This is a genomic window from Corynebacterium sp. ACRPF (assembly GCF_022347395.1).
In the GTDB taxonomy this organism is placed as follows: Bacteria; Actinomycetota; Actinomycetes; order Mycobacteriales; family Mycobacteriaceae; genus Corynebacterium; species Corynebacterium tuberculostearicum_D.
Genome location: NZ_JAKRNB010000004.1, coordinates 1 through 113,566, shown reverse-complemented (window position 1 = coordinate 113,566; position 113,566 = coordinate 1). Strand labels below are relative to the sequence as shown.

Here is a 113,566-nt window from a genome sequence, read left to right as displayed (position 1 = left end):
CTTCATTATCTGGGGCGTCCTCATGCCCGATAGCGTGGCCAGCGCCTCCTCCTCCGCCTTTGGCTGGGCCATTACCAACGCCGGCTGGCTGCTCAATATCACCATGATGCTGGCCATTGTCACCATGGCCTATATCGGCTGCTCCCGGTTGGGTCGCATCAAGCTCGGCACCGATGACGAGGAGCCCGAGTTCAGCTACTTCAGCTGGGTAGCCATGATGTTCGGCGCCGGCATCGGCGTGGGCATCTTCTTCTATGGCCCGTCCGAGCCGCTCTCGCACTACCTCACCCCGCCGCCGCACACGGTGGAGGGCAATACCGTCGAGGCCCTGCACCAAGCCATGGCCCAGGCCCACTACCACTGGGGTATATCCCCGTGGGCGGCCTACGCGCTGGTCGGCGCGGCGATTGCCTATTCCTCCTACCGCCGCGGGCGCGTGCCCTTGGTCTCTTCCATCTTCAAGCCGCTTTTCGGCTCCCGCGATACGGATGGGCCAGTGGGCAAGCTTATCGACGTCCTCGCGCTCATCGCCACCCTCTTCGGCACCGCCGCCACCCTGGGCCTATCCGCCATCCAGATCGGTGAAGGCGTCACCATCATCCGCGGTGCGGGCACCATGACCAATACCGCGCTCATCATCATTATCGCCGTGCTCGGCTGCGCGTTTATCCTTTCTGCAGTCTCCGGCGTGGCGCGCGGCGTGCGCTACCTATCCAATATCAATATCTCGCTGACGTTGGGTCTGGTGGTCTTCGTCTTCCTCGTCGGCCCCACCCTGCTCTTGCTCAACCTCATCCCGGCCGGCATTGTCACCTACATCGATCAGCTTCTGCCGATGATGGCCAAGGGGTTGTCCTGGGGCGATGAGACCATCGAGTTCCAGTCTTACTGGACCGCCTTCTACTGGGCCTGGTGGATTGCCTGGACGCCGTTCGTCGGCCTCTTTGTCGCCCGTATCTCCCGCGGCCGCACCATCCGGGAATTTACTGCCGTCACGGTATTCGCACCTACCACCATCCTCATCCTCGCCTTTACCATCTTTGGCGGCACCGCGATTTCCTTTAACCGCGAAGGCATCGCCGGCTTCGACGGCGAATCCTCTAATGAGCAGGTGCTCTTCGCCATGTTCCAGGATCTGCCTTTAGGCTCCATCACGCCCTATATCCTGCTGGTGGTGCTGGCCGTCTTCTTCGTTACCTCGGCAGATTCGGCCTCCGTGGTGATGGGAACGATGTCCTCCAAGGGTGATCCCACCCCGAATAAACTCGTGGTCATCTTCTGGGGCGTGTGCATGATGGGTATCGCCATCGTCATGCTGCTGACCGGCGGCGAAGACGTATTGACCGGCCTGCAGAACCTCACCATCCTCGCCGCCCTCCCCTTCTGCGTGGTCCTCTTGGCCATGATGGTGGCCTTCATTCGCGACCTGCGCTCGGACCCGATGTTTATCCGCCGCACCTACGCCCGCACGGCGATGGACAACGCGGTCATGCGCGGCATCGAAGAGCATGGCGATGACTTCGAGTTCACCGTTCAGCATGCCGAGGGAGACCGCGGCGCCGGCCACGATTTCGATTCCTCCGCCGAGCGCTATACCGAGTGGTACCAGCGCACCGATGAGGAAGGCGAAAACGTCGACTACGACTTCGATACCGGAGTCTGGTCCGACGGCTACGACCCCAAGCACGATAAGAACCACCCCGACTTTGAGGGTGAAAAGAAGGAGAAATAATGGGCATTCCAGACGACGTCGTCCTCGACGGTTATACCCTCATCGAGCAACACGCAATCGACCACGAGTTCCTGCTGCGCGGCTCTCCGCTGGGCACCGAAACTCCCCTCCTCTTCGCCCTGACCATTGCGGGCGTCCTGCTGGTTGCGGCAAGCTTCTTCCTGCGCGGTGGCGCGCGGGTGGCAGCCGGCCTGGTGGGCGCGATCCTGGCGCTTTCCAAGCTGTGGTGGATGCCCTTCGCGCTATGGCAGCAGTTCGATGACGGCCAAGTATTCGGCTACACGCTCAAATACTTCCCGCAGTACTGGCCGGTAGCCTCCCTTATCGTCGGCGTCATCGCGCTGGTGGGACTGGCCTCGGCCATTTTCCGCCGGCCCTAGCCACGCCTAACCGCCGAGCACCGCAATCGCGATATGCACCCGGTTGGTGCCATCGATCTTGGCCAGGATGTGCTTCATGTGCGTCTTGACCGTGGTCAGCGAGATGAATAGCTGCTCGGCAATCTCGGCATTGCTCAGTCCTTGGGCCACCAGCTGGGCAATTTCATTTTCGCGCTCGCTCAGCTCGGCCAGCCCGCTGGGCTGAATCATCTCTTGTTCCGGCTGCGGCGGCGTGGCCGCCAGCCCCACCAGGTTTTCTAACACCGTCGGGCTAAGCTGCTGCTGGCCTTGGGCCGCCGCTCTTACCGACGCCACCAGCGCCTCCGGCGCCGTCGTCTTCAACAAGAAGCCCACCGCCCCAGCGCGCAGGGCGTGCAGGATGAACTCGTCGGTATCAAAGGCAGTAAGCATCACCACCGGGATATCGCGCACGCCTGCAAGCGAGTGCAGCTGCGCTGTCGCCTCAATGCCGTCCATGACCGGCATGCGAATATCCATCAGCACCACATCCGGTTCCTCGGCCAGGATGAGCTCCACACCCTCTTTGCCATTGCCGGCCTCGCCGATAACCTCGATGCCCGGCGCGCCTTCCAAGATCATGCGCAGGCCGTGGCGCAGCAGCGGCTCATCGTCGACGAGCACTACCCGAATCTCACTCACTTTTCTTCCTTCCTTGGCAGGCGCAGCGTCCACGAGAAGCGTCCTTCCTCGTCCTGTACCTGCAGCGATCCGCCAACAACACTAGCGCGCTCGCGCATGCCGACGATCCCGTACCCACCACTGTGCACGCCTGTCTTTTCCCCAGTCTGGGCGGTGGGATTAGACATGGTGATAGACAGGGCGTCGGCAAGCGTGGCAATGGTGATGGTGACCGGCTGCCCCGGTGCATGCTTGCGGGCGTTGGTCAGGCCCTCCTGGACCGCGCGGTTGAGCGCGTGGCCGGCCATGGTGCTCAGCTCCTCCAGCGATTGCGGCCCCGCGCCCTGCTGATAGCGCACCTCCACGTCCATGCCCGCCTGGCGGGAGCGCTCCACCAGCGATTCCACGCCCTCGCGCGGATCGATGCGCCCCTCGCTGCGCAGCGAGTGCAGCGCCTCGCGCAGATCCCCCACGGCGGCCTCGGCTTCATCGCGAATCGTGCGCGCGGATTGCCGCGTCTCTTCCGGATCCAGGTCCTTGCGGTAGGCCAGCCCGCCGGCGTAGACCGCAATCATGCTCAGCCGGTGCGAGAGCGTATCGTGCATATCCCGCGCGATCCGGTCGCGTTCTTCCTGCCGCGCAAAATTCTCCCGGGTGGTCATTTCCTCGTGCGTGAGCTCCGCCTGCGCCTGCAGCGCAATCGTGCGCTCTTTTTGGTTCGAGCGAACCAACCCGACGACTAAAACCACTACTGCTGGGAGGATGATGCCAAGGAAAAATCCCAGCTTCCCGGGAGCACTAAGCCCTTCGCTTCGAGATAAATCTAGAGTGACCAGCTTCGAGGTCACCATGGCCGAACATACCGTCGCCATCCACAACCGGCTGCGGCGCGAGGCCGCCGAAAACGCCGCTATAAATACCGAAGGCCGGAACTCGGCAATCGAAACCGTCGCCGAAATGATCGTCGCCGCTACCAACGCGCTGAGCGGTCCGGCCTGCGCGCTGCGCGGGTCACGCTCCCGCGCAGCATGCCGGAGAGCAAAGGGCAATAAGATCCACGTTCCGATCGTCGCCGCGAAAAGAATAAACAGCCGTCCGGACGAGCCATCGGTCTCGCTGAACCGGACGGAAAAGACGAAAAAATCGCCTATCCCTGCCACCGCCGCAATGATAAGCTTCTGCCACCGCGGGCGCTGGAGCATCTCGTCGGATTTTCGGAACAACTTCATAACGCGCACCAGTCTAAGCCGACCCACCGCCAGCGCGGTATCCCCCGCAGGGAGGATTCTCCGTCCTTAGCCACGCGCCTCTAAGACCATAATTGCGATGTGCACGCGGCTGGTACCGCCGATCTTTTTCAAAATATGCTGCATATGCGATTTCACCGTCGCCATGGACACCACCAGCCGGTCGGCAATCTCCTGATTATTCAAGCCCTGGGCCACCAGCTCGGCGATTTCCCGCTCGCGGGAGCTAAGCCTACCTAGGTGGTTGCGGGCGGTGCGGGTGTGGTGCGAATGGGCGTCGGAAAGCGCGGGGCTTTGCATGCCTACCAGCTTGTCGACGACCTGCGGGCTCAACAACGGCTGCCCCGCCGCGGCCGCACGAACGGCCGCCATGAGCGATTCCGGCGGCGTCGACTTGAGCAAGAACCCGGCCGCCCCGGCGCGCAGGGCCCGCAAAATGAAGGAATCGGTATCAAAGGCCGTGAGCATGATTATCGGCACGGCGTGGACCGACAAGATCTTCTCCACGGCTGCGATGCCATCCATGACCGGCATGCGAATATCCATTAACACCACGTCGGGCTGCGCATCGAGGACGGTAGCCACCGCGTCTCGGCCATTGCTCGCCTCGGCCACGACCTCGATATCGGGCGCGTTGGATAGCAGCAGGCGCAGGCCGCTGCGGACTAGATCCTCGTCATCAACGAGCACTACGCGCAGGGCATCGGCCATCATGTATCCTTTCCCACTGGTTGATTCCACCGCGCCCGCCAGAACTTCGACGCAACGGGCGTATACGCCACTGTAAGCGCCACGAAGATCGCCAGTACTACCGGCACTATCTTGGCGTGGCCCGCCACTACGGCGTTAAGGAACGAGGGCACGAGAATATCGTTTAACTTTTCGAAGAATTTCGGGAAAAAGTCGATGACTAGAGTGGCCGCAATGAATGTCAGCGCAGTCTGCAGGAGCAACGTCCATAAGTTCACCCGATGCAGGCGCTTATCGACGTCCACCTTCCCCACCGCCGCAAACATCACCCTTGCTCCTTGTCCGCGAAACTCCGGAACGATGTAACCACGGCGCTCATGTAACTCGACGCGATCTGCGTCTTCGGGAGCATTATCATCGCTATTTCCGCGCAGGAATTCCACGCTATAGGCCGAGTCATCGGTGTCGATATAGCTGAGCTTGCGGGTGGTGCCGTCGACCGTGGAAGTAAAAAGGCTGCGCGTGGAATCTAAGTACTTTCCCGTCCATCCCTCGCGGGCCGTGGTTTCTTCTAAAGCGATACGCATAAGCCCGTAGTCGGGATGGCGCAATTGCCAGCTCATCTCGCTCATTGTGTGGCCTCCTTGTGCGCCAGTGGTAGCAGGATGCTCCAGCTAAATTCCTCACCTTCTTCGCCGACGTGGACATTCATGCGCCCGCCGGATAGCTCCACACGCTCGCGCAGTCCCACCAGCCCGTAGCCGCCGGCGCTGGCACCTGCGCGATCCCCGGCCTTAGCCGCCGAGAGCGGGTTGCGCATCTCGATGCCCACCTCACCGGCCACCTCGCGCACCGTAATGCTCACCGGCTGGCCAGCGGCGTGCTTGCGCGCATTGGTCAGGCCTTCCTGTACTGCGCGGTGCACGGCGTGCTGCGCCATCGTGGATAGCCCAGTAAAAACATCCGGGCTGGCACCGTCCGCGTAGGTCACGGTCACCTCGGCTCCGGCCTCACGCGCGGCCGCGACTAGCTCTTCTAAGGTGGTGCGCGGATCCTCGGAAAGGTCTTCGCGCAAGGCGCTTAAGACGGTGCGCAAATCTTCTACCGCGTTCTGGGCTTCCGTGCGGATGGTGCGCGCTGCGTCTGTGAACTCGTCGGGCACGCCCTCGCGCGGATAGCTCAGCGCACCCGCATGGATGGCCACCAGGCTCAAGCGGTGCGAGAGCGAATCGTGCATGTCCCGCGCGATGCTCTCGCGCTCCTCTCGCCGCGCATGCTCCACCTTGGCGCGCATCTCTTCGCGGTTCATCCGGGCTTGCTGCTCTACGCGCCACCGCTTTTCGCGCTGGTTGCCGCGTTTTTGGCCTACAAGCAAGCCCGCGACCATCACAACCACGACGAAGATGGCACCAACCCACCCGATCTCGTCCCAGCTTAAGTACGGGTTGAAGCTAGCATCTATCGCAAACGCCAGTACAAAGCATGCCACCGCGACCACGGAGCGCGTGGTCGAGCGCCGCGAGACCATGGAAATAAAAGCCACGACTCCGCTGACCGCGCCAAAATAGGAACTAGACCCCAGCAGAACGATGCAACCGGCGATGAAGCTGCGGGTGGAGCCGGCATAGTCGACGTCGGAAAGCTCGCGCGGCTGGTGCTCCAACGCAAAGGGCAGGGCGATAATGCCCAGCACGCCCACCACAAACCCGGTGCAGATATAGGGCCCGTACTCCTCAAATGTCGGCGAGTACTCCTCGATATCGAGGTTCATCAGCACCATGCCGACGAGCCAATTTGCCACCGCGCAGGCGGCAACAATGCCCGCCGTACTCCACTTCGTTCTGACCATGGCCTCAAGCTTAAGCCCGCGGCCATAGTCCCTAGGGATGATTTATTTCTGCACCCCGGCCGCATCGCGCATGGCCTTCGTCTGCGCGGACGGATGCTCGTTCTCGGTAGCCAGGCGCTCAAACGCCACGGCCGCCAGCGCGGCGGCCTGCATGCCGAGTACGGAATCATCAAAGCGCATCATCGGCGAGTGGTTCCACTCGCGCTGATTTTCGGGCTTGTCCGGATTGGCCGTGCCCATCCACATAAACGTGCCCGGCACCTGCGCGAGGACGTAGCCGAAGTCTTCGGAGGCCATCATCGGGGCATCGAACGGCTGGACGTTTTCGGTGCCAAACATCTGGCTCCACAAGGTGGCGGCGAATTGGTTTTCCCGTGGATTCGTCTTGGTGGTCGGGTACAAAACCTCGAAATCCACCTGTGCGGTGCACCGGTGCGAAGCAGCGACGGAGCTGGAGACCTCCGTAATCATCTGGCGCACGGCGTCGATCTTCTCATCGCGCAGCACGCGGACTGTCGCGCCCAAGGCCGCGCGCTCCGGGATGGCGTTATACGCGCCGTCGCCCGCCCACAGGTTGGTCACGGTAATCACGATGGGCTCCAGCGCATCAAAACGGCGGGTCAGCGCCGTCTGCAGCGACATCTGAATCTCCGCCAGCGCCGCTACCGGGTCGATGGCATCGTGCGGGCGGGAGCCATGCCCGCCCTTGCCCAGCACAGTAATGGTCAGGTTGGACGAGCTAGCCATCATCGGGCCTGGCACATAGTGAAAGGTGCCGCGGTCTTGGGGGCCGACGTGCAGGCCGTAGGCGGCAATGGGGCGTCGGCCAGCGGCGTCGAGCACGCCCTCCTCAATCATCGGCAGCGCGCCGCCCGGGCCTTCCTCGCCGGGCTGGAACATAAAGGTGACGTCGCCGTGCAGCTCCTCGCGGTGCTCGCAGAGAATCCGCGCCGCGCCCACCAGTCCGGCGGTATGCAGGTCATGGCCGCAGGCGTGCATGTAGCCATTCGTCGACGCAAACGGGCTGCCGGTCTGCTCGCGTACCTCGAGGGCATCCATGTCCGCGCGCAAAAGCACCGACACCGGCCGCTCGCCGCGCTGGCCGCCGCGCAGCACGGCCACCACCGAGCTCAAATCCTGGCCCACGTGAATCTCCAGCGGCAGGCCCTCCAGCGCTTCTAGGACCTTCTTCTGCGTGCGCGGCAGGTCCAGGCCGATTTCCGGGTTGCGGTGCAGGTCGCGGCGGAAGTTCTGCAGCTCCTCGAGCATGCCCTCGCCCATTTCCTGGAATACCTCGGTGGCTACCCGCTCACCAATGCGCGCCCGTGTCACCGGCAGGGGCGGCAGCTGCTGGGCCTGGCGCGGGGCAGCCAGGCGGCCAGGGTTGGTGGGGCGAATACGCTTGGTCGGGTCAGTCATGGGGAGCTCCTTTTCTCGCTTTCGCATTCGAGGGTACCGCAGGTTATCCACAGGCCGCCCGGCGGGTTCGGGGTTGGTGTGACGGGTGGGGCGAGTTATCCACAGGCGGGCGCGCGTGAGCTACCGCGGGCTTGCGGGGTGTCTTAGGCTCACCGGCATGACCCGCTTGCAGGACTACGCCCGCCAACTTACCTCGCCGATGGAGCTTCTCGGCGAGGTCTCTGGCGCGCGCGAGGCCGACCTGCGGCGGCTGGGGCTTCCTCGGCAGGAGGCCCGGAGCCTCCTTGCGCTTGCCGACGTCTACTTTGGCCCCACCCCCTTCACCCGCCGGCAGCGCTCGTGCCGGGCGACCAAGCATTGCTTGGCGACGTTGAAGATTATCGAAAAGTACGTCTCGCGCACGAAATCCAAGCGGGATGCGTGGGCGCTGCGCGCTGAACTATGCGCGACCGACCAAGACGTGGAGCAGCTCGCGCGCACGCGATTGAAGGAGCTTTATCCGCGAAAGCAGCCGGAGAAGGGTGTGCGGATGACGCGGCGCAAGGGAGGGCCGTCGACGCTTTCGATTACCGGTGATTCCGATTTCATTGCTGACCTGCACGCCAGCATCAACGAAGAGAAGCCGCTTGATTCCGTGGAGAATATCTTCTTCCGCGGCGGGGGTGCGGCGCGGCCTGCCGCGACGACGAATATCATCATCCAGCTGGATGAATTGGATGAAATCTTAAGCGGTGGAGGCGAGGAAATCACGCTGCGCCTGACCAATGGAGCCGAAATCAGCGGCGCGAAGCTGGTAGAAAAGCGCCTTGCCGAATGCGGGCTCGTCACCCTCGTCCATCCTTATGAGGGAGCGGTGAACCTGTATCGCACCTCGCGGCATGCCTCGGATAAGCAGCGGCTGATGGCGGGCGCGGAAAATCCCACCTGCCCGTGGGCCGAGTGCAACTATCCGGCGGATAAGTGTCAGATCCACCACCTGCAGGCGTGGAAGCACGGCGGGGAGACCAATATGGCGAATCTCAGCGTGGCGTGCCCGTATCACAACGGCGTCAACGACGACGATCCGCACGCGCCGCCGGTGCGCGGCAGGCTTGAGCGGCGGCAGGGCCGAATAGTCTGGGTCCCGCCCTGGGCCGGATCGACCTAGTTACACGCCTTGAACACTCAGGTCGTCCGCTCAGGCCGTCCGCTCAACCTGGCCTCGCAACCACGGCATGGCTGCGAGGTGGGTTCGGCGTGCGTGGGGTGGATTAATCGTCGGCGTCGGTAGACAGCGCGGCCACGAAGGCTTCCTGCGGCACCGAGACGGAGCCCAGCGTCTTCATGCGCTTCTTACCGGCCTTCTGCTTTTCCAGCAGCTTGCGCTTACGGGAGATATCGCCGCCGTAGCACTTGGCCAGCACGTCCTTGCGCATAGCGCGGATGTTTTCGCGGGCGATGATCTTCGAGCCGATGGCCGCCTGGACGGGCACCTCGAACTGCTGGCGCGGGATGAGTTCCTTGAGCTTTTTGGTCATCTTATTGCCGTACCACTGGGCGGAATCGCGGTGGACGATGGCAGAGAAGGCGTCGACTGGGTCGCCGTTGAGCAAAATGTCGACCTTTACCAAGTCCGCGAGCTGCTCGCCGGCCTCTTCGTAGTTCAGCGAGGCATAGCCCTTGGTGCGGGACTTGAGCATATCGAAGAAGTCGAAGATGATTTCACCGAGCGGCATGGTGTAGCGCAGCTCCACGCGGTCCTCGGAAAGGTAGTCCATGCCGCCCATCTGGCCGCGCTTGGACTGGCAGAGTTCCATGGTGGGGCCGACGAACTGCTCAGGCACGATGACGGTCATCTTCACCACGGGCTCATAGACCTCGTTGAGCTTTCCTTCCGGCCAGTCAGACGGGTTGTGGACCCACTTTTCCTCGCCGTCTTCGGCCACCACGCGGTAGGTTACCGATGGCGCGGTGGAAATCAGGTCGAGGCCGAACTCGCGCTCCAAGCGGTCGCGGGTAATTTCCATATGCAACAAACCCAAGAAGCCGCAGCGGAAACCAAAGCCGAGGGCGACGGAGGTTTCGGGCTCGAAGGTTAAGGAGGCGTCGTTAAGCTGCAGCTTTTCCAACGCATCGCGCAGGTCCGGGAAATCGGCCTGGGAAATGGGGAAAAGGCCGGAGTAGACCATCGGGTCCGGGTCCTTGTATCCCTTAAGTGGGGTTTCGGCGCCGCCGTTGGACCAGGTGACGGTATCGCCCACCTTGGTCTCGCGGACGTCCTTTACGCCGGTAATGAGGTAGCCCACCTCGCCAGGACCCAAGCCCTCACACTTTTGCATCGTGGGCGAAACGATGCCGATTTCCAGCAGCTCATGGTTGGCGTTGGTCGACATCATGGTGACCTTCTGGCGCGGGGTGAGCTTGCCGTCCACCATGCGGATATAGGTCACCACGCCGCGGTAGGTGTCATAGACGGAGTCAAAAATCATGGCGCGGGCCGGCGCATCGGCGTCGAATTCAGAAGATGGCGGCGGGACTAGCTCGCAGACCTTGTCCAGCAGCTCGACGACGCCCTCGCCGGTCTTGCCCGACACGCGCAGCACCTCTTCCGGCTCGCAGCCGATGATATTGGCGATTTCCAGCGCGTATTTTTCCGGGTCGGCGGCCGGCAGGTCGATTTTATTGAGGACCGGGATGATTTCCAGGTCGTTTTCCATCGCCAGGTAGAGGTTGGCGAGGGTTTGGGCTTCGATGCCCTGGGCGGCGTCGACAAGCAGGATAGCGCCCTCACACGCCTCGAGCGCGCGGGAGACCTCGTAGGTAAAGTCCACGTGGCCGGGGGTGTCGATCATCTGCATGACAATCTGCTCCCCCTGCGCGGTGCCGGACTGGGGCACCCACGGCAAGCGCACGTTCTGCGCCTTAATGGTAATGCCGCGCTCGCGCTCGATGTCCATATTATCGAGGAACTGGTCACGCATATCGCGCTCCGCAACCACCTTGGATAGCTGCAGGATGCGGTCCGCCAGCGTCGACTTGCCGTGGTCGATGTGAGCAATAATGCAGAAGTTTCGGATTCGGGCGGGATCCGTAAACGTCGTGGCCGCAAAGTTTTCAGACATACGTCTACAATAGTCGACATGAAAAGCGCCATGCTCACCCGTCTGCGCCAAGCGCTGGGAATCAGCGAGCGCGAGCCAATAGACACCGGCCTGAGCCGCATTAATTCCCGGTTGGGGCTGGATAGGTCGGATGAGTTCCACGGGCCGCGCAAGGCCGCCGATATCCAGGTAGAGGCCACTGCCTCCCACCCCCGGTCCATATTTTTCACCCCCGATATGGACGGCCAGGCCGACTCCGGCGAGGTGGTCTGGGTGTGGGTACCGGCCGAAGGTAAGCAGGCACCACCGCGCGAGCGCGCCATTTTGGTCGTCGGCCGCACCCGCACCACGGTAATGGGCTTGCTTATCTCCCCCAACCCAAAGCATGCGCTTGACGACGCCTGGCTGGAAATCGGTTCCGGCGAATGGGACGAATCCGGGTGCGATTGCTGGGTGCGCCTCGACCGCCTGCTCGAGGTATCCGAGGAGCAGGTGCGCCGGCAAGGCACGCTTTTTCCGGAACGCAGATTCGAACGAATCGCGAATAGGTTGCGGGCGCGCTACCACTGGGCCTAGCCGCCGCGCGGCCGGTGGCTAGGGAGCCAGCGGGCCGGGAGCCAGAGACCTGGGAGACGGCTGTCGCGGGGAGGGTTTTGGCAGGTCGGGTTCGGTACTGCTATTGTGTGTTGGTTACTTACTTGCCGGGCGCGTTGGTCGGGGCGGGCAGGACCTTGGGTTCGCTCTTCGAATACCAGCGCCGAGCGCGCCAGTAATTGCTGGCCGCGGGAGTAGTCCGAGTAGGTCGGTTTCTACGTCAATCACTTTCGATTACTAAGAGGTATTTTTCATGGCAAATATCAAGTCCAAGCAGAAGCGCGTTATCACCAACGAGAAGGCACGCCGCCGCAACAAGGGCGTTCGCTCCGCCGTCCGTACCGAGATCCGCAAGTTCCGCGAGGCTGTCGCTACTGGCGACAAGGCTGCTGCTGAGAAGCAGCTGCGCGTGGCATCCCGCGCCCTGGACAAGTCCGTGTCCAAGGGTGTCTTCCACCGCAACACCGCAGCCAACAAGAAGTCCGGCATGGCTTCCGCGTTCAACAAGATGGACTAAGAGCCATTGCACAGATCATCCCCCGGTCGCGCTCTACGGAGCGCGCCGGGGGATTTTCTTAGCTTACTTTGGCCGGCGGAACCGGCAGGTAGGGCCGGTAAGACTTAGGCGGGGCGCTTAGGCCAGTTCATCGTTGAAGTAGTCTTCGAAGATGGCGCCGGCGTTGTGGAAGGCGTCGGCAAGCGAAGTGCCGCCACGGGTTTCCACGAAGGTCTCAAAGGCGGTCAGGAACTGGGTGTGGATGATGTTGACGGTCGGCGTAAGACGCGGATCGGAGGACTTCCAACCTTCGCGAGCCTGCACCGCCTGGCGGACGCGCTGAATGATGCGGCTATTGCGCTGGCAGTACAGGGCGCGCAGCTTCGTATCCTTAGCCAACGCCTGGGCCGTGAGCTGGGAAATTTCGGGGAAGAACTCATCGCCTACGGCACGATTGAATACGGTCATGGCCATGATTTTGGAATCTTCGCGCAGGCTTCCGGTGGGCAATCCCGCGGCGAAATTTTGGAATTGGTTCTCCACTTCCTCCGACATTTCGGAGCCTAAAACTGCCGATTCTTTGTCTTTTATGTAATTAAAAAGCGTACGGCGGGAAACGCCCACTTTGTGAGCGAGCTCCTCCATGGTGAACCCGTCATAACCATTTTCGATGACGAGGTTGAGCGCAGCGACTCGGATTTTTGATATACGCGGCATGAATGCCCCTTTCTGTCCCGACGCTCTTCAAGCTTCAGTATCTTTTCTTTCTCCCTAAGAAATTGTGAGGAAATTCTATTTTGCCTACAAGCTAAGGGATTTTGAGGCGATTTTATTACCTTATATTCGGTCAGAGAAACTGCCATGCACACCAGGGGAATTCCCCGCCGACACGGCTGCGCATTTTCGCCCGTCATGGCACCATTAGGCGAAACTGTGACGTTGGACAACCAAGATGGCGCCGCCGCGCGGCCACGCATCCGATTTACCCGCTCGCACGTTCGAAAACCCGATGGTGCTTGTGTCCGGTGGGACGGCTAAGATGAGTCAACGATGAAAAACGTTAAGCCACTGGTGAAATGGGCGGGCGGGAAGCGCCAGCTCTTGCCGCATATCCACGCCGCCCTGCCGGCGGAGGCCCCGCGGCGTTATTACGAACCCTTCATCGGTGGCGGCGCGGTGCTTTTCTCTCTGGAGCCGGCCAGCGCACGGGTCAACGATCTCAATAGTGAGCTCATCAACCTCTATGAGGTGGTGCGTGGCGGCGTCGATGAGCTCATTGAGGAGCTCGCGGGCTACCCCAATGACGCAGAGTTTTTCTATGCGCTGCGCGCAGTGGACCGGGATGCCCACAAGTTTGCCGCCCTCTCCCCCGTCGAGCGCGCGGCACGAACGTTGTATCTCAACCGCACCTGCTATAACGGCCTGTACCGCGTGAACGCGGCCGGTCAATTTAATGCCCCGTTCGGGCGTTATAAGAATCCCACCATCTGCGATGAAGACACGCTGCGCGCGGTGCACCGCTATTTTGCGGATAATGATGTGGCCTTCTCGCAGGGTGATTTCGCCGCGGCGGTAGCACAGGCGCGCGAGGGGGACTTTGTGTACTTCGACCCGCCCTATGACCCGGTGAATGTGACGAGCTCGTTTACCGGCTACCAGAAGGGCGGCTTTGACCGTGCGGAACAAGAGCGTCTCAAAGAGGTCTGCGATGACTTGGATAGGCGCGGGGTGAAGTTCCTGTTGTCTAATTCGGCCACCGAGTTCATCCGCGAGCTCTATGCGGACTATGAAGTAGGCATCGTGGGGGCAACGCGGGCGATTAATTCCGTTGGTTCGAAGCGGGGCAAGGTCGACGAGGTCCTGGTGCGCAACTACGAGGTCCGCGGTGACTAGCGGGCCGGAAGCGCAGGAGCTGCGGGCGCGCTTTGGTGTGCCGGAAACGGTGAAGCTCGGCGTCAATGACTGGGGCTGGCTGCGCATCCTGGCGTCGGGATACGACGCGGAGCTGGAGCGGCGCGGGTATTTCTATATTGGCGCGCGGGAGCTAGAACGGCTCTCGGGCCGGCAGCCGCGGCTGATGGCCAAGCATGATTTTTCTACGTCGCGGCCCTGGATTTTTCAGCGTCTCCAGCTGGGAATCGTGCCGGTCAGCCGGGGCGAATACCTGGTGGGACGATTCAACCTGTACGAACGATTTCCAGAAACGCAGCGCGGCGAGGTGCGCACGCTGGAGCTGCCGGCGGGGCTGGACACCCTCTCGTTGGAGGCAGTGAGCTCGGAGGCAGTGGCGCTAAATGAGGCGTCGGCAAGCGGGATGCTAGAGGACTTCTTGGGCTGCGGGCCATTGCAGGCGACGGTGGCCGGGCGCATGTCCACGCGCGGGCTTAAGGTGCGGCTGCCGGACTTGGGCGTGGATGTGGCGGTGGACCGCGCGCAGATGGAGATCGACGGCGGCTTCGAATCGCTCGAGCACCTGGTGCTGGTGGAGGCGAAGAACCACCTTTCGGACGATTTCAATATCCGGCAGCTATATTTTCCGTATCGCCGGTTCCAGCAGCGCCTGGCCAAGGATGTCGTGCCGGTTTACCTGGTGTACTCCAATGGTATTTTCCACCTGTACCGCTATGAATTTCGGGACCCGGCGGATTTTCGCAGCATTGCGCTGGTCGATAGCGCCCGCTACGCGCTGTCCGCCTCGACTCTGGATGCGCAGGCGGCGCTCGATATTGTGCGGGCGGTAGAGCCCGAACCCGAGCCAGCCGTGCCGTTCCCGCAAGCTAATAGCTTCGAGCGGGTGGTCAACCTGCTGGAGCTCATCGCCCTGCAGCCGCTAAGCAAGGCGGAGATTACCCAGCGCTATGATTTCGACCCGCGGCAGGCGGATTATTATGCCAATGCCGCGCGCTACCTGGGCCTGGCGGAGCCGGTGAAGGAAGCGTGGGAGCCGACGGAGCACGGGCGGCGGGTTATCGAGCAACCGCAGCGTGACTCCCGGAATGCGGCGCTCATACGAGCGCTGGCGGCGCGGCGGGTTTTCCGCGAAGTCCTAGAGCTCAGCCTGGCCCGCGGCGCGGTGGCTAGCACCGCAGAGATTTGTGCGGCCATGGAGGGGCTGGGGCTCAGCTTGGCGACGTCCCGGCGGCGCGCCTCCACCGTCGCCCGCTGGACCCAGTGGGTGCTGGACACGGTGGCCGAGGGCACGCCGCGCCTGTTTTAGGCCAGCAGGTTCTGCCCGCCGGAGATGATGAGGACGATACCGGCGATGATAAAGAAGAGGCCAGAGCCGATGTCGATCCACGGGCCGGCGGCGATGAGCTTGCGGCGCACGGCATTGGTGGAAATTACCGTGGCGACGACGAGGAAGAAGAGGAAGGCCGACAGCGAAAGCGAGAGGGTCAGCGCAATCGCCAGCCAGACGGGTGGGCTGGCCGGGAGCAGCGGGGCGATCATCGCGGCGAGGAAGAGCACGATTTTTGGGTTGGACATATTGGTGGCTAGGCCGACCTTGAAGGCGGTGCGCAGGCGGCCGAGCTGGGCGGCTGCGTCTTCAAGGTCTACCGGTGGATTGGCGCGCTGGGCGATGCCGCTGCGCAGCGCGCGCGTTCCCATAAACACCAAGAAGCAGCCGCCGATGGCCTGGACCGCGCCGAGGATTTCTGGAAAGGCGGTCAGCAGCGCGGCGGCGCCAAAGACGGTGGCGGCGCACCAGAAAAGCACGCCGATCTGGATGCCGGCGGCCGCGGCAATGGCGTGGCGGCGCGAGCGGGTGGCGTAGCGGGTCACCAAAATGATGTCCGGCCCCGGCGAGGCGACGCCCACCAGGTTCATCAGCAAGAGGGTGAAAAAGGATGTCCAGGTCACTCCCCCGCCTCGCTTTCGAGGCGGGGGATAAGGTCCTCGCGGCCGAACAGCCGGGCAGAATCCAGCGCGGAAGGCTGGCCGGCGGTGGGGTCGGCGTGGGTGGCAAGGAGGGCGTCGATAACCGCGTCTTCCTTCTTGAAGATGGCACCGGCCAGCGGGGACTGGCCGCGGTCATTGAGTAGGTTGACGTCTGCGCCGGCGCGGGCAAGTGCGGTAACCAGCTCGGCGTGGCTGTGATAGGCGGCGAGCATGATAAAGGACTGGCCTTCGTGGTTGACGAGGTCGATATTCACGCCGTGGTCGATATAGGCGAGGAGGTCCAGGTTGCCCTCGCGCGCCATGTCAAAGAGTCGACCGGCGAATTCTTGCACTTGCGTTTCAGACATGGTTTCTAGCTTATCGCGCCAGTTCCGCGACGCGTTTGACGGCCGCCTCAAGGGCGAATTCGGGCTCACCGCCTTGGCCTTTGACGGCGGCATCGAGCTCGGAGACGAGGATGACGGCCTTGGTGACATTATCGGCGGACCAGCGGCGGGCCACGGGCTGGGTCATTTTGACCACGTAGGGTGCCAGGCCAGTTTGGCTCGCCAGCGAGTACTGGTCCCCGCGCGCGGAGTAGAGGCGGGCGACGGCGCCGACCTTATTGGCCAGCGCGGCGGCAATCGCCACGGGGCTCGCACCCAGTTGGAGGGCGCGGCGGCAGGTGGATACGGCGGCTTCGACGCGGCCGGCGACGGCGGCGTCGGCAATGTCCCAATTGGCGACCTCGGCCACACCGACGTAGTAGTTTTGCACCGCCTCGCGGGTGACATTGCCGCCGGTATCAGAAACCAGCTGGGAGATGGCCGAAGCCAGTTCGCGCAGGTCAGAGCCCACTCCCTCGAGCACGGCGTGGATAACGTCCGGGGTGGGGCGCACGCCGTGGCTAGAAAATTCGCGGGTGGCCCACTGGCCCAGCTCATTGGGGTAGAGCGAAAAGACCTCATGGACCTCAGCAATCTTGCGCAGCTTGGCCACGAGCTCGGGCTGCTTCTTCTTTTTCTTCAGCGTCTTGGCCGTCACGGAGTAGATGATGACCATGGTCATGCCCGGCGCGGGATTGGCGCAGGCGCGCAGGAGGATATCGACTACTTCTTTGCCGGCGCGCTCGCAGTCGCTGATGACGATGACGCGGTTATCGCCAAACAGCGACGGGCTGGTGGCCTCGAGGATCTCGCCCTCAGAGACCTCGGAGGCTTTGAGCTTGGTCAGCTCGGGCCGGGTACCGGTGGGACCGCTCTCCTCGGCCGCGGCGCGCTGGATCTGCAGGCGGGCGCGTTCGGTGAGGAATTCATCGTCGCCGAGGATGAGGTGTACTGGAGGCATGCCCGCCATTCTAGCCTGCGGTCAGGCCGAGCCAGGCGATGCCCGCCAGCGTCAGCGCCAAGGTGAGCCACGGGCGGTGATAGAGGAGGCCGGCGATGATCCAGGCGTAGGCAAGCAGCGTAAAAAGCGGGTAGGCGGGGATGGTGACCACGGGCAGGTGTGCTACGCCGTGGGCGATGGTATTAATCCACCACGAAAACGGCTCAATGAGGCGCAGCAAGCCGGCGCCCAGCACATCGAGCGGGCCCAGCTGGGCAAAGATGGCGGCGATAAGCCCCACGATGGTAATCGGCACGGTGGCTGGCTCGACGAGGATATTGGCCAGCACGGAGACCACGGAGACCTCGCCGGACATGAGTGCCACCAGCGGGAGGGTGACGATATCGGCGGCGATGGCCACGGCAACCGCACGCAGGAAGATGGCGGGCCAGCCGGTCACGGCCAAGTGCTTATAGATGAGGGGGCTGAGCGCCACGATGCCGAGCGTCGCCGCACAGGATAGGGCGAAGCCGAAGTGCACGGCGAGGTCGGAATCCACAAAGAGCAGCGCGATGATGCCGAGGCTGAGCGCATGGATGGGCTCCATGCGCGTGGAATTGAGCACGGTAAGCAGGCCTACTACCCCGGCGACGGCCGCGCGCTGGACGGAGGGTTCGAAGCCCACAAGCAGAACATAGGTGGCCAGCGCGCACAGGGAGGCGGCCACGCGGGCGCGGGGCCCGAGCGCGAAGGCAGCGCAGACCACGGCCGCGGCGGAGCAGACGATGGCCACATTGGCGCCGGATACAGCACTCAAGTGGGAGAGCCCGGTGGCGATATACAGGTCGCGCTCGGCGGTATCTTGCAGCGCGGTATCGCCGAGCACCATGCCGGGGATAAGGCCCTGGCTGGAAGGACCGACGGTATCGAGGACCAGCGCGCGGAAATTCTCGGCCACCTCGGCCGCCCAGCCGGCCAGGCCTTCGGGCTCGGCGGTTACCTGCACGTCGGCGGCATTGGCGCTGAGCTTTCCGACACCCGCCCTATCCGACTCCCCTACCCTCACCCTGGCCGTAAGCTCGGCGCCGGCCGCCACCGGGACTGGTTCTGGGCTAAAGACCGGCAGCTGGGTGGGGTATCCCGGAACCTTGAGCTTGAGCAGCCAGCCGCCCGTACTGGTCTGTGTCGGTGCAGTGACAAGGCGCCCGGTGACTTCGCTGCCGAGGTCGAATGCGGCAGCACGATCCTGGCGCACCGCGGCGACGAGCGCCGCACCCCCAGCGACCGCCCCGCAGAAGAGCGCTTGGCCCCACTGACGAGCAATAAGGCACAGCGCGACGACGACCGCGATGAGTGCGATGGCCCAGCCGCGGCCGGCGAGCAGCACGGCGATGACGGCCAGCCAGGCGGTAGCCGCGCCGGGGACGAGCCGCAGTTCTCGCATCGCACGCTCAGGTACGGGCTAGAGCTGGACTTGGTCTTTAAGCTGTGCCAGCTTCGCCGGCCCGATGCCGGAGACCTCCAGGAGCTCTTCCACATCCTTGAAGCCGCCGTGCTCCTCGCGGTAGGCCACGATGGCCAGCGCGGTCACCTCGCCGACGCCCTTGAGTTCGGTGAGCTCCTCGGCGGTGGCGTTATTGAGGCTCACGCCGCTGCCGCTAGCGCTGCCGCCAGGGCTGCTGGAGTTGTCGCCGGCGGGGGCGGGTTCACCGGGTGCGGGAGGTGGAGCGGCGCCGGAGGGCAGAATGTGGAGCTGTTGGCCGTCGGAAAGCCGCTGCGCATGGTTGAGCGCCATGGTCTCGGCGCCTGGTAGCGGCTGGGCGGCGGCGAGGGCATCGGCGACGCGCGCACCGGGCTCGAGTGTCTTCAGGCCGGGCTCGGCAACTTCGCCGATGACCGAGACGATGATTTCGCTGGGTTCCTCGCTCGGGGCATCGCTTAATGCCGCGGGCTCGGGCATGCCGGAGGATTCTTCGGATCGCGCATTGATGCCGAGCCAGACCACTACGCCGATAACGAGAATGACCGCCACAGCGCAGGCCTGCCAGGGGCTGATGCGCAGTCGCGGGCGCGGGTAATCGATGGCGAGGAGTTCTTCCTCGCCGGTGGGTTGGGTAAATTCGCGGAGTCGTTCGCTGATCTTGGGTGCCGCCATGGCGCTGAGGCTAAGCGCGGGCGCACACCAGTGAAAGGTCGAGCGGAGGTGGGCTGTGGATAACTTGTTGTGGGCGTCAACGAACCCGGCGCGGTGGGCCTAGTTATCCACAGAACGGCGCGGCGAGAAGGCGCGGGGTCGACCACGTGTGTGAGGATGTGCTGGTTCGGCGGGAGGCTCGGAGCTAAACACAGCGGAGACGCCGATGGCGGAGGGGCCGGCGTGGACAGAGAGGACGTCGTTAAGCGGAGTGCAGATAAAGGACGAACCCTGCGGCAGCGCCGCTTCAAGGAGCGCCTCCAGCTTGGCAGCCGCGTCTTCGGCTTGGTTGTGCTGGATGGCAACGAAGGCCGGCTCGCCGTCCGCGCGGGAGGCGATGAGGTCCACCAGCTTGGTAAAAGCCTTGGTCTGGGTGCGGGTCTTGCCCACCAGCTCCAGCTTGCCCCGGGTAATCGACATAATCGGCTTGGTGGCCAACAGCGCCGTAGACAGCACGGCCGTGGCCGGGGAAAGGCGGCCAGAGCGGCGCAGGTCCTCCGTGGAATGCAGGTAGACCCAGGTAGCCGCGCGCTTGAGGGTATCGATGGCCGCGGCATAGCACTCGTCCAAGCTGGCGCCGCGGGAGGCGAGCTTGGCGGCGGACATGGCGGCCGCGCCCATGGCCATGCCGGCCGAACCGGAGTCAATCACCCGCACCGTGTGCGGAAAAACGCCGGAGGCGGATACCGCGGCGGAATAGGTGGAAGATAGCTCTTTGGACAGGTGAATGGCCACCACGCCATCATCTTGGGCGCGCTCCATTTCGCGGCCATAGGCGGCGGCCAACTCCAGCGCGCTCAAGCCCGAGGTGGAGCGCTCCAGGCCATCCTTGCCGTGGCTTTCCATAAGGTGCAGGTCAATGACGGTAATGGATAGCTGCTCCGCCAGCTCCGGCGGCAGGCCCGCGGAGGAATCCGTAATGACGCGAACCGTCACTAGATATCCGCCCCGCCGTCCCCGGTGACCTCGCCGCCCATATTCCAGCCGTCGAAATACCACTGGGCGCTGCCCACATTATCTGGGGTGAACTCCAGGGAGGATAGCGGCGTTTCCGGGTTAAAGTCCGGGCGGGCGGTCAGCTGCGACCAGTGCGTATTCTTCAAGCCGGAAAGGATTCCGTACTGCGCATGGTCGAGTCCGAGCAGGTGACAGGTCAGCGCCGAGATAGCGCCGCCATGAGCCACGATGAGGACGGGGCCCTGGTCCCAGCCGGCGAAGTCTGCCATGAGCTCATCGACGACGGGTCGGGCGCGCTCGGCCACATCCACGCGGGATTCGCCCTGTGGCGGCGCCCAGGTGGGGTCGTGGCGCCAGATGGCGCGCGCGCCTGGGAACTCTGCATCTACTTCGGCGGAGGTTCTGCCCTGCCACTGTCCTAGGTGCGTCTCACGCAGGCGGGCATCCGTGGTGAAATCCACGCCGAGCGCCTCGGCGACGACGCGCGCAGTTTCGCGCGCGCGGAGGAGATCGGAGGCGACGATTTTAGACACGCCCTGATCCTGCAGCAGGCGCGCGGCGGCGCGGGCCTGCTCATAGCCTAGCTCGGACAGCTCGGTGTCCAAGTGGCCCTGCATGCGGCCGGTGGCGTTATAGGTAGTTTGTCCGTGGCGGATCAGGATCAGGCGGCGGCTCATGCGGGTTTAAAGCTCCTCGTCCTCACCAGGGACCTTATCGGCCAGTGGGAGCTCGTCGATGGAATCAACTTCGCGCGGGTTGACGCCATGGGTCCATTCGCCCGGACGCTCTGGGGCCTCGATGCCCTCGATCTCCAGTGCTGGGCAATCGTGGTACAGGCGGTCCAAACCGTAGAACTCGCGCTGGTCATTGCGCTGGACGTGGACGACGATATTGCCATAATCCAGCAGCACCCAACGGTTCTCGCGGTTGCCTTCGCGGCGCTGCGGCTCGAAGCCTTGCTTGGTCATTTCGTCTTCGACTTCATCCACGATGGAGGCCACCTGGCGCTCGTTATCCGCAGAAGCTAGCACGAAGACCTCAGTAATAGCGAGGACATCGGAGACATCAATGGCCGCGATATTGGTGGCCAGCTTTTCTTGCGCGGCGTGGGCCGCGGTTTCTGCCATGCGGCGGGCGAGATCAGAAGTAGACAATGTGTAAAAATTCCCTTTTCGCGTCTGAAGTATATTCGGTATGAACTATCTCTATTGAGAGTCTATTCTTGCACGTTTAGCAGGCCCGTGCCCAAAATCTTAGGAAGGCCGCGGAAGTTTCTACAAGGGCTTATCCGGGTTAGGCCCATAGAGATTGTTCTTGGTGATGTACTGCACCACCCCATCCGGAACCAGGTACCACACGGGCTGCCCCTGCCCGGCGCGTTCGCGGCACGCGGTGGAGGAAATCGCCATGGCGGGAATGTCAATAAGATCGATGGCTTCTTGCGCATCGGCAGGTAGCATATCGGCGCTCAATTCGTAGCCGGGGCGGGTCACGCCCACAAAGTGCGCCATCTCCAGCATCTCTTCCCAGTTATGCCAGCTCATGATGGAGGCCAGCGAGTCGGCCCCGGTGATGAAGTAGAACTCCGCCTCCGGGAAAAGTTCGCGCAAATCCCGCAGCGTATCGATGGTATAGGTGGGCCCCTCGCGGTCAATGTCTACGCGCGAGACGGTAAATCTCGGATTGGAGGCCGTGGCCACCATCGTCATCAAGTAGCGGTGCTCGGCCGCAGTGACGTCGCGGTGGGACTTTTGCCACGGCTGGCCGGTGGGAACAAAGATGACGGTATCGAGGGCAAAGCGGTGTGCGGCCTCACTGGCCGCTACCAAGTGGCCATTGTGGATGGGATCAAAGGTGCCACCCATGATGCCGATGCGCTGTGGGCTAGTCATGGGTGGCGATTATAGCCGCACCACTAGGGGCGGGTCTGACCGGTGCCCTGCAGGATCCACTTGGTAGAGGTCAGCTCCGGCAGCGCCATCGGGCCGCGGGCGTGCAACTTCTGGGTGGAAATGCCGATTTCGGCGCCCATGCCGTAGACCTCGCCATCGGTGAAAGCGGTAGAAGCGTTGAGCATGACCGCGGCGGCATCTACCTCGTTGCCGAACTTCACCAGGACGTCGGCATCCTGCGCGGCGATGGCCTCGGTGTGGCCAGTGGTGAACTCGGCGATGTGGGCAATGGCACCGTCGACGCCGTCGACCACCTTGGCGCAGATATCCATGGATAGCGACTCTTCGCGCCAGTCCTCATCGGTGGCCTGCACGGCATCCTTGACGCCGAAAGCCTCGAGCTCGGCGACGTCGCCGTGGATGGTCACGCCCGCCTCCTGCAGCGCGGTGATGATGCGGAGCTTGGCGGAGTCGTCCAAAGCGGCGTCGATAAGCACGCACTCCGTGGAGTTGCACACTGAGGTGCGGCGGGTCTTGCCGTTGATGACCATGTCGATGGCCTTGTTCAGGTCCGCAGAGGCGTCCACGTAAAAGTGGCAGTTGCCGGTGCCGGTCTCAATTGCTGGGACGGTGGCGCCGGTGACGACGGCCTCAATAAGCTTGGCGCCACCGCGCGGAATGACCAGGTCCACCAGGCCGCGAGCGGTGATGAGGTCCTGGACGGAGTCGTGGGTCTCGCACGGCAGAAGCTGCACGGCCTCGCGCGGGAGATCGAACTCGGCGAGGGTATCCTGCAAGATTTCTACCAGCTTGGCATTGGAGTTGCGGGCGGATTTGGAACCGCGCAGCAGCGGCACGTTGCCGGATTTGATGGCCAAGCCGAAGGCGTCCACGGTGACGTTCGGGCGGGCCTCATAAACCATGCCCATGACACCGAGCGGCACGCGCACCTGCTTCATGTGGATGCCGTTATCCATCGTGCGGCCCTGCAGGATCTCTCCTACCGGGTCCTGCAGGCCGGCTACCTGGCGCAGGCCCCCGGCAATGCCTTCGACGCGGGCGGCGTCAAGGGAGAGGCGGTCAATGAGGGACTCGGACATGCCGCGCTCGCGGCCGGTCTCGATGTCCTGCTTATTAGCGGCGAGGATACCTTCGGTGTGGGCGATAAGGTTTTCGGCTGCGCGCTGCAAGATTTCGTTCTTGCGCGGCGTGGACAGCTGCGCCACGACGGGCGCTACGTCCTTGGCAGCACGGGCTTTGGACAGAACTTCTTCGCGTTCAGTGTTGCTCATGTCATACCAGCCTAACGAAAGGCCACGCGCATTTCAGCGACCTCAGCCGCGGTGGGGTTGAGCTGGCCATCGTCAGCGCGGCTACCGGGGCTATCCATCAGTAGCCGGCTTCAGTATCTACTTCCGTAGGGATTGCCTCACCGGCGGCAAAGTGCTCCATGACCTTTGCTGCATGCGCACCGATGCGGCGCCGCACCGAATAAGGCGGATTGGCAAGGTGCGGGGTAATGACCACGTTGGGCATCTCCCATAGCGGGTGCCCATCGGGCAGCGGCTCGGGGTCGGTGACATCCAGGCCAGCGCCGGCGATGTGGCCGGCACGTAGGGCATTGACAAGCGCGTCGGTATCCACCAGCGGTCCACGGCCGACGTTGATAATCACAGCATGGCTGGGCATGGCGCGGAAAGCGGCGGCGTCGAATAGCTGGTGGGTCTGGTCCGTGAGCGGCGCAAGCGCCACAAAATAGTCGGCGGCCGGCCACACGCGCTCGATGTCGGCCGTGGCGAAGGTTTCATCGGCGCCCTCCACCGGATTGCCGGAGCGATTGACCGCAATGATGCGCGGGCCAAAGCCCTCTAGCATGCGGATAAGCCGCTTGCCGATGCCCCCGGCGCCCACCACCGCAACCGTCTTATCCTCAAAAAGGAAGCTGGTGTGCGCCTCCACCTCATCGCGATTATCCCAGCTAGTCCCCACGCGCTTATGCGCATGCAACTGGGCAAGCAGGAGTGCAATGGTGGATTCGGCCACGGTGGCGTCATATAGCCCTGCCGCGTTGGACCAGCGGGCAGAGGTATTTCGCATGACGTCGAACAGGTGGTCCACACCAGCAAACGGGACTTGGACGAGGCCCACGCTTGGCGGCAGGGGCTGTGGGAAATCATCTGGACCGCCGTTGAAGATGAGCACCTCGGCCTCCTCCAGCGGGGCACGCTCGTGGCCGGCAGCATCGAGGGCCTGCAGGGTTTCCTCCCACGGGGTGGGCAGCATTGCGTACTTCATTAGTAGCCAGCCTCCGCATCCACGCGGGTGGGCATGGCCTCTCCCCTCTCCCACGCCGCGGCATTGGCGTTGAAGATAGCGCCCAGGTGGTACTGCGCCACGTGCGCAGAGGCGGCCATGTGCGGGGTCATGGTGCAATTGGGCAGGTCATAAAGCGGATGGCCATCGGGCAGCGGCTCGGGATCCATAACCTCCAAGCCGGCGCCGGCGATGTCGCCGCAGCGCAAGGCCTCCACAAGGTCATCAGTGACCACGGTGCTGCCGCGGCCGACATTGATAAAGATGGCGGAGGGTTTCATGGCGCGGAAGGTGGCGGCATTGATAAGCCCCTCGGTGTCCTTGGTGGCCGGCAGGATGCAGAAAATGAAATCCGCCTCGCCCCACACGTGCTGGGCTTTATCCATGGGCACGACCTCATCGGCGCCTTCCACCGCGCGGCCGGAGCGATTGACCGCAGTAATGTGCACGCCAAAGGGTTGCAGGAGCTTAATGAGCTGCTTGCCGATGCCCCCAGCGCCAAAGATCGCTACCCTCTTCGGCCCTTGCTGGTCATAGAGCCAGGCCTGGGATTCATCCAGCTCCTTGGCCACCGACCAGGTAGCGGCTTGGGCGAAGGCCTTGTGGTGGTGCGCCTGGGAAAGGGCCAGCCCGAGTGCGGACTCGGCCACTGGCTGGGCAAAGGCACCGGCGGAGTTGCACCATGGCACGCCGTCTGGGGTAATGACGCCTGCATCGATGAGCTGGTTGACGCCGGTATAACAATGCTGCACCCAGCCGATATTCGCCGGCATCTCCGGGATGCGGCGCGGGTTGGGCGCATTATTGATATAGACCTCGGCGTCCTCGATGCTGCTCACGCGTTGGTGCCCGGCAGCCTCGATGTCTTCTACCATCGGCTGCCAGGTTTCCGGTCCCATGAAATACTTCATGCCCCAACCATACGGGGAATCTCGGACTCGGGTTTAGATGCGGGAGGCGAAGTTGGACAGATAATCCGCGTGGACGACGGAACGGCGCTGCTCCTCGGGAAGCTCTTCCATCTTCTTGCCCTTGATGGCGTGGAGCTCCTCGGAGTCGAAGCGGACCTCGCCGCGGCCGATGACCTCACCGTTCGGGCCCAAGATGTCGATGATTTCGCCCTTGGTGAACTCGCCTTGCACATCGGTAATGCCGACGGCCAGCAAAGACGTTCCGCCCTTGGTCACGGCCTCCTTGGCGCCTTCATCGAGACGGACGGCTCCGCCGGTATCGGCGCAGTAGAGAGCCCAGAACTTCCAGGCGGACAGCTGGCGTTCCTCGCGGGTGTGGAAGACGGTGCCCACGGAGGCGTCGGCAAGCGCGGGGCCAATATTGTCCGTAGAGGTCAGCAGCACTGGAATGCCGCCGCGGGTAGCCAGGCGGGCCGCGGAAACCTTGGTGGCCATACCGCCGGTGCCGACCTTGCCGCCATCACCAGCCACAACGCCCTTCAAGTCCTTGCCGGTGCGCACCTCATCGATGAACTTGGCATCCGGCTCGGCGGGATTCTTATCGTACAAACCGGGCACGTCAGAAAATAGGAAGAGCGCGTCCGCGCCCACCAGGTTGGCCACCAGCGCGGAAAGGCGATCGTTATCACCAAAGTGCATTTCCGACGTCGCCACCGCATCGTTCTCATTCACGATCGGGATGGTGCGCAGCTGGCGCAGGCGATCAATGGTGCGTTGCGCGTTGCGGGCGCGATCGCGGTGCCCCGTATCGGAGGCGGTGAGGAGGACCTGGCCGATGGTGCGCTTATAGCGCGCAAAGGACTGGCCCCACACAGAGGCCAAGTGCACCTGGCCGACGGACGCGGAGGCCTGCTTAGTAGCCAAATCGGTGGGGCGCTGGTGCAGACCGAGCGGGCCCATACCTGCGGCAACCGCACCGGAAGACACGATGATGACATCGGAGCGGCCCATGCGCGCATGGACGGCATCAACGATGTGATCAATCTTTTCCTGGGAAACGCGGAAATTCTCATCCGTGAGAGAAGAGGAACCAATCTTGACCACCACGCGCTTTGCCTGCGCGATGTCGCGGCGGAGATCCGATTCAAAACCGGACGCCACCGGATTTTCATCGAGCGGTTCCGGGAAAGGGGTATCAGCGGTGGGTCCGTCAAAAGGCTCTACCGGAAGTGGAAGGATGGGCTCTTTCTGTTCATCAGAAGACATGCCAACCGAGTTTACAAAGCCCACCCTCCAGCACACCCCAAGAATAGGGGGATCTGGGACTAGCCCTGCCACCTATCGCGGTTAGCGCCCTCGCGAGTGACCTCTTCATCGGTGCCGTAATCGTATTCATCGATAAGACCACGGCGTGCCTGAGAGGCGCGCTTGCGCTCCGCTGCAGAAGCACGGGCGGTTCCTTTAAGGCGAGCATCCTCGCCGCGGCTAGCCATTGTCGGATCACCGCCGGTCATCGGCTCCCACTCGAAGGTGATGCCGCCGATAGTAACCGGGCAGCCCTCTACAGCACCCTGCTCGCGCAGCTCATCCTCCACGCCCGCCTTGGCCAGGCGGTCAGCCAAGAATCCTACTGCCTCATCATTTTCAAAGTCAGTTTGGGTAATCCACCGATCAATCTTCTTGCCCTCAACAATGAAGCCACCCTCGACATCCGGATCGGTCTTGACGGTGAAATCAGCAAACGCGCCGGTATGCTTCTTATGGCCTTGGGCCTTGGGATGGATAACGGTGTGGTTTTTATCCTTCTTTGGCAACGGCTGGGCCTCGCGGTGCTCAGTCACCATATCCATGAGCCGGAACTTCAGCGGATCCAGACCCTTGCGAGCGACGGCCGAGATAATAAAGACAGGCCAGCCAAACTTCTCTTCCAGATCATCTTTGACAAATTCCGCCAGCTCTTCGGCCTCAGGCACATCTGCCTTATTCAAGATGATGACGCGGGGGCGCTCACGCAGATCCCCTAAACCAGTATCTTCCTGCAAAGCCTCCTGGTACTTTGCCAACTCATTTTCCATCGCCTCAATATCAGAGACCGGATCACGGCCGGGCTCAATGGTGGCAGTATCTACCACATGGGCAAGCACCGCCGTGCGTTCAATATGGCGCAAAAAGTCTAGACCGAGCCCCTTGCCATCGGCCGCGCCTGGGATAAGCCCCGGCACGTCCGCGATAGTAAAGGAGCTATCCCCCATATCCACCACGCCGAGGTTCGGCTGCAGCGTAGTAAAGGGGTAATCACCGATCTTGGGCTTTGCGGCCGATAACACCGAGATGAGCGAGGACTTGCCTGCCGATGGAAAGCCCACCAGCCCTACATCCGCCATAGATTTCAGCTCGAGGATCAGATCATGGGCTTGGCCTGGCTCACCTTGGAGAGCAAAGCCCGGTGCCTTGCGGTTTTTTGAGGCCAAGGCGGCATTGCCTAGTCCACCGAAGCCGCCTTCAGCAGCAACAAAGCGAGTGCCAGGCACCGTCAGGTCCGCCAAGGTTTCACCCTTTTCAGTGCGGACCACCGTGCCCGCCGGGACCTCCAAAATCAGGTCTTCACCGCGAGCACCATTGCGCATATCGCCAGCGCCATTGCCGCCGCGTTGCGCCTTAATATGCGGGCGGTAGTGGAAATCCATAAGCGTATGGATTTGCTCAGATACCTCGAGGATGATGTCGCCGCCGTGGCCACCATTGCCGCCATCCGGGCCGCCCAAAGGCTTAAACTTCTCGCGGTGGACAGACACACAGCCGTGTCCACCGTCGCCCGCTTGCAGGTGCAGGACAACGCGGTCAATAAAACGTGCCATGGTCAAACCCTCCGTTAGTTAAATCTTTGTCCCCGCCAGTGTAATGCGTGCCTTGCGCTGGACTCCAACCGCAACCGGATTGAGTCCGCCTACCTAGTCCTCCATCCCATCGGTTGTGTCCGCTAGCGTGGCGTATCTATTATCCGGGTGGAGCCTCGTTTCGGTATCCACAAAACCAGAAAATCCTCGAGCCGCCCTCACTGGGGAGACTCGAGGATTAACCTCATCGGCCTGAAGTTAAGCAGTTGCCTCTGCAGCAACCTCTTCAGCCGGAACGATGTTGACCATACGACGGCCACGCTTGATACCGAACTCAACGGAGCCAGCTGCAAGCGCGAACAGGGTATCGTCGCCGCCGCGGCCTACGTTTTCACCTGGGTGGAACTTGGTACCGCGCTGACGCACGATGATCTCGCCGGCATTAACCTGCTGACCACCGAAGCGCTTGACGCCGAGACGCTTGGACTCGGAATCGCGACCGTTGCTGGAGCTGGAAGCACCCTTCTTGTGTGCCATGTGGTTTTCCCTCCTTTAGGGATAATTACAGCCGGTTAAGGCTTACTTGATACCGGTGATCTTCAAGGTGGTCACAGGCTGACGGTGGCCCAGACGCCTCTTGTAACCAGTCTTGTTCTTGTACTTCAGGATATCGACCTTCGGGCCCTTACCCTGCTCTACGATTTCTGCGGAGACAGAAACCTTCTCCAAGTCAGAAGCCTTGGACTTAACATCGGCGCCATCGACGAGCAGAACCGGGGTGAGAGCTACGGCAGAGCCTGGCTCACCCTCGATCTTCTCGACCTTGACGAGGTCACCTTCAGCAACCTTGTACTGCTTGCCGCCGGTCTTGACGATCGCGTACATAGAGGGTTACCCCTTATCTAAACTCGCTCGGAAGCAACCGGAGAGGCCGCGTTCCGAATGGACACTTACACATTGCGTTTAGTTCCCGCGCGAACATGCCCGCACAGCTCACTAAGGGAGTGTCGGACTGATCCAGCGTCGTGAGTACTAAACAGCGACTGTCAAAGACTACCCCGTAGCGGGCACAAAATACAAACCACACTGTTTGCGCCCGCGTGGCGTAGCCCTAAGACGTGCTTCGCCGTGCTACGCGGCGTCGGCCGCGCCCAGACTTAGCGCGCGACATTTCCTTGTGCGCACCGCTCGCGGAAGACTGCTTCTGGGCCGGATTATCCTGCGCCTTTGGGGCCTTGGCGCTTGCCGACGTCCCCTTCTTGCGCACCGCCCTCTTCTTTCCGCGGCGCAGCACCTTGGTATCGCCCGTGGTCGCCCGCTGGCCAGCATCGAAACGATCCGGCGAGCTACCCTGCTGCGTCGAACGGCCTTGGGCGGTCTTCGCTGCCTTCGGATTCTCTGCTACCGCCTTTTTAGGAGCGGCCTGGCGCACGGCACGGCGACGCCCACGGCCCTTGCCACCGGCGCGCCCCGCACGCGCGGTGCCAGCGGCCTTTTCATGGCGCTGCTCGGCGGACCCGCCCGCCTGCTTGTGCTCGTGCTCCTGCGCCTTTTCCTTGACCTCGTGCGGCACGCGCGAGGTGGTCCGACGCTTGGCCTGCTGGGTGCGCACCGCACGACGGCGGCCACGCCCGCGAGCCTTGCGCTCTTCGCGCGAGCTCTTCTCTCCGCGCTGGGCTTCAGCCCCGCTAGCGTTACCGCCGGTGTCGGCGGAGTCCTGCTCACCAGAGACCGCGAAATCCTGCGGCTGCGGGCGCCTATCGGAGCGCGAATTTCCGCGGGTGCGGCGCTTGCGGCGTGGGGAAGCCTCAAACTCAGCTACTGCCTCGTCATAGGTCTTTTCAGTTGCCGTCTCCGTAGCCGTTGCCTTCTCGGTAATCTTCTGCTCGCCGCCCGCAGCTGTACGCGTGGCCTTAGACCGGCGCGTCGCCCGGCGCGGCTTCTTGCCACGCTTGGAGCCCGCCCCGGCACCTGGGTGTACCTGCGCAATAGCACCCGAGTCGGCGTCCGTATCCGCATCGGGGACGTAGGAATTAAATTCCTGCGCCTCGTCACTCTCAGCAGCATTATCCGCCGCGGCGTACGCGATGGCCTCGATATCGGATACCTCAGTCTGGGTGTGCTTGCGCGCGCGGGGGCGACCGCGTCCACGTCCGCGCTCCTTGTTGCGGTCATGCTCCCCGCTGTCCTCTTCCGATCCAGCGTGCGACTGAGCCGGACCGCGCTCATCTACAACGACGTTCGCTACGAGATCTTCCAGCGACGTCTTCGCAGATTCCCGTGCGGCCTCTTCGCTCTCGGTACCGTAGACCGGCGCCTGGGTCTTCTTAAATCGCTTAGGCTTGGAGGAGCTTTCGGCGGCGTCGTCAAGCTCGTGCTTATGCATCGCCACCGCAGCCGGTTGCTGCTGCGGATCGTGGTGTTGCTTCTTGTGCGCCTTGGACTTGCGGCCAGAATGCTTGGAGCGCTGCTCGTCCTCGGCCTCATCCACCGGATACTGGTGAATGATGATGCCACGGCCGTTACAGCACTCGCACTCGGTGGAGAACGTTTCTACCAAGCCGGTGCCGAGGCGCTTGCGGGTCATCTGCACCAGACCCAGCGACGTCACCTCCGAGACCTGGTGGCGGGTGCGATCGCGGCCCAAGGCTTCCTTCAGACGGCGCAGCACCAGATCCTGGTTTTCCGGCAGGACCATATCGATAAAGTCCACGACGATCATGCCGCCGAGATCGCGCAAACGCATCTGGCGCACGATTTCTTCGGCCGCCTCGAGGTTATTGCGGGTTACCGTTTCCTCCAGGTTGCCGCCAGAACCGGTGAACTTTCCGGTATTGACATCAATCACGGTCATGGCCTCGGTGCGGTCGATGACCAACGTGCCACCGGAGGGCAGCCATACCTTGCGCGAGAGCGCCTTATGCAGCTGCTCATCAATGCGGTAGGCATCGAAGGCATCTTGCTCGCCGTGGTCCTTGGCACGGTAGCGCACCACGCGGTCCGCAAGGTCTGGCGCCATGGAATCCACATAAGCACGGACGGTGTTGAAGGAACGCTTGCCATCGACGATGAGCTCAGTGAAGTCTTCGTTGAAGAGATCGCGCACCACCTTGATGAGCATGTTCGGCTCTTCATACATGGTCACCGGTTTGGCGCCCTTGGAGGATTTTTCTTTCTTAGCGTGTGCCACGATGTCCTCCCACCGGCTGTGCAGGCGGTTGACGTCGGTAGCGATTGCCTTTTCCGGTACGTTTTCGGCGGCGGTGCGGATGATCGCTCCACCATCGCCTGGAACCACGTGGCCGAGGATATCCTTCAAGCGCTTGCGCTCTGGGGCAGGCAACTTGCGGGAAATGCCGGCGCTGCGCCCGCCCGGTACGTAGACCAGGTAGCGGCCAGCAAGGGAAATCTGGGTGGTAAGGCGCGCGCCCTTATGACCGATGGGATCCTTAGCCACCTGCACCAGCACTTGGTCACCGGATTTCAGGGCGTTTTCTACCTTGCGGGCGCGCCCGTGCAGCTTGGTCTTGCGCCAGTCGATTTCACCGGCGTAGAGCACGCCGTTTCGGCCCTGTCCAATGTCCACGAAAGCCGCCTCCATGGACGGCAGCACGTTTTGGACGCGGCCCAAGTAGATATTGCCAATGAGCGAGGCCTGGGATTCGGTGGTCACGAAGTGCTCGACCAACAGGTCATCCTCTAACACGCCCACCTGGGTGATAATGCCGGCGCCGTCCTCGCGCTCCTTATCGCGCACCACCATGGTGCGCTCCACAGCTTCGCGGCGGGCAAGGAACTCCGCTTGGGAGACGATGTGCTGGCGGGTGCGGCCCTTTTCGCGCAGCTCGGCACGGCGGCGCTTCTGAGCCTCGATGCGCGTGGAGCCGCGGATGGCTTTCGGCTCTTCAATGTGCTCGGGCTCGTCTGCCTGCTCTTCACGCTTCGCACCGGCGCCGCGTCCGCGGGATGCGCCGCGGCGCCCGCGGCGGCGGCCCTCAGGCTTTCCGGAACCGCGGTCGGAGCCGGAGTGCTCGCGGCTTTCTGCGGCGGAGTCTGCAGCATCCTCGTTGTCGTCGCTTGCGGAGTCGTCGGCTGAGGAGTCCTCCTCCGCTGCATCTAGAGCCGGTGCGAATGCCGCAGCCTCGTCCAGCTGCGGGGCCATGAAGATGGGCGCAAAGTCATAGTGCCCGGAGTCTTCCTCGGATTCGGCCCGTGGGACGATGTGCGGCGCGTAGTAGTCATCCTCGAAGTCCTCGCCGGCTTCTGCCAGCGCCTCGTGCAGCTTTGCCGCATCAACCGTTCCGGTATCAAAGCCGCTCGCAGATGCTTTTTCGGCCTCCTCCGTGGCTTCTGCTGCTTCGGGTACTTCTGCTTCAGCGTGCTCGGAGTCCTCGGTGGCTGCGCCAGTTTCGGCCGCAGCCTGAGCAAGCGATGCCTCTACCTTGTCTTCGATCTGGGAGATTTCATTATCCACGTTCTTGCGCACGCGGTGGCGCAGGGGTTCTTCGTCTTCCGTGGACTGCCCCCCTTCCTCTGACTCGGCGGTATCTGCCGGCTCTTCGGGCGCTGGTGCGGCGGACTTACGGGTGGCCTTGCGGGCGCGCTTGGCGCGCTTCTTCGCTGGCTTCTTTTCCGGTTTCTCGTCCGGGTTTTCTTCCGGTTGCGCAGCAGGCTTGTCCTCGGGATCTTCAGCCGACGCTTCAGTGGTATCGCCCGCGGGGGCGTCGGCAACCGCGGCGGCGTTCGCTACGGTATCCAGCACCTGGCCTGCTTCCTCGCGGGAAAGGGAGCTTTGCGCGCTCTTTTTCAGGCCCATGTCTTTGAGCTGTGCCACCAGCTCGCGCGAGGAAAGCCCCAGCTGCTTGGCCAGGGAATACACGCGGGTCTTGTCCTTTAGTTGGCTACGGTCCAGGTTCTGGGCCAAAGACACCGCTGCCTTGAGGCTTTCAGTTGTTTCTTGAGAGTTCTGTGCCACCATGTCCGGGCTTACTCCTGTACATCGTCTGTATTTGGCGCGGCCTCGGGCGCAGGCACGGCCGAAGACTGTACCGCCGCCGCACGAGGCATAGTGCGCGCTAAAAAAGTTTGTGGGATATGAAGTTATGCCGCGTCTCGTACGCGCTATCCCCCATTGTGTCACAGAACCGCGGGCAAGCTGGCAGGCGGTGTTATGTTGGCGGGGTGGCAGAACTAGCACGAATCCCCGCGCGCGAACTCGCGCAGTACCGACAGCGCAATGAAGTCCCGGTGCGCTCCGCACTTTACTTTGGCGTACCGGCCGGCTTTGCCATTGGCTTCGCCAACACAGGCGTGGACTATATGTTGATGGGAGCCGGTGTTTTTGCCGTCTTTGCGGTGCTGGGGTTGGTGCACCTCATCCGCAATTACCCGCGCGGCATCAACGCTGCGCAAGAGGAATTCCGCGATGGCGACTATCCCACGATTGCTTATATCGCACCGTTTATCCCGATCGCTGCGCCATTGGTCATGGCGCCACTGAGCGCAGCCGGCCTGCTCCCAGAGGTAGAGCTGGCCCCGCCCGTTGCCGGGATGCTGTCCGGCGCGTGGTGGGCCTTTGGCTTGCCGTTGGGCATCTGGAGCATGTTTTCCCAGTCCTTCCGGATCGGCCGGCGCCGCATTAACAAGATCCTGGAAAAAGACCCGCTCGACGGGGTTACGGAGGCTCGCTTGGAGCTTGCCGACGCCCACTCGGACATCCTCACCGCCCTCGTCGCCGCCGGCGCGGTGCAGGGAAACACGATTAATTCCACTGCCCTCTCGAAGTTCATGAAGGTAGACCTCGACCCACTATCCGAGCACCTCGATGCTTTGGCAAAGGCGGACCTGGTGAAGCTAAGCCGCATGGGCCTGCGCACCGCGCCCGCAAAGTGGACCATCACCATCATGCCGACTGGGGTTCGCTGCCTATATCAGGTGGGCCGGCGTTAACTTGGCAAGCTTTTGTCTCCTGAGAAGAGCTTCGGGCCTATCCAGAGCATTATATAAACGAGGCCCACGAGCACTGGGATTTCAATCAGTGGCCCGATGGTGCCGGCGAGGGCCTGTGCTGACGCGGCGCCAAAGGTGCCGATGGAAACTGCAATGGCTAGCTCGAAGTTATTTCCGGCTGCGGTAAAAGCCACGGAAGCAGACTGTGCGTAGTTCATTCCCCCGGCTTTTGCTACGCCCAAGGCAAGGAAAAACATTCCAACGAAGTAAATAACCAGTGGAATCGCCACTCTAACCACCGCAGTAGGCTGCGCTACCAACTGCTCCCCTTGCAGCGAAAACAGCAGCACGATGGTGTAGAGCAAACCAATCATCGCCAAAGGCGAGACTGCCGGGAGAAAACGGTCTTCGAACCATTCGCGTCCTTTGATCTTTTCTCCCCACACCCGTGAGAGCACGCCAAGCAGCAGGGGTATTCCTAGGAATACAAGAACCGCAGTGACGATGGACCAGAAAGAAAATTCAACAGAGGTGGTGTCTAGGCCTAGCCATCCAGGTAGAACTTGCAAGTAGAACCAACCCATGACGCCAAACATGGCTACTTGGAATACAGAGTTTATGGCGACAAGAACGGCGGTGGCCTCCCGATCGGCGCAGGAGAGATCGGACCATACTAGGACCATTGCGATACAACGGGCTAGCCCAACGATAATCAGGCCGGTTCGCAGCTCTGGCTGATCGGCAAGAAATATCCACGCCAGGGTGAACATCAATGCAGGCCCCACCAGCCAATTCAACACAATCGATACCACCATCAACCGGCCATCGGCAGCAATATCTCGGGTCTTTTCATAGCGGACTTTAGCCAGCGGCGGATACATCATAACTAGCAGGCCCAGCGCGATTGGAAGAGAAATACCGCCAACCTCTAGAGCAGACAGTGCTTCTCCAATGCCTGGCAGGAAGTGTCCGATCAATAGCCCCACAGCCATGGCCATGATGATCCAAACGGGAAGGAATCTATCGAGAAATGACAACTTTGGGCGTTGCGTAACGGCCATGGCTCTCCTTGTGCGACGAGGAATTCAACTTTCGAGCAGTACTTTAGTCACCCATATTGATACTCGTCAATATAACGGAGTGGGAGGCAGACTCCTTATACTGTGTACATGGACTCCTCCCCTAGCAATGCCGATAACACCCCGGATGCACAGTGCTGTTCCCTGAGCAGTGGCCCGCTCAGCCAGGGCGACTCCCTCCGCTTTTCCCAGCAATTTAAGGTACTTGCCGACCCAGCCCGCCTGCGCCTGCTATCCGTATTGTGCGACGAGGGCTGCGGCCCAATGAGTGTTACGGAGTTAACCGCGCTTTCCGGCCTTAGCCAACCGACGGTTTCTCATCACCTCGGCAAGTTGAGGGAATCCGGTCTTTTAATCAAGCAACAATCGGGCCGTACCGTTACCCATCGAGTGCAAAAGGAAGCCTTCCGCACACTGCGCCAGTTACTCTCCTTCGATTAGGAGAACTCCAGTCCTAGTCTGCGAAGTAAATGACTTCGCGTGCTATATCCTCAGCAATGATCTGCCGCGTTAAGCACCTTCAGCCCCGAAACAAAACCCCTGCTCCAGTTCTGCTTCTCTACGTATTTGCGGCTTTGCCGTTTCAATACTTATTCAGGGTAGGGCCGGATTCTCGGCATGTGGCTCTCCGCCTAGGCTTATGAGTCAAGCAATAAATAAAGCCCGAGCCTACAGGCTCGGGCTGAATGATGCGCTAAGTGCGCAGAAGTTTAGAGGTTCGGGAACCAGATAGCGATTTCGCGCTCTGCGGACTCTGGGGAGTCAGAGCCGTGCACGATGTTCTCGCCAACGGTCAGAGCGAAGTCGCCGCGGATGGTGCCCGGGGTGGCCTTGGAAACTGGGTCGGTGCCGCCAGCCAGCTGGCGCCATGCTTCGATGGCGCGCTCGCCCTCAACAACACCAGCGATGAGCGGTGCGGAGGTGATGAACTCGACGAGGTCGCCGAAGAATGGCTTGTCCTTGTGCTCCTCGTAGTGCTTCTCCGCGGTCTCGCGGTCAGCAACGCGCAGGTCGAGCTCGGCCAGCTTCAGGCCCTTGCGCTCGATGCGGGAGATGATTTCGCCTACGTGGCCGTTCTTTACGCCGTCCGGCTTGATGAGAATCAGTGTACGTTCAGTCATGTCCCACACTGTACCGAAACCGCACGCATGCGTCGCGCGCTGGGGTATTCCTTTGGGGTAAAAGTGTGGGGGTCCAAGGCTATGCGAGTTGTTTGACTATCTCTTCGGCGCGCTCCTGGGAGGTGCCCCTGAACCACAGGCGTACCTGGCCTACTGCGGCACCGAACTGGCCATTAGCCAGCAGGCGTTGCAGCTCCGCGCGCTGTTCCTTATCCAAATCCTCGAAGGTGGCTTCTTTGGCCGGCTCGAAGTTGCTCCGCAGGGCCAAAACCAGAAAAACGCCGCCAATGATGAGGGCGACTAGCGGTAGCCATGGCGTTCCCGTAGCGGCGCGGGCTACCACCGCGGCAATGCAGGCGAGTGCGGCAAGGACGAGATAGAGATTGCGCATGGGCGCTAGTCTATCGCGTCTGCCCCACCCGCCGGAGGTATCGAGCCTATTTCTCGTTGAGGTGCTGCGTGGTGAGGTATCCGCGCTTCATGCGGGCAATGAGGTTGCTGCGCAGGTAGACGGCCAGCAGCCACTCCATGCCAAAGATGATGAAGATGGCGGCCACGGCCCAGTGGACCATAAAGCCCACAATGACGCACAACAACTGCGCCCATACAATGACAGACAGCGCCCACTTCTTATTCATGAACGCGATCATCACGAGGTGGAATACCACTGCGGCGATGACAAAGCCGTAGTTGAAGGGGGTCCACAAGGTACCGTCATAGAGCTTGTAGAGCATCGGCAGCGCGAAGGATAGGGCGAGCGCCTCCATGGTCAGGGAGCTGGCAATGACCATCCCGTTGAAGCTTTTCAGTGGGTCCTTGACTGGGGCTTGGCCCATGCCGAGGGGGCCGATCTCGCTTTCCGGGATCTGTTCTTCGCGGCCACGGGCGCGGGTGCGGCGGGGCGGGCGAGGCTGGTGCTCTCCGCGCGGGTGGTGATTGTCGCGGCTCATGCGGGTTCCTTTCCAAACATCGCGCGGGCATCACCAGCGGTGACGACCGAGCCGGTGATGATGATGCCGGAGCCGGACTGGACCTCGGCGTCCTCGGCAAGCTCCACGGCCTGGGCATAGGCGCCCGGCAGGTTATCGGCTACGTGCACGCGCTCCTCGCCAAAGATATCGCGGGCGGTCTCTGCCAAGTCGTAGGCATCGAGGGCGCGCGGCGAGGAGTTTTGGGTGATGACTACCTCGGTGAGGTAAGGCTCGAGTGCGGTGAGGATGCCGGTGGCGTCCTTATCCGCGAAGATCGAGAGCACACCGATGAGGCGGGCGAAGTCGAAATCGCGGTCCAGCGCCGCGCCGAGAGCCTTGGCGCCGTGGGGGTTATGGGCGGCGTCAATGAACGTCGTTGGCGAGGTGCGCACGCGCTCCAGGCGGCCGGGCGAAATCGCTTGGGCAAAACCATTGCGCACGGTCGCAACATCCAGCGGGTGGCCGGCCGAGGCACCGAAGAATGCCTCCACCGCGGCAAGGGCCACAGCGGCATTTTTGGCCTGGTGCTCGCCGTGCAGGGGGAGGAAAATATCCTCGTACAGGCCGCCAAGGCCCTGGATATTAACCTGTTGGCCACCGACGGCGATGCGGGACTCGAGGGCGGCAAACTCAGAACCGGAGCGGGCCACGCCCGCCTCCACATCCACGGCCTGCTGCAGGATAACCCGCATTGCTTCCGAGTCCTGTTCGGCGATGACCACGATATTTTCATTCGGGGTCAGCGGGTCATCGGCATCCTCACGCGGTTTGATAATGCCTGCCTTTTCACCGGCAATCTCTGCGAGAGTGTCGCCCAGGTAATCCGTGTGGTCCAAGCCCACCGGAGTAATGACGGAGACATCCGCGTTGACCACGTTGGTGGCATCCCACCGGCCGCCGAGGCCGACTTCAACAACGGCGACGTCCACGGGGGCGTCGGCAAACGCGGCATAGGACAAGCCGACAAGGACCTCGAACTTGGACATGGGAGCGTCCGACTGGGCATCGACCATCTCCACAAAAGGCTTGATCTCGTGCCAGATGCGCACATAATCGCGCGGGTGGATAGGCTGGCCATCGATGCCGATGCGCTCCGTGACGCGCTGCAGGTGCGGGCTGGTGACAAGGCCGACGCGGCGGTGGAAGGCGCGCAGGAGCGAATCCACCATGCGTGCGGTAGAGGACTTGCCGTTGGTGCCGGCAATGTGGATGACATCGAAAGAACGCTCAGGGTGGCCAAGCAGATCCATGAGCATCTCGATGCGGTCGAGGGAAGGCTCAATCTTGGTTTCCGGCCAGCGCTCATTGAGCTCTTCTTCTACCTCCGCTAGGGCGCGCAGCTCTTCGGCCGACACCTCTTGCGGTGCGGCCTCGTTGTACTCGTCCTCGCTGCCCATGCCCAAGTTGAGCGTCAGGCCGGACTCGGTGATTTCCACCGGGCCACCGTCGGTGCCTTCTTTGAGGGCATCGACGATTTCGAAGTCCTCAGTCTCCTTGTCCTTGTCCGCCACTACTTCAGGCCCTCCAAACGGCTGGTGATGCGCTCGACCTCTTCGCGGGCGACCTGCTGGCGCTCCTTGATCTTATTGACCACTTCTTCCGGCGCCTTGGACAAGAAGTTCTCGTTGCCCAGCTTCTTGCCGGTCTGCTCCAGTTCCTTATTGGCCTTGGCCAGGTCCTTCTCCAGGCGCTTGCGCTCGGCTTCTACATCCACCGCGCCGTGGGTATCCAGGGTGACCTCCACGGTGGCCTGGGAAAGGCGCACCTCGATGGAGGCGGAAGGATCGAAATCCTCGCCTGGGGCGGTGGTATTAGCCAGGTTGCGCACCAGTTCCTCTTGGCCGGCTAGATCCGCTGCGGCGAAGTCGAGGCGGCCCGGTACCTTTTGGGAAGGCTTTACACCCTGGTCAGAGCGGAAGCGGCGCAGCTCGGTGATGAGTTTATCGGCATCTTCAATGCGGCGGGCGGCCACCTCGTCCTTGGTGGCGCCACCATTGGTATCGGCAACGGTAGGCCACGGTGCCACGACGATGGACTCGCCGCCGGTCAAGGCCTTCCAGAGCACCTCGGTGACGAAAGGCATGGTCGGGTGCAGCAGGCGCAATACGACGTCTAGCACGCGGCCCAGCACAATCTGGGTATTGCGGCCCTGCTCGCTCATACCATCGCGCGGGATCTGTGTCTTGGCAATCTCCAAGTACCAGTCACATAGCTCGTCCCAGGTGAAGTGGTAGAGCAGCTCGTTGGCCTTGGCAAATTGGTAGTCATCCAGGTAGGCATCCACCTTGGCGCGAATCTCTTCGGCGCGGTCGAGGATCCAGCGGTCGGCGTCGCTAAGCTCCTCGCGGTTCGGCAGCGCAGCCACACCCGCGCCATTCATGAGCGCGAACTTGGTGGCGTTGAACAACTTGGTGGCAAAGTTGCGGGCGGCAGCAGCGGCGTCGGATCCCAACGGCAAATCGACGCCCGGGTTGGCGCCGCGCGCCAGGGTAAAGCGCAGTGCGTCCGCGCCGTAATCGCGTACCCAATCCATCGGGTCAATACCATTGCCCAAGGACTTGGACATCTTGCGGCCCTGCTCATCGCGCACCAAGCCGTGCAGATAGAGATCCTTGAACGGCACCTGCGGGCGGCATTCTGCGCCCTCACCCAAAAGCTCTGGGGTGTGGGTGCCGGCAAAGGTACCGAACATCATCATGCGGGCTACCCAGAAGAATAAGATGTCATAGGCCGTAACCAGCACGTTGGTGGGATAGAACTTCTCTAGATCCGGGGTCTTTTCCGGCCACCCCAGGGTGGAAAATGGCCACAGCGCGGAGGAGAACCAGGTATCCAGCACGTCCGGATCCTGCTCGTATCCTGCCGGTGGCTCCTCATCAGGGCCAACACAGACGATGTCTCGCTGGCCGTCCTCGCCTTCTGGCCCGTACCAGATAGGAATGCGGTGGCCCCACCACAGCTGGCGGGAGATGCACCAATCGTGCATGTCATCGACCCACTCGAAGTAGCGCGGCTCGAGCGACTGCGGGTGCAGGGTGGTATCGCCCTCGCGCACGGCGTCGCCAGAGGCCTTGGCCATCTTGGCTACGTCCACGAACCACTGCAGGGACAGGCGCGGCTCGATGGGCTCGCCGGAGCGCTCCGAGTGGCCCACGGAGTGGACGTACGGGCGGATTTCCTTAACAATGCGGCCCTGCTCGCGCAGTGCTTCCCGGATCTCCACGCGGGCTTCCTCGCGGGTCAGGCCGTCGAAGCGGGTGCCGGTATTCGCAATGTGGCCGGTGGTATCGATGACCGTGGGCATATCCAAGTCATGGCGGGTGCCCATCGCGTAGTCATTCGGGTCGTGCGCCGGGGTGATCTTCACCGCGCCGGTACCGAATTCCATGTCCACGTAATCATCGGCGATGATCTTGAGCGTCAGGTCATCGCGGAACGGGTGCGACAGCTCCTTGCCCACCAAGTCGGCATAGCGCTCATCGTCTGGGTGTACGGCGATAGCGACGTCGCCCAGCATGGTTTCCACACGGGTGGTGGCCACGATGAGGTGCGGTTCATCGTCATTGAGCGAGCCATAGCGGATAGACACCAGCTCGCCCTCGACGTCCTTGTAGACAACCTCGATATCAGAAACGGCGGTCTCTAGCACCGGCGACCAGTTCACCAGGCGGTTGGCCTGGTAGATCATGCCCTCATCATAGAGGTTCTTAAAGATGGTCTGGACGGCGCGGGAGAGGCCATCATCCAAGGTGAACCGCTCGCGGGACCAGTCCACGGAGTCACCGATGGCGCGCATCTGGTTCTGGATGGTGCCGCCGTACTGCTCCTTCCACTCCCAGACCTTGTCAATGAATTCTTCGCGCTCATAGTCCCAGCGCTTCTTGCCCTCGGTCTCCTTGAGCTTGGCCTCGACCTTGGTCTGGGTGGCAATGCCGGCGTGATCGGCACCGGGCAGCCACAGGGTGGCGTAGCCCTGCATGCGCTTGCGGCGGATAATGGAATCAATCAGCGTGTGGTCCAAGGCGTGGCCCATGTGCAGCTGGCCGGTCACATTTGGCGGCGGCAGCACGATGGAATAAGGCTCGGCCTCCGAATTCGCATCCGGGGTGAAGTAGCCCTTTTCTACCCAGCCCTCATAGAGGTCCTTCTCTACGGCCTGCGGCTCCCACGACTTGGGCAGCGCATCGGCGCGGTTGGTACCAACTAATTGCTCATTATTTTGCTCAGTCACCTGGCCGATTCTACCTTGCACGTCAACCAGCTCAGCCAGGCAGGGTGCGCACCGAGTATGTGGTGCGCACCGAGCAGGTTCTAGAGCAGGTCCGCCACGGCCTTGCGCTCCTCGCGCAGCTCGGCCACAGAGGCCTCGATGCGCTCTTTTTGGAACTCGCTAAGCTCCAGTCCCTGCACAATCTCCCACTGGCCGTTGCGGCTGACCGTGGGGAATCCGCAAATAAGGCCCTTGTCGACGCCGTAGGATCCGTCCGATGGCACCGCCGCAGTGCGCCAGTCCTCGGTGCCATGAATCCAGTCATGCATGTGGTCCACGGCTGCCGACGCCGCCGAAGCGGCCGAGGAGCTGCCGCGTACCTCAATAATCTCCGCACCGCGCTTGGCCACCTTGGGGATCATTTCCTCGCGGTACCATTCCTGGTCCACCTCCGCGTTGGAGTAGGTGATATCCGGGAACTGGCTGGCGGAGTGGTTGCCCCAGACCGCCACTTTGGTGAAATCGGTGGTGGACTTGCCCGTCTTTAGCGCGAGCTGGCTCAGGGTGCGGTTGTGGTCCAGGCGCATGAGGGCAGTGAACTGGGAATCATCCAAATCGGGAGCATTATTCGCCGCGATGCGGGCATTGGTATTAGCCGGGTTGCCCACCACGAGCACACGGACATCGCGCGCGGCGTAGTCATTGATGGCCTTGCCTTGCTTGGTGAAGATGGCGCCATTAGCCTCCAGCAGGTCGGCGCGCTCCATTCCCTTACTGCGCGGGCGAGCGCCGACAAGGAAGGCGGCCGAGGTGTTTTCAAAGGCTTCCTTAAGACCATCAGTAACCGTAATGGAGTTAACCAACGGCAGGGCGGAGTCGTTGAGCTCCATGGCTACGCCTTGGGCCTTATCCACCGCAGCGGGAATTTCCAGCAATGCTAGGTCTACCGGGGTGTCTTTTCCGTACACATCGCCGGCAGCGATGCGCCACAGCAGCGAATACGCGATGTTGCCGGCGGCGCCGGTGACAGTGATCTTGACGGGCTGAGTCATGATGTAAAAGCCTCCTCAATCAGGGCTGCGACAATGTAATTCATCCCCGAGCTTAGCCCCACCGCCAGCCTCCGCGCTGTGAATCTGGCCCCCTCTTTTGGAGGGAAAATCTAGGGCACTTGCGTTAAATTACCCCCATTCACCTCCAAATTAGCGCCCCCAATGGGCCAGATACTCCCGCACGGGGTGATTAATCGGGCATGATAGGAAAAGGAAATGCGGGACACTCCCCCACGCTGCACACCCAGAATGCAGAGGGATTGCCAACTCCCGCACTATTAGACATCAGTTCACCGCGCCACCGCCGCGCCGCAAGGATTAAGGACTTACGCAATGAGCACTGAGAATACTGACCCACTGCAGGCTGCAGACCAGGCGGATTCTCCTCACGCTGCCCACGCGGAATCCGTCAGCATTGACTCCGTGGTGGACGTTGCGATCAAGCAGTTTTCCCGTTTTGGCTTTACAGAAACCAAGCTAGAGACCATCGCCCAAGAATCCGGCATGTCCAAGCGCATGATTCATTACCACTTTGGCGATAAGAAGGGCTTGTACCTGCGTGCGCTGAGCACCGCCGCGCAGCGCCTTAATCCACCTGAGGATGCCCTGGAAATCGATACCGCAGTTCCGGTCGAAGGCGTGCGCAAGTTGGTGGATTGGCTCTTCCGCGAGCGCGTAGCCAACCCGGAGGCCATTCGCATGCTGGTATGGGAAACTAACCAGCAGATTGTGGACCCGGCACAGCAGGCTATTGCCGACGTCGCCGGGGTAGCCCTCCACCTTGACCGCCTGCTGCTCTTGGGCCAAGACGCCGGCGCCTTCCGCCCCGGCATTTCCGCCAATGACATCTTCACCCTGATTTCCTCGTTGACGGTTTACCGCGTGACAAACCAGGTGATGGTGGAAAACATGCTGGGCGTGAACTTCAATACCCAAGAAAATATCGACGGCATGCATAGGCTCACCGTCGATGCTGTGCTGGCGTTTTTGACCGCCAATATTCCGGACTCAGGCCACGAGTCCTACCTCACCTCGTCCTCGTTCGATACCAAGGAAGGCGACGAGGCCTCCCCGCAGGATATCTACAACGAGGAGTAATAGCGCCGGCTTAAGCGGATTCCTTTGCCTCATCCTTATAGCTAAACTGCGGCTCCGCTCCCTCGGTCACGCACTCCGACGTGATGTGTACCGTGGCAATATCCTCGCGGTCTGGCAGGTCGTACATGACTGGGACCAAAAGCTCTTCCATGATGGCGCGCAGGCCACGCGCACCCGTCTTGCGCTCCAAGGCGAGCTCCGCGATGGCATCCAATGCCGCTGGCTCGATGTCCAATTCGCAGTCATCCATCTCAAAGAGGCGGCTGTACTGCTTAACCAGGGAGTTCTTGGGCTCGGTGAGCACCTTGACCAAAGATTCACGGTCCAGGTTATCCACCGTGGCCACGACCGGCAGGCGGCCGATGAACTCTGGAATAAGACCGAACTTCACTAGGTCCTCAGGCCGTACCTGGGAGAAGAGATCGACCTTTTCGCGCTCGTCCTTGGTATCCAGGTTGGCTCCAAAACCCACGCCCTTCTTGCCCACGCGATCCGCAATGACCTGATCCAGGCCCGCGAATGCGCCGGCCACGATGAACAAAATATTGGAGGTATCCAGCTGGATAAACTCCTGATTCGGGTGCTTGCGGCCGCCTTGCGGCGGGATGGCCGCCACGGTGCCTTCCAGGATCTTCAGCAGCGCCTGCTGCACGCCCTCACCGGAGACGTCGCGGGTAATGGACGGGTTCTCCGACTTACGGGAAATCTTGTCCACCTCATCGACGTAGATGATGCCGCGCTGGGCACGCTCCACGTCAAAGTCCGCGGCCTGCAGCAGCTTCAGGAGGATATTTTCCACGTCTTCGCCTACGTAGCCGGCCTCGGTGAGGCTGGTGGCATCGGCAATGGCAAAGGGGACATCGAGAAGCCGGGCCAAGGTCTGCGCCAGGTAGGTCTTACCGGAACCGGTGGGGCCCAGCATCAAGATATTGGACTTAGAGATCTCCACCTCATCGCCCTCGGCCTTCTTGCGGCGGGCCTCCAACGCGGCCGACTCTTCGGCCTTGATGCGCTTGTAGTGGTTATAGACCGCCACAGACAGCACACGCTTGGCCTTGTCTTGGCCAATGACATATTTGTCTAGGAAGGCGGAAATCTGCGAGGGTCGAGGCAGGCGCACCTCTGCATCAGAGGATTCTTGCGCCTGCTCTTGGCCCAGTTCCTCTTCGATGATCTCATTGCATAGCTCGATGCACTCGTCGCAGATGTAGACACCGCCGCCGGCGATGAGCTTTTTCACCTGCTTCTGACTCTTGCCACAAAAGGAACACTTGAGCAGGTCAGCGCTTTCTTGCATACGTGCCATTAAGTTCTTTCACACTCGCTTTTCGTACCGCTATTCACAGTTGGAAGGATGATTCTACCCTTCCGAGCGGCTTAATCTTCATCTGTTTCTACCTTAGTAAATCAACCCGACAGGCCCTTCATTCATTCCCTCCCGCGTGGCGAATTTCCCAGGCCTTTCCTGCTCTTGCGGCCTAAACTAGAAGGTGAAATCACCCTCATCCCACCCCTTTTAGGAACAGGAGCATCATGTTCGATCTCACAGGCCGGGTAGCCGTTGTCACCGGCGGCGCCTCCGGCATTGGCCGCGGCATTGTCGCCGCGCTGCGAGAGGCCGGCGCCACCGTTGTCATCGCCGATATCGACCTAGACCACGCCACCGCTACCGCTAAGGAGTTGGGTGCCAGCGCCATTCGCGTGGACGTCACCGACCGCACTTCGGTTAAGGACATGTACCGCCAGGTCACTGCCGAGCACGGCGGCTTCGACATTGTGTGCTCCAATGCTGGCGTCTTTCCCAACTGCCCGCTGGCAGAGATGACCGATGATAAGTGGGAGGCGATGTTTGCCATCAACACCCACGGCACTTTCAAGGTGGTCCAAGAGGCGCTCCCCTACCTCAAGCAACGCCGCTATGGACGAATCGTCATCACCACATCTATCACCGGCTCGCACACGGGCTTTCCCGGTTGGGCCCACTACGGCGCTTCCAAGGCCGCGCAACAAGGCTTTATGCGTTCGGCCGCGCTCGAAGTGGCCCGCGATGGCATCACCATCAACGGCGTTCTCCCAGGCAATATCCTCACCGAGGGCCTCGAGGCCCAAGGCCAGGAGTACCTCGATCAAATGACGCGCTCGGTACCGCTGCACCGCCTGGGCACCCCACGCGATATTGGCAACGCAGCGGCCTTCCTGGCTTCGGAAGAGGCAGGCTATATCACCGGCCAAACCCTTATTATCGATGGTGGCCAGCTCCTGCCCGAAACCCCTGAGGCCATCCTGCCGCCGCGCGATTAGCCGCGCTTACCGACGCCCCCGTGTGCCCCACGCAGCACAAAGCCCCCTGCTACACAGTGTGCGGCAAGGGGCCTCGTGGGGATTTCATTCAGGTGCTGCTTACTGCAGCCAATCGAAGTCGAGCAGGAAAAGTTCTGCATCGAGCATCTCGTGTTCATCCGGAGCATGACCGGTGACGGTTTCTAGTGCCTCTGCTACGTCCTTGGTAGTAGCAGGGGTCTTATCAGCGTCAAGCAGGGTTTCTGCCACCAAAGCGCGAACCGGAGCTTCTGAAACGGTGTCCAAGCCGGTTCCAGTGGTGGAGCCCTTGAACGCATCAGCGATGCCGTCCATCAAAGTACGCATCTTGTTCATTTCTCACACCTCCATGTGGCTTTCTCTCTGTTTGATAGAGAAGAATATACGCGGCACACTTCCACTAAGCAACCCCTAGGTCGCTTAAAGTTAACCTTTTGTTAACTTTAGAAAAGTGTGCTGCGCATCACACGGAAGGTTTACCCTCGGGCAGGAGGATTCTTTATAGGTCACCGAACGGCGTAAAGCCGAAGTAGTGGTCCAGCGTATCGCGAGCAATCCACATGATGGCCACGAGAATGACTACGGCCAACACCGCATAGACGGTCCAGCCCAGTACCTTCATCTGCGTACTTGCCGGAGTATCGCCCACGACAACGCCGTTGTCGTCACGAATTGGGTCACCGGTCATGCACCGCATGCCCAGAGAGAACAGGAGCGGAATGCCAGCGCCGAAGACCAGCGCCAAGCCTGCAACGTGAATGAGGGACTGGAAGATTTCTGCAGCAGTCATGGTTTAGCGCTCCTCTTGAGCAGTAGACGGCGCGGAGGCATCCTCCGCCTTGGTTGCGGACACTGGTGCGGCGCCGGCAGCAACTGGCTCCTTGCGGTCAGAGCCCGCACCCATGGAGGAATCCACGGACTCGGAGTTTGGATCCCAGTCGTTGTTGACGTTGGAAGCATCCACCGGGTTCATGCGGGAGCGGATAACGATGAGTGCGGCCATTGCCAGCAGCAAGACGAAGTCCACGATGGCGCCGGTTGCTACGTTGGTAAAGGAGGAGACGCCGTGTGCCAACCACCAGGTAGCAAAGCCCACGAACGCAGCGCACGGCAAGGTGATGAGCCATGCGGACACCATGCGCATGGCCACACCCCAGCGAACCTCAGCACCGCGACGGCCCAGGCCGGTACCCAAAATGGAACCGGTGGACACGTGGGTAGTGGACAGCGCCATACCACCGGTAGCAGAAGTCAAGATGATCGCTGCGGAGGTAGCTTCAGCAGCCATACCCTGCGGGGACTCAATCTCCACCAGACCCTTGCCCAGGGTGCGGATAACGCGCCAGCCGCCGGACAAAGTGCCGGCCGCGATAGCCACAGCACAAGAAACGATAACCCAGGTAGGAATGCGGGCGTCAGCAACCGCATGCCCAGAAGCAACCAATGCCAGGAAGATAACACCCATGGTCTTCTGCGCATCGCCAGCGCCGTGCGCCAGGGACACCAAGCAAGCGGTAACAATCTGACCGTGGCGGAAGTGCTCGTTCTTCGCCTTATTCGGGATGGTGTTGGTAACCCAGTAGATAAGGAACGTGGCACACGCCGAAACCAGCGCCGCGATAATCGGCGAGGCAACGGCCGGGATAATAATCTTGCCGGCAATGGAAGACCACTCCACGCCAGTCGAGCCCATCGCAGCGAAGGCGGCACCAATAAGGCCACCGAACAAGGCGTGGGAGGAACTGGACGGCATACCCAGCAACCAGGTGAACAGGTTCCAGATGATGCCGCCGATAAGGCCGGTGAAGACGACCATCAAAAGCGCCTGGCCATCGGTGTCAGCGGCGGCGCCAGACAGGTCGTAGGAATCAAGGTTAACGATGCCCTTTGCCACGGTCGCAGCAACGTTGACCGAAAGGAAAGCACCGACAAGGTTGAGGACTGCGGAGATTGCCACCGCAGTAAAAGGCTTCAAAGCACCGGTGGCAATGGACGTAGCCATCGCGTTGGCAGTGTCATGAAATCCGTTCGTAAAGTCAAAGGCAAGGGCGGTTACCACCACAATGCCGAGGATAATCAGAGTCGCTGTCACAGCGTTGGCCCCTTGGAAAGAAAACAGATGAACACGGTACGCATCTACGGCGCCTTCACGCGTCGCGGACGAATGCAGAATACTCCTGCGCGAAACTACAGACAATTGCTTTTCTTTAATGTTTTCTTTGGTCAACCTTTAATTAACCTACCCGAGGGCAGAATTGTCGCCTTGAAAGCTCAGAATAGATAGATTTTCCCAGCTCATACCGAGCAATCCCCTCAGCCCGACCGGTCAGCCCAAGTGATGAAAACCACTAAGGGAGGTATACCACCATGGAGCCGGTATACCTCCCATTCAAGGGCGCTTTTGAACCTCCTAACGGAAGGTGGAAAATTTCTTTACCACCCAGCGGCTGAGAACAAGCAGAATGCCGCCCAGCACGATGGACGCAACGCCAAGGGAGATAAAGAAGGTGTTTTCCGCGCCCGCATCGTCTGGGGTATAAAAGCCAGCCAAGGAACCAGCCAGCGACGTACCCATAGCGACCGCCATCATCCATACCGCCATCATACGGGACGGGAACGCTACCGGCGCCACCTTGGTAGCTAGGGCATTGCCCACCGGCGATAGGAGAAGCTCCGCCATGGTGAAAAGGAAGAGGATGAAGATGATGGCATACATCGGAGTGGAGTTCGCTTCCCCGCCCGAGAAAGGAAGGAAGAAGAACAGGGAGATGCCGATGACGATATTGGCAACACCAAACTTCACCGGGGTGGACCACTGCCTATCTCCTAGCTTCGTCCACATCGTCGCAAAGACTGCAGAGAAAATAACAATAAAAATCGGATTAATGGACTGCACCAGTGATGGAGGGATTTCCCAACCAAACATGTGACGGTCCAAGCGCACATCCGAATAAATCGTCATCACGGTGAACTGCTGCTGGAAGATGCCGAAGAACAACACGCCGGAAACGAACATCGGGATGAAGCCGAGCAGGCGGTTCTTTTCCTCGCGGGTCACCAGCTTCGAGGTATACATCTGAACCCACAGATAAATTGCAGCTACAAGAGCCACCGCGGTAACAATATTGGACAACCAATCAACCTGAATGGCTCCGGTAGCCAATGCTCCCACCATGACCACGACAACGGCAGCAACTGCCACCACGCCCATAAGTAGCTGCTTGGGGCTAGCCGGGTTTGGTACCTCGTGTCCCGCGTCCTTAATTGTGGTCTTGCGCATTACGGAGTACTGAATCAGGCCGAGCGCCATGCCAATCGCCGCGATACCGAAGCCCCAGTGGAAACCCTGCCAGCCCCACAGGGCAGTGGTGAGCAGTGGACCAACGAGAGCGCCGATATTAACGCCCATATAAAAGATGGAGAAGCCACCATCGCGGCGCGGATCATCGCGACTGTACATGGCACCAAGCACGACCTGCGCGGTGGTCTTAACACCGCCGGAGCCGATGGCGATAAGGACGAGGCCAATGGCCAAACCAGTTATTGCGGGAATAAACGCCAAAGCAATGTGGCCAAGCATCACCATGCTGGCCGAGTAAAACAGTGTGCGTTCTGCACCCAAGACTCGGTCAGCAACAAGAGAAGCCAACAAGCAGGCCATGTAGACCAAGCCACCGTAGGCTCCCACGATAGACGTTGCGTCCGCCCGGTCTAGGCCGAGGCCACCATCGGTAGTGGCGTAATACATGTACAGCAAGACAAGGGCTTGCATGCCATAGAAGCTAAAGCGCTCCCACATTTCCACGCCGAAGAGGTTGGCCAATCCCCAAGGGTGCCCAAAGAATGTGCGTTCGCCGCTCTGCGGCGTGGGCGCAGCGGCCTGAGCTGCCGCGTCGGATGTGTGTTTCTCCATAAAAATATATGACCACTTAGAGGTCTAAATCACAAATCGACCATTATAGGTTTAGTGTCGCACGATAGAAATTAACCTAACGACCTGCAGATATTGCGCAGAGAGACTTACCCCATTCGGGTGCAGCAAGAATTACCGGGCATTGCCCCTTCCCTGCCCCACAATGCTGAAAGCCCCTGCCTCACAACCGGAACTCGGTTGAGCGGCAGGGGCTACCTAGAATGAGTTATTCCAAATTAAGCGTTGAGCTTGCGGTAATCAAAGACCGTATCGATGATGCCGTATTCAACGGCTTCCTGAGCGGTCAGAATCTTATCGCGATCCGTATCAATGCGGATCTGCTCAGCGGTACGACCGGTGTGCTCAGACAGGGTGGTTTCCATCAGCTTGCGCATGCGCTCAATCTCGGCGGCCTGGATCTCTAGATCAGAAACCTGACCCTGAGTACCCTGAGTTGCCGGCTGGTGAATGAGCACGCGGGAGTTCGGCAAAGCTGCACGCTTGCCCGGAGCACCGGCGGCAAGCAGCACAGCTGCCGCCGAAGCGGCCTGGCCCAAGCACACGGTCTGCACGTCCGGGCGGACGTAGCGCATGGTGTCATAGATGGCCATCAGCGCGGTAAAGGAGCCGCCCGGGGAGTTGATGTACATCGTGATATCGCGGTCTGGGTCCTGGGACTCCAGGACCAGCAGCTGCGCCATGATGTCGTTAGCGGAGGTGTCATCGACCTGGGTACCCAGGAAGATGATGCGCTCCTCAAACAGCTTGGAGTACGGGTTGGTTTCCTTAGTGCCCTGTGCGGACTGCTCAATGAAGGACGGCAGAACGTAGCGGGAACTTGGCATCTGGGACTGATTCATAGTGATTTTCTCCTTATTCCCTAGTTGCTCAGCGGGCCGTTGACGGACTCAATGACGTGGTCAACAATGCCGTAGTCCTTGGCCTGCTGTGCGGTCATCCAACGGTCACGGTCGGAGTCCTTGGTGATCTGCTCAAAGGTCTGGCCGGTGTGCTCGGCAATGAGCTCCGCCATCTCCCGCTTGGTCTGAGCAAATTGCTCAGCCTGGATGGCGATGTCCGCAGCGGTACCACCGACACCAGCGGAAGGCTGGTGCATCATAATGCGCGCGTGCGGCAGAGCGTAGCGCTTGCCCTTGGTGCCGCCGGAAAGCAGGAACTGACCCATGGAGGCAGCCAGGCCCATGCCGTACGTGGCAATATCGCACGGCGAGTACTTCATGGTGTCATAAATAGCCATGCCCGCAGTGACAGAGCCACCCGGGGAGTTGATGTAGAGCGAAATGTCGCGAGTGGGGTCCTCGGCGGACAGCAGGAGGATCTGGGCGCACAGCTTGTTCGCAATCTCATCATCGACCTGGGTTCCCAGGAAGATAATGCGCTCGCGCAACAGGCGCTCGTACACGCTATCGCTCAGATTCATACCCGTAGACGACGAGTTCATTGAAATCTTCTCAGACATTAGTGGTTCTCCTTCAAGTGAAGAATGCTTTAACTGGCCCCACCTTACCGGCATTCCTCTCAAACTTGGCCTCTGTTCGCTATGAGCGTTGGGCCACAGCGCCAAAGGCGCACACGGAAGCTGGGTTAACATTTACTCATGTCTGTTTCCGAGCTGTCCACCAGTACCCAGAACTATTTGAAAGCTATCTGGGGGCTAAAGGAATGGTCATCCGAGCCCGTTACCGCCACACTTATAGCGAAACAGCTGGGACTCAAGCTCTCCTCGGTTTCCGATGCAGTGCGCAAAATGGCGAAGCAAGGGCTCGTGTCACACACGCCCTATGGCTCTGTGGAGTTAACCGAACTTGGCAGGCAGTACGCATTGGCCATGGTGCGCCGTCACCGATTGCTTGAGTCTTTTTTGGTTCAAGCATTGGGCTACACCTGGGACGAAGTCCATAATGAAGCCGAAAATCTCGAACACGCGGTGTCTGACATGCTCATAGAACGTGTGGATAAGTTCCTTGATTACCCCACTAGGGATCCGCACGGCGATCCTATCCCTACGGTTGATGGACAGATCACCATCCCCAGTGCGCATCGCCTCACCGACAGCGGTGCACAATCGCAGGTGACCGTGGAACGCATTTCTGATTCCGACCCACAACTGCTGAAGTTCCTTGAAGAGCGCGGCATTGTCACTGGGGCTGTTCTTAGCACGCGCGAGGGAGCGTCCTTTTCAGATTCTCTCGAAATACAGGTGGCCGGCGGCACTCAGTGGGTAGTACTTGGACGCCCAGCTACCGACGCAGTGTTTGTAGCACACCACAACCTTTAGACATTCCCCTTTGCATTAATCCTGCTCTCACCTGCCCTTTTCAAAACTACGTTAGACCGTAGTTGCAACTACGGCATTGCGTAGTTAGTCTTTTCGAATATCACCTACCCCACTTATGGCTAAGGCCAGGATGAGCAGGATTGCCATGTCAGACTCACCAGATTTGGTGTACTTTTCCAGCGTTTCAGAGAACACGAAAAGATTCGTCGAACGCTTAGATAGACCCGCGGTGCGCATTCCACTGCGCCCCAAGAAAACCGGGATGATCCAGGTTTCACACCCGTACGTACTCATCGTTCCCACCTACGGCGGCGGCTCGCTCAAACGCGCAGTCCCCAAACAGGTCATCGACTTCCTCAATGACCCAATCAACCGCTCCTTTATCCGGGGCGTTATTACCTCAGGGAATACCAACTTCGGAAGTGCTTACTGCGTCGCCGGACGCATCATTTCCGCCAAGTGCCACGTACCGGAGCTGTATCACTTCGAGCTTCTCGGCACCCAGAAGGACATCGCCGCCGTAAAGCAGGGCCTTCAGAAGTTTTGGGAGCAGCAAAAGCAGCTAACGATGACACCCCATTAATCCCCCACAAGATGAAGAACACATCCGCATCACACAGATTGGAAAACACAATGTGGCCTCTTGATGCCACCCCCACACAGACTATTGGCGCTACGCCCCGCACCGCTTCAGCAGACAATGCCGGCGGTGTCGGCAAGCGCAAGAGCTACCACGCACTCAACGCGCAGCTGAACTTGTTCGACGCTTCTGGAAAAATCCAGTTTGACAAGGACATTCAGGCAGCACAAGACTATGTCACGCACCATGTCGCTCCCCGCATGCATCAGTTCGATTCCACCAAGCAACGCTTGGAATGGTTGGTTGATAACGAGTACTACGAGCGGGATTTCCTTGAGCTTTATGATGACGCCTTTCTGTGCGCCATGTACGACAGAGCACATCGAGTTAAGCATCAGTTCCGCACCTTCCTCGGCGCATTTAAGTTCTTCACTTCATATGCACTGAAAACCTTTGATGGCTCCCGATTCCTAGAAGGCTACGAAGAACGCGTCGCCACCACAGCTTTATACCTTGCACAGGGCGACGAAGAGCTCGCAGAAAAGCTGGTGGATGACATCATGACCGGACGCTTCCAGCCCGCCACCCCTACTTTTCTCAACGCAGGCAAAGCCCAGCGCGGCGAAATGGTCTCCTGCTTCCTCCTGCGAATCGAAGACAATTTGGAGAGCATTGGCCGCTGCGTGAACTCTGCACTGCAACTATCAAAGCGCGGTGGTGGAGTGGCCCTGTTGCTGAGCAATCTGCGCGAATCCGGAGCCCCGATCAAAAAGATTGAGAACCAGGCTTCCGGCGTAGTCCCAGTCATGAAGATTCTCGAAGATAGCTTCAGCTATGCCAACCAATTGGGCTCCCGGCAGGGCGCTGGAGCCGTCTACCTGCATGCGCACCATCCAGATATTCTTCGCTTCCTGGATACCAAGCGGGAAAATGCCGATGAGAAAGTCCGCATCAAGACTCTTTCGCTGGGGGTTGTTATTCCAGATATAACCTTCCGTCTGGCCAAAGAGAACAAGGATATGCATCTTTTTAGCCCGTATGACATCGCTCGCGAGTACGGCGTAGCCATGTCTGACATGTCCATCACCGAGTACTACGACGAGCTGGTTGCCAATCCGCGAATCTCTCACACGACCATTAAGGCCCGCGAGTTTTTCACCACGCTGGCTGAGCTTCAGTTTGAATCCGGATACCCCTACATCCTCTTTGAGGATACGGTCAACCGCGCTAATCCCCTCAAAGGACATATCAATATGTCCAACCTGTGTAGCGAAATCCTCCAGGTCAACACGCCATCGACCTACGGAGCTTCGGGTGACTACACCACCGTTGGCCAGGATATTTCCTGCAATCTAGGTTCGCTCAACATTGCGAAGGCTTTTGAATCGCCGGACTTCGGGGAGACCGTCGAAACCGCAGTGCGTGCCCTCACGAAGGTTTCAGACCTGACGAATATCGAAGCTGTTCCCTCCATCGCTCACGGAAATGCTTCCATGCATGCCATTGGTCTGGGCCAAATGAATCTCCACGGCTTCCTTGCTTCACAGCGTATTCCTTATGGCTGCGCCGAGGCACTGGACTTTACAAATATCTATTTCCTCACGGTGACCTACCATGCGCTCCGCGCATCCCATGCACTCGCGGTTGAAAAAGGTCAACGATTCACAGGCTTCGAAGAATCCACCTATGCCACTGGCGCCTACTTTGACAAATACATCGACCAAGACTGGGCGCCAGCCACTGAACACGTAAAACAGCTCTTCCACGAAGCAGGCGTGCAGATCCCTCAACGCGAGGATTGGCTACGGCTCAAGACTCAAGTGATGCAAGACGGCATCTACAACGCCTACTTGCAGGCAGTTCCACCCACTGGATCAATTTCCTACATCAATGACTCCACCGCGTCCATCCACCCAATTGCCTCCAAAATTGAAATACGCAAGGAAGGCCGCTTGGGGCGCGTGTACTACCCCGCGCCGGAAATGACCAACGACAACCTGGAGTATTTCGATGACTCCTACGCCGTGGGATACGAAAAAATCATCGACACCTACGCCATGGCCACCCAACACGTGGACCAAGGGCTTTCCCTGACCTTGTTCTTTACCGCTGATACCACCACGCGGGACATCAACAAGGCACAAATCTATGCCTGGAAAGCCGGAATCAAGACCCTCTACTACATCCGTTTACGCCAATCCGCGCTCCAAGGAACCGAGGTCGAAGGCTGCGTCTCCTGTGCTTTGTAGGAGCACGGTCCTCCCCCTTGTCCACAACCATTCACTCAGAAAGAAAGAAGCTATGTCGTCAACATCGAATAGTGCTGAACTAACCAGCATTTCCGTTACTCCGCCGAGCTACCGGCATGATCCTTCAGCCCGCATCCGCGCCATCAATTGGAACCGGGTGAGCGATGACAAGGATCTTGAAGTGTGGAACCGTCTAACCGCCAACTTTTGGTTGCCAGAGAAGGTCCCGCTTTCTAATGATCTCCCGGCGTGGCAGAAGATGACACCCGAGGAACGCAACCTCACCATGCGGGTGTTCACGGGACTCACCACCCTGGATACTGTCCAGGCCACCGTGGGTGAAATCTGTCAGATTCAAGATGCCCGCACCGAACACGAGGAGGCCGTGTATACCAACATCGCCTTCATGCAGTCAGTCCATGCCCGTTCATACTCTTCAGTGTTTTCTACCCTGAGCAGTACAAAGGAAATTGATGAAGCATACCGCTGGGCGGTGAATAACGACCTTCTCCAGGCACGCGCCAAGAAAGTTCTCGCGCACTATTTTGGGCCGGATCCACTCAAACGCAAGGTGTCATCGACGTTGCTTTCCTCGCTGCTTCTCTACGCGGGTTTCTATCTTCCCTTGCACTTTTCTGTCCACGCCACCCTGACAAATACGGCAGACATGATCCGCCTCATTCTGCGTGACAAGGCAGTGCACGGCTACTACTCGGGTTACAAATATCAGCGCGGTCTGGAATCCACGACCCCGCTACGGCAGAAGGAGATGCATGATTTCACCATTTCTTTGCTCGAAGAGCTTTATGCACTAGAGCTGGACTATTCCGGCGAGCTATATGAGCCTTTGGGACTCATGGATGATGTAGCCGTGTTCGTTCGCTATAACGCCAATAAGGCACTCATGAATTTGGGCTACCCGGATTATTTCCCGCCCGAAGAAACGGAAGTGAACCCAGAAATCCTCGCGGCCCTAGCCCCCGGAGCAGATGAGAACCATGACTTCTTCTCCGGATCTGGTTCCTCCTATGTCATTGGTACTGCTGAAGAAACGAGTGATGATGACTGGGATTTCTAAACCTTTTCCGCGACCGGACCAAGGAAGCTGGCTTGAGACCATCGCGCTGTTTGAAGCCATCCGCGAAGGAAACCAACCCGCAGCCATGCGGCTGTTGAATGCATCCGCCGCACGAGAGGCCGTCCTCGGGGGGCTTCTAGGACTCATCGAACTGTACTTCCGCCATGAAGAAGGAGACAAAGTAGATGGCTTCCTCACCGCCGCCCACGCTGCCGGCCCACCACCGGCCTTTGGCTGCAAGCCTTTTCTCCCTTGACCACGTCTCCCTACACCCAACTAAGAAAGAAGGTTTACCATGACCACCCCACGTATCAGCGTTATCGTCGGCAGCCTGCGCCGAGAGTCATTTGCCCGCAAGATTGCACACGAGGTGCTCACGATGATCCCTGAAGGCTACGAGGCAAACATCGTGGAAATCCGTGACTTGCCGCTCTATGACTTCGACTACGATGACCCCGCCGTCACGGACAAGCCCACTCCGGCTGAGTACACCACCTTTCGCGAGACCATCAAGAACTCGAGCGGGATCCTCTTCATTACGCCAGAGAACAACCGCACTATCCCTGCCTGCCTCAAAAACGCAGTGGACATCGGCTCTAAACCCAACTCAGATGTGGCGTGGAAGAACCTTCCCGCAGGTATCATTAGCCACTCTGTAGGCCGCATGGGCGGCTACAGTTCACAGAAGAACCTTCGCCTCGCTCTGTCCTACTTCGACATGCCGCTCCCTGGTCAGCCCGAAGTATTTCTGGGCCAATCCCCCACCCTTTTCGAAGAGTCCGGACATCTCAATCAACGTACCGCAGACTTTGTCAAGGATTACGTTATGCGCTTCCTGCAGTTGACCGACGAGGCCTTTAGAGCCAAGAACGGCTAGCGGTATCCCCAGCCAACACACATCACGCCCTCTTCGAAGTACTCAAAGACTCCTAGAGGGCGTTCACAATGACACAAACCCCGGATTCAGGCTCATCCTTGAGTTACCTGAATCCGGGGTTTCATGCGCGCTCGCCACCACACATGTGGCAGCAGCGCGTTACAAGCGGGAGATTACTTCTCCTCGGAAGCTTCTGCAGCGTCCTCTTCTTCGATTTCACCGAAGTACTGGTCAACGTCCACGTCGTTGCCTTCTTCATCCTTGACGGTGGTGCGGCAGATAGCGGCAGCCAGTGCCTTGCCACGGCGCACGTCAGAGAAGAGGTTAGCGATCTGGCCGTTGGACTGCAGCTGCTGGATGAACTGGTTCGGGTCCATGCCGTAGGACTGAGCGGTGAACAGGATGTGGTCGGTCAGCTCCTGCTGGGAAACTTCCGGCTCTTCCTTCTCTGCTACAGCGTCGAGGAACAGCTGGGTGCGTACGGACTCTTCTGCCTGCTCGCGAGTCTGCTTATCAAACTCTTCGCGGGAGGTGCCCTGTGCCTCAAGCAGCTGAGCCAGTGCCTTCTCATCGTGAGCCAGCTGGCCCAGGATCTGGTGCAGCTGGGAGTGAGCCTGCTCGTCAACTACGGACTGCGGCAGCTCGAATTCAACCTCGGACAGTGCGGACTTCAGAACCTCATCGCGGATCTGTGCAGCCTGCTCAGCCTTCTTAGTCTCCTCCACCTGGGTCTTGGTGGACTCACGCAGCTCGTCCATGGTGTCGAACTCAGAAGCCATCTGAGCGAACTCATCGTCCATAGCCGGCAGCTTGCGCTCCTTGGACTGCTGAACGTGGACCTTGATGGTGGCCTCTTCGTCCTTGTGCTCGCCGGACTGGATGGTGGAGGTGAACTCGTTATCCTCGCCGGTCTTCATGCCGCGCAGGGCGGTATCCAGACCCTTGATGAGGTCATCGTCACCGATGCGGTAGGAAAGGCCCTCGGTGGAAGCGTCTTCAATCTTCTCGCCGTCGATCTCAGCGGTGATGTCGATGATGGCGTAGTCACCGGTCTTCATCTTGCGCTTGGTGTCCTTGAGCTCACCGAAGCGCTCTGCCAGCTCCTCCAGAGCCTTGTCGACGTCCTCTTCGTCAGCCTTCAGGGCTGGGACGGTAACGGAGATCTTGGAGAAGTCCGGGATCTCGAACTCAGGGCGGATATCAACCTCGGCGGTGAACTCCACGAAGTCCTTGTCTTCGATCTTGGAAATGTCAACGTCCGGCTGGCCGATGACCTTCAGATCGTTTTCCTTGACTGCCTGCTCGTAGCGGGAAGGCAGCATGTCATTGACAACCTGCTCCAGGATGGGGCCGCGGCCGAAGCGTGCGTCAATAAGCTGGCGCGGTGCCTTGCCCTTACGGAAACCTGGAATAGAAACCTGCTGCGCGATTGCCGCGTAAGCTTGATCGATTTCCTGGTCCAGCTCCGCAAACGGAACGTTGACGGTGAGCTTAACGCGGGTATCGCTCAGCTTGTCTACGGTGGTCTTCACGAGTGAATCTCCCTGGCTTCATTGTTTTACGTACATAAACTTAAAGGGGGTCCGGAAATCCTTATTAGGGCATTTCCAGACCCCCATACGTCGGGGCGACAGGATTTGAACCTGCGACCCCCTGCTCCCAAAGCAGGTGCGCTACCAAACTGCGCCACGCCCCGTATGTAGGCCACCAAGTTGCCTTGGCTGCGTTGCATACCTGAGACAGTGTACCGTGTCCGTTTTAAATCTCCTAAACGGACCCCCGCTTAATGGAATCAACGCAGCACAGAGGCCACTTTTGACAGCCTAGCGGCTAGAAATCGAAATCAAACATTCCGTCAAAGAATCCGCCGCCGTCGCCGTCGCCAAGGCCATCAAATAGGCCGCCGCCGTCATCGCCGCCGCCCATATCACCGGCGTCGCCAGCATCGCCAGCGTCACCGCCCATGTCGCCAGCATCGCCCATGCCATCACCGCCACCCCAGTCGCCGCTTTCTGCGGCAGCTGCGGAATAACCAATGCCAGACATGCCGGAGAACAGGGCATTAAACATCATGGAGTAGCCCACCATCCACACGCCGGTCTGCAATGCATCAGCCCACCACGGACGCGAGTACCACCCTGCCGGAACTGGGCGCCCTGCGACGGTTCCGCCTGGGTAGTAGTTCGGGGTATCCGCGGAAGCATACGGCGAGGCAGTAATCTGCTGGCCATTCGCTTCCACCGTGCGCTTTTCCGTCACCTTGCCGGCGGCGCGCTGCCCCTCGAGCGGTGGCAGCTCGGGACCCGGATTCATGCCCATGATCTCGCGCGCGGCATTCACATAATGCATGCCTTCCAAAGCGGACTCACGCGCTAGGTTCGCCTGCTTTGCGGTGGTGGCGCGCGAAATCGCCGAGTTAGCTGCCGTGAAACGCTCGGACGCATCGGCCATTGCCTGCTGGGAGGCAGAATCTGTGCCAGAAATCTGCATTACCTGTCCGCCTAGGCGTTCAATCCACCGGCGAGCGTCAGCTTGTGCATCGGCCAATTGCTGTGCTTCTCGTTCCTCGCGGCGCTTTTGGGAGTTGTGCGAAGACATAAACCACGCGCCTCCGCCGACTGCCAGCACAAGGAGCAAAATTCCCACTACGATCATCGCTTTCTATTGGTAGGGCCATTCCTCTTATAACAACGGCTCAAGCGCCACCCTAGTTCCCTATTTTCATTTTTGCCCCCGCGTGCGCTAAAGTATGGCGCAGCGTTCAATAGCGCGCTGTGGGAATGTCGTATAGTGGCTAATACCTCAGCCTTCCAAGCTGAAGACGCGGGTTCGATTCCCGTCATTCCCTCCATTTTTCGCCCATCTTTCAGGTGGGCGATTTTTCGTTTTACCTACCCCAGACCCGCTCACCCGCGCTGGCCACGCTTGGTGTAAGGCGGACACATGCGGCGATGTGTATGGTGGCGCGCATGACTTCATCCAATAAGTATTCCGAATTCATCCGCAGTCGCCATTCTCCTCGCGCGTTCCTGCCGGAGCCCATGCCGGTAGAAGACATCAAACAGGTCTTGGAGGACGCTCAATCCGCACCGTCCAACTCCAATACCCAGCCGTGGAACGTGCACGTAGTGGGCGGAGAAGAGCTCAAGGAGCTTAGCGCCGCACTGATCAAGGAATTCGATACCAACGGCCTTAGCCCAGACTTCACCACCGATTATGGTGAGGGCATCCACCCCCAGCGTTCCCAGGAACTGGCCGCCAGAATGTACGGGCTGCTTGGCATTAAGCGCGAGGATAAAGAAGGCCGCATGGAGTTCATCCGGGAAAACCTGCGGTTCTTTGGCGCGCCCCATGCGGTGCTGCTTTTTATCCCGCCGATGGGAGACCGCATCCGCGCCGCCTTTGACCAGGGAACCTACACCGAAAACTTCCTGCTTTCCCTGGAAGCACACGGCTACCACGGCATCCCGCAGGGCATGATTTCCCTGATTGCGCCAACCGCACGTGAATTCCTCGGCGTGGACGAGGACTACAAGCTGGTTACCGCCATCACCTTTGGTACGGCCGATGAATCCAGCCCGGTCTTCAACACGGCTCCCGGCCGCGCGCCGCTCTCAGAGACCGTGACGGTGCATGGCATCGAGGGTCTTGAGCTCGACTAGAACCGCGGCGGTGATTTCTGTGGGCAAAGTTGGCCGAAGGGGGCGTCGGCAAGCCTAGAATTGAGTCCATGGATATCACTCTTGCGACCTTTGACCATGCGCCGGAAACCGCACTGCGCGGCGTTCGTTTTAAAAACACGTGGGTGCCTTCGGAAACCTATGCGGACTCCCGCCGCGGTACCCTGACCGGGCAGTACCCACAGCGCCAAGCCACCACGCGCATCAGCGAGGTTTTTGCCGGGGTGGGCTATGAGGTCCGCGAAGACACGCAACCGGCCGGTGAAGACGTCTTCCGCCTGCTAGAACAGCCCAGCCTGGAGGAACTCGACCAGGTTGAAGGCGTCATTGCCGTCTGCTCCCTGCTGGGCGGAAATGCCCCCATGTCGGTGCTATGGCCGGGCGTGGCGGAAAACGGGGAGAATAACGAGCTGGTCTCCCCTATTGACTTGGCTCCTACCCTCGCCGCCATTGCCGGGCTGGATGTGCGGCCCAATGCTCGCTTGTCCTTCGATGGGTTGAACTTGGTTCCGGTACTGCGCCATGGCGCCTCGGGGCACGCCGCGTTGTTCTTTGACAATGGCGTGCGCATGATTGATGCCGCGCTTATCGACGGCACCGCTACCCCACCCCACGAGCGCGCCCGCCTGCAAGATGAGTGGGAGACGTGGAATAAATTCATCACGCTCGGCCCGCTGCAGTAGGCAGGTAGTCTGGGGCGCATGAGCGTACCTAACATCACCCTTAATGACGGCAATACCATCCCGCAGCTGGGCTTCGGCGTATTCCAGATGGATCCGGATGAGACCGAAGAGCTGGTAGCCGAGGCCCTGCGCGTGGGCTATCGCCATATCGATACCGCTGCTATCTACGGCAATGAAGAAGGCGTAGGTAAGGCTATTGCCAAGTCCGGCATTCCGCGCGAGGAACTTTTTGTCACCACCAAGCTGTGGAATGACCGCCAGACCGATGCCGCCGCAGCTCTTGATGAGTCTTTGGACAAGCTCGGCCTAGAGTATGTAGATCTCTACCTCATCCATTGGCCGACCCCGGCGAAGGGAACCTACGTCGAGGCCTGGCAGCAGCTCATCGAGTTGCAGAAGCAGGGCAAGGCAAAGTCCATCGGCGTCTCCAACTTCGAACTCGAGCACCTGGACCAGCTGGAGCTCAAGACCGACGTCAAGCCGGCGGTCAATCAGGTTGAGCTTCACCCTTACCTGCAGCGCTGGCGCGAGCTGGACGCCTTCCGCGCCCACACCGTCGCTATCGAGGCATGGGGACCTTTGGGGCAGGGTAAGAGCGATATTTTGGATGCCCCCGAGGTCACCGACGCCGCTGCGGCGCACGATGTCAGCCCAGCGCAGGTCGTCATCCGCTGGCACCTGCACAATGGCGTCATCCTCTTCCCTAAGTCCGCCACCCCCTCGCGCATCGCGGAGAATTTCGACGTCTTCGGCTTTGAGCTCACCGAGGACGAGATGTCTGCCATCACCGCCTTGGATGAGGGCGAAGAGGGACGTGGCGGTCCGCACCCGAATGACATGAATGACGCTTAAGCCTTAGCGCCTTGGCCGAACCGGCCGAACCACACGAATAAACGCCGCGGAACCAGCTTTGATCCGCGGCGTTTCTTCTGCGTTGCTTAGGCCTCCGGCAGCTCCGGGGCGATGCCGGTGCGCTCGTATTCCGCCAAGATGTCGATGCGGCGCTGGTGGCGCTCCGCGCGGGACCATTCTTGGTCTAGGAAGGCGTCGACGATTTCCAGTGCCTGCTCCTCGGTGTGCATGCGGCCACCGATGCCGATGAGCTGGGCATTGTTGTGCTCGCGGGCAAGGCGGGCGGTCTCTGCGGACCACGCCAGTGCGCAGCGAGCACCCTTGACCTTATTGGCAGCAATCTGCTCGCCGTTGCCGGAGCCGCCCAGCACGATGCCCAGGGAGCCTGGGTCATTGATGGTGCGTTGTGCCGCTTCGATGCAAAAGGCCGGATAGTCATCCTCGGCATCGTAGGTATGGGCGCCGCAGTCAATGACTTCGTGGCCCTGCTTGGTGAGGTGTTCAGCGATCAGGTTCTTGGTTTCGAAACCTGCGTGGTCTGCTCCTAGATAAACGCGCATGGCCCATATCCTACCGGCCCGTCGCGCCTTGAGGAGGCTTAGCGCCCACCCTGTTTCGTATTACATTGTCCTGATAAGCTCGCGGGCAACCACTATCGCTATAAAGGAGGAAAGCCATGCCTATAGCCAAACCAGTCCTCGCGCTCTACGGCGGGAGCCTTCTCGCCTGCATCATCATGCTTGGTGTTCAGGTTTCCGGCGGCGGAGGCTTCCTCCTCCCGCTTATCGCGTGCATTCTTGCCACTTTGGCTCACCTGGGCCTGGGAGTGTGGTGGATTGCGCAAAAGGTGCGCGGTAATCCGCGGGCCAACGGGGGCGCGATTGCGGCGGGTATTATCGCGCTTCTTGCCGGTGCCTCGTGGGCATCCTGGGCACTGGTCGCGTGGGACGACTTTCGGGCTGGCATGGAACTTCCCTCTATCAATATTGCGGGTCTGCCGGCATTCATCTTGACCCCGCTGACCATCGCACTGTGCGTCGGCGCTGCGATTCAGCTGCGCCGACGTGAAAAGACCGCTTAGTTCTCCTCTACCTGCGGCATCTCGGTGCGGGAGCGCTTGAGCTCGAAGAAGTAGGGGTACTGGGCAAGGCGCAGGGAGGCGTCGAAAAGCTCGCCTGCTTCTTCCCCGGTAGGAATGCGGGTAATGACTGGGCCGAAGAAGGCGGTCTCGCCAAGCTTGATAACCGGGGTGCCTACCTCATCGCCCACAGCGGAAATGCCGTTATGGTGGTACTCGCGCAGCTTCTCATCATAGTCCTCGGTATTGGCTACCTCGGCGAACTCGGCGGGGAGGTCCACCTCCGCTAGGGCCTGGGCGATGATGTCATCATAAGCGCCAAAACCGGTGCGCATACCGTTGCCCTTGGCGTGAATCAGGGTGCCCATTGCGGTGTAGAGCTCGTCTACCTTCTCAGGGCGCTCGGCCTTGGCCTTGGCAAAGACGCGGGCTGGGCCCCAGTTAGCCTTCATCATGTCCATGTAGGTGGAGTCAAGATCGCGGCCGTCATTGAGGACGGACAGGGACATTGGCTCGAATTCGACCTCAATGTCGCGCACCTTTTCTACCTCTTTAATCCAGCGCGAGGTGGCCCACGCGAAGGGGCAGGATACGTCGAACCAGAACTTTACTGCGTCAGCCATGAATACTCCTTTGATTGAAAAAGTTTGCCCCACCAGCCTAGGTGCACGACTACTGTGGATGCAGAACTATTTTCGGCTTAGAAGGAGAATATAGGCCATGACCTCTATAAACCTGACTCGCGAGGAAGCGGTTCAGCGCTCCCGAATGATCGAGGTGGACCACTACGATGTCACTTTAGACCTCAAGTATTCGGACACCCACTTCTTGTCCACCACGAAGGTGAGCTTTACCTCGCGGGAGATCGGCTCCACCTTCATAGATCTGCGCGCCGAGGAAATCCATGAGGTACGCCTGAACGGAAACCCGCTGCCTACGAATTCTTATAACCCCACCTACGGCATTCCACTGTCTGGCCTCCAGGTAGCCGATTACACGCTAGAAGTCACCGCGAAGATTCCGTATTCCCGCACCGGCGAGGGCCTGCATCGCTTTGTAGACCCCGCCGATGAGAAGGTCTACCTTTATACCCAGTTTGAAACCGCCGACGCCAAGCGCGTATTCGCCTGCTTTGATCAGCCCGATATGAAGGCCACCTACGCGCTGCATTTCAAGGCGCCCGAAGAGTGGACCATCATCAGCAATGGCCCGATGAGCTGGGAAGGCGATGTAGCCAGCACGGCTATTGACTACCCACTATCGACTTACCTGGTGGCCCTGTGCGCCGGCCCGTACCATGAGGTCACCGATACCTGGCGCGGCGAGCTGACCGCGCACCCAGAGGGCAAGCCGGACCAGAAGCTCGAGGTGCCACTTGGCATTTACTGCCGCGCTTCGCTCGCCCACGCACTGGATGCCGAGCGCCTATTTACTGAGACCAAGCAGGGCTTTGATTTCTACCACCGCAACTTCGGTTTCCCCTACCCCTTTGGCAAGTATGACCAAATTTTCGTGCCGGAATTCAACGCCGGCGCGATGGAAAATGCCGGCTGCGTCACCATCCGCGATGAGTACGTCTTTACTTCCCAGGCCACGCACTATAAGTACGAGCGCCGCGCCGATACCGTCCTGCACGAATTGGCGCATATGTGGTTCGGTGACTTGGTCACCATGCAGTGGTGGGACGATCTGTGGCTCAATGAGTCCTTTGCCACCTGGTCCGCCGCCATCTCCCAGGCAGAGGAAACCGAATACGATACTGCATGGGTGACCTTTGCCAATGTGGAGAAATCCTGGGCTTATCAGCAGGATCAGCTGCCGACCACCCACCCGATTTCCACCGATGCCAGCGATATCGAAACGGTGGAGCAAAACTTCGATGGCATCACTTACGCCAAGGGCGCTTCGGTACTCAAGCAGTTGCAGGCTTATGTCGGCCGCGACAACTTCCTGGCTGGTGTGCGCCGCCACTTCGCCGCCCATGCATGGGGCAATGCCACCTTTGATGATCTGTTGCGCCACCTGGAAGAGGCCTCCGGCCGCGACCTTTCCTTCTGGGCGCAGCAGTGGCTCAAGACCTCCGGCATCAATACGCTCAGCGTAGCGCTCAATGCGGATGAGTCCGGCATGATTACCCATGCTTACCTCACCCAGGGCGGCGATACCCTGCGCACCCACCGCGTGGCGGTAGGCCTGTATAACCTGCAGGATGGCAAGGTGGTGCGCACCGATCGCATCGAAATGGATATTGATGGCGCTTCCACCGAGATTCCAGAGCTCATCGGCCGCCAGTTGGCAGACATTGATTTCCTGCTGCCCAACGACGATGACCTGACCTATTGCCTCATCGAGCTGGACGCGGGTTCCCTGCAATTCCTGCTGGATAATATTGATAAGTTCGCCGATCCCATGGCCCGCACCCTGTGCTGGTCTACCGCTTGGGAGATGACCCGCGCCGGCACTATGCGCGCCCGCGATTTCATCCAGCTGGTTGCCCGCGGCATGCAGGCGGAGACGGAGCTCGCCGTCCTCGAGCGCATTGTCTTGCAGGCGTCTAGCGCGCTGAAGAACTATGCCGATCCACAGTGGGCCGCCCAGAGCACCCTGCTTGCCGACGCCCTCCTCGACGGCGCCCACAGCCCCGATGCCCAGCGCTCCATCATCTGCATCCAGGCACTGGCGAAGATTCGCCTGCACGATAGTGCGCGCGACTATCTGCACGGCGTGCTCGAGTCCTCCGCGGATGCGGGGCTGCGCTGGTCCGCACTGGCGGCACTTGCCGCCGATGGCGCGGTAGAGGACGTCCCCGCTGCCGCGGACGCGCAACTCGAGCGCGATAATTCCGCTACCGGCTACTACTCTTCCCTGCGTGCCCGCGCAGCCGTGGCAACCGCCGAGAACAAGCGCGCGGTATGGGAAGAAATCGTGGCGGGAAATCTCACCAACCGCGAGCTCACCTCCAAGCTGGAAGGCCTGCTCTACCCGCATAGCGATGAATTCCTGCCCACCGCGGAATTCTTCGACATCGCGGAAAAGGTATGGTCTTCCCAGTCCTCCGAGGTAGCACTGACTACCGTGACGGGACTCTTCCCTTCCTGGGATATCACGCACAAGGGCTTGGACCGCGCCGATGCCTTTTTGAAGAAGGATCTGCCGGGTGGTCTGCGCCGTACGGTCACCGAGCAGCGTGACCGCGTGGCCCGCGCGCTGCGCAACCGCCAGGTCGACGCTAGCTAAGCCGGCTTTCCCGCGCCGTTGCCCTGGCCCGGTAGGGGTTGCGGCGAGGGATCCTCACCCAGGATCACCTCGACGTTGGCGATATCAGAGCGCAGCGACTCTTCAATATAGGCAAAGACCGCGCCCGATTTAGTCTTTAGCAGCCGCACAAACCGAAGCAGTGGGTGTGACCGGCTCACGTGCAAAAGTTTCTGCTCTTCGGTGCGAGCGGTAGCGGCACGCATGCTCTCGCGCTTAAAGACGGGCTTGAGGTTGTAGCCAGCCAGGATTTCCATAATGGGCTCGCGCAGATCGTGCTGATTGAGATCGGGAGCCATATCTACCGGGATGGTGTAGCGCGAAAGGATGACGGGCTTGCCATCGACGGTATAGAGGCGCTTGATATCCCACGCAAAGGTGGAATCGCTAACGCCCAGTACCGCTGCTACATGCTTGGGCACGTGGGCCTTGTTAACGGAGACCACGCGCACGGCGGTGTCGTGCCCGCGCTCTCGCAGCTGGGTGACGATATTGTCCTTGTTGGTCAGGCTCAGTGTAGGGGGAACCGTGCGCACGTAGGTGCCGCCACTGCGCCCGCGGCGGCGGTCAATGAGGCCTTCTACTTCCAAAATGTCTAAGGCATGGCGCACGGTCATGCGCGCGACATGGAATTCCCGGACCAATTCGCGTTCGGTAGGAAATTTCTGACCGGGTTCTAGTTCGTTGCGTTCGATCTTGTCGCGTAGGGCATCCGAGATACGGAGATAGGCGGGCCGTTTTCGGCTTTGGGAAGTCACAGCCCCCGAGTGTAATGGACACCCCTGGAGACCAACCCCATTAATGTGTGATGTCCATTACCACAACTTGCGTTCCTACTTGCGCAGATGTAACTCGATTCGCGGCCTGACCTGGATTTCCGTCAGCTGGGTGGTGGGGCCTGCCTCTACCACGGTACGAATGGCACGAGCCACCTCAGCCGGGGCAATGACCTGGGAGGGATCATAATCCTGCAGACCCTTCAGCATCGGGGTATCGGTAGGCCCCGGAGCCACCGTGGATACGCGGATACCCGGCTCAGAGATGCGCAGTCCATCGGCGAGTGCATACAACGCGTGCTTGGTCGCCGCGTAGATGACGTTATCGCCGTAGCTGTGGCGTCCAGCGCCAGAGTTGATAAAGACCACGGTGCCTTCCGCTTTGCGCAGCTGCGGCAGCAAGGCGCGGGTGAGCTCAGCAGGGGCGTGCACGTTGAGGTCCATGTGCGCGCGCCAATTTTCCGGCGTGGCTTCCTCCACCGAGTACTTGGTAGCCCGTGCGGCCGCGTGGACGAGCACGTCCACACGGTCTAGCTCCGGCAGCTTCATACCTTCATCGAGGCCGGCGACGAGGTCGATGGCCACCGGCGTAATGGAGTCCGATTCGGGCAGTTCCGCCGCGCTACGGCCCAGTGCATACACGTGGTAATCACCGGCCAGGTCAGCGATGATTTCGCGGCCCATGCCGCCGGTAGCGCCGGTGACGACGGCGACCTTCTGCGGGGCTTCGCTCTCCGAGAGTGCTGGTGCGGTGGCGTTCTTTGTATCAGTCATGCCGCCCCATCATAGGGATCCTTTGCTCTAAGCGTCGCACCGAACCAGTCACCGGCGGTAGCCGATTAACGGAAGCGCTTAGGCACGTCCGGCTGGCCCAGGGTGAGCATCAAACGATTAGCCCAGTTGAAGAAGGAGGAAGCATAAATCAGGTCCAGGATGGACTGATCATCGAATCCGGCCGCACGCAGGTCTGCGCATAGGGCCGCATCGAAGGCAAACGGGGTTTCCGTCAGCGCCACTGCGGCGCGACGGATAAGGTCCCATTCCTTTGAGCCAAGGTCGGCGTCGATGCCCTCGTCCAAGAGGCGGTCTACGATTTCACGGTCGCCGCCTTCCTGGACGCACCGCGCCTGGTGCACGGAGGCACAGTACTCGCAGCCGTTGTAGCGCGAAGCCACAGTAGCGGCGAGCTCGCGGTCCGCACGGGAGAGGCCGCCCTCGGTGTTATAGAAGATGTCCAGGTCAGTCAGCGTGCGCGCCTTCAAGGCCGCAGGGTCGCGGGCAAGCAAGCGGAAGTACTCGGAATCGATGCGCTCTGGCTTAATGAGGGCATCGGTATGCACCGCGGTGAAATCCTCCTTCGCCAGCGCCTCTACCCAGGGCTTCCAGCCCAGGGAGTGGTTGGCAAAGCGATCAGGCAGCACGGTATCGGGCTGCAACGTAGTCGCAGTAACCTCCCAACCCGGATCGGCCACGCCGGCGGCGCGCTCGGCTGCGGGGTGGGATGCGGGATCCTCGCCAGAAAGTACACGCAGGCCGTGGACCACGCGCAGCTGGAAGGCCAAAAATGCCACCAGCTGGGACAGGCTGACGATATCCGTGGCGGACCATCCTGCGGCATCGAGGTGCCCGATGGCCTGCGGGGAGGCATCCTTGGGGTGGAAGGCCAGAAGGTGCGCCCAATCAAAGGCCGCAGCTAGGCGCGTGCCCAGCGCGGCTTCCGCTGAGGTATCGCCGAAGATAAGGAAATCACCCTGGTGATACGGGCCGGTGGACACGCCGCGCTGGCTCGCGGCGCGCACGGCGGCAACAAGGTCCTCGTCGGCCTCATCTTCCAGCAAGTCGAAGTAGAAATCCGCAGCCTCGCTCGCTTGGTAGATTGCAGCGGTAAAAGCCGCAACGGCATAGCGCTCCGTATAGGAGAACTCGCCTGGTTCTGCAGGCTCGAGCAAAGCGCTAAAGCTCAGTTGCGCATTGTCCTGCGCATCATGGCGCGCACGGCGCAGCTGTTGCACCTCGGCGCTGGCGTGGGAGAGCTCATTAATAATGTCAGTCATATTTTCAGTCCAACCTTTCTGGGGCGCGGTTATAGCCCCAAGTTTAGGTCTCCGGCACGATAGCGGGAGCCGGGGATGGCGTCAATTAGTTGGCGCGTGTACTCGGTTTCCGGATGCGCAAAGACCTGCGCGGTAGGTCCGGATTCCACTTGCGTGCCGTGGGAGAGCACGGAAACGGTATCGGAAATTTGATTAACTACCGCCAGATCGTGGGAGATGAAGATATAGGTAAGCTCCAGCTCGCGCTGCAGCTCGTCGAGCAGCCGCAGGATCTGCGCCTGCACGGTGACGTCGAGCGCGGACACGGCCTCATCGAGCACCACGAGATCGGGTTCGATGATCATGGCGCGGGCGATGGCCACGCGCTGGCGTTGACCACCGGAGAGCTCGCGGGGGCGCCGGGAAGCCATGGAAGAATCCAAGGCCACCAAATCAAGAAAGTCGCGTGCTTTGGCACGCGCATCACGTTTGGAAGCGCCGGTGAAATTGCGCACCGGTTCGGCGATGGTATCGCCGATGCTCAAGCGCGGATCCAGCGAGCCAAACGGATTTTGGTAAACCATCTGGATAGAACGGCGCAGCTCACGACGGCGCTTGCCACGGGCAGAGCTAATGTCTTCCCCGCCCAAGCGAATGCTGCCGGAGGTGGGCGTGCTCAACAAGGAAATGGCGCGGCCGGTGGTGGTCTTACCGGAGCCGGACTCCCCCACCAATGCATGGGTGGTTCCGCGGGCCACGGAAAAGTTGATGTCTTCCACCGCGGTGAAATCCCCGAAGCGTTGGCTCAGCCCCTCCACCTCGAGCAAGGTTTCGCGTTGTGCGGGCGCGGCGGCCCGCACAGGAGATGCGGCCTGGGAGGAAGTGGGGGCGGTGAGCGAGGGGGCGTCGGCAAGCAGGCGCTTGGAGTAGGCGTGCTGGGGGTCGGTGAGGACGCGGGCAGCAACGCCCGACTCGCGGACGGTACCCTTTTCCATCACCACGATGTTATTGGCACGGTCGCCCGCCACGGCCAGATCATGGGTAATGAAAAGGATGCCCATGGTGAGCTCTTCGCGCATCTCATCCAGGAGGTCCAGGATGATCTTCTGCACGGTGACATCGAGCGCGGAGGTGGGCTCATCGGCGATGATGAGCTCCGGCTCCAATGCCACGGCCGCGGCAATGAGCACGCGCTGCTTCATGCCGCCGGATAGCTCATGCGGGTACTGGTGATAGCGGCGCTGCGGATCATCAATGCCCACGCGCTCCAAAAGCTCCAGTGCACGCTTCTTCCGGGAGGCCTTATTGCCCTGCCCGTGGATGGCCATGCCTTCCTCCACCGAGGCACCGATGGTCTTGAGCGGGTTAAGCGAGTTATTGGGATCCTGCGGAATCAGACCGATGCGGCGACCGCGCAGCTCCCGCCATTGCTTTTGAGAATATTGGGTCACGTCCCGGCCGTCGAAAGTAATGGTGCCGGAAACGATCGACGCATTGTCTGGCAGCAGGCCAATGGCGGCCATGGCGGAAGTGGACTTGCCGGAACCGGACTCGCCCACGATGGCGGTCATTTCGCCAGGGTTTACCTCGAGCTCAATGCCGCTGACCGCTTCTACCTCACCGTGCGCGGTGCGGTAGGTAATGGATAAATCACTAATGCTAAGCAGGGACATTAGGCCGCCTTTCGCAGTGTCTGGCTAAGGTGGTTGGCCGCGAGGACCACGGCGACGATCACAATGCCCGGGGCGATGGTCAACCAGCCGGCCGTGGCGATGTAATCGCGCGATTCAGAGATGAGAAGACCCCATTCCGGGGTTGGGGGCGGTGCGCCATAGCCCAGGAAGCCTAGGGTGGCTAGCTGCAAAATGGCCAGGCCGAATTGCAGGGCTGCTACAGCGAAGACCGCGGTGAGTGAATTGGGAAGAATATGGCGCACGAGCACCTGGAAGGAAGAACCGCCGGACCCATAGGCGGCCTCGACGAAATCGGAGCCGGCAACGCTAAGCACCTGGGAGCGTGCAAGGCGCGCAAAGGTGGCCACGGAGGTGATACCTACGGCGATGGCGGCATTGAAGATGCCGTGGCCCAGCACGATGATGACGGACAGGGAGAGCAGCAGGCCGGGGATGGACAGCAGCACGTCCACGATGCGCATGATGACGGCATCGACCCAGCCGCGGCGCACGCCGGCGATGATGCCCAAGATGGTGCCGACGATGAGGCCGAAAAGAACGGCCAGGAGCGCGCCGAGTAGGGATTGGCGCGCGCCATAGACCACGCGGGTATAGAGATCGCGGCCAACGGCATCGGTGCCGAACCAGTGTTGGAAGCTGGGTTGCAAGAGCGCCGTGGTGTCCCCGCCCTGGTTAGGGTCCTGGGAGGTAAATAGTTGGGGGAACAGCGCGCAGAGCACCGCCAGGCCCAGCACAATCAGCGAGATGATGGTGCCCGGGGTGAGCTTCAGCTGTGTGGATTTAAGCTTCATGCTTGGACCTTCTTCTCGTTCGTTGCGGTGGTATCGGCGGTGGTGGCAGCGGTGGCGGAGCTAGATACGGTCTCGTGCTCGCGCTCGCGCAGGCGCACGTCAAGCACTGGGTAGAGCAGGTCCACAATCAGGTTGATAAGGACAAAGACGGCGGCGGCCAGCACCACAATGGCCAGCAGCACCGAGGTATCGCGGTTAGCCACCGCATCTACGGTCAGCGCACCGATGCCGTGGCGGGCGAAGACCGCCTCCGTCACCACGGAACCGCCGACGAGCTCACCAAAGGTAAGGCCGGCCATGGTCAGCGCCGGCAGCAGCGCATTGCGCAGGACGTTGCGCCACAACAACCAGGCACCGCTAGCGCCCTTGGCGTGCACCACCTGCACGAAGGACATATCCATGACCTCATCGATGGAGCGCAGCAGCACCTGCGCCAGCGGTGCGGCCACGAAGATGGCCAGGGTAATGACCGGCAGGATGAGGCTTTGGGCGTCGCTCGCGCCAATGACCGGTACCCAGCCCAAGCCAAAGGAGAAAATCTGGATCAAAATGATGCCGATCCAGAAGGTGGGCAGGGAAACCATCACGGAAGGCAGGCTGCGGAAAAAGCTGCGCAGCCAAGAAAATGGGCCAAAGGTGGAGACAATAGCCACTAGGAAGGCCAGGACCACGCCTACGAGGAAGGCGAAGACCGCCAGCGCCAGCGTGGAGGGAAGGGCATCTGCCAGCATCTCCGATACGGCGGTACCGGTGGCGACGGAAAAGCCAAAATCACCGGTGAGGAATCCGCCGAGCGCGCTGAAGTAGCGGCTTAAGATCGGCTCATCGGCACCATAAACCTCGCGGATGGCGGCCAGCTGCTCGGCGTTGAGCCCCAAGTTGGGGTTGTCATAGCGGGTCGCGACGGCGTCACCAGGCAGTGCCGCCAAAAGGATGAAAGAAAGGGTAAAAGTTGCCCAGATAACGAGCACGGCTTGGCCGATGCGCAGGGCAATAGTTTTCAGACTCATGGTTTAGTCCTCCCCTTCTGCGGGGTTGATGTCTACCGCATAGAACGATGGGCGTCCGATGGCCTCGGTGCTAAAGCCCTCGATATAGGGCTGGAAACCATAGACCTGCGGCTCTTCAAACATGGGCAGAATATAGGCCTGTTCGGACAGGTAGTCCTGCATGCGGCCGGTCATGGCTAGGCGATCCTTTTCACTGCTGAGGTCGAAGTAATCCTCCACCAGTTTCTGCAGTTTCTCATCGCCAAAGCTATCGGTCTTCTCGTCATAGTTGAGGAAAGAATTGCGCCCGGTGCCATCCAGCCACGTGGCTAAGGTGTCCACATTGGCACGGCCGGTCATGGTGTGGCGTACCTGCACGGTGTCTTGGTCCTTCATGGCCTTTTGCTGCGCAGAGCGGTCACCCGGGTTGAGGTTGGCCTCGATACCGACGTTCTTGAGCATCTCTTGAGCCTTGGTGAACATCTCTTTAGAGCGCGGCTGTGGGACGGCTTCATTGAAGGTCACGGACAGGCGCTTGCCGTCCTTTTCGCGAATGCCATCTTCACCTGGGCGCCAGCCGGCCTCATCGAGCAGGCGCTTGGATTCTTCCGGATCGAAGGCATAGTTCGCGGACTGATCCTTATAGCCAATAGCCGTCTTGGCCAGGATCGATGTTCCCTTGGGGTAGGAATCAGAAAAGAGGGTGTCCAGGATGTTATCGCGGTCAATGGCATGGATGATGGCCTGGCGCACGCGCTTGTCTTCCAAGAGTGGATGGCGGAAGTGGAAGTGGAAGCTATTGTTCACGCCACGAGTGGGGGCGGCAAAAATCTGCAGGTTTTGATCCTTCAGGTGCTTCTCATCGGGGGCTTCGATCTGGCGCGCGACATCGGACTGGCCGGCTACAAGCGAGCCCACACGCACGGAGTCTTCGGCCGCAAGCACGATATTGATGCCCTCGATATCGGCCGGGCCTTGGTGATCCTTTCGGGCCGGGGGCGCCCAGTCATAGTCCTCGCGCTTCTTGAGCACCAGCTTGGTGCCCAGCTCTTCTCCCTCAATGACGAAGGGACCAGAACCGGAAATCGCGGTGGCATTGCCCGGCGCGAAGCCGGTGTCATCCAAATCCAGGGTGGCATTAGAAAGCAGGCCCTGGTTCATCACGGAGGTGGACTGCGGGAAGCCCGGGGAAGGCTCGCTGAAGTAGAACTTCACCGTGTAGTCGTCGATGACCTCGGATTTTTCATAATTGGGCAGCTGCTCCGATGGAGTGAGCATGCGATCTTCGTCGCCCAGGGCATAAAGGTCATAGTTCTTCTTCACGTTCGCGGCATCCAGGCGGGAACCATCGGAGTAGGTCACGCCCTTGCGAATCTTGAAGGTGAACTCAGTATTGTCCTTGTTTGCCTTGGGCATCTCCTCCGCAATCCACGGGTGCAGCTCGAGGGTATCCGGGTCCTGCCAGAGCAGGCGGTCCGTGATGTTATTGAGCACACCACCGTTGGGGTAATAGCCGCCGGAGGGCGGATAGAGGTTGTTGAACATATTGGGCTCGACATAGGTGACCATGCCATCTTCCGCGGCGTGGGAAGTAGAGGCGCACGAGGTAAGCGAGAGAGCTAGCGCGCCGCTGGCCAGGACCGCGGCCACGGGCCGCAGGAGCCGAGAAAGTTGCTTCATAAAAGCTCGAGTTCCTTTAAGTCTTAAGTAGTACTCGCCCATTAGACCACACTCATACCCCCAATTACAAGACTGGACGGTCTACCGAATTACCTGCCAAAACGGCGCCATGACAAGAATACCGTAGACCGACTAGTCTATTTTATTCTAACTGCCAGGTCCGATGATCCTGAAAGGGCCTGAATGTGGCACGATAGGAGGTATGTCTACTCCAGCAATCGCGATCGTCGGCATGGGCCCACGCGGCATTTCCATCTTGGAACGCCTCTCCGCCCGCATGGACGATTCCAGCGACCCCATTACCGTCCACCTCATCGATGATGCCCAACACGGCGCCGGCCGCATCTGGGAAACGGATCAAACCAAGACTCTGTGCATGAATACTCGCGCCGGCGCAGTCACCCTCTTTACCGAGCCCGGCTCCACCGTTGATGCCCCGGTGCTCGAGGGACCCATCCAGTACGAATGGATTCAGCTCCTGCGCGGCGATGGTGAGAATATCTCCGCCGCCAAGCGCGAGCTTTTTGAGCAGCACCCTCCGGCCGCACATATTGCCCAGGACTACCGCGAAGAGCTCGCGGCAACCCGCCCCGAATCCAACCCTTCGCGCGCACTGTACGGCGAGTACCTGCGCTGGGTCTATGACGTGGTCATTGCGCGCCTGCCCAAGAGCATTTCCACCGTGAATCACTTCAGCCGGTTGGAGACCATCGCCGAGGACGGTCACCAAGACGTCCTCCACCTAGCTGATGGCTCCGAGGTGCGCGCCGATGCCACGGTACTGGCCTATGGCTGGATGATTCCGGAATACACCGAACAAGAAAAGCAGTTGGCCGCTTCCGGTTTGAACTGGATCGCCCCTAATAACCCGGTAGAGCAGGACTACGCCGCCATTCCGGGCGGCGAGGACGTGCTGGTGCGCGGTCTGGGCATGGGCTTTTATGACATCATGGCGCTGACCACCATCGAGCGCGGCGGCACATTCGTAGAGGATCCTTCCGCGCGTTCCGGCCTGCGCTATGAGCCTTGCGGCCAGGAGCCCCACTTCATCATTTCCTCCGGCCGCGGCTACCCCTACCACCCCAAGTCCGAATACGGTGAGCTGCCGCCTACCATGCCGCGCCGCCGCCTGAAGAATGTCATTGCGGAGCTCAGTGGCACCCAGGACATCGACTTTGACGCCCAGGTTTGGCCCGCCATCGCGCGCGATAGCTACGAGGCCTATATCACCACCTTGGAACGCGTGCGCCCGGATTCCCTCCTGCGCCCGCGCGCGGAAATCCTCGAGGTCATCGATGCCACCGCCCCCGATGAGCTGGGCGCAGCCATTGCGCCCATGGTCACCGAACCATGGGACATGAACGCTCTCATGTACCAGATTGCCGGGTTTACCGGGGACATCGCTGAGCTCACCGAGCACATTGCCCAATCCATGGAAGGCGATATTCGGGAGGCCGCCGCCGGCCACGACTCCCCCATCAAAGCCGCGCTGTGGTCGCTTTCGCAATCGCGCAAGCCGGCCTCCATCCTCGGCGCAGAGGGCCGCTACACCCGCGAGTCTCGCACCGGCCGCTACGGCCAGGTCATGTCCTTTGGCCAGATGATCGGCTCCGGCCCGCCGCTCTTCCGCGTGCGCCAGTTGCTCGCGCTTGTCGATGCCGGCCTGGCCCACTTCCTAGGCGATCACCCCACCGTGTCCATCGAGGCTGATCACTTCACCTTGACCTCCGGCCCGCGCTCGGCTTCGGCGCCCACGCTTGTCGACGCCTTTATGCACCGCCCCGACATCCGCACCGCCGGCGATGCCATGACGCGCTGCTTGGTGGATTCCGGCCGCGTGCGCCCCTTCCCCGATCACGGCCAGCCCACCGGTTCGCCGGAAACGGATGGGGCCACCCGCCGCACCGTCCACCCAGACGGCGAGTTGGATGCACGCCTGCATATCGTGGGCATCCCCACCTATTCCCAGTGGCCGGACACCACCATTTCCCCCATGCCGGGAACAGACCCGCTCATGCTGCAGGAAACCGACAAGGCTGCCGGTTCCCTCCTCGCCGTGGTGCGCTCCTAGCCACCGCACCTGCGCTATGGGCCCAGTGCCGCGGCCTATAGCGCGTCGAGGGCCTGCTCCAAGTCCGCGAGCAGGTCATCGATGTCCTCGATACCGATGGAGATGCGCACCAAATCCTCCGGCGGCACCAGCTCGGACCCTTCCGCGGATACGTGCGTCATATTCTTTGGATGCTCGATGAGCGATTCCACCCCGCCCAGCGATTCTGCCAGGCAGATAAGCCGCGTATTGAGGCAGATCTGCTTGGCATGCTCCGCGCTGTGGAAGCGCACGGACATCATGCCACCGAAGCCACGCATCTGCTGTGCCGCCAGTTCATGCCCTGGGTGCTCCTTGAGGCCCGGGTATAGCACCTGCTTGACCTCGGGTCGCGCCTGCAAGAATTCCGCTACTCGCTGCGCATTCGCGCAGTGGCGGTCCATGCGCACCGACAGCGTCTTAATACCGCGGGCGGTTAAGTAGGCGTCGAAAGGCGAGCTCACCGCACCCACATTGCCCTGGAAGTACAGCAGGCGCTCGTCTACGTGGGCGTCATTAGTAACTACCGCGCCACCCAGTACATCGGAATGCCCGCCTAAGTACTTGGTGGTCGAGTGCAGCACGTGGTCGGCGCCAAGTTCCAGCGGGTTCTGCAGGTAGGGCGTGGCAAAAGTATTGTCCACCAGCACCTGCGCATTGCCCTTAATCTTGGCCACCGCGGCAATATCGGTGATGTTTAGCGCCGGATTGGTGGGCGTTTCTAACCAGATGAGCTTGGTATTTTCTTGGACCGCGGCGGCAACCGCTGCGGTATCGCTGGTGTTCACGATGGACATCTCCACGCCCCACTCGGTGAAATCATTGAGCAGGCGGTAGGAACCACCGTAGGCGTCATTGCCTAAAATGACGTGATCTCCTGGGCGCACTAGGATGCGGATCAGCGTATCGGCGGCAGCCATGCCGGAAGAAAACACGCGCGCATACTCCGCGCCCTCCAATGCCGCTAGGGTGCGCTCGAGCGAGCGCACGGTCGGATTGGCCACTCGGCCGTATTCGAATCCGCCGCGCAGCTGCGCCAAACCGTCTTGCGCAAACGTGGTCGAGGCATAGATGGGCACGTTGATAGAGCCCATGTGCGGATCCGGGTGATAGCCGCCGTGGATGGAACGGGACGTAAAGCCTTGAGCGAGGTTCTGCGTGCTGCCTTCTGTCATAGCCACACAGTCTAGACCAAGCTGTTCATTTCCTACGGGCAGATGAGTATTTATTTTCACAAACCTTAGCCTGGGGCCCGTCGAACTTTCAGGAGCAACCCCTACAATGGGCGTGGTTCCCATTGTCCACGACTAAGAAAGAATGATGAATACGCAATTCTTAGCCTCCGCCGCTTCCACCACGGACTCGGCCGTCGAGTCCGTGTCCAATTTTTGGAATGACGAGAAGGTGCAAAGCTGGCTTATCGAGCGCCCCATTCGCATCGCCATCATCCTTATTCTGACCATTATCGCCCACTGGCTCCTCCGCCGAGTCATCAACAAAGTGGCCGAAAATAGCATTAAATCCTCCGGACTAGATAAGCAGCGCCTGCGCGGGAAATTCAAGGACCGCGCCAATCGCCCCGAGCTCAGCCAACAAGAAGAGGCCATGCGCCAAACCCGCGAGACCCGGCGCGCCTCCCGCATCAAGACACTTGCCGGCGTAGCCCGTTCTGCCGCCGCCATCTTCGTCTGGGTGTGGGCGATTATCGCCATCCTGGATGAGTTAGAGGTCAACGTAGCACCGCTTATCGCCTCCGCCGGTGTCATTGGCGTTGCCCTCGGCTTTGGCGCACAGGCGCTGGTGAAGGACTTCCTTTCCGGCATCTTCATGCTCATTGAGGACCAGTACGGCATTGGTGACGTGGTTGATTTGGGCAATGGCGTCTTTGGCGATGTCGAGTCCATCTCCCTGCGCATCACCACGGTCCGCGATATCGATGGCGCCCTGTGGTACGTGCGGAATGGTGAAATTCTCCAGGTGGCCAACCACTCTGATGAGTACTCCGTTGCCCGCATCCAGATTCCGGTAGGTCTTTCTAATGACCCAGAGGTTGCTGGCGAAGTCATTGAGAAGGCAGTGAAAGAAGCCGCACAGGACGATAAGGTGCGCAAGCTCATCCTCAGCACGCCACGTGTGGACGGCATGTCTGGCTTTGAGCCGGATTATGTATCCTTCCGCGTCTCGACCAAGACCTTGCCAGGCAAGCAGTGGGACGTTCAGCGTTTCCTGCAGTCCCGCGTGCTCAATGTCATGCACACTAAAGGTATTACTACCCCCTACCCTCACGGCATCGGCATTCCCGATCCCCGCAAGGAAGAAGAAGAGTAAATGGATTCTGTTTATGAGGCCATTGGCGGCATGAAAACCTTTGAGCGCCTCGTCCACGGCTTTTATTCCCAAGTCAAAGAGGACGATGTCATCGGCCCAATGTACCCCGATAATGACTGGGAAGGCGCCGAGCAGCGCCTTACCTGGTTCTTGGCACAGTATTGGGGTGGCCCGCAGCTCTTCTCTGAAAACCGCGGCCACCCGCGCCTGCGCATGCGCCACGCCCCTTACCCCATCGATATAACCGCGCATGACCGGTGGTTAGAGCTTATGGGTAACTCCCTCGCCAAGATCGACGAGGAAACCATCCCACCGGCCTACCGCGAGATGATCTGGGATCATATGCAGCGCGTAGCAGCCATGATGATCAACAAAGCGCCCTAGCCGCCCGTTGTCGCCCGCGCACAACATGAGCCCGGCCCCCTTTGACGGAGAGCCGGGCTCATGGTTTATCTAGCGCGCGGGATGCAACGCGGTGCTTAGTCGTCCCAGTCAAAAGCCTTACGCACAGGCTCGGACACCAGACGACCGCCTCGGGTCATCACACCGCCTTCTAGGCCTGGGAAGCGCTTGATGGCGGCATCCAAGTTGTCCTTGGCTACCGCGCGGATATACGGCAACGTCGCAGACGATAGCGCGCGGGTCGAGGTATTAGCCACCGCGCCTGGCATATTAGCCACGCAGTAGAACAAGGTGTCGTGCACCTTAAAGGTGGGATCATCGTGGGAGGTCTTCTTCGAGTTTTCGAAGCAACCGCCCTGGTCGATGGCCACGTCCACGAGAACAGCGCCCTTCTTCATCTTCTTCACGGTCTCCTCGCGCACCAGTTTCGGCGCAGCGGAACCTGGAATGAGCACGGCACCGATGACAAGGTCAGCTTCCTGTAGCTCCTTTTCGATGGTGGCCGGATCCGAGATCAGAGTGCGCACGCCACCGGCGTACTGGTCATCGAAGCGCTGCAAGACGTGTGGATCAAGGTCCAGCACGGTGACTTCGGCGCGCAGGCCGTGGGCCATCGCAACGGCGGAGGCGCCAACTTGGCCGCCGCCGATCACGACGACACGTGCCGGCTGGGTGCCCGGAACGCCAGAGACCAGCAAACCGCGACCGCCCTGGGTGGACAGCAGGTGGTGGGTGCCTTCGATAACGGCAAGGCGACCAGCCACCTGGGACATTGGAGTCAGCAGAGGCAAAGTACCGTGGCGATCGGTGACCGTTTCATAGGCAATCGAGGTGGTATCGGCCTCCACCAGTGCCTCCGCCAGCGGGCGGTCCGCAGCGAGGTGAAGGTAGGTAAAGACGGTAAGGTCCGAGCGCAGGTACTTGTACTCGGACTCGAGTGGCTCCTTGACTTTGAGCAGCAGTTCCGCTTGCGACCACGTCTCTTCCGCTGAGTCCACAATTGTGGTACCGGCATCCTTGTAGGCAGAATCGGGGAAGGATGCGCCTTCACCGGCACCGGTTTCAACGTACACTTCATGGCCATCAGCAACGAGGGTTTGCGCTCCCATAGGAGTGAGAGCCACGCGGTTCTCGTTATTCATGATTTCTTTTGGTACCGCAATACGCATTACACCGTCTCCTTGTAGGTGCAGGAAATTACTTTTACAGTTCCAGAGTAACGCAGCACACGTTTAGCTGGATGTCTAATCTAAAACTCACATAGCCGAAAAAGCACGAACCTATATGACTACCGTTATTGTCCTGCTAGACGAGGGTTTTGCGAGATAAGCACCACTCCTCACCCTCCCAAAGGTGGACCGCTTTTGGGGGTCCATGTTCTCCGAGGAGGAGGCCCTCGCCGAGTCTTGCGGTAGATGGATGGGCTTAAAACAGCGAGAGTCGGGTGGACCGATAAATGCTGCCGAAGGGGGCGTCGAGACGCACCCAGCGGCCCAGCTGAGCCACGCGCAAGTGGCGCGGCACGTCCATCGGGGCGGAAAATCCAGGGATAAGGCCCAGATTGGTACACGCAAAGATCATGCGCATAGGGATTTCCACCGTGGCGCCATCGTCTTCTACAGTAACGACGGTTTGATTCAAGAGGCTGGACGGCGGGCCCATGGGCCCAGAAAATTGTCGCGTCAGTTGTTGGCCTTTATCGGAGAGCTCGCGCACCACAGTGACCGGCAATGTATCGACCACGCTATAACCAGTGGCCGGCGGCAGGGCTCCTGGCCATGACGGATCACGGGCGGGGCCCAAATCGAGAGTCCCGGTTGACTCATGTTCCTTGAGTTGCTCGGCCAGCGTGCCGGCAGAAACCACCGCCCCATCGCGGGAAGCAACGCCTTGGACGCGGCGGGAGGCAACCACCTCGAAGGGGGTGGTGACAAAGACATCGACGACGTCGCCAGTCAGCTGGCGCAGCCGTACCGAGGCACCCGCGTCCAAGCCGACTGCGCGCGTGACAAGGGCCCGAAGGCCAGGTCCACCGCTTCCAATTTCTAGAGTCTCGGTGACCATACCTTCGGGCCCTGCCTTTCTTTTCTTTGCTCTGCGCCGCAGTTAGTTGGCTGCGGTATTTTGCAGAATATCCTTTTCCTGTTCCGTCAGCGGGCGCGGGGTCTGCTGCTGGCGGTCGACGACTACCTGCACGCACTCCACAGTTGCCGCGACTTCCCCTTGGTCATCCTTGACCTGCTGGGTAGTGGTAAACGAGGTGGTGCCAATCTGCGAAATGGTAGTTTCTACCTCCACCGTAGTGGTGTCCTTAAACTCCATCGGGCGCAGGAAATCCACATCGAGGTGGCGCACGAACGCAATGAAATCGAGGCCTTTGGAATAGATATGTTCCTTCGCAAAAGCCAGGCGCGCTTCCTGGGCAAGCTCGATGTAGTTTGCGTTCATCATGTGGCCGTACATATCAAAGTCCGACCAGCGGGTCTGAATACGGTACGTGTGCACGCTTGGGGTTGCCATCATTCTCCTCAGTTAAGGCGTCAGCTTCTTAGCGGGTCAGCTTGCGGTGGGTCACACGGGAAGGACGGGCTGCCTCTTCACCGAGGCGGTCGACCTTGTTCTTCTCGTAATCGCCGAAGTTACCCTCAAACCAGAACCACTGGCCTTCTTCCACGTTGCCCTCCCAGGCCAAGATGTGGGTACAGGTGCGGTCCAGGAACCAGCGGTCGTGGGAAATGACCACGGCGCAGCCCGGGAACTTCTCCAGCGCGTTTTCCAGCGAGCCGAGGGTTTCCACGTCCAAGTCGTTGGTCGGCTCGTCAAGGAGGATCAGGTTGCCGCCCTCCTTCAGGGTCAGCGCCAAGTTCAGGCGGTTGCGCTCACCACCAGAAAGCACCTTGGATGGCTTCTGCTGATCCGGGCCCTTGAAGCCGAACGCGGACAGGTAAGCACGCGAAGGCATCTCGTTTTGGCCAACGTGAATGTAATCTAGGCCGCCGGAGACAACCTCCCAGACGGTTGCTTCAGGGTCGATGTTCTCACGGTTCTGGTCCACGTAGGACAGCTTGACGGTATCGCCCACCTCGACGGAACCGGCATCCGGCTGCTCCAGGCCAACGATGGTCTTAAACAGGGTGGTCTTACCCACACCGTTCGGGCCGATAACGCCCACGATGCCGTTGCGCGGCAGGGTAAAGGAGAGGTCCTTAATCAGGACGCGGTCATCGAAGCCCTTCTGCAGGTCCTTGACTTCCACGACCTTATTGCCCAAGCGCGGCGGGGTAGGAATCTGGATCTCTTCGAAGTCGAGCTTCTTGTACTTCTCGGCCTCGGCAGCCATCTCCTCGTAGCGCTCCAGACGAGCCTTGTTCTTGGCCTGGCGGGCTTTTGCACCGGAGCGAACCCACTCCAGCTCGTCCTTCAGGCGCTTGCGCAGCTTCGCATCCTTCTTGCCAGCAACCTCCAAGCGCTCCTGCTTCTTATCCAGGTAGGTGGAGTAGTTGCCCTCGTACGGGTAGAGCTTGCCGCGGTCAACCTCACAGATCCAGCCCGCGACGTGGTCAAGGAAGTAGCGGTCGTGGGTCACGGCCAAGACAGCACCCGGGTAATCGGCCAAGTGCTTCTCCAGCCACTGCACGGACTCGGCGTCCAGGTGGTTCGTAGGCTCGTCGAGCAGCAGCAGGTCCGGCTCAGTGAGCAGGAGTTTAGCCAGCGCTACACGACGGCGCTCGCCACCAGAAAGGTTGGTCACTGGGGCGTCGGAAGGCGGGCAGCGCAAAGCTTCCATGGCCTGCTCGATCTTGGAATCAACCTCCCAAGCATCGGCGGCGTCCAGCTCTTCTTGCAGCTTGCCCATCTCTTCCATGAGCTCGTCGCTGTAGTTGGTGGCCATTTCCTCGGCGATCTGCTCGAAGCGCTGCTTCTTTTCAAAGATATCGCCCAAGCCCTCTTCGACGTTGCCGCGTACGGTCTTCTCGTCATTGAGCGGCGGCTCCTGCTGCAGGATGCCCACGGTGGCACCCGGATCCAAGAAGGCCTCGCCGTTGGAAGGCTGATCCAGGCCGGCCATAATCTTCAGAATGGAGGACTTACCGGCACCGTTAGGGCCGACCACACCAATCTTGGCACCTGGGTAGAACGCCATTGTTACATCGTCAAGGATGACTTTATCGCCAATTGCCTTGCGCACGTTTTTCATCGTGTAGATGAATTCGCCCACTTTTACCCCTTTGCAAAAATTTGGGAGACGTATTTATCTACACAAACACTACATCAGAACCACCGCCCAAGTGCCTCGGGTCAGGTACACCCGAGGCGATCAAGCCGGTGGGGAAACGCTTAAGCGTTCACTGGGGCGGATTCTGCCTCGGCAGCCTCCTCTTCCACCTCGGCGTCGTCGAAGGAATCTTCTTCCCCACCACGTGCGGCTGCGGCGCGCTCGGCTAGATAGCGGTCCGCCGCGGTATCGGCAGCGGTATCTCCCTGCCCCGCCTGCTGCGGTGGGAGGCTGTGGTCCACATCCGGTTCGATGGCGTTATCCCCCAGTTCTGGGACCGCAATATTTTCCTGGTTGTACTGCGGAGCGAGACGCTTGGTACCGATAACGTGGCGGTTCAGGTCCAGGCCCACATACTGTGCCTTAATGAACGTGCGGAAGTGATCGGTGCCCTGGTCATCGCGCCATTGTTCGGTAACTAAGGAGCCCACGATGACCAAAGGCATGCCCTTGGCTAGGGATTTGCGCACATTGATGGCGAATTGATTCCACATTTCGACGTCGATGTAGAGGTGGTCCACATCGCGCCACTGCGGGGCCTTGGGGTTGTTTCCTTCCGGGTCATTAGCGCCGGCATCGACCTGACGGTCCGGAATTCGGCGGGAAGAGGCGACGCGCAGCTTAGCCTTATAGGCCCCAGTTGAGGTCTTGGTCAGGATGGGATCGCGAGTAAGGCGACCGGTCAAAGTAATTGGGTATTGGGACATGGTGCTAGAAAATCCTTTGCTGGATAGTTGGATAGGCGAGTTCGGTTTTCCTCGCTCGCTTCCACATCCTGATGCCGGCGCGCAACCTGCACCATGCCGGCAACCCCTACCCTGTGAATAACTTGTTGTACCCGTCAACAAAACTCGGGTTTGGGGGCAATTTTGGGCCGGTTATCCACAGGCTAGCGCCCGCGGAAGCTCGATTCATCGCCGTGACCCATATCCTGGAGCATCGCGTTATAGCGTTCCAATTCGGCATCATCGTCCGCATCCGCCTGCATATCGTGGCGGCGAGCCGTAGCGCGATCATCACTGAGCCAATCCAGGAAGAGTTTGCCAAAGACGATAACCAGCGGGAACTGGCCAAAGCCCCACGCGATGCCGCCACCTACGCGTTGGTCTTGGAGCAGATCCTGATCCCAAGGCAGCTCCAAATACTGGTAGAAGTCTGCACCCAACACACTTTGCAGCTGCATCAGGTACACGCCGGCAAAGAGGTGAAATGGCATGGAAAGGAACAGCACGGCCAATCGGAACGGGGTGGAGTGGCGCTTGGGAAGTGGATCCGGCCCGATGATTTCCCAGAAATAGAAGCAGCCGGAGATGATGAACGTGAAGTTCATAATGAGGTGGCCCGCGTGCTCGGAGATGGCGAATTGATATAGGCCCGGGAACAAATACAGCACGTAGAGGAAGAATAAGTACTGCAGGAGGTTGACGAACGGATTCGTAATAAAAGCGACGATCTTGGACTGGGTGGCCGCCAGTGCATAGTCGTGCAGGCTGGGCTTCCCCTTCGGTCCTGCCTCAAAGGCCTCCATAAGCAGGGTCAGTGGCGCACCCAGAACGAGCAGGAGCGGGACCGCCATCGACAAAATCATGTGCACCAACATGTGCATGGAGTACATCGCCGGCATGTACAGGCCTAGACCGGTAGACATCACCAGGGTCAGGCCCAGCGCGCCGCACATAAACCATGCGGTGCGCCCCTTGCTCCAGGTCAGGCCGCGCTTGTGTACGCGGTAGACGCAGTACCCATAGGCCGCAGCCAAAAGCAGGCCAATGGTGCCAAACATGATGTCAAAGCGGAACATGGTCCACACGTTGAGCACCGTGGGCTTTTCAAACAGCTCATAGCCCATCAGAATCTGCATCGAGTTGAGGTTGGGATCCCGCGGTGCGGGCGGCACAGTGCGGCCCAGCGTGATGGCTACGCCAATGGTGGCGGCCATGACCGCTACTTCCACGATGGCAATACGAATAAAAAGACGCGGGTTCTTGCCCAGCTGCGGGATGGTGAGCTCGCGGTGAGCGAGGCCGAAAATGCCCAGCAAAATCGTCAGCACGAACTTGGTAATCAGAATGATTCCGTACGCAGAATCCACCAGATCGGAGATATTCATGCGGATGAGCGTGTTAATCAAGCCCGAAACAGCGAGCACCACAATGGCCATAAAGGCGATGCCGGAGTAGCGCTTCACCGCAAAGGCAAGGTTGGGGCCAAGGCGCCGACCATGGGCGATAAGCGCCATAAGCCCGCCTACCCAAAGCATGACAAAGACCAAGTGCCACAGGAGCGAGTTGGTGCCGTAATCATGGTCACCGCCCGCCGCGGAGTGGCCCTCCATGCCAATGGGTACGACCTGCATTATGGACAAGAAAAGCAAGACCGGCTGCATGGACCAGCCGCGGCCCACGAGCCCGAGAATGCCCACAACCAGGGCAATGGCCACGGAGATTGCCCACACGATGGTGGTGGAAATTTCCGTCAGAGCCATTTTCATAATGGAAGGCTCGAATACCTGGAAAAAGGGCGCGCCGGTGAGGTCGGACATAATGAGCGGGATTTCCACGAGCCCCACGGCCGCCATGCCAAAGGAAGCCCACGTACCAGTGCGCGCGGCGATGTGGCCGTCGACGGACAAGGGGGCATCGATAAGCGCGGCATTGTCCCCGCGCGGAGCGATGAGGAACGACGAGGCCAAGAATGAGCCCACGGACAAAGCCATGAGAATCCACGCCACACCTCGAAAGAGCGGCAGGCCAAAGGTGGTTATGCGGCCGGGGTCCGGAATGCCCAGCGCCGCCAGGGAATCGGCCAGGAGGAACAGGGAAATAAAACCGGCAAGCAGGCCGGCAATAAGCATCGCTGCGATATAAATTCCCCAGGAAGAGCGGGGCTTCTTACCCGCTACGTTCACACTGTTAACCTGCTCATTTGCCATAGTGCGCATTGTATAGCGCGACCTAGTTTCTCACCTAACACACATTTTGTCTTTACATGTGCCATTATGGAGCTTATGGACACCCGTCAACTTCTTTATTTTCGCGCCGTTGTAGACAATGGCTCCTTCACGCACGCTGCCGAATCACTCGATATGACCCAGCCATCTCTGAGCCTTTCCATCCGGAAGCTAGAAAAGGAGCTAAACGCCCAGCTGCTTTCGCGCGGTCGCTCCGGAGTCTCCACCACTGAGGCTGGCGATTATGTCTACGAAACGGCCGTTAAGGTTGATGCGCTGCTGAGCGAAACCCAGCGCCATATCAGCGAAATCACCGGCGACAAGGCCAGCACCGTGTCGCTAACCTCCGGCGCCATATTGAACTGGGAATTTACCCCTGCCGCCCTGGCCGAGCTCAAGCGGATTTACCCCACCGCCAATATCTCGCTGGACGACGCCGAACCGGCCACCGCCATCAAACACCTACTGGATGGCCAGGTGGACCTAGCGCTCTTGCCGACGTCCGATCCGAAGGCCTTCATTCGCCGCTACTCCCCCGAACTCACCGTCCACCAGGTGGCCACGTTCGATTACTCCGTCGCCCTTCCCCAGCGCCTCGCCGAGTTGGAATCCCCCGTCTCCCTCGCCGAGCTGAAAAAGGAAACTTGGCTTGTCCCACCGCGCAGCCGCGAACTTCCTGAACTGGCCGAGCTCTACCATGACCTGTGGAATAGCCGACCGAGCCTCAAGCCGGAAAAGACCCAGGAGGTCGCCAGCCTTAATGGCGCGATTCCTATGGTCTCCAGTGGCCTCGGCGTCAGCATCGTGCCCAATTGCGCACCTACTGTGCAGCCACACGGCATCATCACCCGCCCCATTGCTGATGACCTGCCGCGCTACTACGCCATCGTGGCCTACCGCACGGATCGCGAGCTGACCGCAGCTGCCCAAGACTTGGTGGACATCCTGCGCACGCCGCAGCGCACCCTGGCTTAGGTTTCCCCGCCCTCGTGGGCTACTATGAGTGCGTTGTAAGCCCCCATAGCTCAGTGGATTAGAGCAGTGGGTTTCTACCCCATGTGTCGCGGGTTCGAATCCTGCTGGGGGCACCGCTGTCATGAGTCGCGACATGTTTGACAGATGAGTCGCGACATCGTTAACAAACCGGCATTCCAGTTGCTTTTTGTTCTGGGGTGCCGGTTTCTTCGATCAGGCGAGCAGTGCCAGGGCGCATCGTTCCAAGCAGCAGTACCAAGACGCCGTAAGAACACCTACGTCTGACGGGCGGAGCCCTCTCCCTCTTGGGCTCTAGAAGGTGCCTTAGGCCCTGAATGGCCGCACTCTATTTCGACGCCACCGGATTGGCGTACAGCTTTGACGATGGCCATATTGCGGTTAGGACTGTTCATAGTGTCAAACATGTCCCGACTCACCAGTCAAGCATCACCCGACACGGTAAGGTAGCCCTAAGCGTCAAATATGTCGCGGCTCACCTGTCAAGCATCACGACGATTCCCTCAGGCACAGACTGTCAAATATGTCATGAACTCAGACACTGCTGGGGGCACCGCGCGAAAGCCTTGAGGCGCCGAGTTTCTCGCCGCTTCAAGGCTTTTTGTTTACGCTAGGACTCACCATGCCCCCACTCCGGAAAGGCTTAACCATGTCACTTCCCGCCCCTTCCCGCACGTCCTATGCCCTCATTACGGGCGCCAGCCAAGGCATTGGCAAGGCCATGGCGCAGGATTTCGCAGCCCTGGGCTATAACGTCATCCTTGTGGCCCGCCGCCGCGAGGTCCTGGAGTCCATCGCCGCCGAGCTCGAGCAGCGCCATAATATCGAGGCCATTGCTCTACCGGCGGATCTAGCGGTAGCTGACGACGTCGCCCGTGTGGCCGAGACCATCGCCACCCGCGAGGTGTCGATCCTGGTCAACTCCGCCGGCATCGCCAGCTTCGGCCCCTTCATGGACCAAGACTGGTCGTACGAGACGACACAGTTCGAGCTCAACGGAACTGCCGTCCACCACCTCACGCGAGCCGCCTTGGAACAGATGCTGCCTCGCCGCAGCGGCGCCATTTGCAATGTCGGCTCTGCCGCGGGCAATATCCCCATCCCTAATAACGCCACCTACGTTTTCACCAAGGCGGGCGTCAATGCGTTTACGGAGGCCCTGCACTACGAGCTGAAGGGCTCCGGCGTCTCGTGCACCCTGCTCGCCCCCGGCCCCGTACGCGAGGCCACCATCGCAGAAGAAGACCAGTCGATCGTGGACAAGGTGGTACCGGACTTTTTGTGGACCACCTACGAGTCATGCTCCCAAGAAACCATCGAGGCCATGCGCCGCAATCAGCGCCGCGTGGTGCCCGGCCCGCTATCTAAGGCGATGAATACCCTCAGCCAGGTGCTGCCCACCCCGGTGATTGCACCGCTGGTAGGCAGCTTCTACGCCAAGATGGGCTAGGCCCCGGCGCCTTCTAAGTCCTTGTCTTTGTCTTTGAGCATGCTGCCCTCGCCGCGTGCTCGTTTGCGCTCTACCCAGAAGTCCGCGTTCTTGATACCCAAAGCTTCTGGGTCGAACTGCGGATCCTTGCCGGCCTTCTTCTGCTTTTCGTAGTCCTTGAGTGCCTTAAGCGCAGGGACCTGCAGAAAGAGGATGGCGATGATATTGAGCCATGCCGTCGTGCCGACGCCGATATCGCCCAGCGCCCACGCCGCACCCGGAGTGGTGGTGGCACCAACAATGACAGAAACAATAATCAGCGCGCGCAGCACCCAAATCAGACCACGGCGGGCCGTGCGGGAGCGGACCCAACGGTTGAAGTAGGTCAGGTTGACTTCGGACATGTAGTAGTACGCCAGGACCGTGGTAAAGGCGAAGAAGGCAATGGAGACGGCAATGAAGGTTGGGCCCCAACCGGCAAAGACGCTATCGAGGCCGGACTGCACGTAGCCAGGGCCAACCTCGACGCCATCAGGAAGCGAGCCTTTGTAGACCACTTCGCCGTCCTCGGAGCTGCCGCGGAAGACGGTGTACATATCCGTAGAAATAATCATGAACGCGGTGGCCGAGCAGACAAAGAGCGTATCGACGTACACCGCGAAGGACTGCACAAAGCCCTGCTTAGCGGGGTGGGAGACCTCGGCGGCTGCAGCGGACTGCGGGCCGGTACCCTGGCCGGCCTCATTGGAGTAGATGCCGCGCTTAACACCCCACATGATGGCCGCGCCCAGCATGCCGGAGAATCCGGCTTCCATATTGAATGCGGACCTGAAGATGAGCCCGAAGACCTCCGGAATCTGCGAGAAGTTCATACACATGACCACCACGGAAATCACGATATAAATGACCGCCATGAATGGCACAACAATAGTGGCGAAGGTCGCAATGCGCTTCACGCCGCCAATAATGATGATGGCCAGAATGCCCGCCAAGACGACGGCTGCCCAAGTGGAGTTAATCCCCCACGCGGTATCGGCCGCGGCGGCCACCGCATTGGCCTGGATGGCAGGCAAGAAGTAGCTGGTAGCCAAGATCATGGCGACGGCAAACACGATGCCATAGACCACCATGAAAGGCGCCGCCTTAGTGTGCTTGTAGGCCTTTTCGATGTAATAGGCCGGCCCGCCGCGGTACTCACCGGTGTCCTGGTCCTTCTCCTTGTAAATCTGCGCCAACGTACTCTCGATGAACGAGGTGGACGAGCCCAACAGCGCCACTGCCCACATCCAGAACACGGCACCAGGCCCACCGAAGGAGATGGCTGTGGCCACGCCGGCGATATTGCCCACACCCACGCGGCCAGAGAGCGAGACCATCAAGGATTGGAAGGAAGACACGCCATCGGCGGATTTTTCTCCGTTAACGATCTGCTTGAGCATGTCCGGGATGCAGCGCACCTGCAGGCCGCGTGTCACCACGGTGAAATAGATACCCGCGCCGAGGCATAAAAACACCAAGACGGGGGACCAAATTACGGTATTGAGGGCATCGAGGAAGTTTGCCATCTGGTCTCTCCTAAGTCTGTCGCACCTCCCGAATGAAGAGCGATTAACCAGAGTATGCCCTAACTCACATCTGCGAGTGAGGCAAATCACCGATTAATTTTATGCAGTACGGTGCCACACTTTCTAAAAGGTTGCGCTGCCCAGTAGTAATCGCCCCTCCTGAGCACCCCAGCTCGTACCCCATACAGGGGTAAAAGCACGCGGGCGTAGAATGGACTGCATGCCACATTCCGAGATAGCCGCAAAACACGACCGCCTCGTCTGGATCGATTTGGAGATGACCGGCCTCGACCCCGAGCGCCACGTCATCGTTGAGGTCGCCGCCGTCATCACCGATGGCAACCTCAACATCCTGGGCGAAGGCATCGACCTCGTCGTCCACGCCACCGAGGATGAGCTGGCACAGATGGATTCCTTTGTTACACAGATGCACGCTAAGTCCGGGCTGGATAAGGAAATCCGCGAGTCCACCACCTCCATCGGAGAAGCCGAGGATGCCGTACTCGCGCTCATCAATGAGCATTGCGATCCGGAGCACCCCGCCCCCCTGGCCGGCAACTCCATCGCCACAGATCGCACCTTCATCCGCACTTATATGCCGCGGCTCGATAGCGCCCTGCACTACCGCATGATCGACGTCTCCACCATCAAGGAGCTTGCCCGCCGGTGGCACCCGCGTGCTTACTTCAACCAGCCCGATAAGGGCATGGCCCACCGCGCACTGCAGGACATCATCGAATCCATCCGCGAGCTGGACTTCTACCGCCGCAGCGTCTTCCGCACCGACGAGGGCCCCACCTCCCCCGAGGCGGAGGAGATCAAGGCCGAAACCACCGCAAATTACCAGGCGTTTTTGTAATTTAGGCGGCGTGAGTTAACCTATATCTCGTTGCTTTCACGCAGCGATGGTGGCTGTAGTTCAGCTGGTAGAGCACCAGGTTGTGATCCTGGGTGTCGCGGGTTCGAGTCCCGTCAGCCACCCCAAATGCCCGAGCCTTGCGCTCGGGCTTTTTCAGTTTTCCGCCTGCAGGCTCGCCAGCAGCTCCTCCGAACGCGCCCGACCGGCCACATCTGGCATGTCTCCGGTCACCACAAACTCGCTAACACCCAGCCGCTTGCCGACGCCCCTAAGCTCCTCCCCCACTTCCCTCACCGTTCCCCATACGTCATGGGCCAGCGCCTCCTCAATGCGCCGGCGCTGCTGCCCCGTCAGCGCATCCATGTCCAGCTCTCCTGCAGGCCGCAGGGCCGCGAACTCGCCGGTAGATTGCGCGAGTACCTTGGCATAGGCCTCCGGTAACAACAGATCACGGGCGGCCGCGGACGTATCGGCAACGGCAATATTGAGCGAGGAGATGATAGGTGGGGCGTCGGCAAGCGCATGCTCCCGATACACCCGCGCGGCTGCCTCCTGCGTGGCCACCGGACCACCCAAGATGACGCCGAGCCCCATCTTGGCTGCAACCATGGCCGATCGAAAGCCCGCCAAGACGTAGATCGGAGTGCCCGCATACTCCGGCCGCACCGTCACCGCCTCCTCGCCGCGCAGGTAGCGCACCAACGTCGCCAGCTCCGCCTCAAAGCGCTGCTTCACCTCGGCCGGGTCGCCCTGGCGCAGCGCCCGCCGCACCGGACCGGTAAAGCCAACAGAGGAACCAATTCCAATATCGATGCGCCCGGGATACAACGCCTCGAGGAGGTTTATCTGCTCGGCCACCAGAAACGGCGGGTGATTTAACAGCATGATGCCGGCCGTGCCCACCCGAATGCGCTGCGTGTACGCCGCCACGTGGGCTGCCAACATCCCCGGCTGCCCCGCCGGAATGCCCGGCACGCCATGATGCTCGGCCACCAGAAATCGCTGGAAACCAAGCCGCTCCACATGCCGCGCGTGCTCAGCTACCTGGTCCAACGACCCGGCCGCCCCGCGGTCTAAAACAGAAAAGCGCATGGCCACCACTGTAGCCATGCGCTCATCGCCTGCGCCGCTCTTGGGCGCTACTGATTGGCATCCGCGTTGCCCTTGGACCACTCGTCCCAGGACATATTCCAGTCACCCAGGCCGTCCATCGCATTAAGCGTTTCACCGTAGGTATTGAACACGCGCACCACGTCGCCGCGCTTCATCGTCTCCTGGAACCACTGGGCGGCCTCCGGCGTCACGTTAATGCAGCCGTGCGAGGTGTTGGTATTGCCCTGCGCCCCTACGGACCACGGAGCGGAGTGAACATAGATGCCGGAATAGGACATCTGGGTAGCCCAGTCCACGGTCGTGCGGTAGCCGCCTGCCTCATGGGCTAGGCCAAAGGTCTCGGAGTCCATCAGCAGCTGCGGGTGCTCATCGCCAATGATGTAGCGCCCGTTTGGCGTATCGTACTGATAATCGCGGCCGAGCGAGACCGGGATGGCGCGCAAGAACTTCTTATTCTTAAAGACCTTCATGGTCTTGGTGGCGTTATCGATAATCGCCACGGTGCGGTCACCGATGGTGAAATTGGTCTTGGCGTTCTCGCCGCCGTAAATTCCGCCGCCTAGGTCCTTGCCATACTGGTCCACCTTCACCTCAACCTTGGTGCCAGGCTCCCAGTATTCCTTTGGACGCCAGCGCACCTCTTGGTTGTTGACCCAGTAGAAAGCGCCCTTGACCTCAGGGCTGGTGGTGACAGTAATGGTCTTCTCGGCCGCCTTGCGGTCCGTAATCGGCACGCCGAAGTTCACACCAATGACCTGGCCTACGCCCACCTCAGAATCCGGGATTGGGCTAAGCGAGACTTCGGCAACGCCCGCTGCTTGCGGGGTGGAAAAGCTGAGGTTCTTCTTGTTGCCATCCACATCGGAGGCCACGATGGAATAGGTGTGGTTATAGCCCAAGTCTTCCGCGGTAGACCACGTCTTGGCATCCTTGGAGAGCTTTTCTTTGACTTCCACGCCCATTTCATTGGTCATGGTGACGCTCTTCAGCTTGCCGGTGGTCTCCACGGTCACAGGCTTAGACGGATCCACATTCTGTGCCCCGTCCTTCACGGAAGCCGAGAGGCCGTCCTTCTTCTTTTCGGACTCTTTGCCCTTTTTGCTGCTTTCTTTCTCCCCGCCCGCACTTGCGGCGGTGGTGGATTCTTGGTCAGCGGTTTGATTCTCGGCAGAGGAATCAGAGGAGCAGGAGGCGGCGGCTAGGGAAATGCACGCAACGCCCGCGGCCGCGATGAGGCGGCGCGCAATAGGGAGGGAATGTTTCACTGAGTTGCCCTTAGACACGTATTTGCTGCTTTCAAAGACCAATTTAGATTAGCGTCTCGCTCCAGCAATTACCAGAAGCCACTTCAGGCATTAACCAATTCGTTATACACTCCTAAAAATATGCGATGACCAGGCGATTTTACACTTTTCAAGAATGGCTGCTAGAGTATCTACTCGTTGCACAGAGAGCCACACGGCAGGAAGTCAACAATGCGCCATTAGCTCAATTGGCAGAGCAACTGACTCTTAATCAGTGGGTTCGGGGTTCGATTCCCTGATGGCGCACCACTTAAAAATTTAAACAAAAAATTAGGCCGGGCAATCGCCCGGCCTTTTTGTTATCTTACCCGCAGCGGGGCAATGAGCGGAGCGCCGCCATGCTGGACGACGTCCGCCTCTACCCCATACACGCCTTCCACGAGCTCCCCCGTGAGAACGTCCGACGGCGCGCCCTGAGCGCGAATATGGCCCTTCTTAAGCACCACCAGCTGGTCGCACATGCGCGCAGCCAGGTTGATGTCGTGGATGGCCACTAGGCCTAGGCTGCCGTCGCGCTTCGCCTTCGCACGCACCTCATCCAATACAAAGATCTGGTGGTGCAGGTCGAGGGCGGACGTAGGTTCGTCGAGAAGCATCAGGCCTGGGTTACCCACCAACATCTGCGCCACCGCCACCAGCTGGCGCTGGCCGCCGGAAAGCTCATTGAGGTAGCGCGAGGCAATCGCATCCAGCCCCAGCGAGTGCAGCACCTCACCGGTGCGCGTAATCGGGTCCTCGCAGGCCTCACGGCGCGCAGAAATCAGCACGGCCTCAAAAGCGCGCAGCGCGGCCGTGCTCGTGAGATCCTGCGGCACGTAGCCGATGAGCTGCCGGCGACGCTTGCCGCGCGGTGCCGTGCCATCGACGCGGAAATCCACCTCACCATCGCAGCCGCGGTGCACGCCGGCCAAGGACTTGATAAGCGTGGTCTTGCCGGAGGCATTCGGCCCCAACAGGCCCACCAACTGCCCGCCGTGGAGTTTTTCCACATCCACGGACTCCAGCACGCGGTGCTTGCCATAGGCCGCACTCAGCCCGGAAATAGTCAGTTCTACGTCCACAGTGCCCTCCTTCGGGTCATAACGATGGCAATGAAGAATGGCACGCCCAGAAGCGAGGTAACGATGCCAATGGGAATAGCCAGGCCCGGCTTAATCATCAGGCTCACCGCATGCGCGGCACACATCACGGCCGCGCCCGCCGCCATGGAGGCCGGCAAGAAGTAGCGCTGGTCCTCGCCCACCAACATGCGGGCGATGTGCGGGCCTACCAAGCCAATGAAGCCGATGATGCCGGCGAAGGCCACGGTGGTCGCCGCAACGAGCGAAACCACGATGAGCACCACAACGCGCAGGCGGGAGGTATTGATGCCCATGGCGGTAGCGCGGGCGTCGCCAAGCCGCAAGGCAGTAAGGCGCCAGCCCAGCGCCCACAAAATAGGCAGGGCGATAATCAGCACGGCCGCCAGCACGCCGTTGGCCGCCCAATTGGCGCGGGTAAGAGAGCCCATGGACCAAAAGACAATCTGCTGCAGCGCCTCGGCCGAGGACTGGTACTGGATAAGCGCCAGCATGGCCTGGAAGAAGAACACCAAGCCGATGCCCAACAGCACCATAGTCTCCGCCTTCGCGCCGCGGATAACGGCCGCGACCACGATGATGGTTGTCGCCACTGCGGCCGCGAGCCATGCCACCAGCGCCAGATTAAACTGCGGCTGCGCAATCAGCTGCCACTTGAGCACGATGGAGGTCGCGCCACCAAATGCGGCGGCCGCGGAAATGCCGAGCGTAAAAGGCTCGGCCAGCGGATTATTGAGGATGGTCTGCATTTCCGCGCCGGCCAAAGACAGGGCCATGCCGATGAGCACGGCCATCACGGCCATAGGCAGGCGCAGCTGCCACAGCACCGTGCGCGTCTGGTCATCCAGCCCCGCGGGATTCACGATGCCCTTCATGACCTCGGCCGGGCTGATATCAATCGCGCCCACAAAGTTGCTGATAATAAAGGCCACGGCCGCAATCAGCGTCAGGCCCGCCACAATACCGATGCGTTGCCACGTTAACTTCTTATGCTGCCGCGCTAGAGCGGCTACCTCTGCACCCTCCATTAGTTGGTGCTAAAGAAGGTTCCCTCGCCAGAGACCGGCGAGTACTTTTCTTGCGCGTCCATCCACTGCTTGGCGACGTCCGTATCGGCGTACGCCTCCGGATCAACCCACTCGGCCACCTGCAGCAGCGCCAGGTAATTAAACGGCGAATCATAGAACTGGTGCCACATGCTGTGGAAGTGGTGTTCCTTGACCGCACGCAGCTTATCGAAGCCGGCCTGCTTGCCCGGCAGCTTAGCCACGCTACCCTTGGCTTCCTTTTCATCGATGCCATAACCGACGGCCGCATAGCCGACTGGGTGACCCTCATCGTCCTTCATATCGGACCAATCGCCACCGGTAGCAATGATCATGTCCGGGTCGGCTTCTAGGACCTTTTCCGGGGTGATTGTGCCGGACTCGCCCGGGATGATTTCATCGGCAATATTCTCGCCGCCGGCCGCGTTGACCAGCTGGGAGATATTGGAATCGTTCCACGAACCGCAGCAATCGGAAACGCCGGCCGCACGCCAGACGAAGGTCCGCGGCTTATCCTTAACCTTCTCCGCGCGTTCCTCCACCAAGTCCACGGTCTTTTGCCAATCCGCGTTGAATTCCTCCGCGCGGTCCTCTTGGCCGAAGATTTCGCCGAAGATGTCCATGGTCTTAGGCGTATTCTCCAGCGGGTCGCGGCGGAAGTCGGTCACCGCGTACTGCAGGCCGGCCTGCTCCATCTTGTCGGTCAGGCCCGCTTCGCGGGAGGCATCGTATTGATCCAGCGACAGCACGATGAGATCCGGATCCAAGCTCACAAGCTTCTCCACGGTGACATCGCCTTTGGTGAAGCCGCCAATCTCCGGAACCTCGTTAACGGAGGGCAGCTCCTTTTCCAGCGCGTTGTAGTAATCCGGCACGTTTTGCTTCAAGTCCGTGCCAATGCCGACGACCTTATCCAGCGGATTATCGGTATTGAGCACGCCGGTGGCAAAAATCGATCGACCCTCCCCCAAAATCACGCGATCGGGAGCCTTATCCAGTTCCACATCACGGCCGGTGATATCGGTGAAGGAGAACTCAGCATCGCCGCTGGAGCCGCCAGCTACTTCCTCAGCCGCGCCGCAGCCGACGAGCGCGGTTGCCGACGCCGCCACAACCGCCATCACCTTGAAGGGGGTATGAGCCATTTTTAGTCCTTGGTTGTTGGATGCCCTCGCGGCAGCCGCGAGGAGCCTTACATAGGACATCCTAACCTGACTAAGTAAGGTAACCCAAACCTAAACGGGTTCACCGTTGATCGTGTAGTCTTCCGGCTCTCCCTTGGGCACCTCGGTGCCGTCCGACATGGTGCGATCTTCCAGCTCCCCATCCGGATCCACGATGGCAATATCGAAGCCAGACTCGCGAATTCGGCGCAGCCCCTCCTTCAGCATGCGTCGGCCCATGCGGTTCGTGCCCGTAATATGCGATAGCTCGAGCACCACCGTGCCCTCGCCAAAATCCGACTCCATCAACTCGTACAAGATAGTCTCGGCCGCGTTGAAGTTGATCAGGCCCTGCAGGTAGATCACGGTCAGCTCCGCGTCCTGCTCCACCTTGCGCACCGGGTTCACGCCATAGCGCTCGTCCGTAGACATCAGGTGCAGGCCCATGTCCTTCGACAACAGCTTGAACGCATCCACCCCGCGCACCGAGTTGCCTTCCTTGTTCAGTCGCGGCGAGAATGTCGCCACGCCCAGCTGGCCCGGCAGCGTGCCCAGCAGGCCGCCCGAAACACCCGACTTCGCCGGGATACCCACCTCGGCCATCCATCGGCCGGCGCCGTCGTACATGCCAGCCGAGCTCATTACCGATAGCGTCAACCGGCACACGTCCGCATCGAGAATCTTGTCCCCCGTCACCGGCTGCACGCCACCATTCGCCAACGTTGCCGACATCACGGCCAAATCCCGCACCGTCACCACAATCGAGCACTGCTCAATATAGGTCGACACCGCATCGTGCGCCTCGTCCTGGATGATGTCGTAGTTGCGCAACATGTGCGCCAGCGAGAGGTTGCGTTCGCTGACTTCCAGCTCGGAGGAACGCATGGCGTCGTCGATAAGCAAATCGCGCCCCGCCAGCCGCGAAAAATAGGTGCGCAGGCGCTCCACGCGCGCGGCAGGCTCCGAATCCACGCCATTAATCAGCTGCGTGACCGCAATCGCGCCCGCATTAATCATCGGGTTGACCGGCCGATGGTCATCTCGGTTGAGCGAAAGCTCGTTGAAGGCCTCGCCCGAAGGCTCCATACCCACAATCTCGCGCACCGCGGAAAGACCAAGCTCCTGGAGAGCCAGCGCATAAACAAAAGGCTTGGACAAGGACTGAAGGGTAAATTCCACCTCATCATCGCCCGCAGAATAAACGTGGCCGGTGGTGGTGCACATCGCGGCGCCGAGATATTCAGGCTCCGCCTTAGCCAGCTCCGGAATATAGTCCGCCACGGCGCCGTCGCGATTATCGCGCACCTTGGTGAGGATTTCCTGCAAATAAAAAGGGATTGGTGTCTTCATCCCAACCCAGCCTACGAAAAAGTCCCCGCGGTGTGCGGGGACTTCACAATTAGTGGCGCTCGGACAGCAGGCGCTGCAGCTCCTTCAGGTCGCTCTTGCGGCGGCGAGAGCGGAAGACCGAGAAAGCAATCAGGCCAACCACAGCGGCGCCGACGCCACCCAGGGCCATCTGCACGTTGCGGTCCTGCAGCTTATCGGTGGCCGCGGTCTTAGCCTCGTTGGCAAAGTTCTGCGGCTTGCTGCGCTGTGCCAGCTCGTCCAAGGTGCCGGCCAGCTGGCGGCGGGTGCGCTCGATATCGCGCTGAATGTCTTCAATATTGCGTGCCACGAAGTTCTCCTCTTAACTTAGGTTCGCTCTTAACGGGGTCATTCTACCCCGCCGCCCCAAAAGCGTGCAGCCCGGGCGGTAAGTAAGGTGGAAACCATGACTGAAAACCGTTTGAATGTTGGAGATACCGCCCCTGCTTTTGCGCTTGCCGACGACGCCGGAAACACCGTTTCCCTCGCCGATTACGCAGGCCAGCGCGTACTTGTCTACTTCTACCCCCTCGCCAATACCCCGGGCTGCACCAAGGAAGCCTGCGATTTCCGCGATTCCCTGGAACAGCTCAATGATCTCAATATTGCCGTCGTAGGCATCTCGCCAGATAAGCCGGAGGCGCTGGCGAAGTTCCGCGCGGACCACGAGCTGAACTTCCCGCTGCTGTCGGATCCGGATAAGTCTGTCATGACCGCCTACGGCGCGTTTGGGGAAAAGAAGAACTACGGCAAGGTCGTCCAGGGCGTTATCCGCTCCACCTTCCTGGTCGAGCCGGATGGCACCATCGGCCAGACGCACTACAACGTCAAGGCCACCGGCCACGTCGCCCGCGTGATGAAGGGACTTAGCTAGCGCGTGGGAGAGATTCTGCTACCGCGGCGTCGGCCAGCGCAGGCGCGCAGTCGCGAGCGCTTCGAGCGCATTCTGCAGGCCGCCCGCGCCGTGCTTGTCGACGTCGGCTTTGAATCCTTCACCGTCGACGAGGTCGCCCACCGCGCCGGGGTGCCCATCGGCACGCTGTATCAGTTCTTTGCCAATAAATACGTGCTTGTCTGCGAGCTCGACCGCCAAGACACGGCCGCCAGCCGGGCCGAAATCGAGCGCTTCTCCCGCCGTGCCCCGGACGTGCAGTGGCCCGATGTGCTGGATGAAACCATCGATCACCTGGCGCGCATGTGGCGCGACGATCCCTCCCGGCGCGCCGTGTGGCATGCCGTGCAATCCACCCCCGCCACCCGCGCGACGGCCGCAGATACCGAGCGTCAGCTGCTTTGCCCCTTGTCAGAAATCCTCTCCCCACTCGCGCCGTCCATGAGCGATGACGAACGCATTGACCTGGCCGGCTTCCTTATCCACAGCGTGGTCTCGCAGCTCAATTACGCAACTGCGGGCGACCCCAGTGGCTTTGATGCCGTGGTCGTAGAGATTAAGCGCATGCTCGTTTCGTATCTATTTGCCATTGCAGCCCACTGGGGCAGTTGACGCTTAAACAAGTTATCCACAGCTGCGGACGTCTTCGCCTCGGCTCACCCGCCGGCTCTGCTTAAAGTTGCAGCCATGAGCGCACTTAAGGCCTATGCCACCCACATAGCCTCGGCGATGGACATCCTCGCCGAGGCCCACGGCATGTCTGAGCGCGCCCTTCTCGAGCTGGGCTTACCTGACGTCGAGGCCCGCGACCTCCGCGCGCTGGCCGCGGTCTACTTCGGACCGACCGGCTTTAGCCGCAAGCAACGCCACGCAGCCGCGGCCGCCCGCCACCACGACCTCATAACGCTCAAGCTGATTGAAAAGTACGTCTCCCGGGTGCGTACTAAGCGTGAGGCGTGGAACCTGCGCGTGGAGCTGTGCCGCCTGCGTGGGCCGGCTTCTGAAATTGCCCGCCGCGCCAAGCAGCGCCTGCGCGAACTTCGCCCGCGCCGCATGCCACCCCGCGAAGGCGTCCAACTCCTTCGCCGCCCTAACGGACCGTGGACCATGCGGATTACCGCACCCTCGGCCTTCCTTGCTGAATTCGACGCCGCGCTCGACCCCGACCGCCCCCTCGATTCCCTCCGCGACCTCCTTCGCGGCACCGGCGCGCCTTCCGCGCGCACCACCACCAACGTCATCATCCCGCTCAACGCTCTAGACCAAATCCTGGACGGCGACGGCGAGGAAGTCACGCTGCGCCTTAGCAATGGCGCCACCATTTCCGGCGCCGAACTCGTCGAGCGCACCTTCACCGAACACGGCCTCGCCACGCTTATCCACCCCGTCAAGGGTCCAGTCAACCTGTATCGCACATCGCGCTACGCCACCGAGAAACAGCGGCAGATGGCCGCGGCCGAAAATCCCACCTGCCCGTGGCCGCCGTGCAACCATCCGGCAGACAAGGCCCAGATCCATCACCTCAAAGCGTGGAAGCACGGCGGGTTGACCAATATGGAGAACCTGACGGTGTGCTGCCCCTACCACAACGGGGTCAACCAAGATGATCCAAATGCCCCGCCGCTGCGCGGGCGCCTTGCCCGTGTCAATGGCAAGGTCCGCTGGATTCGTTAGCGCTGCCTCTGCGAGGTAGCGCTACTCGGCGTGCTCTAAAAAGTCCGCGTAGACTTCGGCGGCTACCCGCGCGAATTCGGCGGGCGTCATGCGGGCCATGCCCTCCGGCAGGCTGCCCCACAGCGGGCAGCCGGTCACCTGCGGCATCTCCTCGAGGTTCAGTCGGGTAGCTAAATCCGGATCGGCCGGCAGCGAGCCACCAATCAGCCCGAGCACCTCGATTCCGTGGCGTTGCGCCTCGCGCACAGTCAGCTCGGCCGCGTTGAGGCTTCCTAGGCTGAGGGAGGTGACGATGAGGAGCCTATCGGCGACGTCGGCAAGCGTATAGGCGTCCGTCAGACGCACGAGCAGCCCGCCGGCGCCTTCAACAAGCACCACGCGGCCGGGCGCGTCAAGGGCGGCAATCCACTCCTTGAGTTCCTGCAGGCCGGGTTGGTCCATGCCGGCCCGGCGCGCAGAAAGGTTTGGCGCCAGCGGCTCCGGGAAGCGCACCATCTCGGTGACCTCCACGCCTGCCAGCTTGCCGACGGTCACCGCATCCCCCTTCCCCTCCGGCTCCCCCGTCTGCAGTGGCTTAGCGTAGACAACCTCACGGCCGCGCTGCTTGAAGGCACTGGCGAGCGCGGCCGTGGCCACCGTCTTGCCGACGTCCGTGTTCGTCCCCGTCACGTAAATAATCACTGTCGTCCTCCTGCTACCGCGGCGCGCACGCCGCGGCACATCTGGGTTACTTCGTCGGCGGTGCTGATAAACGGCGGCATGATATAAATCAGTCGGCCGAACGGGCGCAACCACACGCCCTGTTCCACGGCCGCGGCCGTCGCAGCGGCCATATTTACTTCGCGTTCCATTTCCACCACGCCGATGGCACCAAGCACGCGCACATCCGCTACCCACGGCTCCTCGGCTAGGTCTGCAAGCCCGCGCTGCAGCTGCTTTTCGATGCCCGCTACCTGCTCGCGCCAGTGCCCTTCCACAATGAGCGCAGTCGCCTCGGCCGACACGGCGCAAGCGAGCGGATTAGCCATAAACGTCGGCCCATGCATCAACGCGCGCGGGCGCATTCTCTCGGACACCTTCGCGGTAGCGAGCGTGGCGGCCATGGTCATAAACCCACCGGTCATCGCCTTGCCAACGCACATAATATCCGGCACGACGCCGGCTGCTTGGGTAGCAAAAAGGTCGCCAGTTCGGCCGAATCCGGTGGCGATTTCGTCGGCGATGAGCACGATACCGTGGCGGTCACAGATATCCCGGGCCCCGCGCACCAGCTCGTGGTCATGAAAGCGCATGCCTCCCGCACCTTGGACTACAGGTTCAATGACTAGGGCCGCGACCTCCTCAGTGATGCACGCTTCCAGCTCGTGCAGATAGGTTGCGCGCTCGGCCGGGCTAGCTCCGCGGGTAGGCGGCGCTGGGGCGAAAATCTGGCGCGCTAAGGTGCCAGTCCACATCGAGTGCATGCCGCCTTCAGGATCGCACACGCTCATCGCCGCGAAGGTATCGCCGTGATACCCCGATCGCCACGTCAGCATCTTGGTGCGCTCGGGGTGCCCTAGGCCACGGGCGTACTGTAGCGCCATTTTGATGGCTACTTCTACCGATACAGATCCGGAGTCCGAATAAAAGACCTGTTCGAAATCACCCCGGGTCAGTTCCATGAGGTTGCGGGTAAGCCGCGCGGCAGGTTCGTGGGTGAGCCCGCCGAACATGACGTGGCTCATTCGCTCGATTTGTGCGGCCGCTGCTGCCTTGAGTCGCGGGTGTCCGTGGCCGTGGGCGGCGGCCCACCAGGAAGACATGGCGTCGATAAGCGTGGTGCCATCCGCAAGCGTTAGATGGACGCCGGTGGCCGAGTCCACCACAAGCGTTGGCTCGCCTGGCTCGGCGTAGGGGTGCCAAATGTGTCGCGCATCGAGAGCGGCAATATCCTCCGCTGAAATATCCATGATTTTAGGTCTATCACAGACTTTCGGCCGTTATAGTGCTTTTATGACAATTATTAAACAGCGTTCAATCCGGCGTCTACCGGCGGCTTTACCAGCAGTCGCCGGAATTGAAATGTGGGAGCGCTTTAGCTTCTACGGCATGCAAGCCATCCTCGCCTACTACCTCTATTCCACCTCCGGCGGGCCCGGCATGGACCAAGCACAGGCCACCGCGCTTGTCGGCGCATACGGTAGCCTGCTCTATCTGTGCACGTTCGTCGGCGGGTGGGTCAGCGACCGGCTCTTGGGCGCCGAACGCACGCTCCTTGCCGGCGCGGTTCTGCTCATTTGCGGGCACTTTTCGTTGTCCTTGGTGCCTGGCGCGGCAGGTCTCGTAGCCGGGCTTTTGCCGCTTGCACTGGGCTCAGGCCTGCTCAAGACAGCAGCAATCACCATTCTGGGTGCGGCTTTTCCTCCCGCGGCCGGCGCACGAGATGGCGCCTTCCAGATCTTTTATCTAGGGATTAATATCGGCGCCCTACTCGGGCCGATGCTTACTGGCTGGCTGGCACAAGAATACGGTTACCACGCTGGCTTCCTCGCGGCCGCGATCCTCATGTGTTGCGGGTGCGCCCTCTACGGCACGCTGCGCCGGCGGGTAGTTGCGGAATTCGATTCGCGGCCGCCCAACCCCACCACCACACCGGGCAGGGCCGCGGCGATAGCGTTGGCGGCCGTCGTGGGCGGCGTCGTCGTTGCGGTGACTGTCTCGCCAGATAAGCTGGCCATGCTTTTGCTCCTTACCACGATCACGGCCGCCCTCGCTCTCTTCGCCAGCATGCTGCGGTCGCCGCGGGTCAGCGCGCCGGAGCGGCGGAAGGTCGTGGCATATATTCCGCTGTTTTTCTGCTCTACGGCCTATTGGACCCTCCAACCGCAGATTTACGGCGTGCTAGCCGTGTACTCGGATCAGCGTGTAAACCGCATGGTAGGCGGATTTGAGATTCCAGCGGCGTGGACGCAATCGCTCAACCCCCTGTTCATCTTGGTGTTGTCCCTCCCATTGGCTGCTGGCATGGCCCGATGGGCTCGCTCGCGACGTCTATTAATGGCCGTAGGCATCATGGTGGCTGGTTCCGGAATGTTTGTGCTGTTGCCGTTCGTCGGGGGCGGAGAAAACTCAACGCCGTTCGCGGCTTTGGCCTTGACCATCTTCTTGATGTCGCTCGGCGAGCTATTCATCGGACCAGTGGGCATGGCGGCATCGGCCGCGCACGCACCACGGGCCTACGCGACGCGCTTTTCAGCACTGTACTTTCTCACCATGGCCATCGGCACCTCGCTGGCGGGAACACTATCGACGCTCTATGACCCTTCCTCGGCAGATGCGGAGCGGAACTACCTACTTATTGTCGGAATCGTCCCCGTCGCACTGGGACTCATGCTCTTGGTCGGCCGAAAGGACGTCGTGGACGAGGTGTCGGGCGGCGTCTAAGGTATCGGCTCCTGAGGTAGCTTGGGTGTCAGTGGAGAAAATCTGACACTCGTGATCAGGTATCACCTCCGCGCGGCGGGTTATGCCACGCTGCGCGGTATAGGCATCAAAGAGGTTATCGATGCTCAGGGCTACTCCTCGTTTTTCAGTTGCTCGCGCAGCTGCTGGAAGTACTCGCGGGCAGCCTGGGGCTGCGCAGTGGAGTGCGGGCCCTGCTGCGGCTGCGGCTCTGCCTGCTGGTGCTCGGAGCGTTGCTGCTCAGCGTGCTGGGAAGCGGCGATGGCTTCGCGCTTGGCGCGTTCGGCCTGTCGCTTAGATTCGCGCTCGATTTCTTCAGCGCGGGAAGGCTTCTTAGGCTGCGGGCGACGGCGCTGCGACGGCTCCTCGGCAGAGTCGAGGGCGCGATTGGCCATGAGGACATCGCGCATACCGCTGAAAAGATCGCCCATCCCCTGCGGGTTAGAGGGCATGTAAAGAACGGACGCCTGGCCGTTGTGGGAGACGTCGACCATTGCGTCGAGGTACTGGGAGACCAGCATGAGGGCTTCGGGGGATTCTTCCACGCCGGCGTCGCGAAGCATCTCGTACTGCTGGGCAATGCCCTCGACGATTTCCTTACGCTGGTCGGCGACGCCGCGGCCCTGCAGCTTCTTCGCCTCGGCTGCACCCTCAGCTTCCTTGACCACGCGGATCTTTTCAGCCTCCGCCTGGGCGACGGCCGCCTCGCGCTCGCGCTGCGCCGCGTTAATGGAGTTCATGGACTCGCGCACCCGGGAATCGGGGCGAATATCGGTGACCAAGGTGTTGACAAAATTCCAGCCATACTCGGCCATGTTGTCGCGCAGGGAGGCCGCAACATTGCGGGCGATGGTGTCCTTGGAGGAGAAGGAATCATCTAGGTTCATATTCGCTACGGAGGAACGAACATTGTCCTGGACGTAGGCCACAATCTGCTGCTCGTGATTGGAGAGCATGTAGTACGCCTCGCGCTCGCGCCCCTGGACTACCTCGTACTGCACGGCAACAGGGATTTGGACGAAGACATTGTCCTTCGTCTTGGTCTCCACCATCACATCCAGCTGGCGCACCTGCAGCGAAATCTTATCGCGTACACGGTCCACCCACGGCATCTTAAAGTGCAGGCCAGCATGCGCCACCTTTTGGAATTTGCCCAAACGCTCCAAAATGGCAGCTTCGCGAGTGCGAACGATGAAATAGCCATCGAAAAGCGTTCCCAAGATAATCAGCAGGATAAAAACTATTACTATGGTGGCAATCATTGAATCTCCCTAAATGTCGTGATGATCACTAATATTTTCGCATAGGAAATAGCGAAATGCTAGTGATCGTCGATAAGCGAAAAGAGCTTCCCCAAGATGGTCGCACCATCCTCGCGGATGCCGTTGTGCTGGAATTCATTGTTAATCCACGGCCGCAGGTCTCCCAGGTGCGCGGCCGTAGCCAAGGACTCCTCGAGAGGGACGAAAATATCATCGACGTAGATGGCCGCGGCCGTGGTCGGCACCTCGCCCAACGCGTAGGGCGGGGAGAATTCGTGGCGGGCGAGGCCATGGGCGGCGTCGGCAAACGCGTGCAAGGCCGGGTCCTCGTCGAACTGCCAGGGGAAAATGTGCTCCCCGGTCAGCCAGGTGCCGGCCCCTGCAAACTCCGGAAATTCCTCGCGCACCCGGTGCGCCGCCCAGTTCGTAGCGGCCTGGCCACCGGCGCCGCCATAAATCGACTCATGGATTGCGGCGTACAACGGGGCGTCCACAAAGCTCACGCGCTGGCCGACGTCCGCCAGGAAATCACCCCGCAACCGCTTCTCCCCCGCCACGGTGCGGAAGGGCTCTTCCAGCAGATAGGCCAGCGAATCAAAGCCGGTGCCGCGGCCGAGCTCGATGCCGATGGTACGAAAGCGCAGCGCGGACAGGCGCTCGCCGGTAGGAAGCCGCTCATCTGAATTGTCCAGGTGGGAAATGATCTCCTCGATACGGCCCTGTGCCCACGGGAATTCGCGGTAGAAACGCTGCTGGCGGGCCTTGAGTTTGCTGAAGGTAGCGCGGTAAAGATCGTCCGCGCCCTTCAGCGTGGGGATACCGCCGGTGAAGAAGGCATGCTCGACGCGCTCGGGCGCCTGGGAAAGGTAGGCGGTGATACAAAAGCCGCCGAAGGATTGGCCGAACAGGGACCATTTCTCGAGTCCGAGGTGCTCGCGCAGGCGCTCGGCATCGCGGACGATATTGTCCTGGCGCAGCAACGCCAGGTGCTTGGCGGTGCGCTCTGCGGCCGGGCTAAGCGTATCAATGCGGTGCGAGCGGCCGGTGCCACGCTTGATCCATGAGGATAACGCGGTAGCGCTCTAGCGCCTTGCCAATCAGCCCCGTAGGCGCCAGCGGCCGCGGCGCCGGGAAACCGGGACCGCCCTGCAGGTAGAGCAATGCGGGCAGGCTCTCGCCGCCGGGCGGGATAATTTCGCGGGCGTAGAGCCCAAAAGTCCCGTGGGGATTGGAATAATCCCACGGGACTTCTAGGTGGTGCTCTTTAATTGTGTGGCCGAAGCGGCGATAGGAGGTCATGTCCTCCCAGGCTAGTAGACTTCCAAGCCCTTCGAGCGGAAGACGTCGCGGATTTTCTCCACATCCTCCGGCTTTGGTGGCTTCGTGTCAGCTAGCTGGTAGTTCATGCCCAAGCTATCCCACTTGTCCTTGCCCATATTGTGGAAAGGCAAGACCTCAACGCGCTCAACGTTGGATTTCCAACGCGCCACGATATTGGCCACATTTTCCACGTTCTCTGGCGAGTCCGTGAGGTCTGGCACCACCACGAAGCGGATCCACACCGGCTTGCCCATCTTGTTCAGCCTGTCGCCGAAGTCCAGCGTGGGCTGGAGTTCGCGCTGAGTGACCTTGCGATAGGTTTCCTCGTCGCCCGACTTGACGTCGAGAAGCACGAGGTCGATATTGTCCAGGTCCTCGTCACGCAAACGCGCACCGAGGTAACCGGCAGTATCGATGGTGGTGTGAATGCCCGCATCGTGAACTTCCTTGAGCACGCGGCGCGTGAAAGAAAGTTGGAAGAGGGGTTCACCACCGGAGATGGTGAGACCGCCACCGGAAGCGTTGAAGATTGGCTTATAACGCTTAATGCGCTTGACCACATCCTCGACCCGCTCCAGCGTGCCGGTCTTCATCTCCCAGGTGTCTGGGTTATGGCAGTACTGGCAGCGCAGTGGGCAGCCGGACATGAACATCGTCATGCGGGTACCCGGGCCATCGACGGCGGTCACGAGCTCCCAAGAGTGCACGAGGGCAATATCGCCGGTACGGCGCGCCTCCATGAGTTCGGGGCGGGTAATGTCATCGAATTGAGCGTCATTTCCCAGGCCCGCGGCCGCGCCGCGGACTCGCTCTCCTTCTTCAGGAGAGAGGGTAACGACACCAGTAACGCCATCTGCCATGATTAGGAACCCTGGTGGAAGGTGCGGGAGATAACGTCGAGCTGCTGCTCCTTGGTCAGCTTGACAAAGTTGACAGCGTAGCCAGAGACGCGAACGGTGAGGTTCGGGTACTTCTCTGGGTGCTCAACGGCGTCCTCGAGGGTGGACTTGTCCAGCACGTTGATGTTTGCGTGGTACAGACCAGAGTTCATCTGGTGTGCATCGCGGTTTGCCTTCATTGCTGACATGCGGTCTTCGAAAGTTGGGGTTGCCATGATTTTCTCCTTTTCGAGATGGTTGAGGGTTGGTGGTTTTTACTTCTCCATGATGAAGCCGGCATCCAGAACGCCCACCAAGTTATTGATGCGCTCTTCTGGGGTGCGGCCCAATCCGGAAGGAGTAATGGTGTTGGTCAGCGAGATGCCGTCCAAGGCGTCCTTGTAATCCAGCTTGCCGACGGACAGCATGGAAGCAACCATGCCGTGGCTGTCAGCACCGTTTTCAGGGTTAGCGCCTGGGGAGAACGGCGTGCCGGCCTTGTGGCCCGACGGGAAGGCGCCTGTTGCCTTGCCGTAGACCACGTTCGAGGTAATGGTCAGCACGGACTGGGTTGGGATGGCATTGCGGTACATCGGGATGGCCTTAATCTTTTCCATCACGGTGTGGACAATGGTAGCGGCGATATCATCGGCGCGGTCGTCATCGTTGCCGTAGAACGGGAACTCACCTTCGGTGATGTAGTCCGTAATCAGGCCGGTCTCGTCGCGTACCGGGGTGACCTTAGCGTACTTGATAGCAGCCAGGGAGTCGGCGACGATGGACAGGCCGGCGATGCCGCAGCCCATGGAGCGGACGATATTGGAATCGTGCAGCGCCATCTCGACTGCCTCGTAGGCGTACTTGTCGTGGGAGTAGTGGATGATGTTTAGGGCCTCAACGTAGGTGCCAACAACCCAGTCCAGCATCTCCTCGTACTTCTGCCAGACCTCGTCGAAGTCCAGCGGGCCGTCGCCCTTGATGGGCTCGTAGCCTTCGACAACCTGCTTGCCGGATACCTCATCGCGGCCACCGTTGATGGCGTAGAGCAGAGCCTTTGCGGCGTTCACACGAGCGCCGAAGAACTGCATCTGCTTGCCAACTTCCATCGGGGAGACACAGCAAGCAATTGCGGCGTCATCGCCCCACTGCTCACGAATCTGGCGGTCAGACTCGTACTGGATGGAGGAGGTCTCAATGGAGATGTGGGCGCAGAATTCCTTGTAGCCCTCTGGCAGCTTCGGATCCCAGAAGATGGTGATGTTCGGCTCAGGTGATGGGCCAAGGTTCACCAGGGTCTGCAGCAGACGGAAGGAGGTCTTGGTGACCATGTGGCGGCCGTCGTTGCCAAAGCCAGCGTCGGACCAGGTTGCCCAGTATGGGTCGCCAGAGAAGATCTGGTCGTAGTCGATGGTGCGCAGGAAGCGAACGATACGCAGCTTGAGAACCAGGGAGTCAATGATCTCCTGGGCGTCTTCCTCGGTGATGATGCCAGCGGCGAGGTCGCGCTCGAAGTAGCAATCGAAGAAGGCGGACAGGCGGCCGATGGACATTGCGGCGCCATCCTGGGACTTAATGGAAGCCAGGTAGCCGAAGTAGGTCCACTGCACTGCCTCGTGAGCGGTCTTGGCCGGCTGGGAGATGTCGAAGCCGTAGGACTCGGCCATCTTCTTGAGCTTCTTCAGGGCCTTGATCTGCTCGGAGTGCTCCTCGCGGAAGCGTGCCCAGTGCTCAGAGAAGCCAGCATCTGCGACGGAATCGCGGGAAGCCTGCTTTTCCTCGATCAGGTAATCCACACCATAAAGTGCAACACGGCGGTAGTCGCCGATGATGCGGCCACGGCCGTAAGCATCCGGCAGGCCGGTGATGATGTGTGATGAACGAGCAGCGCGGATGCGCGGGGTGTAGATATCGAAGACCGCATCGTTGTGGGTCTTGCGGTAACGGGTGAAGATCTTCTCCACCTCAGGGTCTACTTCCTTACCCGCTTCGCCGATAGCCTGCTTGACCATGCGCCAGCCACCGAACGGCATCATGGCGCGCTTCAGCGGGGTATCAGTCTGCAGACCGACGATAACGTCGTCGTCCTCTGAGATGTAGCCGGCCGGGAAGGCGTCGATGTCGGTCGGGGTGTGGGTGTCAACGTCGTAGACGCGCTGCTTGCGCTCGACGGACAGGTACTTCTTTTCCAGGGTGTCCCAGACGCGCTTGGTCTTCTCGGTCGGGCCTGCCAGGAAGCTGGAGTCGCTGTCGTACGGCGTGTAGTTGCGCTGGATGAAGTCGCGGACGTTGATGCCCTCGGTCCATGGACCGGACTCAAATCCCTTCCAAGCTTCAAACTGTTGAGGCTGCGTTGCGGTAGTCATAATTCCCTTCTTTCGGGCGAATTTCTAGCAGGGGATAAATGCCGCTTTCTTCGAGCCACAGCACCAAGCCCCTCTGGCCTCAATTGTTGACCAATTGCCTGGTAATAACAAGTCTCGCAAACGTTTGAAAGCCAAGTAATAAACCGGTCGTGTTGTTTAGCTGGTTAGTGGTTTCATGCAGAACGCACGTACGTCTTTTATCGGGGGTGAACTAGCCCCGAACGTGTTCCTCATCACCGCTAGATTTTGGTCGCTACCTGCACGAACCTCTACTGTTAATCCCGTTCAGCTTCGCTTCCGCACAAAGGAGGACTTCGTGGCTTCCCAGCCCAAGCATCCAGTAGATATCGTCCCACCCGCCCCCAAACTAGCCGCCTTGGGTTTACAACATGTGCTGGCGTTTTATGCCGGCGCAGTCATCGTCCCGCTGCTCATTGCCGGCTCGCTCAATCTGGATGCGGAAACCACCATCCACCTCATTAATGCGGATCTGTTGACCTGTGGCATTGCGACGATCATTCAGTCCCTGGGCGTCGGCAAGCGCATTGGCGTGCGCCTGCCCATCGTGCAGGGCGTGACTACAACGGCCGTCTCCCCGATTATTGCCATTGGCCTGGGCGCGACCGACGGCGCGGGTGGGGTGGCCTCGCTGCCTACCATCTATGGCGCCATTATTGTCGCCGGCCTTTTTACCTTCTTTGCGGCGCCGGTCTTTGGCAAGGTGCTGCGCTTCTTCCCGCCGGTGGTCACCGGTTCGGTCCTGCTGGTTATGGGTACGTCACTGTTGGGGGTATCGGCCAATGACTTTGTCAATTACGCCGAGGGCGTGCCGGCCACCCGCGACTTGCTCTATGGCTTTGGCACGCTCGCGGTCATCATCTTGGTGCAGCGTTTTTCCTCGGGATTCCTGGGCACCCTGGCCGTGCTCATCGGCCTAGTCTTAGGCACTGGCGTGGCGCTCGTGCTTGGCGACGCCTCCTTTGACGAGGTCTCCTCCGCCCCCGCCCTCGGCATTACTACCCCGTTCTACTTCGGTATGCCGAAGTTTGACCTAGTAGCTATTTTCTCGCTCATCATCGTCATGATCATCACCATGGTGGAGACCACCGGTGACGTCTTTGCCACCGGCGAGATTGTAAAAAAGCGCATCCGCCGCGATGACGTCGTGCGTGCCATTCGCGCCGATGGTCTGTCCACCCTGGTGGGCGGCGTGATGAACTCCTTCCCCTATACCTGCTTTGCCCAAAACGTTGGCCTGGTGCGCCTGACCAGCGTGAAGTCGCGCTGGGTGGCCGTTGCCGCCGCCGGGTTCATGATGGTGCTGGGCATTCTGCCCAAGGCCGGCGCGGTCGTGGCCTCCATCCCCTCCCCGGTTCTCGGCGGCGCGTCTCTGGCACTTTTCGCCAACGTGGCGTGGGTGGGTCTGCAGACCATCGCCAAATCCGATCTTTCTGATGGCCGCAACTCCGTCATCGTCACCTCCGCGCTGGGCTTGGCCATGCTGGTGACCTTCAAGCCGGATATCGCCACCGCCTTCCCGGAGTGGGCACAAACCTTCGTCTCTTCTGGCATGTCCATCGGCGCCATTACCGCCATCGTGCTCAACCTTTTGTTCTTCCATACAGGGGGCAAGCAGGGAACGCAGGTGTCTCGGGCCGTCGGCAAGAGCGTGAGCTTGCAGCAGCTCAATGGCGCCTCCCGCGAGGAATTCGTCTCGGCGCTACGCCCGCTGTTTAATAACGAGACCTGGCCGCTGGAGCTGGCGTGGGAGTCGCGGCCCTTCGGCGATGTTAATGAGCTGCGCGCGGCCATTCAGGTGGCCGTGCTGACCGCGGATGATTCCCGCCGCGCCGCCCTCATCCACGATTATCCGGCCATGGATGAGCTGCTGCTTGCCGACGCCGACGAGGCCGCCACCATCTCCGCCGACCGCGGCTCCCTGGGCCTAACCGACCTGGATGATGTGCAGACCGAGCGCATCACCGAGCTTTCCGCCGCCTACCGCGAGCGCTTTGATATGCCGTTTGTGGCCTATTTGGATACCAATGACACCGTCGACCGCGTCATTGATGCCGGCGTGCGCCGCCTAGCCAACTCCCCGGAGCAGGAGTACCGCACCGCACTGGGCGAAATCGTAGAAATTGCCAACGACCGCTTCGATATCCTGCTGGCCGATGCCAACCCGGTCCGCTCCTCGTGGGACCGCAAGTTCACCGAGGTGGACTAGTTAGCGAAAAGAAAAGTCCACCTCGGCCTCTGGGTCCACTCCGGAAATAATGCCGGTGTAGAACTGCTTGGCCTGGGATTGGAGGACATCGCGATTATCCGCGATGTCCTCTTTCTTTTTATCCTCATTGAGGATTTTGGTGATGGTTTCCGCCTTATCGATATCCGGGGTAATCCAGCTCAACGCGCCGTTGTCCTCCACCGCGGTTTCGAAATTCTCATCCGAGTGCCCGATGAAAATGAACTCTGGGATCTGCACGCGGAAGTGGTGCGGGGATTCTTCTTCCACCTGAACCTGCGAACCTTCGATGCCGAGCTTCGCGCGGTAGGAGTACTTGATGTACTGGGTGCGCTCGCTGCCCGGGACCTGCCAATTCCACAGCTTGCTGTTGGCGGATTCCTCCGATAGGCCCTCGATACCCAGCGAGACGAGCACCACCTGCTCTTCACGCTCCACGGCCTTGATGACCTTGGTATTACTCGATTCGGTCTCCACCTCCACCGGTTCCCGCACCTGCCAAATGAACACCGCGGCGGCAGCCACGGCGGCAATGAGAATGACGGCGACTAGGGTGGAAAGCAGCTTTTTCATGATGACCATCTTAGGGCGACTATGCGGCCTAAACGACAGGATGTGTTGGTGAGGTTGTACGGCTAGCTGGTCTGGCGTGCTGTTATTAGTACTATTTCACTTATCCAGAGGGATATTCCAGCTTCGACCATGAAATACCGCCAAAGGCATGCCGGTGTGCTAGGCACCTAGGTTCACGATGAGGGGATGAGTAAAAATCATCCTCGATGCCCC

At 60.5% G+C, this 113,566-nt stretch carries 103 protein-coding genes, 5 tRNA genes and 2 pseudogenes (1 of these 110 cut by a window edge); 37 read left to right on the top strand and 73 right to left on the bottom strand.

Features of this window, described 5'->3' with window-relative positions; genetic code table 11:
- Both MHX61_RS03070 and MHX61_RS03065 read left to right on the top strand, forming a co-directional pair.
- Positions 1 to 1,732, top strand: the 3' portion of a protein-coding gene (locus tag MHX61_RS03070; RefSeq protein WP_239192444.1) for a BCCT family transporter. Its footprint begins 101 nt before the window's first position; 1,732 of the gene's 1,833 nt are visible here — the last part of the coding sequence; its start codon lies off the left edge, out of view; the stop codon is at positions 1,730 to 1,732.
- Complete coding sequence (locus MHX61_RS03065) at positions 1,732 to 2,112, top strand: hypothetical protein (protein WP_239192441.1); 381 nt, start codon at positions 1,732 to 1,734, stop codon at positions 2,110 to 2,112. Before MHX61_RS03070 ends, MHX61_RS03065 begins: the two co-directional genes overlap by 1 nt.
- Positions 2,113 to 2,118: 6 nt before the next feature.
- Here MHX61_RS03065 and MHX61_RS03060 read toward each other — a convergent pair whose 3' ends face one another.
- The 6 genes from MHX61_RS03060 to MHX61_RS03035 all read right to left on the bottom strand — a co-directional run bounded on the left by MHX61_RS03060 (position 2,119) and on the right by MHX61_RS03035 (position 7,956).
- On the bottom strand, positions 2,119 to 2,772 hold the full coding sequence (locus MHX61_RS03060; protein WP_239192438.1) for a response regulator: 654 nt from the start codon (positions 2,770 to 2,772) through the stop codon (positions 2,119 to 2,121).
- Positions 2,769 to 3,980, bottom strand: a complete 1,212-nt coding sequence (locus tag MHX61_RS03055) for a sensor histidine kinase (protein WP_239192435.1) — start codon at positions 3,978 to 3,980, stop codon at positions 2,769 to 2,771. Before MHX61_RS03055 ends, MHX61_RS03060 begins: the two co-directional genes overlap by 4 nt.
- 66 nt (positions 3,981 to 4,046) lie before the next feature.
- Positions 4,047 to 4,712 (bottom strand): response regulator transcription factor, encoded by a 666-nt coding sequence (locus MHX61_RS03050; RefSeq protein WP_239192432.1) that lies wholly within the window; start codon positions 4,710 to 4,712, stop codon positions 4,047 to 4,049.
- A complete protein-coding gene (locus tag MHX61_RS03045; protein WP_239192430.1) occupies positions 4,709 to 5,320 on the bottom strand; it encodes a hypothetical protein in 612 nt (203 codons plus the stop codon). Before MHX61_RS03045 ends, MHX61_RS03050 begins: the two co-directional genes overlap by 4 nt.
- Positions 5,317 to 6,537 carry a sensor histidine kinase gene (locus MHX61_RS03040; RefSeq protein ID WP_239192428.1) on the bottom strand — a complete coding sequence of 407 codons (1,221 nt, stop codon included), beginning with the start codon at positions 6,535 to 6,537 and terminating at the stop codon, positions 5,317 to 5,319. Before MHX61_RS03040 ends, MHX61_RS03045 begins: the two co-directional genes overlap by 4 nt.
- A 42-nt stretch (positions 6,538 to 6,579) precedes the next feature.
- Complete coding sequence (locus tag MHX61_RS03035) at positions 6,580 to 7,956, bottom strand: M20 family metallopeptidase (RefSeq protein WP_239192426.1); 1,377 nt, start codon at positions 7,954 to 7,956, stop codon at positions 6,580 to 6,582.
- A gap of 157 nt (positions 7,957 to 8,113) precedes the next feature.
- On the opposite strand from MHX61_RS03035, the gene MHX61_RS03030 reads away from it, so the two are divergent.
- A complete protein-coding gene (locus MHX61_RS03030; RefSeq protein WP_239192424.1) occupies positions 8,114 to 9,103 on the top strand; it encodes an HNH endonuclease signature motif containing protein in 990 nt (329 codons plus the stop codon).
- Between the two features lie 103 nt (positions 9,104 to 9,206).
- Here the strand turns inward: MHX61_RS03030 and lepA are convergent, their stop codons facing one another.
- On the bottom strand, positions 9,207 to 11,057 hold the full coding sequence (gene lepA / locus MHX61_RS03025) for a translation elongation factor 4 (protein ID WP_005324118.1): 1,851 nt from the start codon (positions 11,055 to 11,057) through the stop codon (positions 9,207 to 9,209).
- An 18-nt stretch (positions 11,058 to 11,075) separates the two neighbouring features.
- On the opposite strand from lepA, the gene MHX61_RS03020 reads away from it, so the two are divergent.
- Together MHX61_RS03020 and rpsT are read left to right on the top strand one after the other, a co-directional pair.
- On the top strand, positions 11,076 to 11,612 hold the full coding sequence (locus MHX61_RS03020; protein WP_204611198.1) for a type II toxin-antitoxin system PemK/MazF family toxin: 537 nt from the start codon (positions 11,076 to 11,078) through the stop codon (positions 11,610 to 11,612).
- A gap of 271 nt (positions 11,613 to 11,883) precedes the next feature.
- The gene (rpsT, locus tag MHX61_RS03015; RefSeq protein ID WP_023020958.1) at positions 11,884 to 12,147 is read left to right on the top strand and encodes a 30S ribosomal protein S20; all 264 of its coding nucleotides are present in this window, start codon (positions 11,884 to 11,886) and stop codon (positions 12,145 to 12,147) included.
- A 117-nt stretch (positions 12,148 to 12,264) separates the two neighbouring features.
- On the opposite strand, the gene MHX61_RS03010 is transcribed toward rpsT, so the two are convergent.
- Positions 12,265 to 12,843, bottom strand: coding sequence for a TetR/AcrR family transcriptional regulator (locus MHX61_RS03010; RefSeq protein WP_204611196.1), 579 nt, complete (start codon positions 12,841 to 12,843; stop codon positions 12,265 to 12,267).
- A gap of 333 nt (positions 12,844 to 13,176) precedes the next feature.
- On the opposite strand from MHX61_RS03010, the gene MHX61_RS03005 reads away from it, so the two are divergent.
- A complete protein-coding gene (locus MHX61_RS03005; protein ID WP_239192421.1) occupies positions 13,177 to 14,019 on the top strand; it encodes a DNA adenine methylase in 843 nt (280 codons plus the stop codon).
- Positions 14,012 to 15,343: a hypothetical protein gene (locus MHX61_RS03000; RefSeq protein ID WP_239192418.1), complete on the top strand. Its 1,332-nt coding sequence runs from the start codon at positions 14,012 to 14,014 to the stop codon at positions 15,341 to 15,343. The genes MHX61_RS03005 and MHX61_RS03000 overlap by 8 nt, the downstream gene beginning before the upstream one ends.
- Here the strand turns inward: MHX61_RS03000 and MHX61_RS02995 are convergent.
- From MHX61_RS02995 to MHX61_RS02915, 17 genes are all read right to left on the bottom strand, one after another.
- A complete protein-coding gene (locus MHX61_RS02995) occupies positions 15,340 to 15,987 on the bottom strand; it encodes a LysE family translocator (RefSeq protein ID WP_150851841.1) in 648 nt (215 codons plus the stop codon). The genes MHX61_RS03000 and MHX61_RS02995 overlap by 4 nt on opposite strands.
- Positions 15,984 to 16,373, bottom strand: coding sequence for an ankyrin repeat domain-containing protein (locus MHX61_RS02990; RefSeq protein ID WP_239192415.1), 390 nt, complete (start codon positions 16,371 to 16,373; stop codon positions 15,984 to 15,986). Before MHX61_RS02990 ends, MHX61_RS02995 begins: the two co-directional genes overlap by 4 nt.
- A gap of 10 nt (positions 16,374 to 16,383) precedes the next feature.
- The gene (gene holA / locus MHX61_RS02985; RefSeq protein ID WP_239192410.1) at positions 16,384 to 17,361 is read right to left on the bottom strand and encodes a DNA polymerase III subunit delta; all 978 of its coding nucleotides are present in this window, start codon (positions 17,359 to 17,361) and stop codon (positions 16,384 to 16,386) included.
- 1 nt (position 17,362) lies between these two features.
- The gene (locus MHX61_RS02980) at positions 17,363 to 18,775 is read right to left on the bottom strand and encodes a ComEC/Rec2 family competence protein (RefSeq protein WP_239192407.1); all 1,413 of its coding nucleotides are present in this window, start codon (positions 18,773 to 18,775) and stop codon (positions 17,363 to 17,365) included.
- A gap of 18 nt (positions 18,776 to 18,793) precedes the next feature.
- Entirely contained in the window at positions 18,794 to 19,486 is a 693-nt protein-coding gene (locus MHX61_RS02975) for a helix-hairpin-helix domain-containing protein (protein WP_239192389.1), read from the bottom strand.
- Between the two features lie 99 nt (positions 19,487 to 19,585).
- Positions 19,586 to 20,461 (bottom strand): DegV family protein, encoded by an 876-nt coding sequence (locus tag MHX61_RS02970; protein WP_204611185.1) that lies wholly within the window; start codon positions 20,459 to 20,461, stop codon positions 19,586 to 19,588.
- Entirely contained in the window at positions 20,461 to 21,159 is a 699-nt protein-coding gene (locus tag MHX61_RS02965; protein ID WP_239192386.1) for a histidine phosphatase family protein, read from the bottom strand. The genes MHX61_RS02970 and MHX61_RS02965 overlap by 1 nt, the downstream gene beginning before the upstream one ends.
- A gap of 6 nt (positions 21,160 to 21,165) precedes the next feature.
- The gene (rsfS, locus tag MHX61_RS02960) at positions 21,166 to 21,609 is read right to left on the bottom strand and encodes a ribosome silencing factor (RefSeq protein ID WP_239192490.1); all 444 of its coding nucleotides are present in this window, start codon (positions 21,607 to 21,609) and stop codon (positions 21,166 to 21,168) included.
- Between the two features lie 147 nt (positions 21,610 to 21,756).
- The gene (nadD, locus tag MHX61_RS02955; protein WP_239192383.1) at positions 21,757 to 22,374 is read right to left on the bottom strand and encodes a nicotinate-nucleotide adenylyltransferase; all 618 of its coding nucleotides are present in this window, start codon (positions 22,372 to 22,374) and stop codon (positions 21,757 to 21,759) included.
- A 23-nt stretch (positions 22,375 to 22,397) separates the two neighbouring features.
- Entirely contained in the window at positions 22,398 to 23,666 is a 1,269-nt protein-coding gene (locus MHX61_RS02950) for a glutamate-5-semialdehyde dehydrogenase (protein WP_239192380.1), read from the bottom strand.
- A gap of 97 nt (positions 23,667 to 23,763) precedes the next feature.
- Positions 23,764 to 24,669, bottom strand: coding sequence for a D-isomer specific 2-hydroxyacid dehydrogenase family protein (locus MHX61_RS02945; RefSeq protein ID WP_239192377.1), 906 nt, complete (start codon positions 24,667 to 24,669; stop codon positions 23,764 to 23,766).
- On the bottom strand, positions 24,669 to 25,598 hold the full coding sequence (locus MHX61_RS02940; protein ID WP_204611180.1) for a D-isomer specific 2-hydroxyacid dehydrogenase family protein: 930 nt from the start codon (positions 25,596 to 25,598) through the stop codon (positions 24,669 to 24,671). Before MHX61_RS02940 ends, MHX61_RS02945 begins: the two co-directional genes overlap by 1 nt.
- A gap of 33 nt (positions 25,599 to 25,631) precedes the next feature.
- Positions 25,632 to 26,864 (bottom strand): glutamate 5-kinase, encoded by a 1,233-nt coding sequence (gene proB / locus MHX61_RS02935; protein ID WP_239192374.1) that lies wholly within the window; start codon positions 26,862 to 26,864, stop codon positions 25,632 to 25,634.
- A 59-nt stretch (positions 26,865 to 26,923) separates the two neighbouring features.
- On the bottom strand, positions 26,924 to 28,456 hold the full coding sequence (gene obgE / locus MHX61_RS02930; protein ID WP_239192371.1) for a GTPase ObgE: 1,533 nt from the start codon (positions 28,454 to 28,456) through the stop codon (positions 26,924 to 26,926).
- A gap of 237 nt (positions 28,457 to 28,693) precedes the next feature.
- On the bottom strand, positions 28,694 to 28,972 hold the full coding sequence (gene rpmA, locus MHX61_RS02925) for a 50S ribosomal protein L27 (protein ID WP_005324079.1): 279 nt from the start codon (positions 28,970 to 28,972) through the stop codon (positions 28,694 to 28,696).
- A gap of 42 nt (positions 28,973 to 29,014) precedes the next feature.
- Positions 29,015 to 29,320 (bottom strand): 50S ribosomal protein L21, encoded by a 306-nt coding sequence (rplU, locus tag MHX61_RS02920; RefSeq protein ID WP_049377209.1) that lies wholly within the window; start codon positions 29,318 to 29,320, stop codon positions 29,015 to 29,017.
- 226 nt (positions 29,321 to 29,546) lie between these two features.
- The gene (locus MHX61_RS02915) at positions 29,547 to 33,413 is read right to left on the bottom strand and encodes a translation initiation factor IF-2 N-terminal domain-containing protein (protein WP_239192368.1); all 3,867 of its coding nucleotides are present in this window, start codon (positions 33,411 to 33,413) and stop codon (positions 29,547 to 29,549) included.
- A gap of 203 nt (positions 33,414 to 33,616) precedes the next feature.
- Here MHX61_RS02915 and MHX61_RS02910 point away from each other — a divergent pair, with 203 nt between their 5' ends.
- Positions 33,617 to 34,384 (top strand): hypothetical protein, encoded by a 768-nt coding sequence (locus MHX61_RS02910; RefSeq protein ID WP_239192365.1) that lies wholly within the window; start codon positions 33,617 to 33,619, stop codon positions 34,382 to 34,384.
- Here the strand turns inward: MHX61_RS02910 and arsB are convergent.
- Positions 34,381 to 35,445: an ACR3 family arsenite efflux transporter gene (arsB, locus tag MHX61_RS02905; protein WP_239192363.1), complete on the bottom strand. Its 1,065-nt coding sequence runs from the start codon at positions 35,443 to 35,445 to the stop codon at positions 34,381 to 34,383. The two genes, MHX61_RS02910 and arsB, sit on opposite strands and share 4 nt — an antisense overlap.
- Positions 35,446 to 35,553: 108 nt before the next feature.
- Between arsB and MHX61_RS02900 the strand changes: the two genes are divergently transcribed.
- Positions 35,554 to 35,904, top strand: coding sequence for a metalloregulator ArsR/SmtB family transcription factor (locus tag MHX61_RS02900; protein ID WP_239192360.1), 351 nt, complete (start codon positions 35,554 to 35,556; stop codon positions 35,902 to 35,904).
- A gap of 269 nt (positions 35,905 to 36,173) precedes the next feature.
- Here MHX61_RS02900 and ndk read toward each other — a convergent pair whose 3' ends face one another.
- From ndk to MHX61_RS02870, 6 genes are all read right to left on the bottom strand, one after another.
- Positions 36,174 to 36,584: a nucleoside-diphosphate kinase gene (gene ndk / locus MHX61_RS02895; protein WP_005324068.1), complete on the bottom strand. Its 411-nt coding sequence runs from the start codon at positions 36,582 to 36,584 to the stop codon at positions 36,174 to 36,176.
- Between the two features lie 79 nt (positions 36,585 to 36,663).
- Positions 36,664 to 36,975: a hypothetical protein gene (locus tag MHX61_RS02890; RefSeq protein ID WP_239192356.1), complete on the bottom strand. Its 312-nt coding sequence runs from the start codon at positions 36,973 to 36,975 to the stop codon at positions 36,664 to 36,666.
- Between the two features lie 46 nt (positions 36,976 to 37,021).
- On the bottom strand, positions 37,022 to 37,534 hold the full coding sequence (locus MHX61_RS02885) for a DUF4233 domain-containing protein (RefSeq protein WP_239192353.1): 513 nt from the start codon (positions 37,532 to 37,534) through the stop codon (positions 37,022 to 37,024).
- Positions 37,531 to 39,066 carry a folylpolyglutamate synthase/dihydrofolate synthase family protein gene (locus MHX61_RS02880; RefSeq protein ID WP_239192349.1) on the bottom strand — a complete coding sequence of 512 codons (1,536 nt, stop codon included), beginning with the start codon at positions 39,064 to 39,066 and terminating at the stop codon, positions 37,531 to 37,533. Before MHX61_RS02880 ends, MHX61_RS02885 begins: the two co-directional genes overlap by 4 nt.
- Positions 39,066 to 41,786, bottom strand: a complete 2,721-nt coding sequence (locus tag MHX61_RS02875; protein WP_239192344.1) for a valine--tRNA ligase — start codon at positions 41,784 to 41,786, stop codon at positions 39,066 to 39,068. Before MHX61_RS02875 ends, MHX61_RS02880 begins: the two co-directional genes overlap by 1 nt.
- Before the next feature lie 80 nt (positions 41,787 to 41,866).
- Complete coding sequence (locus MHX61_RS02870; protein WP_239192333.1) at positions 41,867 to 42,817, bottom strand: malate dehydrogenase; 951 nt, start codon at positions 42,815 to 42,817, stop codon at positions 41,867 to 41,869.
- A gap of 333 nt (positions 42,818 to 43,150) precedes the next feature.
- On the opposite strand from MHX61_RS02870, the gene MHX61_RS02865 reads away from it, so the two are divergent.
- A complete protein-coding gene (locus MHX61_RS02865) occupies positions 43,151 to 43,915 on the top strand; it encodes a TetR/AcrR family transcriptional regulator (RefSeq protein WP_204611162.1) in 765 nt (254 codons plus the stop codon).
- A gap of 10 nt (positions 43,916 to 43,925) precedes the next feature.
- Here the strand turns inward: MHX61_RS02865 and clpX are convergent, their stop codons facing one another.
- Positions 43,926 to 45,221: an ATP-dependent Clp protease ATP-binding subunit ClpX gene (gene clpX / locus MHX61_RS02860; protein WP_204611160.1), complete on the bottom strand. Its 1,296-nt coding sequence runs from the start codon at positions 45,219 to 45,221 to the stop codon at positions 43,926 to 43,928.
- Positions 45,222 to 45,448: 227 nt separating this feature from the next.
- On the opposite strand from clpX, the gene fabG reads away from it, so the two are divergent.
- On the top strand, positions 45,449 to 46,216 hold the full coding sequence (gene fabG, locus MHX61_RS02855) for a 3-oxoacyl-ACP reductase FabG (RefSeq protein WP_239192330.1): 768 nt from the start codon (positions 45,449 to 45,451) through the stop codon (positions 46,214 to 46,216).
- A 99-nt stretch (positions 46,217 to 46,315) separates the two neighbouring features.
- On the opposite strand, the gene MHX61_RS02850 is transcribed toward fabG, so the two are convergent.
- The 6 genes from MHX61_RS02850 to MHX61_RS02825 all read right to left on the bottom strand — a co-directional run bounded on the left by MHX61_RS02850 (position 46,316) and on the right by MHX61_RS02825 (position 51,627).
- The gene (locus MHX61_RS02850; RefSeq protein WP_005324057.1) at positions 46,316 to 46,570 is read right to left on the bottom strand and encodes a hypothetical protein; all 255 of its coding nucleotides are present in this window, start codon (positions 46,568 to 46,570) and stop codon (positions 46,316 to 46,318) included.
- 163 nt (positions 46,571 to 46,733) lie between these two features.
- On the bottom strand, positions 46,734 to 47,024 hold the full coding sequence (locus MHX61_RS02845) for a hypothetical protein (RefSeq protein WP_005324056.1): 291 nt from the start codon (positions 47,022 to 47,024) through the stop codon (positions 46,734 to 46,736).
- Positions 47,025 to 47,027: 3 nt separating this feature from the next.
- Positions 47,028 to 48,326 (bottom strand): inorganic phosphate transporter, encoded by a 1,299-nt coding sequence (locus MHX61_RS02840; protein ID WP_239192327.1) that lies wholly within the window; start codon positions 48,324 to 48,326, stop codon positions 47,028 to 47,030.
- A 318-nt stretch (positions 48,327 to 48,644) separates the two neighbouring features.
- Positions 48,645 to 50,147, bottom strand: coding sequence for a peptide MFS transporter (locus MHX61_RS02835; RefSeq protein WP_239192324.1), 1,503 nt, complete (start codon positions 50,145 to 50,147; stop codon positions 48,645 to 48,647).
- Positions 50,148 to 50,383: 236 nt separating this feature from the next.
- The gene (locus MHX61_RS02830; protein ID WP_005324052.1) at positions 50,384 to 51,007 is read right to left on the bottom strand and encodes an ATP-dependent Clp protease proteolytic subunit; all 624 of its coding nucleotides are present in this window, start codon (positions 51,005 to 51,007) and stop codon (positions 50,384 to 50,386) included.
- A gap of 20 nt (positions 51,008 to 51,027) precedes the next feature.
- Complete coding sequence (locus tag MHX61_RS02825) at positions 51,028 to 51,627, bottom strand: ATP-dependent Clp protease proteolytic subunit (protein ID WP_005324051.1); 600 nt, start codon at positions 51,625 to 51,627, stop codon at positions 51,028 to 51,030.
- Positions 51,628 to 51,765: 138 nt separating this feature from the next.
- Here MHX61_RS02825 and MHX61_RS11350 point away from each other — a divergent pair, with 138 nt between their 5' ends.
- The 6 genes from MHX61_RS11350 to MHX61_RS02785 all read left to right on the top strand — a co-directional run bounded on the left by MHX61_RS11350 (position 51,766) and on the right by MHX61_RS02785 (position 57,230).
- Positions 51,766 to 52,446, top strand: a complete 681-nt coding sequence (locus MHX61_RS11350; RefSeq protein WP_304504364.1) for a metal-dependent transcriptional regulator — start codon at positions 51,766 to 51,768, stop codon at positions 52,444 to 52,446.
- A 115-nt stretch (positions 52,447 to 52,561) separates the two neighbouring features.
- Entirely contained in the window at positions 52,562 to 53,029 is a 468-nt protein-coding gene (nrdI, locus tag MHX61_RS02805; RefSeq protein WP_005324049.1) for a class Ib ribonucleoside-diphosphate reductase assembly flavoprotein NrdI, read from the top strand.
- Positions 53,030 to 53,079: 50 nt separating this feature from the next.
- Positions 53,080 to 55,275, top strand: a complete 2,196-nt coding sequence (nrdE, locus tag MHX61_RS02800; protein ID WP_239192321.1) for a class 1b ribonucleoside-diphosphate reductase subunit alpha — start codon at positions 53,080 to 53,082, stop codon at positions 55,273 to 55,275.
- A 52-nt stretch (positions 55,276 to 55,327) separates the two neighbouring features.
- The gene (gene nrdF, locus MHX61_RS02795; RefSeq protein WP_023020918.1) at positions 55,328 to 56,353 is read left to right on the top strand and encodes a class 1b ribonucleoside-diphosphate reductase subunit beta; all 1,026 of its coding nucleotides are present in this window, start codon (positions 55,328 to 55,330) and stop codon (positions 56,351 to 56,353) included.
- 85 nt (positions 56,354 to 56,438) lie between these two features.
- Positions 56,439 to 56,609 carry a hypothetical protein gene (locus MHX61_RS02790; RefSeq protein ID WP_239192318.1) on the top strand — a complete coding sequence of 57 codons (171 nt, stop codon included), beginning with the start codon at positions 56,439 to 56,441 and terminating at the stop codon, positions 56,607 to 56,609.
- Between the two features lie 39 nt (positions 56,610 to 56,648).
- Positions 56,649 to 57,230 (top strand): NADPH-dependent FMN reductase, encoded by a 582-nt coding sequence (locus MHX61_RS02785; protein WP_005324045.1) that lies wholly within the window; start codon positions 56,649 to 56,651, stop codon positions 57,228 to 57,230.
- 173 nt (positions 57,231 to 57,403) lie between these two features.
- Here the strand turns inward: MHX61_RS02785 and tig are convergent, their stop codons facing one another.
- From tig to MHX61_RS02770, 3 genes are all read right to left on the bottom strand, one after another.
- Positions 57,404 to 58,762, bottom strand: coding sequence for a trigger factor (gene tig / locus MHX61_RS02780; RefSeq protein WP_005324044.1), 1,359 nt, complete (start codon positions 58,760 to 58,762; stop codon positions 57,404 to 57,406).
- A gap of 90 nt (positions 58,763 to 58,852) precedes the next feature.
- Positions 58,853 to 58,926: transfer RNA gene (locus MHX61_RS02775), tRNA-Pro, on the bottom strand.
- 134 nt (positions 58,927 to 59,060) lie between these two features.
- Entirely contained in the window at positions 59,061 to 59,885 is an 825-nt protein-coding gene (locus MHX61_RS02770) for a DUF1542 domain-containing protein (RefSeq protein WP_204611145.1), read from the bottom strand.
- A gap of 121 nt (positions 59,886 to 60,006) precedes the next feature.
- Between MHX61_RS02770 and MHX61_RS02765 the strand changes: the two genes are divergently transcribed.
- The 4 genes from MHX61_RS02765 (at position 60,007) to MHX61_RS02750 (ending at position 62,445) form a co-directional block, all read left to right on the top strand.
- A tRNA-Gly gene (locus MHX61_RS02765) sits at positions 60,007 to 60,081 on the top strand.
- 118 nt (positions 60,082 to 60,199) lie between these two features.
- Positions 60,200 to 60,892, top strand: a complete 693-nt coding sequence (locus MHX61_RS02760; protein ID WP_239192314.1) for a nitroreductase — start codon at positions 60,200 to 60,202, stop codon at positions 60,890 to 60,892.
- Positions 60,893 to 60,960: 68 nt separating this feature from the next.
- Positions 60,961 to 61,593 carry a hypothetical protein gene (locus tag MHX61_RS02755; protein WP_239192311.1) on the top strand — a complete coding sequence of 211 codons (633 nt, stop codon included), beginning with the start codon at positions 60,961 to 60,963 and terminating at the stop codon, positions 61,591 to 61,593.
- An 18-nt stretch (positions 61,594 to 61,611) separates the two neighbouring features.
- Positions 61,612 to 62,445: an aldo/keto reductase gene (locus MHX61_RS02750; protein ID WP_239192307.1), complete on the top strand. Its 834-nt coding sequence runs from the start codon at positions 61,612 to 61,614 to the stop codon at positions 62,443 to 62,445.
- Between the two features lie 86 nt (positions 62,446 to 62,531).
- Here MHX61_RS02750 and MHX61_RS02745 read toward each other — a convergent pair whose 3' ends face one another.
- The gene (locus tag MHX61_RS02745; protein ID WP_198491950.1) at positions 62,532 to 63,005 is read right to left on the bottom strand and encodes a ribose-5-phosphate isomerase; all 474 of its coding nucleotides are present in this window, start codon (positions 63,003 to 63,005) and stop codon (positions 62,532 to 62,534) included.
- A gap of 116 nt (positions 63,006 to 63,121) precedes the next feature.
- On the opposite strand from MHX61_RS02745, the gene MHX61_RS02740 reads away from it, so the two are divergent.
- Positions 63,122 to 63,526 carry an MFS transporter gene (locus MHX61_RS02740; protein ID WP_239192304.1) on the top strand — a complete coding sequence of 135 codons (405 nt, stop codon included), beginning with the start codon at positions 63,122 to 63,124 and terminating at the stop codon, positions 63,524 to 63,526.
- Here MHX61_RS02740 and MHX61_RS02735 read toward each other — a convergent pair.
- Positions 63,523 to 64,146: a DsbA family protein gene (locus tag MHX61_RS02735; protein ID WP_239192301.1), complete on the bottom strand. Its 624-nt coding sequence runs from the start codon at positions 64,144 to 64,146 to the stop codon at positions 63,523 to 63,525. The two genes, MHX61_RS02740 and MHX61_RS02735, sit on opposite strands and share 4 nt — an antisense overlap.
- Before the next feature lie 97 nt (positions 64,147 to 64,243).
- On the opposite strand from MHX61_RS02735, the gene pepN reads away from it, so the two are divergent.
- On the top strand, positions 64,244 to 66,760 hold the full coding sequence (pepN, locus tag MHX61_RS02730; protein ID WP_239192298.1) for an aminopeptidase N: 2,517 nt from the start codon (positions 64,244 to 64,246) through the stop codon (positions 66,758 to 66,760).
- On the opposite strand, the gene MHX61_RS11370 is transcribed toward pepN, so the two are convergent.
- The 7 genes from MHX61_RS11370 to MHX61_RS02695 form a co-directional block, all read right to left on the bottom strand.
- Entirely contained in the window at positions 66,757 to 67,536 is a 780-nt protein-coding gene (locus MHX61_RS11370; protein ID WP_239192295.1) for a GntR family transcriptional regulator, read from the bottom strand. The genes pepN and MHX61_RS11370 overlap by 4 nt on opposite strands.
- Positions 67,537 to 67,611: 75 nt before the next feature.
- Positions 67,612 to 68,328: an SDR family oxidoreductase gene (locus MHX61_RS02720; RefSeq protein WP_204611133.1), complete on the bottom strand. Its 717-nt coding sequence runs from the start codon at positions 68,326 to 68,328 to the stop codon at positions 67,612 to 67,614.
- A 65-nt stretch (positions 68,329 to 68,393) separates the two neighbouring features.
- Entirely contained in the window at positions 68,394 to 69,608 is a 1,215-nt protein-coding gene (locus tag MHX61_RS02715; protein WP_239192292.1) for an alkylhydroperoxidase domain protein, read from the bottom strand.
- A gap of 29 nt (positions 69,609 to 69,637) precedes the next feature.
- Positions 69,638 to 71,260, bottom strand: coding sequence for an ABC transporter ATP-binding protein (locus tag MHX61_RS02710; RefSeq protein ID WP_239192289.1), 1,623 nt, complete (start codon positions 71,258 to 71,260; stop codon positions 69,638 to 69,640).
- Positions 71,260 to 72,072 carry an ABC transporter permease gene (locus MHX61_RS02705; RefSeq protein ID WP_005324024.1) on the bottom strand — a complete coding sequence of 271 codons (813 nt, stop codon included), beginning with the start codon at positions 72,070 to 72,072 and terminating at the stop codon, positions 71,260 to 71,262. The genes MHX61_RS02710 and MHX61_RS02705 overlap by 1 nt, the downstream gene beginning before the upstream one ends.
- Entirely contained in the window at positions 72,069 to 73,082 is a 1,014-nt protein-coding gene (locus MHX61_RS02700) for an ABC transporter permease (protein WP_239192286.1), read from the bottom strand. The genes MHX61_RS02705 and MHX61_RS02700 overlap by 4 nt, the downstream gene beginning before the upstream one ends.
- A gap of 3 nt (positions 73,083 to 73,085) precedes the next feature.
- Positions 73,086 to 74,741 carry a TIGR04028 family ABC transporter substrate-binding protein gene (locus tag MHX61_RS02695; RefSeq protein WP_239192284.1) on the bottom strand — a complete coding sequence of 552 codons (1,656 nt, stop codon included), beginning with the start codon at positions 74,739 to 74,741 and terminating at the stop codon, positions 73,086 to 73,088.
- Positions 74,742 to 74,943: 202 nt separating this feature from the next.
- On the opposite strand from MHX61_RS02695, the gene MHX61_RS02690 reads away from it, so the two are divergent.
- Positions 74,944 to 76,812, top strand: coding sequence for an FAD/NAD(P)-binding protein (locus tag MHX61_RS02690; protein WP_239192282.1), 1,869 nt, complete (start codon positions 74,944 to 74,946; stop codon positions 76,810 to 76,812).
- Between the two features lie 35 nt (positions 76,813 to 76,847).
- On the opposite strand, the gene MHX61_RS02685 is transcribed toward MHX61_RS02690, so the two are convergent.
- The gene (locus MHX61_RS02685) at positions 76,848 to 78,005 is read right to left on the bottom strand and encodes a cystathionine gamma-synthase (protein ID WP_239192280.1); all 1,158 of its coding nucleotides are present in this window, start codon (positions 78,003 to 78,005) and stop codon (positions 76,848 to 76,850) included.
- Positions 78,006 to 78,147: 142 nt separating this feature from the next.
- On the opposite strand from MHX61_RS02685, the gene MHX61_RS02680 reads away from it, so the two are divergent.
- Both MHX61_RS02680 and MHX61_RS02675 read left to right on the top strand, forming a co-directional pair.
- Positions 78,148 to 79,158, top strand: a complete 1,011-nt coding sequence (locus MHX61_RS02680) for a mechanosensitive ion channel family protein (protein ID WP_204611122.1) — start codon at positions 78,148 to 78,150, stop codon at positions 79,156 to 79,158.
- The gene (locus MHX61_RS02675; RefSeq protein ID WP_239192278.1) at positions 79,159 to 79,542 is read left to right on the top strand and encodes a globin; all 384 of its coding nucleotides are present in this window, start codon (positions 79,159 to 79,161) and stop codon (positions 79,540 to 79,542) included.
- Between the two features lie 95 nt (positions 79,543 to 79,637).
- On the opposite strand, the gene ald is transcribed toward MHX61_RS02675, so the two are convergent.
- The 6 genes from ald to MHX61_RS02645 form a co-directional block, all read right to left on the bottom strand.
- Positions 79,638 to 80,729, bottom strand: coding sequence for an alanine dehydrogenase (ald, locus tag MHX61_RS02670; RefSeq protein ID WP_204611120.1), 1,092 nt, complete (start codon positions 80,727 to 80,729; stop codon positions 79,638 to 79,640).
- 256 nt (positions 80,730 to 80,985) lie between these two features.
- Positions 80,986 to 81,624 (bottom strand): hypothetical protein, encoded by a 639-nt coding sequence (locus MHX61_RS02665; protein WP_204611119.1) that lies wholly within the window; start codon positions 81,622 to 81,624, stop codon positions 80,986 to 80,988.
- A gap of 42 nt (positions 81,625 to 81,666) precedes the next feature.
- Positions 81,667 to 82,083 carry an acyl-CoA thioesterase gene (locus tag MHX61_RS02660; protein WP_204611118.1) on the bottom strand — a complete coding sequence of 139 codons (417 nt, stop codon included), beginning with the start codon at positions 82,081 to 82,083 and terminating at the stop codon, positions 81,667 to 81,669.
- 25 nt (positions 82,084 to 82,108) lie between these two features.
- Positions 82,109 to 83,779, bottom strand: coding sequence for an energy-dependent translational throttle protein EttA (gene ettA / locus MHX61_RS02655; protein ID WP_204611117.1), 1,671 nt, complete (start codon positions 83,777 to 83,779; stop codon positions 82,109 to 82,111).
- A 119-nt stretch (positions 83,780 to 83,898) separates the two neighbouring features.
- Positions 83,899 to 84,543, bottom strand: a complete 645-nt coding sequence (locus tag MHX61_RS02650; RefSeq protein WP_198491965.1) for a single-stranded DNA-binding protein — start codon at positions 84,541 to 84,543, stop codon at positions 83,899 to 83,901.
- Positions 84,544 to 84,725: 182 nt separating this feature from the next.
- Positions 84,726 to 86,777 (bottom strand): cytochrome c oxidase assembly protein, encoded by a 2,052-nt coding sequence (locus tag MHX61_RS02645; protein WP_239192275.1) that lies wholly within the window; start codon positions 86,775 to 86,777, stop codon positions 84,726 to 84,728.
- Positions 86,778 to 86,843: 66 nt separating this feature from the next.
- Here MHX61_RS02645 and MHX61_RS02640 point away from each other — a divergent pair, with 66 nt between their 5' ends.
- The 3 genes from MHX61_RS02640 (at position 86,844) to cmrA (ending at position 89,229) form a co-directional block, all read left to right on the top strand.
- Positions 86,844 to 87,761 (top strand): LysR family transcriptional regulator, encoded by a 918-nt coding sequence (locus MHX61_RS02640; RefSeq protein WP_239192273.1) that lies wholly within the window; start codon positions 86,844 to 86,846, stop codon positions 87,759 to 87,761.
- A gap of 39 nt (positions 87,762 to 87,800) precedes the next feature.
- Positions 87,801 to 87,874, top strand: a tRNA-Arg gene (locus tag MHX61_RS02635).
- 554 nt (positions 87,875 to 88,428) lie between these two features.
- The gene (gene cmrA, locus MHX61_RS02630; protein WP_239192271.1) at positions 88,429 to 89,229 is read left to right on the top strand and encodes a mycolate reductase; all 801 of its coding nucleotides are present in this window, start codon (positions 88,429 to 88,431) and stop codon (positions 89,227 to 89,229) included.
- Here the strand turns inward: cmrA and MHX61_RS02625 are convergent.
- Positions 89,226 to 90,773: a sodium:alanine symporter family protein gene (locus tag MHX61_RS02625; RefSeq protein ID WP_239192269.1), complete on the bottom strand. Its 1,548-nt coding sequence runs from the start codon at positions 90,771 to 90,773 to the stop codon at positions 89,226 to 89,228. The two genes, cmrA and MHX61_RS02625, sit on opposite strands and share 4 nt — an antisense overlap.
- Positions 90,774 to 90,984: 211 nt before the next feature.
- On the opposite strand from MHX61_RS02625, the gene orn reads away from it, so the two are divergent.
- Together orn and MHX61_RS02615 are read left to right on the top strand one after the other, a co-directional pair.
- On the top strand, positions 90,985 to 91,632 hold the full coding sequence (gene orn, locus MHX61_RS02620; protein WP_239192266.1) for an oligoribonuclease: 648 nt from the start codon (positions 90,985 to 90,987) through the stop codon (positions 91,630 to 91,632).
- A gap of 49 nt (positions 91,633 to 91,681) precedes the next feature.
- Positions 91,682 to 91,757: transfer RNA gene (locus MHX61_RS02615), tRNA-His, on the top strand.
- 28 nt (positions 91,758 to 91,785) lie between these two features.
- Here the strand turns inward: MHX61_RS02615 and MHX61_RS02610 are convergent.
- Positions 91,786 to 92,742, bottom strand: coding sequence for an MsnO8 family LLM class oxidoreductase (locus MHX61_RS02610; protein WP_239192484.1), 957 nt, complete (start codon positions 92,740 to 92,742; stop codon positions 91,786 to 91,788).
- Positions 92,743 to 92,771: 29 nt separating this feature from the next.
- The gene (locus MHX61_RS02605) at positions 92,772 to 94,010 is read right to left on the bottom strand and encodes an Ig-like domain-containing protein (protein WP_239192263.1); all 1,239 of its coding nucleotides are present in this window, start codon (positions 94,008 to 94,010) and stop codon (positions 92,772 to 92,774) included.
- A gap of 212 nt (positions 94,011 to 94,222) precedes the next feature.
- On the opposite strand from MHX61_RS02605, the gene MHX61_RS02600 reads away from it, so the two are divergent.
- Positions 94,223 to 94,298 (top strand) — tRNA-Lys (locus tag MHX61_RS02600).
- A gap of 50 nt (positions 94,299 to 94,348) precedes the next feature.
- Here MHX61_RS02600 and MHX61_RS02595 read toward each other — a convergent pair.
- The 5 genes from MHX61_RS02595 to MHX61_RS02575 all read right to left on the bottom strand — a co-directional run bounded on the left by MHX61_RS02595 (position 94,349) and on the right by MHX61_RS02575 (position 99,015).
- The gene (locus MHX61_RS02595; RefSeq protein WP_204611104.1) at positions 94,349 to 95,110 is read right to left on the bottom strand and encodes an ABC transporter ATP-binding protein; all 762 of its coding nucleotides are present in this window, start codon (positions 95,108 to 95,110) and stop codon (positions 94,349 to 94,351) included.
- The gene (locus tag MHX61_RS02590; protein ID WP_239192260.1) at positions 95,101 to 96,156 is read right to left on the bottom strand and encodes an iron ABC transporter permease; all 1,056 of its coding nucleotides are present in this window, start codon (positions 96,154 to 96,156) and stop codon (positions 95,101 to 95,103) included. The genes MHX61_RS02595 and MHX61_RS02590 overlap by 10 nt, the downstream gene beginning before the upstream one ends.
- Positions 96,156 to 97,319, bottom strand: coding sequence for an ABC transporter substrate-binding protein (locus tag MHX61_RS02585; protein WP_239192257.1), 1,164 nt, complete (start codon positions 97,317 to 97,319; stop codon positions 96,156 to 96,158). The genes MHX61_RS02590 and MHX61_RS02585 overlap by 1 nt, the downstream gene beginning before the upstream one ends.
- A gap of 90 nt (positions 97,320 to 97,409) precedes the next feature.
- Positions 97,410 to 98,687, bottom strand: a complete 1,278-nt coding sequence (locus MHX61_RS02580; RefSeq protein WP_204611101.1) for a glutaminase — start codon at positions 98,685 to 98,687, stop codon at positions 97,410 to 97,412.
- A gap of 49 nt (positions 98,688 to 98,736) precedes the next feature.
- Entirely contained in the window at positions 98,737 to 99,015 is a 279-nt protein-coding gene (locus MHX61_RS02575) for a DUF3618 domain-containing protein (RefSeq protein WP_005323988.1), read from the bottom strand.
- A 96-nt stretch (positions 99,016 to 99,111) separates the two neighbouring features.
- On the opposite strand from MHX61_RS02575, the gene bcp reads away from it, so the two are divergent.
- The 3 genes from bcp (at position 99,112) to MHX61_RS02560 (ending at position 101,271) form a co-directional block, all read left to right on the top strand.
- Positions 99,112 to 99,579, top strand: a complete 468-nt coding sequence (bcp, locus tag MHX61_RS02570) for a thioredoxin-dependent thiol peroxidase (protein WP_239192254.1) — start codon at positions 99,112 to 99,114, stop codon at positions 99,577 to 99,579.
- Between the two features lie 3 nt (positions 99,580 to 99,582).
- A complete protein-coding gene (locus MHX61_RS02565) occupies positions 99,583 to 100,209 on the top strand; it encodes a TetR family transcriptional regulator (RefSeq protein WP_239192252.1) in 627 nt (208 codons plus the stop codon).
- Positions 100,210 to 100,284: 75 nt separating this feature from the next.
- Complete coding sequence (locus MHX61_RS02560) at positions 100,285 to 101,271, top strand: HNH endonuclease signature motif containing protein (RefSeq protein WP_239192250.1); 987 nt, start codon at positions 100,285 to 100,287, stop codon at positions 101,269 to 101,271.
- Positions 101,272 to 101,292: 21 nt separating this feature from the next.
- On the opposite strand, the gene bioD is transcribed toward MHX61_RS02560, so the two are convergent.
- A complete protein-coding gene (bioD, locus tag MHX61_RS02555; RefSeq protein ID WP_239192248.1) occupies positions 101,293 to 101,952 on the bottom strand; it encodes a dethiobiotin synthase in 660 nt (219 codons plus the stop codon).
- Positions 101,949 to 103,220 carry an adenosylmethionine--8-amino-7-oxononanoate transaminase gene (locus tag MHX61_RS02550; protein ID WP_239192246.1) on the bottom strand — a complete coding sequence of 424 codons (1,272 nt, stop codon included), beginning with the start codon at positions 103,218 to 103,220 and terminating at the stop codon, positions 101,949 to 101,951. Before MHX61_RS02550 ends, bioD begins: the two co-directional genes overlap by 4 nt.
- 43 nt (positions 103,221 to 103,263) lie before the next feature.
- On the opposite strand from MHX61_RS02550, the gene MHX61_RS02545 reads away from it, so the two are divergent.
- Positions 103,264 to 104,694: a peptide MFS transporter gene (locus tag MHX61_RS02545; protein ID WP_239192244.1), complete on the top strand. Its 1,431-nt coding sequence runs from the start codon at positions 103,264 to 103,266 to the stop codon at positions 104,692 to 104,694.
- Between the two features lie 131 nt (positions 104,695 to 104,825).
- Here the strand turns inward: MHX61_RS02545 and MHX61_RS02540 are convergent, their stop codons facing one another.
- The 4 genes and pseudogenes from MHX61_RS02540 to pflB all read right to left on the bottom strand — a co-directional run bounded on the left by MHX61_RS02540 (position 104,826) and on the right by pflB (position 110,535).
- Entirely contained in the window at positions 104,826 to 105,974 is a 1,149-nt protein-coding gene (locus MHX61_RS02540; RefSeq protein WP_239192227.1) for an SPFH domain-containing protein, read from the bottom strand.
- Between the two features lie 59 nt (positions 105,975 to 106,033).
- Positions 106,034 to 107,273: pseudogene (locus MHX61_RS02535) on the bottom strand (alpha/beta fold hydrolase).
- A gap of 11 nt (positions 107,274 to 107,284) precedes the next feature.
- Positions 107,285 to 108,154: a pyruvate formate-lyase-activating protein gene (gene pflA, locus MHX61_RS02530; protein ID WP_239192224.1), complete on the bottom strand. Its 870-nt coding sequence runs from the start codon at positions 108,152 to 108,154 to the stop codon at positions 107,285 to 107,287.
- A 2-nt stretch (positions 108,155 to 108,156) separates the two neighbouring features.
- Positions 108,157 to 110,535, bottom strand: a pseudogene (pflB, locus tag MHX61_RS02525) (formate C-acetyltransferase).
- Positions 110,536 to 110,851: 316 nt separating this feature from the next.
- Here pflB and MHX61_RS02520 point away from each other — a divergent pair.
- Positions 110,852 to 112,762, top strand: a complete 1,911-nt coding sequence (locus tag MHX61_RS02520) for a solute carrier family 23 protein (RefSeq protein WP_239192221.1) — start codon at positions 110,852 to 110,854, stop codon at positions 112,760 to 112,762.
- On the opposite strand, the gene MHX61_RS02515 is transcribed toward MHX61_RS02520, so the two are convergent.
- Positions 112,763 to 113,353 (bottom strand): hypothetical protein, encoded by a 591-nt coding sequence (locus MHX61_RS02515; RefSeq protein ID WP_239192218.1) that lies wholly within the window; start codon positions 113,351 to 113,353, stop codon positions 112,763 to 112,765.
- Positions 113,354 to 113,566: the final 213 nt, after the last annotated feature.

What these genes read in the sequence shown, in the direction of transcription:
- MHX61_RS02760 (WP_239192314.1), top strand. Translation starts at nt 60,200, where the DNA reads ATGACTTCATCCAATAAGTATTCCGAATTCATCCGCAGTCGCCATTCT.
- MHX61_RS02965 (WP_239192386.1), bottom strand. Translation starts at nt 21,159, where the DNA reads ATGAGCCGCCGCCTGATCCTGATCCGCCACGGACAAACTACCTATAAC.
- MHX61_RS02675 (WP_239192278.1), top strand. Translation starts at nt 79,159, where the DNA reads ATGGATTCTGTTTATGAGGCCATTGGCGGCATGAAAACCTTTGAGCGC.
- MHX61_RS02705 (WP_005324024.1), bottom strand. Translation starts at nt 72,072, where the DNA reads ATGAAGCTTAAATCCACACAGCTGAAGCTCACCCCGGGCACCATCATC.
- orn (WP_239192266.1), top strand. Translation starts at nt 90,985, where the DNA reads ATGGACTGCATGCCACATTCCGAGATAGCCGCAAAACACGACCGCCTC.
- rsfS (WP_239192490.1), bottom strand. Translation starts at nt 21,609, where the DNA reads ATGGCAGAAACCGCGGCCCACGCCGCGCAAGAAAAGCTGGCCACCAAT.
- MHX61_RS02590 (WP_239192260.1), bottom strand. Translation starts at nt 96,156, where the DNA reads ATGGAGGGTGCAGAGGTAGCCGCTCTAGCGCGGCAGCATAAGAAGTTA.
- MHX61_RS02845 (WP_005324056.1), bottom strand. Translation starts at nt 47,024, where the DNA reads ATGACTGCTGCAGAAATCTTCCAGTCCCTCATTCACGTTGCAGGCTTG.
- MHX61_RS03030 (WP_239192424.1), top strand. Translation starts at nt 8,114, where the DNA reads ATGACCCGCTTGCAGGACTACGCCCGCCAACTTACCTCGCCGATGGAG.
- MHX61_RS02585 (WP_239192257.1), bottom strand. Translation starts at nt 97,319, where the DNA reads ATGGCTCATACCCCCTTCAAGGTGATGGCGGTTGTGGCGGCGTCGGCA.
- MHX61_RS02740 (WP_239192304.1), top strand. Translation starts at nt 63,122, where the DNA reads ATGCCTATAGCCAAACCAGTCCTCGCGCTCTACGGCGGGAGCCTTCTC.
- MHX61_RS02550 (WP_239192246.1), bottom strand. Translation starts at nt 103,220, where the DNA reads ATGGATATTTCAGCGGAGGATATTGCCGCTCTCGATGCGCGACACATT.
- rpsT (WP_023020958.1), top strand. Translation starts at nt 11,884, where the DNA reads ATGGCAAATATCAAGTCCAAGCAGAAGCGCGTTATCACCAACGAGAAG.
- fabG (WP_239192330.1), top strand. Translation starts at nt 45,449, where the DNA reads ATGTTCGATCTCACAGGCCGGGTAGCCGTTGTCACCGGCGGCGCCTCC.
- MHX61_RS02950 (WP_239192380.1), bottom strand. Translation starts at nt 23,666, where the DNA reads ATGAGCAACACTGAACGCGAAGAAGTTCTGTCCAAAGCCCGTGCTGCC.
- MHX61_RS02890 (WP_239192356.1), bottom strand. Translation starts at nt 36,975, where the DNA reads ATGCGCAATCTCTATCTCGTCCTTGCCGCACTCGCCTGCATTGCCGCG.
- MHX61_RS02640 (WP_239192273.1), top strand. Translation starts at nt 86,844, where the DNA reads ATGGACACCCGTCAACTTCTTTATTTTCGCGCCGTTGTAGACAATGGC.
- MHX61_RS02735 (WP_239192301.1), bottom strand. Translation starts at nt 64,146, where the DNA reads ATGGCTGACGCAGTAAAGTTCTGGTTCGACGTATCCTGCCCCTTCGCG.
- MHX61_RS02830 (WP_005324052.1), bottom strand. Translation starts at nt 51,007, where the DNA reads ATGAATCAGTCCCAGATGCCAAGTTCCCGCTACGTTCTGCCGTCCTTC.
- MHX61_RS03065 (WP_239192441.1), top strand. Translation starts at nt 1,732, where the DNA reads ATGGGCATTCCAGACGACGTCGTCCTCGACGGTTATACCCTCATCGAG.
- MHX61_RS02900 (WP_239192360.1), top strand. Translation starts at nt 35,554, where the DNA reads ATGGACTCCTCCCCTAGCAATGCCGATAACACCCCGGATGCACAGTGC.
- MHX61_RS11350 (WP_304504364.1), top strand. Translation starts at nt 51,766, where the DNA reads ATGTCTGTTTCCGAGCTGTCCACCAGTACCCAGAACTATTTGAAAGCT.
- MHX61_RS02785 (WP_005324045.1), top strand. Translation starts at nt 56,649, where the DNA reads ATGACCACCCCACGTATCAGCGTTATCGTCGGCAGCCTGCGCCGAGAG.
- ndk (WP_005324068.1), bottom strand. Translation starts at nt 36,584, where the DNA reads ATGACTGAACGTACACTGATTCTCATCAAGCCGGACGGCGTAAAGAAC.
- MHX61_RS02665 (WP_204611119.1), bottom strand. Translation starts at nt 81,624, where the DNA reads ATGGTCACCGAGACTCTAGAAATTGGAAGCGGTGGACCTGGCCTTCGG.
- MHX61_RS02865 (WP_204611162.1), top strand. Translation starts at nt 43,151, where the DNA reads ATGAGCACTGAGAATACTGACCCACTGCAGGCTGCAGACCAGGCGGAT.
- MHX61_RS03010 (WP_204611196.1), bottom strand. Translation starts at nt 12,843, where the DNA reads ATGCCGCGTATATCAAAAATCCGAGTCGCTGCGCTCAACCTCGTCATC.
- MHX61_RS03055 (WP_239192435.1), bottom strand. Translation starts at nt 3,980, where the DNA reads ATGAAGTTGTTCCGAAAATCCGACGAGATGCTCCAGCGCCCGCGGTGG.
- MHX61_RS02850 (WP_005324057.1), bottom strand. Translation starts at nt 46,570, where the DNA reads ATGAACAAGATGCGTACTTTGATGGACGGCATCGCTGATGCGTTCAAG.
- MHX61_RS02975 (WP_239192389.1), bottom strand. Translation starts at nt 19,486, where the DNA reads ATGGCGGCACCCAAGATCAGCGAACGACTCCGCGAATTTACCCAACCC.
- MHX61_RS02690 (WP_239192282.1), top strand. Translation starts at nt 74,944, where the DNA reads ATGTCTACTCCAGCAATCGCGATCGTCGGCATGGGCCCACGCGGCATT.
- MHX61_RS02745 (WP_198491950.1), bottom strand. Translation starts at nt 63,005, where the DNA reads ATGCGCGTTTATCTAGGAGCAGACCACGCAGGTTTCGAAACCAAGAAC.
- MHX61_RS02990 (WP_239192415.1), bottom strand. Translation starts at nt 16,373, where the DNA reads ATGTCTGAAACGCAAGTGCAAGAATTCGCCGGTCGACTCTTTGACATG.
- rpmA (WP_005324079.1), bottom strand. Translation starts at nt 28,972, where the DNA reads ATGGCACACAAGAAGGGTGCTTCCAGCTCCAGCAACGGTCGCGATTCC.
- MHX61_RS02940 (WP_204611180.1), bottom strand. Translation starts at nt 25,598, where the DNA reads ATGAAGTATTTCATGGGACCGGAAACCTGGCAGCCGATGGTAGAAGAC.
- pflA (WP_239192224.1), bottom strand. Translation starts at nt 108,154, where the DNA reads ATGGCAGATGGCGTTACTGGTGTCGTTACCCTCTCTCCTGAAGAAGGA.
- MHX61_RS02915 (WP_239192368.1), bottom strand. Translation starts at nt 33,413, where the DNA reads ATGGTGGCACAGAACTCTCAAGAAACAACTGAAAGCCTCAAGGCAGCG.
- clpX (WP_204611160.1), bottom strand. Translation starts at nt 45,221, where the DNA reads ATGGCACGTATGCAAGAAAGCGCTGACCTGCTCAAGTGTTCCTTTTGT.
- MHX61_RS02645 (WP_239192275.1), bottom strand. Translation starts at nt 86,777, where the DNA reads ATGCGCACTATGGCAAATGAGCAGGTTAACAGTGTGAACGTAGCGGGT.
- MHX61_RS02545 (WP_239192244.1), top strand. Translation starts at nt 103,264, where the DNA reads ATGACAATTATTAAACAGCGTTCAATCCGGCGTCTACCGGCGGCTTTA.
- MHX61_RS02560 (WP_239192250.1), top strand. Translation starts at nt 100,285, where the DNA reads ATGAGCGCACTTAAGGCCTATGCCACCCACATAGCCTCGGCGATGGAC.
- MHX61_RS02770 (WP_204611145.1), bottom strand. Translation starts at nt 59,885, where the DNA reads ATGATCGTAGTGGGAATTTTGCTCCTTGTGCTGGCAGTCGGCGGAGGC.
- MHX61_RS03050 (WP_239192432.1), bottom strand. Translation starts at nt 4,712, where the DNA reads ATGATGGCCGATGCCCTGCGCGTAGTGCTCGTTGATGACGAGGATCTA.
- nrdF (WP_023020918.1), top strand. Translation starts at nt 55,328, where the DNA reads ATGTCGTCAACATCGAATAGTGCTGAACTAACCAGCATTTCCGTTACT.
- MHX61_RS02715 (WP_239192292.1), bottom strand. Translation starts at nt 69,608, where the DNA reads ATGACTGACATTATTAATGAGCTCTCCCACGCCAGCGCCGAGGTGCAA.
- MHX61_RS02515 (WP_239192218.1), bottom strand. Translation starts at nt 113,353, where the DNA reads ATGAAAAAGCTGCTTTCCACCCTAGTCGCCGTCATTCTCATTGCCGCC.
- holA (WP_239192410.1), bottom strand. Translation starts at nt 17,361, where the DNA reads ATGGCGGGCATGCCTCCAGTACACCTCATCCTCGGCGACGATGAATTC.
- MHX61_RS03035 (WP_239192426.1), bottom strand. Translation starts at nt 7,956, where the DNA reads ATGACTGACCCGACCAAGCGTATTCGCCCCACCAACCCTGGCCGCCTG.
- MHX61_RS02660 (WP_204611118.1), bottom strand. Translation starts at nt 82,083, where the DNA reads ATGATGGCAACCCCAAGCGTGCACACGTACCGTATTCAGACCCGCTGG.
- pepN (WP_239192298.1), top strand. Translation starts at nt 64,244, where the DNA reads ATGACCTCTATAAACCTGACTCGCGAGGAAGCGGTTCAGCGCTCCCGA.
- nadD (WP_239192383.1), bottom strand. Translation starts at nt 22,374, where the DNA reads ATGACTAGCCCACAGCGCATCGGCATCATGGGTGGCACCTTTGATCCC.
- proB (WP_239192374.1), bottom strand. Translation starts at nt 26,864, where the DNA reads ATGTCTTCTGATGAACAGAAAGAGCCCATCCTTCCACTTCCGGTAGAG.
- MHX61_RS02790 (WP_239192318.1), top strand. Translation starts at nt 56,439, where the DNA reads ATGCGGCTGTTGAATGCATCCGCCGCACGAGAGGCCGTCCTCGGGGGG.
- MHX61_RS02695 (WP_239192284.1), bottom strand. Translation starts at nt 74,741, where the DNA reads ATGAAGCAACTTTCTCGGCTCCTGCGGCCCGTGGCCGCGGTCCTGGCC.
- bcp (WP_239192254.1), top strand. Translation starts at nt 99,112, where the DNA reads ATGACTGAAAACCGTTTGAATGTTGGAGATACCGCCCCTGCTTTTGCG.
- MHX61_RS02750 (WP_239192307.1), top strand. Translation starts at nt 61,612, where the DNA reads ATGAGCGTACCTAACATCACCCTTAATGACGGCAATACCATCCCGCAG.
- MHX61_RS02610 (WP_239192484.1), bottom strand. Translation starts at nt 92,742, where the DNA reads ATGGCTACAGTGGTGGCCATGCGCTTTTCTGTTTTAGACCGCGGGGCG.
- MHX61_RS03040 (WP_239192428.1), bottom strand. Translation starts at nt 6,537, where the DNA reads ATGGTCAGAACGAAGTGGAGTACGGCGGGCATTGTTGCCGCCTGCGCG.
- lepA (WP_005324118.1), bottom strand. Translation starts at nt 11,057, where the DNA reads ATGTCTGAAAACTTTGCGGCCACGACGTTTACGGATCCCGCCCGAATC.
- MHX61_RS02700 (WP_239192286.1), bottom strand. Translation starts at nt 73,082, where the DNA reads ATGAGTCTGAAAACTATTGCCCTGCGCATCGGCCAAGCCGTGCTCGTT.
- MHX61_RS02835 (WP_239192324.1), bottom strand. Translation starts at nt 50,147, where the DNA reads ATGGAGAAACACACATCCGACGCGGCAGCTCAGGCCGCTGCGCCCACG.
- ald (WP_204611120.1), bottom strand. Translation starts at nt 80,729, where the DNA reads ATGCGTATTGCGGTACCAAAAGAAATCATGAATAACGAGAACCGCGTG.
- rplU (WP_049377209.1), bottom strand. Translation starts at nt 29,320, where the DNA reads ATGTACGCGATCGTCAAGACCGGCGGCAAGCAGTACAAGGTTGCTGAA.
- MHX61_RS02685 (WP_239192280.1), bottom strand. Translation starts at nt 78,005, where the DNA reads ATGACAGAAGGCAGCACGCAGAACCTCGCTCAAGGCTTTACGTCCCGT.
- MHX61_RS02755 (WP_239192311.1), top strand. Translation starts at nt 60,961, where the DNA reads ATGGATATCACTCTTGCGACCTTTGACCATGCGCCGGAAACCGCACTG.
- MHX61_RS03005 (WP_239192421.1), top strand. Translation starts at nt 13,177, where the DNA reads ATGAAAAACGTTAAGCCACTGGTGAAATGGGCGGGCGGGAAGCGCCAG.
- cmrA (WP_239192271.1), top strand. Translation starts at nt 88,429, where the DNA reads ATGTCACTTCCCGCCCCTTCCCGCACGTCCTATGCCCTCATTACGGGC.
- MHX61_RS02945 (WP_239192377.1), bottom strand. Translation starts at nt 24,669, where the DNA reads ATGAAGTACGCAATGCTGCCCACCCCGTGGGAGGAAACCCTGCAGGCC.
- MHX61_RS02825 (WP_005324051.1), bottom strand. Translation starts at nt 51,627, where the DNA reads ATGTCTGAGAAGATTTCAATGAACTCGTCGTCTACGGGTATGAATCTG.
- MHX61_RS03045 (WP_239192430.1), bottom strand. Translation starts at nt 5,320, where the DNA reads ATGAGCGAGATGAGCTGGCAATTGCGCCATCCCGACTACGGGCTTATG.
- MHX61_RS02650 (WP_198491965.1), bottom strand. Translation starts at nt 84,543, where the DNA reads ATGTCCCAATACCCAATTACTTTGACCGGTCGCCTTACTCGCGATCCC.
- MHX61_RS02980 (WP_239192407.1), bottom strand. Translation starts at nt 18,775, where the DNA reads ATGCGAGAACTGCGGCTCGTCCCCGGCGCGGCTACCGCCTGGCTGGCC.
- arsB (WP_239192363.1), bottom strand. Translation starts at nt 35,445, where the DNA reads ATGGCCGTTACGCAACGCCCAAAGTTGTCATTTCTCGATAGATTCCTT.
- MHX61_RS02625 (WP_239192269.1), bottom strand. Translation starts at nt 90,773, where the DNA reads ATGGCAAACTTCCTCGATGCCCTCAATACCGTAATTTGGTCCCCCGTC.
- MHX61_RS02580 (WP_204611101.1), bottom strand. Translation starts at nt 98,687, where the DNA reads ATGAAGACACCAATCCCTTTTTATTTGCAGGAAATCCTCACCAAGGTG.
- MHX61_RS02885 (WP_239192353.1), bottom strand. Translation starts at nt 37,534, where the DNA reads ATGAGCCGCGACAATCACCACCCGCGCGGAGAGCACCAGCCTCGCCCG.
- MHX61_RS02870 (WP_239192333.1), bottom strand. Translation starts at nt 42,817, where the DNA reads ATGACTCAGCCCGTCAAGATCACTGTCACCGGCGCCGCCGGCAACATC.
- MHX61_RS02710 (WP_239192289.1), bottom strand. Translation starts at nt 71,260, where the DNA reads ATGTCCCTGCTTAGCATTAGTGATTTATCCATTACCTACCGCACCGCG.
- MHX61_RS03020 (WP_204611198.1), top strand. Translation starts at nt 11,076, where the DNA reads ATGAAAAGCGCCATGCTCACCCGTCTGCGCCAAGCGCTGGGAATCAGC.
- MHX61_RS02720 (WP_204611133.1), bottom strand. Translation starts at nt 68,328, where the DNA reads ATGACTGATACAAAGAACGCCACCGCACCAGCACTCTCGGAGAGCGAA.
- nrdE (WP_239192321.1), top strand. Translation starts at nt 53,080, where the DNA reads ATGTGGCCTCTTGATGCCACCCCCACACAGACTATTGGCGCTACGCCC.
- MHX61_RS02540 (WP_239192227.1), bottom strand. Translation starts at nt 105,974, where the DNA reads ATGATTGCCACCATAGTAATAGTTTTTATCCTGCTGATTATCTTGGGA.
- obgE (WP_239192371.1), bottom strand. Translation starts at nt 28,456, where the DNA reads ATGGCACGTTTTATTGACCGCGTTGTCCTGCACCTGCAAGCGGGCGAC.
- MHX61_RS02680 (WP_204611122.1), top strand. Translation starts at nt 78,148, where the DNA reads ATGATGAATACGCAATTCTTAGCCTCCGCCGCTTCCACCACGGACTCG.
- nrdI (WP_005324049.1), top strand. Translation starts at nt 52,562, where the DNA reads ATGGCTAAGGCCAGGATGAGCAGGATTGCCATGTCAGACTCACCAGAT.